Source organism: Arthrobacter sp. ov407 (assembly GCF_900102895.1).
Taxonomy (GTDB): Bacteria; Actinomycetota; Actinomycetes; order Actinomycetales; family Micrococcaceae; genus Arthrobacter.
The window spans coordinates 283,904-399,246 of sequence record NZ_FNGD01000001.1; the positions used below are offsets into that span (position 1 = coordinate 283,904).

At 65.2% G+C, this 115,343-nt stretch carries 112 protein-coding genes (2 of these 112 running past the window's edge); 76 read left to right on the forward strand and 36 right to left on the reverse strand.

What is annotated here, in order from left to right; all coding sequences use genetic code 11:
* The 8 genes from nusG to BLS42_RS01375 form a co-directional block, all read left to right on the forward strand.
* A protein-coding gene (gene nusG, locus BLS42_RS01340) for a transcription termination/antitermination protein NusG (protein ID WP_090575258.1) crosses the window boundary here: on the forward strand, window positions 1-395 show its 3' end. The gene continues 460 nt to the left of window position 1, outside the view; the window shows 395 of its 855 coding nt (coding positions 461-855); the start codon falls outside the window, past its left edge; it ends in the stop codon at window positions 393-395.
* Between the two features lie 130 nt (window positions 396-525).
* The gene (rplK, locus tag BLS42_RS01345; protein ID WP_018773647.1) at window positions 526-957 is read left to right on the forward strand and encodes a 50S ribosomal protein L11; all 432 of its coding nucleotides are present in this window, start codon (window positions 526-528) and stop codon (window positions 955-957) included.
* 141 nt (window positions 958-1,098) lie between these two features.
* Window positions 1,099-1,806, forward strand: coding sequence for a 50S ribosomal protein L1 (gene rplA / locus BLS42_RS01350; protein WP_090575261.1), 708 nt, complete (start codon window positions 1,099-1,101; stop codon window positions 1,804-1,806).
* Window positions 1,807-1,991: 185 nt separating this feature from the next.
* A complete protein-coding gene (locus BLS42_RS01355) occupies window positions 1,992-3,110 on the forward strand; it encodes a GNAT family N-acetyltransferase (RefSeq protein WP_090575264.1) in 1,119 nt (372 codons plus the stop codon).
* Window positions 3,111-3,529: 419 nt separating this feature from the next.
* Window positions 3,530-4,639, forward strand: a complete 1,110-nt coding sequence (locus tag BLS42_RS01360; RefSeq protein ID WP_090575267.1) for a GNAT family N-acetyltransferase — start codon at window positions 3,530-3,532, stop codon at window positions 4,637-4,639.
* A 325-nt stretch (window positions 4,640-4,964) separates the two neighbouring features.
* Window positions 4,965-5,558 carry a 50S ribosomal protein L10 gene (rplJ, locus tag BLS42_RS01365; RefSeq protein WP_090575270.1) on the forward strand — a complete coding sequence of 198 codons (594 nt, stop codon included), beginning with the start codon at window positions 4,965-4,967 and terminating at the stop codon, window positions 5,556-5,558.
* Between the two features lie 77 nt (window positions 5,559-5,635).
* A complete protein-coding gene (gene rplL / locus BLS42_RS01370) occupies window positions 5,636-6,007 on the forward strand; it encodes a 50S ribosomal protein L7/L12 (RefSeq protein ID WP_028276543.1) in 372 nt (123 codons plus the stop codon).
* A 240-nt stretch (window positions 6,008-6,247) separates the two neighbouring features.
* Window positions 6,248-8,086, forward strand: coding sequence for a bifunctional metallophosphatase/5'-nucleotidase (locus BLS42_RS01375; protein WP_090575273.1), 1,839 nt, complete (start codon window positions 6,248-6,250; stop codon window positions 8,084-8,086).
* Between the two features lie 80 nt (window positions 8,087-8,166).
* Here BLS42_RS01375 and BLS42_RS01380 read toward each other — a convergent pair whose 3' ends face one another.
* The gene (locus tag BLS42_RS01380) at window positions 8,167-8,655 is read right to left on the reverse strand and encodes an aminoacyl-tRNA deacylase (RefSeq protein WP_090575276.1); all 489 of its coding nucleotides are present in this window, start codon (window positions 8,653-8,655) and stop codon (window positions 8,167-8,169) included.
* 73 nt (window positions 8,656-8,728) lie between these two features.
* Window positions 8,729-9,928 (reverse strand): acetyl-CoA C-acetyltransferase, encoded by a 1,200-nt coding sequence (locus BLS42_RS01385; RefSeq protein ID WP_090575282.1) that lies wholly within the window; start codon window positions 9,926-9,928, stop codon window positions 8,729-8,731.
* A gap of 419 nt (window positions 9,929-10,347) precedes the next feature.
* Here BLS42_RS01385 and rpoB point away from each other — a divergent pair, with 419 nt between their 5' ends.
* The 7 genes from rpoB to BLS42_RS20445 all read left to right on the forward strand — a co-directional run bounded on the left by rpoB (window position 10,348) and on the right by BLS42_RS20445 (window position 23,007).
* Window positions 10,348-13,863, forward strand: a complete 3,516-nt coding sequence (gene rpoB / locus BLS42_RS01390) for a DNA-directed RNA polymerase subunit beta (protein ID WP_090575285.1) — start codon at window positions 10,348-10,350, stop codon at window positions 13,861-13,863.
* A gap of 103 nt (window positions 13,864-13,966) precedes the next feature.
* The gene (locus BLS42_RS01395; protein WP_090575288.1) at window positions 13,967-17,866 is read left to right on the forward strand and encodes a DNA-directed RNA polymerase subunit beta'; all 3,900 of its coding nucleotides are present in this window, start codon (window positions 13,967-13,969) and stop codon (window positions 17,864-17,866) included.
* Between the two features lie 398 nt (window positions 17,867-18,264).
* The gene (rpsL, locus tag BLS42_RS01400; RefSeq protein WP_018773658.1) at window positions 18,265-18,639 is read left to right on the forward strand and encodes a 30S ribosomal protein S12; all 375 of its coding nucleotides are present in this window, start codon (window positions 18,265-18,267) and stop codon (window positions 18,637-18,639) included.
* Between the two features lies 1 nt (window position 18,640).
* Window positions 18,641-19,111, forward strand: a complete 471-nt coding sequence (gene rpsG / locus BLS42_RS01405; protein ID WP_011692813.1) for a 30S ribosomal protein S7 — start codon at window positions 18,641-18,643, stop codon at window positions 19,109-19,111.
* A gap of 69 nt (window positions 19,112-19,180) precedes the next feature.
* Window positions 19,181-21,295 carry an elongation factor G gene (fusA, locus tag BLS42_RS01410; protein ID WP_090575291.1) on the forward strand — a complete coding sequence of 705 codons (2,115 nt, stop codon included), beginning with the start codon at window positions 19,181-19,183 and terminating at the stop codon, window positions 21,293-21,295.
* Between the two features lie 251 nt (window positions 21,296-21,546).
* A complete protein-coding gene (tuf, locus tag BLS42_RS01415) occupies window positions 21,547-22,737 on the forward strand; it encodes an elongation factor Tu (protein WP_090575294.1) in 1,191 nt (396 codons plus the stop codon).
* Between the two features lie 144 nt (window positions 22,738-22,881).
* Window positions 22,882-23,007: a hypothetical protein gene (locus tag BLS42_RS20445; protein ID WP_256336168.1), complete on the forward strand. Its 126-nt coding sequence runs from the start codon at window positions 22,882-22,884 to the stop codon at window positions 23,005-23,007.
* Between the two features lie 18 nt (window positions 23,008-23,025).
* Here the strand turns inward: BLS42_RS20445 and BLS42_RS01420 are convergent, their stop codons facing one another.
* A complete protein-coding gene (locus tag BLS42_RS01420) occupies window positions 23,026-24,450 on the reverse strand; it encodes a GH1 family beta-glucosidase (protein ID WP_090575297.1) in 1,425 nt (474 codons plus the stop codon).
* Between the two features lie 425 nt (window positions 24,451-24,875).
* On the opposite strand from BLS42_RS01420, the gene rpsJ reads away from it, so the two are divergent.
* From rpsJ to BLS42_RS01540, 24 genes are all read left to right on the forward strand, one after another.
* Window positions 24,876-25,184, forward strand: a complete 309-nt coding sequence (rpsJ, locus tag BLS42_RS01425) for a 30S ribosomal protein S10 (RefSeq protein WP_003803825.1) — start codon at window positions 24,876-24,878, stop codon at window positions 25,182-25,184.
* 17 nt (window positions 25,185-25,201) lie between these two features.
* Complete coding sequence (gene rplC, locus BLS42_RS01430) at window positions 25,202-25,852, forward strand: 50S ribosomal protein L3 (protein WP_003803812.1); 651 nt, start codon at window positions 25,202-25,204, stop codon at window positions 25,850-25,852.
* Between the two features lie 4 nt (window positions 25,853-25,856).
* On the forward strand, window positions 25,857-26,477 hold the full coding sequence (rplD, locus tag BLS42_RS01435; RefSeq protein ID WP_090575302.1) for a 50S ribosomal protein L4: 621 nt from the start codon (window positions 25,857-25,859) through the stop codon (window positions 26,475-26,477).
* Window positions 26,474-26,779 carry a 50S ribosomal protein L23 gene (rplW, locus tag BLS42_RS01440; RefSeq protein WP_018773664.1) on the forward strand — a complete coding sequence of 102 codons (306 nt, stop codon included), beginning with the start codon at window positions 26,474-26,476 and terminating at the stop codon, window positions 26,777-26,779. Before rplD ends, rplW begins: the two co-directional genes overlap by 4 nt.
* A 30-nt stretch (window positions 26,780-26,809) precedes the next feature.
* Complete coding sequence (rplB, locus tag BLS42_RS01445) at window positions 26,810-27,649, forward strand: 50S ribosomal protein L2 (RefSeq protein WP_026266473.1); 840 nt, start codon at window positions 26,810-26,812, stop codon at window positions 27,647-27,649.
* 12 nt (window positions 27,650-27,661) lie between these two features.
* Window positions 27,662-27,943 carry a 30S ribosomal protein S19 gene (gene rpsS / locus BLS42_RS01450; RefSeq protein ID WP_018773666.1) on the forward strand — a complete coding sequence of 94 codons (282 nt, stop codon included), beginning with the start codon at window positions 27,662-27,664 and terminating at the stop codon, window positions 27,941-27,943.
* A 38-nt stretch (window positions 27,944-27,981) separates the two neighbouring features.
* Complete coding sequence (gene rplV, locus BLS42_RS01455) at window positions 27,982-28,347, forward strand: 50S ribosomal protein L22 (protein ID WP_003803798.1); 366 nt, start codon at window positions 27,982-27,984, stop codon at window positions 28,345-28,347.
* A complete protein-coding gene (rpsC, locus tag BLS42_RS01460) occupies window positions 28,348-29,181 on the forward strand; it encodes a 30S ribosomal protein S3 (protein ID WP_090575305.1) in 834 nt (277 codons plus the stop codon).
* Entirely contained in the window at window positions 29,182-29,598 is a 417-nt protein-coding gene (rplP, locus tag BLS42_RS01465; RefSeq protein WP_018773668.1) for a 50S ribosomal protein L16, read from the forward strand.
* Between the two features lie 2 nt (window positions 29,599-29,600).
* Entirely contained in the window at window positions 29,601-29,930 is a 330-nt protein-coding gene (gene rpmC / locus BLS42_RS20720; protein ID WP_066436863.1) for a 50S ribosomal protein L29, read from the forward strand.
* Window positions 29,927-30,235, forward strand: coding sequence for a 30S ribosomal protein S17 (rpsQ, locus tag BLS42_RS01475; RefSeq protein ID WP_018773670.1), 309 nt, complete (start codon window positions 29,927-29,929; stop codon window positions 30,233-30,235). The genes rpmC and rpsQ overlap by 4 nt, the downstream gene beginning before the upstream one ends.
* A gap of 417 nt (window positions 30,236-30,652) precedes the next feature.
* Window positions 30,653-31,021, forward strand: a complete 369-nt coding sequence (gene rplN / locus BLS42_RS01480; RefSeq protein WP_003803789.1) for a 50S ribosomal protein L14 — start codon at window positions 30,653-30,655, stop codon at window positions 31,019-31,021.
* 3 nt (window positions 31,022-31,024) lie between these two features.
* Window positions 31,025-31,384, forward strand: coding sequence for a 50S ribosomal protein L24 (rplX, locus tag BLS42_RS01485; protein ID WP_024366125.1), 360 nt, complete (start codon window positions 31,025-31,027; stop codon window positions 31,382-31,384).
* Complete coding sequence (rplE, locus tag BLS42_RS01490; RefSeq protein ID WP_090575308.1) at window positions 31,384-31,965, forward strand: 50S ribosomal protein L5; 582 nt, start codon at window positions 31,384-31,386, stop codon at window positions 31,963-31,965. Before rplX ends, rplE begins: the two co-directional genes overlap by 1 nt.
* Window positions 31,966-32,061: 96 nt before the next feature.
* Complete coding sequence (gene rpsH / locus BLS42_RS01495) at window positions 32,062-32,460, forward strand: 30S ribosomal protein S8 (protein ID WP_056425243.1); 399 nt, start codon at window positions 32,062-32,064, stop codon at window positions 32,458-32,460.
* 18 nt (window positions 32,461-32,478) lie between these two features.
* Window positions 32,479-33,015, forward strand: a complete 537-nt coding sequence (gene rplF / locus BLS42_RS01500; RefSeq protein WP_090575311.1) for a 50S ribosomal protein L6 — start codon at window positions 32,479-32,481, stop codon at window positions 33,013-33,015.
* Between the two features lie 2 nt (window positions 33,016-33,017).
* Window positions 33,018-33,401 (forward strand): 50S ribosomal protein L18, encoded by a 384-nt coding sequence (gene rplR / locus BLS42_RS01505; protein WP_018773674.1) that lies wholly within the window; start codon window positions 33,018-33,020, stop codon window positions 33,399-33,401.
* 26 nt (window positions 33,402-33,427) lie between these two features.
* Complete coding sequence (rpsE, locus tag BLS42_RS01510; protein WP_173403037.1) at window positions 33,428-34,108, forward strand: 30S ribosomal protein S5; 681 nt, start codon at window positions 33,428-33,430, stop codon at window positions 34,106-34,108.
* 3 nt (window positions 34,109-34,111) lie between these two features.
* Complete coding sequence (gene rpmD, locus BLS42_RS01515; RefSeq protein ID WP_018773676.1) at window positions 34,112-34,318, forward strand: 50S ribosomal protein L30; 207 nt, start codon at window positions 34,112-34,114, stop codon at window positions 34,316-34,318.
* A complete protein-coding gene (rplO, locus tag BLS42_RS01520; RefSeq protein WP_018773677.1) occupies window positions 34,319-34,810 on the forward strand; it encodes a 50S ribosomal protein L15 in 492 nt (163 codons plus the stop codon).
* Window positions 34,811-34,998: 188 nt separating this feature from the next.
* Entirely contained in the window at window positions 34,999-36,309 is a 1,311-nt protein-coding gene (gene secY / locus BLS42_RS01525; RefSeq protein WP_090575314.1) for a preprotein translocase subunit SecY, read from the forward strand.
* Window positions 36,310-36,314: 5 nt separating this feature from the next.
* Window positions 36,315-36,884 carry an adenylate kinase gene (locus BLS42_RS01530; RefSeq protein WP_176803122.1) on the forward strand — a complete coding sequence of 190 codons (570 nt, stop codon included), beginning with the start codon at window positions 36,315-36,317 and terminating at the stop codon, window positions 36,882-36,884.
* A gap of 232 nt (window positions 36,885-37,116) precedes the next feature.
* Window positions 37,117-37,944, forward strand: a complete 828-nt coding sequence (gene map, locus BLS42_RS01535) for a type I methionyl aminopeptidase (protein WP_090575320.1) — start codon at window positions 37,117-37,119, stop codon at window positions 37,942-37,944.
* Between the two features lie 351 nt (window positions 37,945-38,295).
* On the forward strand, window positions 38,296-38,739 hold the full coding sequence (locus BLS42_RS01540; RefSeq protein WP_090575323.1) for a hypothetical protein: 444 nt from the start codon (window positions 38,296-38,298) through the stop codon (window positions 38,737-38,739).
* 182 nt (window positions 38,740-38,921) lie between these two features.
* Here BLS42_RS01540 and BLS42_RS01545 read toward each other — a convergent pair whose 3' ends face one another.
* The 3 genes from BLS42_RS01545 to BLS42_RS01555 all read right to left on the reverse strand — a co-directional run bounded on the left by BLS42_RS01545 (window position 38,922) and on the right by BLS42_RS01555 (window position 42,244).
* Window positions 38,922-40,268: an ABC transporter substrate-binding protein gene (locus BLS42_RS01545; RefSeq protein ID WP_090575326.1), complete on the reverse strand. Its 1,347-nt coding sequence runs from the start codon at window positions 40,266-40,268 to the stop codon at window positions 38,922-38,924.
* Between the two features lie 78 nt (window positions 40,269-40,346).
* Entirely contained in the window at window positions 40,347-41,297 is a 951-nt protein-coding gene (locus BLS42_RS01550; protein WP_090575329.1) for a carbohydrate ABC transporter permease, read from the reverse strand.
* On the reverse strand, window positions 41,294-42,244 hold the full coding sequence (locus BLS42_RS01555) for a carbohydrate ABC transporter permease (protein WP_218122062.1): 951 nt from the start codon (window positions 42,242-42,244) through the stop codon (window positions 41,294-41,296). Before BLS42_RS01555 ends, BLS42_RS01550 begins: the two co-directional genes overlap by 4 nt.
* A gap of 265 nt (window positions 42,245-42,509) precedes the next feature.
* Between BLS42_RS01555 and BLS42_RS01560 the strand changes: the two genes are divergently transcribed.
* The 8 genes from BLS42_RS01560 (at window position 42,510) to BLS42_RS01595 (ending at window position 47,830) form a co-directional block, all read left to right on the forward strand.
* Window positions 42,510-43,535 (forward strand): P1 family peptidase, encoded by a 1,026-nt coding sequence (locus BLS42_RS01560; RefSeq protein WP_090575332.1) that lies wholly within the window; start codon window positions 42,510-42,512, stop codon window positions 43,533-43,535.
* A gap of 188 nt (window positions 43,536-43,723) precedes the next feature.
* Window positions 43,724-43,945 (forward strand): translation initiation factor IF-1, encoded by a 222-nt coding sequence (gene infA, locus BLS42_RS01565; protein ID WP_009358723.1) that lies wholly within the window; start codon window positions 43,724-43,726, stop codon window positions 43,943-43,945.
* Window positions 43,946-44,006: 61 nt separating this feature from the next.
* On the forward strand, window positions 44,007-44,120 hold the full coding sequence (gene rpmJ / locus BLS42_RS01570; protein ID WP_009358722.1) for a 50S ribosomal protein L36: 114 nt from the start codon (window positions 44,007-44,009) through the stop codon (window positions 44,118-44,120).
* Window positions 44,121-44,293: 173 nt separating this feature from the next.
* Window positions 44,294-44,668, forward strand: a complete 375-nt coding sequence (gene rpsM, locus BLS42_RS01575) for a 30S ribosomal protein S13 (RefSeq protein ID WP_028275004.1) — start codon at window positions 44,294-44,296, stop codon at window positions 44,666-44,668.
* Between the two features lie 52 nt (window positions 44,669-44,720).
* Window positions 44,721-45,122 carry a 30S ribosomal protein S11 gene (gene rpsK, locus BLS42_RS01580; RefSeq protein ID WP_018773682.1) on the forward strand — a complete coding sequence of 134 codons (402 nt, stop codon included), beginning with the start codon at window positions 44,721-44,723 and terminating at the stop codon, window positions 45,120-45,122.
* 132 nt (window positions 45,123-45,254) lie between these two features.
* Window positions 45,255-46,265, forward strand: coding sequence for a DNA-directed RNA polymerase subunit alpha (locus BLS42_RS01585; protein ID WP_018773683.1), 1,011 nt, complete (start codon window positions 45,255-45,257; stop codon window positions 46,263-46,265).
* Between the two features lie 76 nt (window positions 46,266-46,341).
* Window positions 46,342-46,908 carry a 50S ribosomal protein L17 gene (gene rplQ / locus BLS42_RS01590; protein WP_090575335.1) on the forward strand — a complete coding sequence of 189 codons (567 nt, stop codon included), beginning with the start codon at window positions 46,342-46,344 and terminating at the stop codon, window positions 46,906-46,908.
* A gap of 31 nt (window positions 46,909-46,939) precedes the next feature.
* The gene (locus tag BLS42_RS01595; protein ID WP_176803094.1) at window positions 46,940-47,830 is read left to right on the forward strand and encodes a tRNA pseudouridine synthase A; all 891 of its coding nucleotides are present in this window, start codon (window positions 46,940-46,942) and stop codon (window positions 47,828-47,830) included.
* Window positions 47,831-47,968: 138 nt separating this feature from the next.
* On the opposite strand, the gene BLS42_RS01600 is transcribed toward BLS42_RS01595, so the two are convergent.
* Window positions 47,969-49,666, reverse strand: a complete 1,698-nt coding sequence (locus BLS42_RS01600; protein ID WP_371129482.1) for a sensor histidine kinase — start codon at window positions 49,664-49,666, stop codon at window positions 47,969-47,971.
* 208 nt (window positions 49,667-49,874) lie between these two features.
* Between BLS42_RS01600 and BLS42_RS01605 the strand changes: the two genes are divergently transcribed.
* Entirely contained in the window at window positions 49,875-50,636 is a 762-nt protein-coding gene (locus tag BLS42_RS01605; protein ID WP_090575342.1) for a response regulator transcription factor, read from the forward strand.
* Between the two features lie 62 nt (window positions 50,637-50,698).
* Here the strand turns inward: BLS42_RS01605 and BLS42_RS01610 are convergent, their stop codons facing one another.
* From BLS42_RS01610 to BLS42_RS01700, 19 genes are all read right to left on the reverse strand, one after another.
* Window positions 50,699-51,178, reverse strand: coding sequence for an Hpt domain-containing protein (locus BLS42_RS01610; protein WP_256336170.1), 480 nt, complete (start codon window positions 51,176-51,178; stop codon window positions 50,699-50,701).
* Window positions 51,179-51,310: 132 nt separating this feature from the next.
* Window positions 51,311-52,195, reverse strand: coding sequence for a type II secretion system F family protein (locus BLS42_RS01615; protein WP_090575345.1), 885 nt, complete (start codon window positions 52,193-52,195; stop codon window positions 51,311-51,313).
* A 7-nt stretch (window positions 52,196-52,202) separates the two neighbouring features.
* Window positions 52,203-53,138, reverse strand: a complete 936-nt coding sequence (locus BLS42_RS01620; protein ID WP_090575348.1) for a type II secretion system F family protein — start codon at window positions 53,136-53,138, stop codon at window positions 52,203-52,205.
* Window positions 53,139-53,145: 7 nt separating this feature from the next.
* Window positions 53,146-54,654: a TadA family conjugal transfer-associated ATPase gene (locus tag BLS42_RS01625; RefSeq protein ID WP_090575351.1), complete on the reverse strand. Its 1,509-nt coding sequence runs from the start codon at window positions 54,652-54,654 to the stop codon at window positions 53,146-53,148.
* Entirely contained in the window at window positions 54,655-55,845 is a 1,191-nt protein-coding gene (locus tag BLS42_RS01630) for a CpaE/TadZ family protein (RefSeq protein WP_090575354.1), read from the reverse strand. It lies immediately after the preceding gene.
* Window positions 55,842-56,618: a Flp pilus assembly protein CpaB gene (locus BLS42_RS01635; protein ID WP_256336171.1), complete on the reverse strand. Its 777-nt coding sequence runs from the start codon at window positions 56,616-56,618 to the stop codon at window positions 55,842-55,844. The genes BLS42_RS01630 and BLS42_RS01635 overlap by 4 nt, the downstream gene beginning before the upstream one ends.
* Window positions 56,619-56,664: 46 nt before the next feature.
* The gene (locus BLS42_RS01640; RefSeq protein WP_090575360.1) at window positions 56,665-57,705 is read right to left on the reverse strand and encodes a pilus assembly protein TadG-related protein; all 1,041 of its coding nucleotides are present in this window, start codon (window positions 57,703-57,705) and stop codon (window positions 56,665-56,667) included.
* Complete coding sequence (locus BLS42_RS01645; RefSeq protein WP_090575363.1) at window positions 57,693-58,067, reverse strand: TadE/TadG family type IV pilus assembly protein; 375 nt, start codon at window positions 58,065-58,067, stop codon at window positions 57,693-57,695. Before BLS42_RS01645 ends, BLS42_RS01640 begins: the two co-directional genes overlap by 13 nt.
* Window positions 58,068-58,161: 94 nt before the next feature.
* The gene (locus BLS42_RS01650) at window positions 58,162-58,398 is read right to left on the reverse strand and encodes a Flp family type IVb pilin (RefSeq protein WP_090575366.1); all 237 of its coding nucleotides are present in this window, start codon (window positions 58,396-58,398) and stop codon (window positions 58,162-58,164) included.
* A gap of 62 nt (window positions 58,399-58,460) precedes the next feature.
* Window positions 58,461-58,697 (reverse strand): Flp family type IVb pilin, encoded by a 237-nt coding sequence (locus BLS42_RS01655; protein ID WP_090575372.1) that lies wholly within the window; start codon window positions 58,695-58,697, stop codon window positions 58,461-58,463.
* 252 nt (window positions 58,698-58,949) lie between these two features.
* The gene (locus BLS42_RS01660) at window positions 58,950-59,831 is read right to left on the reverse strand and encodes a type II secretion system F family protein (RefSeq protein ID WP_090575375.1); all 882 of its coding nucleotides are present in this window, start codon (window positions 59,829-59,831) and stop codon (window positions 58,950-58,952) included.
* A 17-nt stretch (window positions 59,832-59,848) separates the two neighbouring features.
* Entirely contained in the window at window positions 59,849-60,796 is a 948-nt protein-coding gene (locus BLS42_RS01665) for a type II secretion system F family protein (RefSeq protein WP_090575378.1), read from the reverse strand.
* Between the two features lie 2 nt (window positions 60,797-60,798).
* Window positions 60,799-62,277, reverse strand: a complete 1,479-nt coding sequence (locus BLS42_RS01670) for a TadA family conjugal transfer-associated ATPase (protein WP_090575381.1) — start codon at window positions 62,275-62,277, stop codon at window positions 60,799-60,801.
* Window positions 62,274-63,476 (reverse strand): CpaE/TadZ family protein, encoded by a 1,203-nt coding sequence (locus BLS42_RS01675; RefSeq protein WP_090575383.1) that lies wholly within the window; start codon window positions 63,474-63,476, stop codon window positions 62,274-62,276. Before BLS42_RS01675 ends, BLS42_RS01670 begins: the two co-directional genes overlap by 4 nt.
* On the reverse strand, window positions 63,473-64,267 hold the full coding sequence (locus BLS42_RS01680; RefSeq protein WP_090575386.1) for a Flp pilus assembly protein CpaB: 795 nt from the start codon (window positions 64,265-64,267) through the stop codon (window positions 63,473-63,475). The genes BLS42_RS01675 and BLS42_RS01680 overlap by 4 nt, the downstream gene beginning before the upstream one ends.
* Before the next feature lie 20 nt (window positions 64,268-64,287).
* A complete protein-coding gene (locus BLS42_RS01685) occupies window positions 64,288-65,307 on the reverse strand; it encodes a pilus assembly protein TadG-related protein (RefSeq protein ID WP_090575389.1) in 1,020 nt (339 codons plus the stop codon).
* Window positions 65,295-65,699, reverse strand: coding sequence for a TadE/TadG family type IV pilus assembly protein (locus BLS42_RS01690; protein ID WP_090575392.1), 405 nt, complete (start codon window positions 65,697-65,699; stop codon window positions 65,295-65,297). The genes BLS42_RS01685 and BLS42_RS01690 overlap by 13 nt, the downstream gene beginning before the upstream one ends.
* A 109-nt stretch (window positions 65,700-65,808) precedes the next feature.
* Window positions 65,809-66,024, reverse strand: coding sequence for a Flp family type IVb pilin (locus BLS42_RS01695; RefSeq protein WP_090575395.1), 216 nt, complete (start codon window positions 66,022-66,024; stop codon window positions 65,809-65,811).
* Between the two features lie 270 nt (window positions 66,025-66,294).
* A complete protein-coding gene (locus BLS42_RS01700) occupies window positions 66,295-66,996 on the reverse strand; it encodes a prepilin peptidase (protein WP_090575398.1) in 702 nt (233 codons plus the stop codon).
* Between the two features lie 317 nt (window positions 66,997-67,313).
* Here BLS42_RS01700 and rplM point away from each other — a divergent pair, with 317 nt between their 5' ends.
* The 3 genes from rplM to glmM all read left to right on the forward strand — a co-directional run bounded on the left by rplM (window position 67,314) and on the right by glmM (window position 69,776).
* Window positions 67,314-67,757: a 50S ribosomal protein L13 gene (gene rplM / locus BLS42_RS01705; protein ID WP_015937805.1), complete on the forward strand. Its 444-nt coding sequence runs from the start codon at window positions 67,314-67,316 to the stop codon at window positions 67,755-67,757.
* 38 nt (window positions 67,758-67,795) lie between these two features.
* Window positions 67,796-68,302: a 30S ribosomal protein S9 gene (gene rpsI / locus BLS42_RS01710; RefSeq protein ID WP_090575401.1), complete on the forward strand. Its 507-nt coding sequence runs from the start codon at window positions 67,796-67,798 to the stop codon at window positions 68,300-68,302.
* A gap of 112 nt (window positions 68,303-68,414) precedes the next feature.
* The gene (glmM, locus tag BLS42_RS01715; RefSeq protein WP_090575404.1) at window positions 68,415-69,776 is read left to right on the forward strand and encodes a phosphoglucosamine mutase; all 1,362 of its coding nucleotides are present in this window, start codon (window positions 68,415-68,417) and stop codon (window positions 69,774-69,776) included.
* 155 nt (window positions 69,777-69,931) lie between these two features.
* Here glmM and BLS42_RS20095 read toward each other — a convergent pair whose 3' ends face one another.
* Entirely contained in the window at window positions 69,932-70,834 is a 903-nt protein-coding gene (locus BLS42_RS20095) for a M15 family metallopeptidase (RefSeq protein WP_176803096.1), read from the reverse strand.
* A 5-nt stretch (window positions 70,835-70,839) separates the two neighbouring features.
* Window positions 70,840-71,805, reverse strand: a complete 966-nt coding sequence (gene coaA, locus BLS42_RS01725; protein ID WP_090575410.1) for a type I pantothenate kinase — start codon at window positions 71,803-71,805, stop codon at window positions 70,840-70,842.
* A 146-nt stretch (window positions 71,806-71,951) separates the two neighbouring features.
* Between coaA and glmS the strand changes: the two genes are divergently transcribed.
* From glmS to BLS42_RS01765, 8 genes are all read left to right on the forward strand, one after another.
* Window positions 71,952-73,844, forward strand: coding sequence for a glutamine--fructose-6-phosphate transaminase (isomerizing) (gene glmS / locus BLS42_RS01730; protein ID WP_090576054.1), 1,893 nt, complete (start codon window positions 71,952-71,954; stop codon window positions 73,842-73,844).
* Between the two features lie 4 nt (window positions 73,845-73,848).
* Window positions 73,849-74,196: a holo-ACP synthase gene (locus BLS42_RS01735; protein ID WP_090575414.1), complete on the forward strand. Its 348-nt coding sequence runs from the start codon at window positions 73,849-73,851 to the stop codon at window positions 74,194-74,196.
* A 68-nt stretch (window positions 74,197-74,264) separates the two neighbouring features.
* A complete protein-coding gene (locus tag BLS42_RS01740; RefSeq protein WP_090575417.1) occupies window positions 74,265-75,803 on the forward strand; it encodes an NAD(P)H-hydrate epimerase in 1,539 nt (512 codons plus the stop codon).
* 89 nt (window positions 75,804-75,892) lie between these two features.
* Complete coding sequence (gene glgX / locus BLS42_RS01745; protein ID WP_090575420.1) at window positions 75,893-78,217, forward strand: glycogen debranching protein GlgX; 2,325 nt, start codon at window positions 75,893-75,895, stop codon at window positions 78,215-78,217.
* Window positions 78,214-80,550 (forward strand): malto-oligosyltrehalose synthase, encoded by a 2,337-nt coding sequence (gene treY, locus BLS42_RS01750; RefSeq protein WP_090575423.1) that lies wholly within the window; start codon window positions 78,214-78,216, stop codon window positions 80,548-80,550. The genes glgX and treY overlap by 4 nt, the downstream gene beginning before the upstream one ends.
* A gap of 42 nt (window positions 80,551-80,592) precedes the next feature.
* Complete coding sequence (gene treZ, locus BLS42_RS01755; protein ID WP_090575426.1) at window positions 80,593-82,371, forward strand: malto-oligosyltrehalose trehalohydrolase; 1,779 nt, start codon at window positions 80,593-80,595, stop codon at window positions 82,369-82,371.
* 15 nt (window positions 82,372-82,386) lie between these two features.
* On the forward strand, window positions 82,387-83,424 hold the full coding sequence (gene mgrA, locus BLS42_RS01760; RefSeq protein WP_090575429.1) for an L-glyceraldehyde 3-phosphate reductase: 1,038 nt from the start codon (window positions 82,387-82,389) through the stop codon (window positions 83,422-83,424).
* Window positions 83,425-83,599: 175 nt separating this feature from the next.
* A complete protein-coding gene (locus BLS42_RS01765; RefSeq protein ID WP_090575433.1) occupies window positions 83,600-84,685 on the forward strand; it encodes an inositol-3-phosphate synthase in 1,086 nt (361 codons plus the stop codon).
* Between the two features lie 214 nt (window positions 84,686-84,899).
* Here BLS42_RS01765 and BLS42_RS01770 read toward each other — a convergent pair whose 3' ends face one another.
* The 3 genes from BLS42_RS01770 to mshA form a co-directional block, all read right to left on the reverse strand.
* Window positions 84,900-85,892, reverse strand: a complete 993-nt coding sequence (locus BLS42_RS01770; RefSeq protein ID WP_090575436.1) for a PDDEXK family nuclease — start codon at window positions 85,890-85,892, stop codon at window positions 84,900-84,902.
* A gap of 190 nt (window positions 85,893-86,082) precedes the next feature.
* Complete coding sequence (locus BLS42_RS01775) at window positions 86,083-87,795, reverse strand: formate--tetrahydrofolate ligase (RefSeq protein WP_090575440.1); 1,713 nt, start codon at window positions 87,793-87,795, stop codon at window positions 86,083-86,085.
* 76 nt (window positions 87,796-87,871) lie between these two features.
* Complete coding sequence (gene mshA, locus BLS42_RS01780) at window positions 87,872-89,137, reverse strand: D-inositol-3-phosphate glycosyltransferase (RefSeq protein ID WP_090575442.1); 1,266 nt, start codon at window positions 89,135-89,137, stop codon at window positions 87,872-87,874.
* A 141-nt stretch (window positions 89,138-89,278) separates the two neighbouring features.
* On the opposite strand from mshA, the gene BLS42_RS01785 reads away from it, so the two are divergent.
* The gene (locus BLS42_RS01785; RefSeq protein ID WP_090575445.1) at window positions 89,279-89,842 is read left to right on the forward strand and encodes a GNAT family N-acetyltransferase; all 564 of its coding nucleotides are present in this window, start codon (window positions 89,279-89,281) and stop codon (window positions 89,840-89,842) included.
* A gap of 26 nt (window positions 89,843-89,868) precedes the next feature.
* Here BLS42_RS01785 and BLS42_RS01790 read toward each other — a convergent pair whose 3' ends face one another.
* Window positions 89,869-91,293, reverse strand: coding sequence for a family 4 glycosyl hydrolase (locus tag BLS42_RS01790; protein ID WP_090575446.1), 1,425 nt, complete (start codon window positions 91,291-91,293; stop codon window positions 89,869-89,871).
* Between the two features lie 80 nt (window positions 91,294-91,373).
* Here BLS42_RS01790 and BLS42_RS01795 point away from each other — a divergent pair, with 80 nt between their 5' ends.
* The 8 genes from BLS42_RS01795 to tsaD all read left to right on the forward strand — a co-directional run bounded on the left by BLS42_RS01795 (window position 91,374) and on the right by tsaD (window position 98,108).
* Entirely contained in the window at window positions 91,374-92,465 is a 1,092-nt protein-coding gene (locus tag BLS42_RS01795; RefSeq protein ID WP_090575447.1) for a carbohydrate kinase family protein, read from the forward strand.
* 231 nt (window positions 92,466-92,696) lie between these two features.
* A complete protein-coding gene (locus BLS42_RS01800) occupies window positions 92,697-93,158 on the forward strand; it encodes a phage tail protein (protein ID WP_090575449.1) in 462 nt (153 codons plus the stop codon).
* A gap of 80 nt (window positions 93,159-93,238) precedes the next feature.
* A complete protein-coding gene (locus tag BLS42_RS01805) occupies window positions 93,239-93,682 on the forward strand; it encodes a VOC family protein (protein ID WP_090576057.1) in 444 nt (147 codons plus the stop codon).
* A 275-nt stretch (window positions 93,683-93,957) separates the two neighbouring features.
* A complete protein-coding gene (gene alr / locus BLS42_RS01810; RefSeq protein ID WP_090575452.1) occupies window positions 93,958-95,178 on the forward strand; it encodes an alanine racemase in 1,221 nt (406 codons plus the stop codon).
* Window positions 95,175-95,834 carry a tRNA (adenosine(37)-N6)-threonylcarbamoyltransferase complex ATPase subunit type 1 TsaE gene (gene tsaE, locus BLS42_RS01815; protein WP_090575455.1) on the forward strand — a complete coding sequence of 220 codons (660 nt, stop codon included), beginning with the start codon at window positions 95,175-95,177 and terminating at the stop codon, window positions 95,832-95,834. The genes alr and tsaE overlap by 4 nt, the downstream gene beginning before the upstream one ends.
* Window positions 95,834-96,505: a tRNA (adenosine(37)-N6)-threonylcarbamoyltransferase complex dimerization subunit type 1 TsaB gene (gene tsaB, locus BLS42_RS01820; protein ID WP_090575456.1), complete on the forward strand. Its 672-nt coding sequence runs from the start codon at window positions 95,834-95,836 to the stop codon at window positions 96,503-96,505. Before tsaE ends, tsaB begins: the two co-directional genes overlap by 1 nt.
* 53 nt (window positions 96,506-96,558) lie before the next feature.
* Window positions 96,559-97,026, forward strand: a complete 468-nt coding sequence (rimI, locus tag BLS42_RS01825) for a ribosomal protein S18-alanine N-acetyltransferase (protein ID WP_090576061.1) — start codon at window positions 96,559-96,561, stop codon at window positions 97,024-97,026.
* Complete coding sequence (gene tsaD, locus BLS42_RS01830; RefSeq protein WP_090575458.1) at window positions 97,023-98,108, forward strand: tRNA (adenosine(37)-N6)-threonylcarbamoyltransferase complex transferase subunit TsaD; 1,086 nt, start codon at window positions 97,023-97,025, stop codon at window positions 98,106-98,108. Before rimI ends, tsaD begins: the two co-directional genes overlap by 4 nt.
* Before the next feature lie 55 nt (window positions 98,109-98,163).
* Here tsaD and BLS42_RS01835 read toward each other — a convergent pair whose 3' ends face one another.
* The gene (locus BLS42_RS01835) at window positions 98,164-99,315 is read right to left on the reverse strand and encodes a glutamate--cysteine ligase (protein WP_090575461.1); all 1,152 of its coding nucleotides are present in this window, start codon (window positions 99,313-99,315) and stop codon (window positions 98,164-98,166) included.
* Window positions 99,316-99,603: 288 nt separating this feature from the next.
* On the opposite strand from BLS42_RS01835, the gene BLS42_RS01840 reads away from it, so the two are divergent.
* Window positions 99,604-100,437, forward strand: a complete 834-nt coding sequence (locus BLS42_RS01840; RefSeq protein ID WP_256336176.1) for a shikimate 5-dehydrogenase — start codon at window positions 99,604-99,606, stop codon at window positions 100,435-100,437.
* 59 nt (window positions 100,438-100,496) lie between these two features.
* Here BLS42_RS01840 and BLS42_RS01845 read toward each other — a convergent pair whose 3' ends face one another.
* Window positions 100,497-101,729: a class I SAM-dependent methyltransferase gene (locus tag BLS42_RS01845; protein ID WP_090575468.1), complete on the reverse strand. Its 1,233-nt coding sequence runs from the start codon at window positions 101,727-101,729 to the stop codon at window positions 100,497-100,499.
* 66 nt (window positions 101,730-101,795) lie between these two features.
* On the opposite strand from BLS42_RS01845, the gene BLS42_RS01850 reads away from it, so the two are divergent.
* The 3 genes from BLS42_RS01850 (at window position 101,796) to groL (ending at window position 104,945) form a co-directional block, all read left to right on the forward strand.
* A complete protein-coding gene (locus BLS42_RS01850) occupies window positions 101,796-102,260 on the forward strand; it encodes a hypothetical protein (protein ID WP_176803099.1) in 465 nt (154 codons plus the stop codon).
* Between the two features lie 697 nt (window positions 102,261-102,957).
* Complete coding sequence (groES, locus tag BLS42_RS01855; protein ID WP_018773735.1) at window positions 102,958-103,254, forward strand: co-chaperone GroES; 297 nt, start codon at window positions 102,958-102,960, stop codon at window positions 103,252-103,254.
* An 80-nt stretch (window positions 103,255-103,334) separates the two neighbouring features.
* Window positions 103,335-104,945, forward strand: a complete 1,611-nt coding sequence (gene groL / locus BLS42_RS01860) for a chaperonin GroEL (RefSeq protein ID WP_090575473.1) — start codon at window positions 103,335-103,337, stop codon at window positions 104,943-104,945.
* A gap of 83 nt (window positions 104,946-105,028) precedes the next feature.
* Here the strand turns inward: groL and BLS42_RS01865 are convergent, their stop codons facing one another.
* Entirely contained in the window at window positions 105,029-105,997 is a 969-nt protein-coding gene (locus BLS42_RS01865; protein WP_090575476.1) for a DUF389 domain-containing protein, read from the reverse strand.
* A gap of 158 nt (window positions 105,998-106,155) precedes the next feature.
* Between BLS42_RS01865 and BLS42_RS01870 the strand changes: the two genes are divergently transcribed.
* The 3 genes from BLS42_RS01870 to BLS42_RS01880 all read left to right on the forward strand — a co-directional run bounded on the left by BLS42_RS01870 (window position 106,156) and on the right by BLS42_RS01880 (window position 112,053).
* The gene (locus BLS42_RS01870; protein ID WP_218122063.1) at window positions 106,156-108,240 is read left to right on the forward strand and encodes an acyltransferase family protein; all 2,085 of its coding nucleotides are present in this window, start codon (window positions 106,156-106,158) and stop codon (window positions 108,238-108,240) included.
* Between the two features lie 288 nt (window positions 108,241-108,528).
* A complete protein-coding gene (gene guaB, locus BLS42_RS01875) occupies window positions 108,529-110,040 on the forward strand; it encodes an IMP dehydrogenase (RefSeq protein WP_090575481.1) in 1,512 nt (503 codons plus the stop codon).
* Between the two features lie 171 nt (window positions 110,041-110,211).
* Window positions 110,212-112,053 carry an ABC transporter ATP-binding protein gene (locus BLS42_RS01880; protein ID WP_090575484.1) on the forward strand — a complete coding sequence of 614 codons (1,842 nt, stop codon included), beginning with the start codon at window positions 110,212-110,214 and terminating at the stop codon, window positions 112,051-112,053.
* A gap of 78 nt (window positions 112,054-112,131) precedes the next feature.
* On the opposite strand, the gene BLS42_RS01885 is transcribed toward BLS42_RS01880, so the two are convergent.
* A complete protein-coding gene (locus tag BLS42_RS01885) occupies window positions 112,132-114,033 on the reverse strand; it encodes a S8 family peptidase (RefSeq protein WP_090575487.1) in 1,902 nt (633 codons plus the stop codon).
* A 285-nt stretch (window positions 114,034-114,318) separates the two neighbouring features.
* On the opposite strand from BLS42_RS01885, the gene BLS42_RS01890 reads away from it, so the two are divergent.
* A protein-coding gene (locus tag BLS42_RS01890) for a GuaB3 family IMP dehydrogenase-related protein (protein ID WP_090575490.1) crosses the window boundary here: on the forward strand, window positions 114,319-115,343 show its 5' portion. 112 nt of this gene lie beyond the right edge of the window; 1,025 of the gene's 1,137 nt are visible here — the first part of the coding sequence; it begins with the start codon at window positions 114,319-114,321; its stop codon lies off the right edge, out of view.

The following is a 115,343-nucleotide window of genomic DNA, read 5'->3' on the forward strand; positions in this document are numbered from 1 at the left end:
TCAACCGCGTCCGCATCCCCGGTTACGTCCTGGTCCGCATGGACCTGACCGACGCTTCCTGGGGCGCCGTCCGCCACACCCCCGGCGTCACCGGCTTCGTGGGCAATGCCCACAACCCGGTCCCGCTGCGCCTCGATGAGGTCTTCTCCATGCTCGCCCCGGTTTTCGAAGAAGAGCAGGCCGAGAAGGGCAAGCCGGTCAAGCACGCCGCCGCCCAGGTCGACGTCGACTTCGAGGTCGGCGAGTCGGTCATCGTCAAGGAAGGCCCGTTCGAGACCCTCCCCGCCACGATCTCCGAGATCAAGATCGATTCCCAGACCCTCGTGGTGCTGGTGTCCATCTTCGAGCGCGAGACTCCGGTCACCCTGGCATTCAACCAGGTCAGCAAGATCTAGCTGTTCTACGAAGAATTCGCCCCGGGCTGCCCGCTTAGCAGCCACGGAGCGGCCGGCCGCCTTGCCATGGCGGCCACCAACCTGAGGCACGCTCCTGTGCCCCAGGACGTATTTGAGAGAAGGACCTACATTGGCTCCCAAGAAGAAGGTCACCGGCCTCATCAAGCTGCAGATCCAGGCAGGTGCCGCTAACCCGGCCCCGCCGATCGGTCCTGCGCTTGGCCAGCACGGTGTCAACATCATGGAATTCTGCAAGGCGTACAACGCTGCGACGGAAGCCCAGCGCGGCAACGTTATCCCCGTGGAGATCACGGTCTACGAAGACCGTTCCTTCACGTTCATCACCAAGACCCCGCCGGCTGCAGAGCTCATCAAAAAGGCTGCAGGCGTCGCCAAGGGTTCGGCTACCCCGCACACCGTCAAGGTTGCCAAGCTGACCCAGGCCCAGGTCAACGAGATCGCCACCACCAAGATGGAAGACCTCAACGCCACGAGCCTCGAAGGCGCAGCGAAGATCATCGCCGGCACCGCCCGCTCCATGGGTATCACCGTCGAAGGCTAATAGCCTTCTCCGCCGGGCAACCGGCACCACCTAAACATTGAAATGTTGGGAACCCGGCACGGATAAACCAGCCGGAATCCTGACTGTGGCAGGGCCCAGCGCGGTCCGCAGACCACAACTGCACAAGGAGAAATAAGCAGCATGGCAAAGCGCAGCAAAGCATATGAGGCAGCCGCGGCCAAGATCGACGCGGAGAAGTTCTACGCGCCGTTCGAGGCAGTGACGCTCGCCAAGGACACCAACCCGTCCAAGTTCGACGCCACCGTTGAGGTCGCTTTCCGCCTGGGCGTTGACCCTCGCAAGGCCGACCAGATGGTCCGCGGCACCGTTATCCTGCCCCACGGCACCGGTAAGACCGCCCGCGTCCTCGTCTTCGCAACGGGCGACAAGGCTGAGGCTGCAATCGCAGCCGGCGCCGACTTCGTTGGTTCCGATGACCTGATCGAAAAGATCGCCGGCGGCTGGACCGACTTCGACGCCGCCGTCGCCACCCCTGACCTCATGGGCAAGGTTGGCCGCCTCGGTAAGGTCCTGGGTCCGCGTAACCTGATGCCGAACCCGAAGACCGGCACCGTGACCGCTGACGTCGCGAAGGCTGTCAACGACATCAAGGGCGGCAAGATCGACTTCCGCGTCGACAAGCACTCGAACCTGCACTTCATCATCGGCAAGGTTTCGTTTGACGCCATCAAGCTGGCCGAGAACTACGCGGCAGCACTGGAAGAGGTTCTTCGCCTCAAGCCGTCCGCTTCCAAGGGCCGCTACATCCAGAAGGCCACCGTCGCCACCACGTTTGGCCCGGGCATCTCGGTTGACCCCAACGTCACCAAGGTCCTGACCGAGGTCTAGTCCTCACCGGATCCTTGGATCCTCGGAGCTGCCAGCAACACCGGCGTCACCAGGTTCCAGCGAAAGGCCGTCCCGCTACCGCGGGGCGGCCTTTCGCCGTTTCAGCGCCCGACATCATGGGCGCCCTGAAATCGTTGGCGTCCCGGACCCTTGGAGCCGCCGGACTTGCCGGTTAGGCTGTCCCGGTGACTACGCCGTCGTACCTCATCGAGCAACTCTCCCTGCCCGCAAGCCTTGACGGGCAGGACGTTGATGCTGAGGCAGCGGAGTTCCTGGAATTCATGGGACTCTGCGATGAGCTGGTCCTGCAGACCTGGGGCGACCTCGACCGGTCGATGTCCCCGGCGGCACGCCTTCAGTACTGGCGTGACACTGCCTACACCCGGATGCGGCTCTTCTTCGTCCGTGTCGACGGGCGCATGGTGGCCAACTCCTGGGTCCGCTGCGAACTGCAGGAGAATCTCAGCAGTGCGCTGCTGCATGTGAGCGTCCTGGATTCCTTCGCCGGCAGGGGGATCGGCCGGGCTCTGCTGGAGCACACCGAAGCTCTGGCCGCCGCCGACGGGCGGACAATACTGCAGACTTTCACGGAGCACCCGGCCGACTTCGATGTCGATGCCCCGTTCCTCATCAAGCCCGCCACGGGGACCGGAGCGCTGCCAGCCGGCGCGCCGGGCGTCCGCTTCGCCGAACAGGCCGGCTACCGCCTGGAGCAGGTCGAACGGTTCAGTTCGCTCGAGGTCCCGCCCGCTGCGGACCTCGACAGCCTTGAACGGGACGCCCTGGCCCGGGCGGTTGAGTACGACCTGCTGCACTGGACCGATTCCTGCCCGGAGGAACTTGCCGCCCAGCTCGCTGTGCTGATGTCGCGCATGAGCACCGACGCCCCCACCGGCGCGCTGAGCTACGAGCCGGAAACCTGGGACGTCGCCCGGGTCCGCCACGTCGAGGACACCTGGCGGCGGGCCGGCCAATCCGCCCTGGTGGTGGCGGCACGGCACCGGGCCACCGGTGAACTGGCCGCCTATACCGTCCTCCAGACAACATCAGATAAACCATGGCTGGCCGTCCAGGACGACACCCTCGTCGCGGCGGGCCACCGCGGCCACCGGCTCGGCATGCTCATCAAGATCCGCAACCTGCGGCTGCTGGGTGAGGCCTACCCCGCAGTGCGGCGCGTCCTGACCTATAACGCCGCCGAAAACGATCACATGCTCCGCATCAACATCGCGCTGGGGTTCAAGCCGGCGGGCTACGACGGCGAGTGGCAGCGGACCGCCGCCGGTGCCGGCACCGTGACCTGACGCCGGGAACTGGTATCGGGAACTGGCATGGTTCACGCAATTCGACGGAGCATGCTCATTCTTCACCCGCATAGTTGGCGGGCATGCTCATTTTTTGCCGTGACCAAAGGGCCGCAGGGCATCATGTCCATCCCTCGCAGTCAGGGCTGGGCATGTCCCGCGGGTGGACTGGACAAGCCCGTCGCTCGCCAAGGCCGGCCTCATCAATGCCAGCCCTCTACGCACCAGGCAGCGGACCGCCGCCGGTGCCGGCACCGTGACCTGACGGCCCGCGCCGGCCCGGCGCCGAATGGAGCGAAAACTGCCCGGCGTCACCAATGGAACAGCGGCCCAAACCAGCATATGCTGGCGGTTGACAGCCCGGTTTGAGCCGGGCAGTACCGATGGCGGGTGGCACAACGGCTGGGATGATGCCCACTATGGCAAACGAAGTACGGATTGAGCAGCTGTGGATCCCCGACTCCCTTGACGCGCCCGATGCCGCCGACTTTCTCGCCGCCATCGAAGTGGGGCGAAGGGTCCGGATGCAGACCTGGGGCACCGACGACCTTGCCTACGCTCCGCAGGAGAAGCTTCTTGAGATGGCGGACCCTTACGAACGCCAAGTGATCCTCGTGGCCAAGATCGACGGCGTGATTGTCGGGACGGCGGACATCGCCCTGCCGCTCGTGGACAACCTCGACCTCGCCGAATTCACGCTCGACATCCTGCCGGAATTCCGGCGCCAAGGCGTGGGCAGGCAGTTGCTCGAGGCCGCGGAGCACTTCGCCCGCGACGAGGGCCGCCACACGATCCTGATCGACACCAACCACGCGGGATCAACCCTGACGGACCCGGACGCCGAACAGCTCGTGCCCGGCAGCGGCGTCGGGTTTGTTCCGTTGGGAAGCCGCGACGTGGAATTTGCCCGTCACACCGGCTACACCCTGCAGCACATCGAGCAGTTCAGTTCCTGCGCGCTGCCGCTGGACACCAAACTCGTCGCCGAACTTGAGGCCGAGGCCGAGGAAGCCAATGCCGGCCGCTACCGTCTGCACCACTGGACCGACCGGTGTCCTGACCAGTGGCTCGAGGCCGTCGCCGCCCTGGAGAACCAGGCAGGCGAGGACGAAGTGCCGGGACCGGATGCCCAGGAAATGGTGTACGACGGCGGCATCCTCCGGGAGGCGGAGGAGGTCACCATTGCCCAGGGTCGCCGGACGGTGGTCACCGCCGTCGAGCACATCGCCAGCGGAACGCTCGTGGGCCTGACCACCATCAGCGTCCTGGCCCAGCGCCCGGACGTCGTCTTCCAGGACGACACCGTGGTGCTGCAGGAACACCGCGGCAACAAACTCGGGCTGCTGATCAAGGTCGCCAACATGGAACGGCTCAGCGAACAGTTCCCGGACGCCCGGGTCCTGTACACGTGGAACGCCCCAGAGAACCGCTACCTCCTGAAGGTCAACCAGCAGCTCGGATTCACGACGGCGGGCGTGACCGGTCTCTGGCAGAAAGAACTCCCCGACTTCGGCCCGGCCGTCAGCTGAGGCGCGGCCCGCCTAACCTGTCCGTTGGGCCCGATTTGGAACACGCGCGCCGCGTCCCGTAAGCTTGGAGGACCAAAGACCGTCGGTTGTTGGAAATCCACTCTCCCAAGCAAGACTCACTTCTGCAGTCGCGCCGGGAGAGCGCAGTGGATTTCCGGACGAAGGACCCTGAACATAGGGCGGCCGGCGCAGGTGAACGAAGCAAAGCTCCGTGGTCATGGACCGCGTCGAGACAAGCCCCGTGCATCTGCGCGGGGCGTTTTTTAGTTTTAGCTCTTTTGAGCGGGGACCCGGACACACCGGCACTATCCCCGGAAGGAGGGTTATGGCAACGCCTAGCAAGGTTTCAGCAGTAGCTGAGATCACTAACGATTTCAAGGAATCGAACGCCGCTGTCCTGACCGAATACCGTGGGCTCACCGTTGCACAGCTCAAGCAGCTGCGTGTTTCTCTCGGCCAGGAAACCAAGTTCTCGGTCGTCAAGAACACCCTGACCGCTATTGCAGCCAAGGAAGCTGGTGTCGAAGCATTCGACGGTCAGCTCGCCGGCCCCACTGCAATCGCGTTCATCAAGGGTGACGCAGTTGCCGCTGCCAAGAGCCTGACGGATTTTGCCAAGGCCAACAAGCAGCTGGTCATCAAGACCGGTTACTTCGAGGGCAAGGCACTGAACGCCAGCGAAGTTGCTGCCCTGGCAGCACTCGAGTCCCGTGAGCTGCAGCTCGCTAAGGTTGCAGGCATCCTCAAGGCTCCTGCTGCCGCTGCTGTACGCATCATCGACGCACTGCGCCTCAAGCTTGAAGAAGAGAACGGTGCACCGGCAGAAGCCGAAGCACCCGCCGCTGAAGAAGCTCCCGCAGCAGATGCAGCAGCCGAGGCCGAAGCACCGGCTGAAGCCGCAGCCCCCGAAGAGAACTAGTCCTCTTCTCCATAAGACTCCGGTGCGACAGCGAGCCCCACGCCCGCCGCGCACCACTATAGGAAGGACGCCACACCATGGCGAAGCTCACCAACGAAGAGCTCATTGAAGCTTTCAAGGAACTGACCATCATCGAGCTCTCCGAGTTCGTCAAGCTCTTCGAAGAGACCTTCGAAGTTACTGCTGCTGCTGTTGCCGTTGCCGGCCCCGCTGCTGCTGCAGAAGAAGCTGAAGAGAAGACTGACTTCGACGTCATCCTCGAAGCTGCTGGCGACAAGAAGATCGCAGTGATCAAGGAAGTTCGCGCCATCACCTCCCTGGGCCTCAAGGAAGCCAAGGACCTGGTTGACAGCGCACCCAAGGCTGTTCTCGAAGGCGCCACCAAGGAAGCTGCCGAGAAGGCAAAGGCTCAGCTCGAAGAAGCTGGCGCCCGCGTTACCCTCAAGTAACTCTCGCCGTCCGGATCCCTCGCGATCCGCACTGCTCGAAGGAAACCCCGTCCACTCAAGTGGGCGGGGTTTCCTGCGTTCCCGGGTTCGGAAAGCGAACTGCCCGAGCGGAAACCGCGCCGGTGAACGGTATCCAAGGATTCGGCAAAGTTTTTCTGATACCCCTGTCGCACTTGATGGCGGGACCCTAGACTTTGGATTTGTGCCCACCGGCCCCCAACGTTCAGGAGTTCACCCACAATGACGGACCTAAACACTTCCCCCTCCCGCCGCGCCATGCTTGCGGCAGCCCTCGTGGGCGGGGGCGCCGCCGCCGCCGCGCTGGCCGGAGCCCCGGCGGCGCAGGCCGGACCCGGCGGTGCCAGCGGCAAGAAACAGTTCACCCTGACGGTGCTCGGCACCACGGATCTGCACAACAACGTCTTCAACTGGGACTACTTCAAGAACGTCCCTTATGCCGACGCTGCCGGGAACAAGATCGGGATTGCCCAGGCCGCGACCCTGATCAACGCCATGCGGGCCGAGCGCGGCGCGGCCAGCACGCTGACCATCGACGCCGGGGACACCATCCAGGGCACGCCCCTGGCCTACTACTTCGCCAAGATCAACCCCATCTCGACAACCGTGAAACACCCCATGGCGCTGGCCATGAACACGATCGGCTACGACGCCGTGGGGCTGGGCAACCACGAGTTCAACTACGGCATTGGGCTCCTGCGCACCTGGGAGCGGCAACTGGACTTCCCGCTGCTGGGCGCCAACGTCCATGACGCAGTGACGGGCGGGCGCGCCTTCACCCCCTACGTCCTGAAGCGGATCAAGACGGACAGCGGCTGGCTGACGGTCGGCCTGGTCGGCTTGGTGACGCCGGGCTGCGCACTCTGGGACCGGGACAACGTCCAGGGCAAGCTCAATTTCAATGGCATCGTCGAAGAGGCCAGGACTGTCATCCCGCTGGTGTTGGCCGCCGGGGCCGACGTCGTGATCGTCACGAGTCATTCGGGGGCGACTCCCGGATCCTCCTACGGCGACGCCCTGCCTTTCCCCGAGAACGCGTCCACCCAGCTTGCCGAGGAAGTCCCGGGCATCGACGCCATCCTGGTCGGGCACGCCCACCTGGAGATCCCCGAGCGCTTCGTGACGAACAAGGCCACCGGCAAGCAGGTGCTCCTGACCGAGCCGCTCAAGTGGGGCATGCGCGTTTCCGTGATGGACCTCGAACTCGCCAAGGAAAAGGGGCAATGGACCGTCACCGCGGCGCATTCGCACCTATTGGACGCCAAGACCGTCGACGCCGATCCCGCCGTTGTCCGGGCCGTTCAGGCCGGGCACGAGGCCACGGTGAACTACGTCAACGAGGTCATCGGAACCTCCACGGCGCCGCTCAGCACGGCCACCGCCTGCTGGGAGGACTCCGCCGCCATCGACGCAATCAATTACGTCCAAGCCAGCACCATCAAGGCCGAGCTGGCCAATACTCCCGCGGCAGGGCTGCCCGTATTGTCCATCGCGGCGGCCTTCTCCCGTGCTGTGGACGTCAAGGCCGGACCCCTGACCATCCGCGATGTCGCGGGGCTATACATCTTCGACAACACGCTGCTCGCCATCAAGGTCACCGGAGCGCAGGTCAAAGCATACCTGGAGTGGTCCGCGCAGTACTTCAAGCCGGTGACAGCCACCACGGCCAGGGCCCAGGACGTCACCAACGCCGTGACGGCCACGGCCCCGAACGGCACGCCGGACTACAACTACGACGTCGTCTACGGCCTCGACGCGCCGCTGAACTACGAGATCGACCTCGCCCGGCCGGCGGGGGACCGGATCGCCAAGCTCAGCTACGGCGGCGAGGCACTGCGGACCGAGCAGGAATTTGCCTTGGCCATTAACAACTACCGGCAGAGCGGCGGCGGTAACTTCCCGGCCGTGAAGAGCGCTCCTGTGCTCTCGAACAGCCAGCAGGAGATCCGGCAGCGAATCATCGACTACGTCGTGGACCGCGGCACCCTGGACGTCGCGGTGTTTAGCCAGGCGAACTGGCGGCTCACCGTCAACGGGGCGCCACTGACGGTCACGGCATAATCCCGGTCCAACAACAACGCGGGCGAACAGCAACGCGGGGTCACCCGAAGTGACCCCGCGTTGCTTTTAACCCGGACGGGCTAGTTCGGTTCGGTGATGTCGGCGACGACGGCGCCCAGGGCCGCCGTCAGGGCGTCAGCGTCTACGAACGCGCTGTAGCCATGTTCCCCGGCGCCCATGGAGATCCGCCGGCCCGTGATGGTCTGGTCGGCGTAGACCGGCCAAGGCCTGGTGCTGCCGAGCGGCGTGATGGTCCCGCGCTCGTACCCGGTGGCCTCGAAGGCGGTATCCGCCGCCGGCAGCGAGAGCTTGTTGACGCCCAGCAGCGCCCGCAGCTTGGGCCAAGAGATCTGACGGTCGCCCGGGACCAGGGCGAACAGGAAACTGCCGTCCTTGTGCTTGACCACGAGCGACTTCACGATGTCCGCGGGCCGGATCCCGAGGATTCCGGCCGCCTCCTCAAGGCTGCGGGCGGCGAGGCGTTCCACGATCTCGACGTCCAGGCCGCGCGCAGCGGCGTCGGCCAGGAACCGCTCGCGGCCACCGCCGGTTGTTCCCTGCTCCGCCATCCCGCCAAACCTTTCCTGACTCATCGTGGCTGTTCCCGGTTCTCCCCGGTCTCCCGGTTGGCCGGTTGCCGGCTCAGTCGCGGTACAGCAGCAGTGCCTCGCCCTGGCCGCCGCCGCCGCACAGGGACACCGCCGCCTTGCCGGTGCCCCGGCGCTTGAGTTCGTGGGCCGCGTGCAGGGCCAGCCGGGCGCCGGAGGCCCCGATCGGGTGGCCCAGGGCGATGGCCCCGCCATGGATGTTGCACTGCTCCAGCGGATAGTTGAGGTCCTTCAGGGACTGCACCGCGACGGAGCCGAAAGCCTCGTTGATTTCGATGAAGTCGAGGTCCGCGGCGGACCAGCCGGCCTTGTCCAAGGCGTTCTTGATGGCGTTGGACGGCTGGGAGTGCAGCGAATTGTCCGGCCCGGCGACCTGGCCCGGCTTGCCGACCACCGCGAGGTACTCGAGGCCGTGGTCTTCGGCGAACTTCCGGCTGGTCAACACCAGGGCGGCGGCGCCGTCGGACAGGGGAGAGGAGTTGCCCGCGGTGATGGTTCCGTCCGTGACGAAGGCCGCGCGCAGACCGGCCAGCGATTCGACTGTCGTGTCCGGCCGAATGCCCTCGTCGGCGGTGACGGCGATCGGATCGCCCTTGCGCTGCTTGACGCTCATCGCGGCGATCTCGCCGTCAAAGACGCCGTCCTTGGCGGCCCGGGCGGCGCGCTGGTGTGACTGGGCCGCCACCTCGTCCTGGGAGGCCCGGTCGATGCCGAGGGTCAGGTTCTTGGTCTCGGTCGACAGTCCCATGGACTGCCCGTCGAAGGCATCGGTCAGGCCGTCGTGCGCGGCCACGTCGAGGGCCTGGACCGTGCCGTACGCCCAGCCCTGCCGGGAACCGGGCAGCACGTGCGGTGCGCGGGTCATGGACTCCTGGCCGCCGGCAACCACCACCGTGGCGTCGCCGCTGCGGATCATCCGGGCGGCGTCGATCACTGCGGTGAGGCCGGAGAGGCAGACCTTGTTGATGGTCACCGTGGGAACGTTCCAGCCGATGCCGGCCCCGATGGCGCTTTGGCGCGCCGGGTTCTGGCCCGCTCCGGCCTGCAGGACCTGGCCCATGATCACGCTGTCCACCTGGTCGGCTTTGACGCCGCTGGCGGCTAGTGCGGCCCGGATGGCGTGGCTGCCGAGTTCGACGGCGGTGAAGCTGGCCAGCTGCCCGTTCAGGCGCCCCTGGGGGGTGCGGGAAGCTGCGAGGATGACAACATCGTTGTTGCTTGCGGGGTTGCTCATGGTCTTTTCTTCCGATCTACGACGACTTATCTCTACGTTATCGTGAGCCCCGTCACCTATCCATTCGGCCGGTCTCAGTCACGGTCTAGGGCTGAGCATGCCAAGACTCCGGCCAATCCCCTCAAAAACTCCGGCGGAACTCCGTGCTTGCAATCCCGCCGGAAGTGGGGTAGACAAGTAGGTTGCTTTGCCGTATCGTAGATATTTGCGTCTTCCCTGTTTACCTTCAGCCTTCATATAGCGGTGGGCTTAGCCTGACAGCTGTTCCATCAATGTGCCGTCTACAACGTGCACCAGTATGGACAGCGCGGGTCCCGGGTCATATAGCGGAACCGGACTGGTAGCGCTGCGGAGTCATTCTGCAGAGTACATAACGGGGGAGATCTGACAACGCCTGAAGGTCTGTGGAAGGATCCCTCTTGGTCGCCTCGAGCACCTCTAATGTAAACAACGCTACCGCTATCAATGCCGACAGCACCGACGGTGCAACCCGCCGGCTCTCATTCGCAAAGATTCACGAACCTCTTGATGTTCCGAATCTGCTCGCCCTGCAAACCGACAGCTTTGACTGGCTGGTCGGAAACGAACGCTGGCAGGCGCGCGTTGCGAAGGCCGTCGAAGAAGGCGACCTCAGCGTCGCCACCTCCTCGGGTCTGTCCGACATCTTCGAAGAGATCTCCCCGATCGAAGACTTCCAGGGCACCATGTCCCTGAGCTTCTCCGAGCCGGAGTTCGCTGACCCCAAATACACCATGGCCGAGTGCAAGGACCGGGACGCAACGTACTCGGCTCCGCTGTACGTCAAGGCCGAGTTCATGAACAACAACACGGGCGAAATCAAGCAGCAGACCGTGTTCATGGGTGACTTCCCGCTGATGACCGAGAAGGGCACCTTCGTCGTCAACGGCACCGAGCGTGTCGTCGTCTCCCAGTTGGTCCGCTCGCCGGGCGCCTACTTTGAACGCACCGCCGACAAGACCAGCGACAAGGACATCTTCACCGCGAAGATCATCCCGTCGCGCGGCGCCTGGTTCGAACTCGAAATCGACAAGCGCGACCAGGTCGGCGTCCGTCTTGACCGCAAGCGCAAGCAGTCCGTCACCGTGCTGCTGAAGGCCCTCGGCTGGACCGAAGGCCAGATCCTCGAGGAATTCGGCCAGTACGACTCCATGCGCGCAACGCTGGAGAAGGACGCCACCGAGACCCGCGAAGACGCGTTGCTGGACATCTACCGGAAGCTGCGACCGGGCGAGCCGCCCACGGTTGAGGCTGCCCAGTCCCTGCTGGACAACCTGTACTTCAACTCCAAGCGCTACGATCTGGCCAAGGTTGGCCGTTACAAGATCAACCGCAAGCTTGGCATCGACCGCTCCCTTGGCGACAAGGAAGCCTCGGTCCTGCACGTTGAAGACATCGTGGCCATGATCAAGTTCCTGGTTGCACTGCACGCCGGCGAGAAGACCCTCACGGGTAAGCGCGACGGCCAGGACCACGAGCTGCGCGTCGAGATCGATGACATCGACCACTTCGGCAACCGTCGCATCCGCGCCGTCGGCGAGCTCATCGAGAACCAGGTCCGCACCGGCCTGTCCCGCATGGAGCGCGTTGTCCGCGAACGCATGACGACTCAGGACGTCGAGGCCATCACGCCGCAGACCCTGATCAACATCCGTCCCGTCGTGGCAGCCATCAAGGAGTTCTTCGGAACTTCCCAGCTGTCCCAGTTCATGGACCAGAACAACCCGCTCTCGGGTCTGACCCACAAGCGCCGCCTGTCCGCGCTTGGCCCGGGTGGTCTGTCTCGTGACCGTGCCGGCATGGAAGTTCGTGACGTGCACCCGTCCCACTACGGACGTATGTGCCCCATCGAAACTCCTGAAGGTCCGAACATTGGTCTGATCGGTTCGCTGGCTTCCTACGGCCGCATCAACCCGTTCGGTTTCATCGAGACCCCGTACCGCCTTGTTGCCGAGGGTGTCGTCTCCGATGAGGTCAAGTACCTCACGGCCGACGACGAGGCCGAGGTCCTGATCGCTCAGGCCAACGCCCCGCTCGACGAGAACAAGCGTTTCGCGGAAGAGACCGTCCTGGTCCGTGCCCGCGGTGGTGGAGGCGAGCCCGTGCTGGTTCCCGCCGCCGACGTCGAGTTCATGGACGTTTCCCCGCGCCAGATGGTGTCAGTGGCTACCGCCCTGATCCCGTTCCTCGAGCATGACGATGCCAACCGTGCACTCATGGGTGCCAACATGCAGCGTCAGGCCGTGCCGCTGGTCCGTTCCGAGGCACCGTTCGTCGGTACCGGCATGGAACGCGCCGCTGCTGTCGACGCCGGTGACGTCACCATCGCCAAGAAGGCCGGTGTGGTCACCGAGGTCTCCGCTGAGCTCGTCATCATGCTCAACGACGACGGTACGGAAACCAACTACCGGATCAACAAGTTCGCTCGCTCCAACCAGGGCAACTGCTACAACAACCGTGTCCTGGTGAACGAAGGCCAGCGCCTGGAGGTCGGCGGCATCATCGCTGACGGCCCGGCAACGGACCAGGGCGAGCTCGCCCTCGGTAAGAACCTCCTCGTGGCATTCATGTCATGGGAAGGCCACAACTTCGAGGATGCCATCATCCTGTCCCAGCGCATCGTGGCCGAGGACGTCCTGTCCTCCATCCACATCGAGGAGCACGAGATCGATGCCCGCGACACCAAGCTTGGTGCCGAGGAAATCACCCGTGACATCCCCAACGTGTCTGAGGAAGTCCTGGCAGGCCTGGACGAGCGCGGCATCATCCACATCGGTGCCGAGGTTGAAGCCGGCGACATCCTGGTCGGCAAGGTCACGCCCAAGGGCGAGACCGAGCTGACTCCGGAAGAGCGCCTGCTGCGCGCCATCTTTGGTGAGAAGTCCCGCGAAGTGCGCGACACCTCCCTGAAGGTGCCGCACGGCGAGTCCGGCACCGTGATCGGTGTCCGCGTCTTCGACCGCGACAACGACGACGAGCTGCCCCCGGGCGTCAACCAGCTGGTGCGCGTCTACGTGGCTGCCAAGCGCAAGATCACCGACGGCGACAAGCTCGCCGGCCGTCACGGCAACAAGGGTGTTATCTCCAAGATCCTCCCGATCGAGGACATGCCCTTCCTTGCCGACGGTACCCCCGTTGATATCGTCCTGAACCCGCTGGGTGTTCCGGGCCGTATGAACGTCGGCCAGGTGCTGGAAACGCACCTCGGCTGGGTTGCCAAGACCGGCTGGAAGATCGAGGGCGAGCCCGAGTGGGTCAAGCAGCTGCCGAACCTGCCGCGCGAGAGTGGCCAGACCACTGTGGCGACGCCGGTCTTCGACGGTGCGCGTGAAGAGGAAATCACGGGCCTGCTCGATTCCACCAACGTCACCCGCGACGGCGACCGCCTGATCAACTCCTCGGGCAAGACCCGTCTGTTCGACGGCCGCTCCGGCGAGCCGTTCCCGGATCCGATCTCGGTCGGCTACATGTACATCCTGAAGCTCCACCACCTGGTGGACGACAAGATCCACGCCCGCTCCACCGGCCCGTACTCCATGATCACGCAGCAGCCGCTGGGTGGTAAGGCACAGTTCGGTGGCCAGCGCTTCGGTGAAATGGAAGTGTGGGCGCTCGAGGCTTACGGCGCCGCGTACACGCTCCAGGAACTGCTGACGATCAAGTCGGATGATATCCACGGTCGTGTGAAGGTCTACGAAGCCATCGTCAAGGGCGAGAACATCCCCGAGCCGGGCGTTCCTGAGTCCTTCAAGGTCTTGATCAAGGAAATGCAGTCGCTGTGCCTGAACGTGGAAGTGCTTTCCACGGACGGAACCACAATTGAAATGCGTGACTCTGATGACGCAGTCTTCACGGCTGCGGAAGAACTGGGCATCGATCTGTCTCGTGCAGAGCCCAGTTCCGTAGAAGAGGTCTAGCAGGGCGCCCGACGGCGGGTCACCACCCGCCGTCGGGCCCCAGCTCCCTCTTCCCGTAACCCAAGACTTCAGAATTTAGAGAACAAGAGAGAACAGGGACCATATGTCCAGCGAATCCTCCTTCGGCCTCATGCAGATCGGCCTCGCCACCGCGGAAGACATCCGTGGCTGGTCGTACGGCGAGGTTAAGAAGCCGGAAACCATCAACTACCGCACGCTCAAGCCCGAGAAGGACGGCCTCTTCTGCGAGAAGATCTTCGGCCCGTCCCGCGACTGGGAATGTTACTGCGGTAAGTACAAGCGCGTGCGCTTCAAGGGCATCATCTGTGAGCGGTGTGGCGTTGAGGTCACCCGCGCCAAGGTCCGCCGTGAGCGCATGGGCCACATCGAGCTCGCCGCCCCGGTCACGCACATCTGGTACTTCAAGGGCGTTCCCTCCCGTTTGGGCTACCTCCTTGACCTGGCACCGAAGGACCTCGAAAAGGTCATCTACTTCGCCGCCTACATGATCACGAGCGTCGACGCCGACAGCCGCCACGAAGAACTGCCCAACCTCCAGGTTGAGCACGACATCGAGAAGAAGCAGCTGATCGACAACCGCGACTCCGACATCGCCACGATCGCCCGCGACCTCGAGAACGAGCTCGCCCGTCTCGAAGGCGAAGGCGCCAAGGCTGCCGACAAGAAGAAGGCCCGCGACTCCGCAGACCGCCAGATGGCGAACGTCCGCAAGCGTGCCGACGCCGAAATCGAGCGCCTCGAGCAGGTCTGGGACCGCTTCAAGAACCTCAAGGTCGCTGACCTCGAAGGTGACGAAGGCCTGTACCGCGAGCTGCGCGACCGCTACGGCATGTACTTCGAAGGCTCCATGGGTGCCGAGGCCATCAAGAAGCGTCTTGAGAACTTCGACATGCAGGCCGAGTCGGACATGCTGCGCGACATCATCGCCAACGGCAAGGGCCAGCGCAAGACCCGCGCCCTGAAGCGGCTCAAGGTGGTCAACGCGTTCCTGACGACCAACAACAGCCCGCTCGGCATGGTGCTGGACGCCGTCCCGGTGATCCCGCCGGAACTGCGCCCGATGGTCCAGCTGGACGGTGGCCGCTTCGCGACCTCCGACCTCAACGACCTCTACCGCCGCGTGATCAACCGCAACAACCGCCTCAAGCGCCTGCTTGATCTCGGTGCTCCGGAGATCATCGTCAACAACGAGAAGCGCATGCTTCAGGAAGCTGTTGACAGCCTCTTCGACAACGGCCGCCGCGGCCGTCCGGTCACCGGACCGGGCAACCGTCCGCTGAAGTCCCTGAGCGACATGCTCAAGGGCAAGCAGGGCCGTTTCCGCCAGAACCTCCTCGGCAAGCGCGTCGACTACTCCGGCCGTTCGGTCATCGTCGTCGGCCCGCAGCTGAAGCTGCACCAGTGTGGTCTGCCGAAGCAGATGGCCCTGGAGCTCTTCAAGCCGTTCGTAATGAAGCGCCTGGTTGACCTCAACCACGCCCAGAACATCAAGTCGGCCAAGCGCATGGTGGAGCGTTACCGTCCGCAGGTCTGGGACGTCCTCGAAGAGATCATCACCGAGCACCCCGTGCTGCTGAACCGTGCACCTACCCTGCACCGTCTCGGCATCCAGGCGTTCGAGCCGCAGCTCGTTGAAGGCAAGGCAATCCAGCTGCACCCGCTGGTTTGTGGCGCCTTCAACGCCGACTTCGACGGCGACCAGATGGCAGTTCACCTGCCGCTGAGCCCCGAGGCCCAGGCCGAGGCCCGCATCCTGATGCTGTCCTCGAACAACATCCTGAAGCCGTCCGACGGCCGCCCGGTGACCCTGCCGTCGCAGGATATGATCATCGGTCTTTATCACCTGACCACCAAGCGTGTCGGTTCAGCTGGCGAAGGCCGGATCTTCTCCTCGGTTGCGGAAGCCATCATGGCCTACGACCTCCACGAGCTGCACCTGAACTCCAAGGTCAAGATCCGCCTCGAGGACTTCGTGCCCTACGTCGGCTGGGAAGCCCCGGAGGGCTGGGAGCCCGGTCAGACCGCACTGGTCGAGACCTCCCTCGGCCAGGTCATCTTCAACCAGACGCTGCCCGCGGACTACCCGTGGGTTGAGGATGTTGCCGACAAGGGCGAGCTGTCCCGGATCGTCAACGACCTCGCCGAGCGCTACCCGAAGGTGATCACCGCGGCAACGCTGGACAACCTGAAGGATGCCGGTTTCTACTGGGCCACCCGGTCCGGCGTCACCGTTGCCATCTCCGACATCGAGGTGCCCACGGACAAGCCGCGGATCCTCGCCGGTTACGAGACCATGGCCGCCAAGATCCAGGGCCAGTACGACAAGGGCCTGATCGACGACGACGAGCGTCGCCAGGAACTGATCGAGATCTGGAACAAGGCAACCAACGAGATCGCCCAGGCGATGCGTGACAGCCTGTCCCCGATGAACACCATCAACCGCATGGTGTCCTCCGGCGCACGTGGTAACTGGATGCAGGTCCGTCAGATCGCGGGTATCCGTGGCCTGGTGGCCAACCCTAAGGGTGAAATCATCCCGCGTCCGATCAAGTCCTCCTACCGTGAGGGCCTCTCGGTGCTGGAATACTTCATCGCTACGCACGGTGCCCGTAAGGGTCTGGCTGACACCGCCCTGCGTACCGCCAACTCGGGTTACTTGACCCGTCGTCTGGTGGACGTTTCGCAGGACGTCATTGTCCGCGAAGAGGACTGCGGTACCGAACGCGGCCTGATGACTGCCATCGCGGTGGCCGACGCCAACGGCGTCCTCGTCCTGGACGAGAACGTCGAGAACAGCGCCTACGCCCGTACCCTGGCCGTGGACGTCGTCGACTCCAAGGGCAAGGTCCTGGCAGCGGCCGGCACCGACTGCGGCGACGTCGTCATTGCCGAACTGTTCGCAGCCGGCATCACCGAGGTCAAGGTCCGCTCCGTACTCACCTGTGAGTCCAGCGTCGGCACCTGCGCCCTGTGCTACGGCCGTTCGCTGGCCACTGGCAAGACCGTCGACATCGGTGAGGCCGTGGGCATCATTGCCGCGCAGTCCATCGGTGAGCCGGGCACCCAGCTGACCATGCGTACGTTCCACACCGGTGGTGCTGTTTCCGCCAGCGGCGGCGACGACATCACCCAGGGTCTGCCCCGTATCCAGGAGCTCTTCGAAGCCCGTACTCCGAAGGGTGTCGCACCGATTGCTGAAGCAGCCGGCCGCATCACCATCGAAGAGTCCGAGCGCCAGATGCGCCTGGTCATCACTCCGGATGACGGATCCGAAGAGATCGCTTACCCGGTGCTCCGTCGTTCACGTCTCCTCATCGAAGACGGCGATCACGTCAGCGTCGGCCAGAAGCTCATCAACGGGCCGGTTGACCCCAAGCAGGTGCTGCGCATCATGGGCCCCCGTGCCGCGCAGAAGTTCCTGGTGGACGAGGTCCAGGGCGTGTACCGCAGCCAGGGCATCGGTATCCACGACAAGCACGTCGAGGTTATCGTTCGCCAGATGCTGCGCCGCGTCACGGTCATCGAGTCCGGCGAATCGGATCTGCTGCCCGGCGAGCTCGCCGAACGCAGCCGCTTCGAAGAGGCCAACCGCCGCGTTGTGTCCGAGGGCAAGACGCCGGCATCCGGCCGTCCCGAGCTCATGGGCATCACCAAGGCGTCCCTGGCGACCGAGTCCTGGCTGTCCGCAGCTTCCTTCCAGGAAACCACCCGCGTCCTGACGCAGGCGGCCATGGAAGGCAAGAGCGATCCGCTGCTCGGCCTCAAGGAAAACGTCATCATCGGTAAGCTCATCCCGGCCGGCACGGGTCTCCCGCGCTACACCGAGGTCACCGTGGAACCCACTGAAGAAGCAAAGGCCAACCTGTTCACCGGCCCCAGCGCATTCAGTGACTTCTCCTACGATTCGCTGGGCGGCGACGGAGCTCCCGAGTTCCACGCCATCCCGCTGGATGACTACGATCTGGGCAGCGACTTCCGCTGACCTAAGTGACTGACAGGCCCCGTTCCCACCTCGGTGGGGGCGGGGCCTTTCCAGTGCTAAACCCCGCCGATTAAGGGCTGGGACCCGTCCGTGTTAGACTTGAGACTAATTGTTATTGTGGCAGTGGATGAGTGCGCCGGTTTGAGTCAGACAGCTTGCAGCTGAAAGGTTCAACCAGGACGACGTTTCCGGTTTGCAGGGTTCTTGTGCAACGTATGCCACATTTTCGCATGCCTAGGGGCAATTCAGGTCGAAAGTCCTTGGACCCCGGCGTGCGGTCCGACTATTAAGGCTTCGCCTCAGCTGCTCTGGAGAGAACTTCAAAGCTCGGGCGGCGAGGCGCAGCGACAAGAGAGCGGCCGCCAACGGCCGCTCCGGATAAAACGGAGAACACGAGAGTGCCTACGATTAACCAGCTGGTCCGCAAGGGCCGCACGCCTAAGGTCAAAAAGACCAAGGCTCCCGCGCTTAACGGCAGCCCGATGCGCCGCGGTGTTTGCACCCGCGTTTACACGACGACCCCGAAGAAGCCGAACTCGGCTCTGCGTAAGGTTGCTCGTGTGCGCCTCAACGGCGGCATTGAAGTCACCGCGTACATCCCCGGCGTAGGCCACAACCTGCAGGAGCACTCCATTGTGCTCGTCCGCGGCGGCCGCGTGAAGGACCTTCCGGGTGTCCGCTACAAGATCGTCCGTGGCGCCCTCGATACCCAGGGTGTCAAGAACCGTAAGCAGGCTCGCAGCCGCTACGGCGCAAAGATGGAGAAGAAGTAATATGCCTCGCAAGGGTCCGGCCCCCAAGCGGCCGCTAGTTCTAGATCCCGTTTACGGCTCCCCGCTGGTCACCCAGCTCATCAACAAGGTGCTGGTTGACGGCAAGAAGTCCACCGCAGAGCGCATCGTTTACGGTGCACTTGAAGGTGCTCGCGCCAAGTCCGGCGGCGACCCCGTTGCAGCCCTCAAGAAGGCCATGGAGAACGTCAAGCCTTCGCTTGAGGTCCGCTCCCGCCGCGTTGGTGGCGCCACCTACCAGGTTCCCGTTGAGGTCAAGCCGGGCCGTTCCACGGCCCTCGCCCTCCGCTGGCTGGTTGGCTACTCCAAGGCCCGCCGTGAAAAGACCATGACCGAGCGCCTCCAGAACGAAATCCTGGATGCCTCGAACGGTCTCGGTGCCGCTGTGAAGCGTCGCGAAGACACCCACAAGATGGCCGAGTCCAACAAGGCCTTCGCACACTACCGCTGGTAATACTTCCCGGACGCCGCCGGCTCGACTGAGCCGGCGGCGAACGTGCAGTCCATCCGAAAGGGAGACACCGTGGCACAGGACGTGCTTACCGACCTTAGCAAGGTCCGCAACATCGGCATCATGGCCCACATCGATGCCGGCAAGACCACTACTACCGAGCGCATCCTGTTCTACACAGGTGTGAACCACAAGATCGGCGAAACGCACGACGGCGCTTCGACGACTGACTGGATGGAACAGGAAAAGGAACGCGGCATCACCATCACGTCTGCCGCCGTGACCTGCTTCTGGGAAAACAACCAGATCAACATCATCGACACCCCCGGCCACGTTGACTTCACGGTCGAGGTTGAGCGCTCCCTGCGCGTCCTCGACGGCGCAGTCGCCGTGTTCGACGGCAAGGAAGGCGTGGAGCCGCAGTCCGAGACTGTTTGGCGTCAGGCTGACAAGTACAACGTTCCGCGCATCTGCTTCGTCAACAAGATGGACAAGCTCGGCGCTGACTTCTACTTCACCGTCGACACCATCATTGGCCGCCTCGGTGCCAAGCCGCTCGTCATGCAGCTGCCGATCGGCGCCGAGAACGACTTCATCGGCGTCGTCGACCTTCTTTACATGCGCGCGCTGGTCTGGCCCGGCGACGCCAAGGGTGACGTCACCATGGGTGCCAAGTACGAGATCCGCGAGATCCCGGCTGACCTCCAGGAGAAGGCCGAAGAGTACCGCGCAACTCTCGTTGAGACTGTTGCCGAGGCCTCCGAGGAACTCATGGAGAAGTACCTTGAGGGCGAAGAGATCAGCATCGATGAGCTCAAGGCCGGCATCCGCAAGATGACGATCAACTCTGAGCTGTACCCGGTCTTCTGTGGTTCCGCCTTCAAGAACCGCGGTGTCCAGCCGATGCTTGACGCCGTCGTCGATTACCTGCCGAACCCGCTCGACGTCCCGCCGATGATCGGTCACGATCCCCGCGACGAAGAGAAGGAACTGACGCGCAAGCCGTCTTCCGAAGAGCCGTTCTCGGCTCTGGCGTTCAAGATTGCCACGCACCCGTTCTTCGGCCAGCTCACCTTCATTCGCGTGTACTCCGGTCACGTCGAAGCCGGTTCCCAGGTGGTTAACTCCACCAAGGGCAAGAAGGAGCGCATCGGCAAGCTGTTCCAGATGCACGCCAACAAGGAAATGCCGGTTGACGGCGCTACCGCTGGCCACATCTACGCAGCGATCGGGTTGAAGGATACGACCACGGGCGACACCCTGTGCGACTCCAGCAACCAGATCGTGCTTGAGTCCATGAGCTTCCCGGAGCCCGTGATCTCTGTTGCGATCGAGCCGAACACCAAGGGTGACCAGGAGAAGCTCTCCACGGCCATCCAGAAGCTCTCCGCTGAGGACCCGACCTTCCAGGTCTCCCTCAACGAAGACACCGGCCAGACCATCATCGCCGGCATGGGCGAGCTCCACCTGGACATCCTGGTGGACCGCATGCGCCGCGAATTCAAGGTCGAGGCCAATGTCGGCAAGCCGCAGGTTGCTTACCGCGAAACCATCAAGCGTGCTGTAGAGCGTCACGACTACACGCACAAGAAGCAGACCGGTGGTTCCGGCCAGTTCGCAAAGATCCAGATTGCGATCGCGCCCTTGGACACGTCCGAAGGCGAGCTGTACGAGTTCGAGAATAAGGTCACTGGTGGCCGTATTCCCCGCGAATACATCCCGTCGGTGGACGCCGGTATCCAGGATGCACTGAACGACGGCGTCCTGGCCGGGTACCCGGTTGTCGGCATCAAGGCCACGCTGATTGACGGCGCGTACCACGATGTTGACTCCTCGGAAATGGCGTTCAAGATCGCTGGCCGGATGGCTTTCAAGGAAGCCGCACGCAAGGCGAACCCCATCCTGCTCGAACCGCTGATGGATGTCGAGGTCCGCACCCCTGAGGAATACATGGGTGAAGTTATCGGTGACCTCAACTCCCGCCGTGGCCAGATGCAGTCCATGGAAGATGCCCAGGGCGTCAAGGTCATCCGCGCGCACGTCCCGCTGTCCGGCATGTTCGGCTACATCGGTGACCTGCGCTCGAAGACCCAGGGCCGCGCTGTGTACTCCATGACGTTCCACAGCTACGCCGAGGTCCCGAAGGCATATGCCGACGAGATCATCCAGAAGAACCGCGGCGAGTAGTCCCTAGGGACAATCGCAGCAACAAAAACTCGGATGCGTCTCCGCCAACGGAGATTCATCTGGTGCAAGTGGCCGGGCTCCGGTCCAGACCGAAGTCCGGCCGCCTGCACGAACAGGCTCTAGGCACTAGCATTAGTACCTGAATCTGCAATTTCACCAATCCAAAGCCCCCCAAGTAGACTTACTGGAGTTTCTGCCGCGACAAGCGCGGCCGAAGGGTAAGTCATTTGAAAACGTTCTAGGAGGAACCTGTGGCAAAGGCAAAGTTCGAGCGGACTAAGCCGCACGTTAACATCGGTACCATTGGTCACGTTGACCACGGTAAGACGACGCTGACGGCCGCCATTTCCAAGGTGCTGTACGACAAGTACCCGACTCTCAACGAGAAGCGTGACTTCGCGTCGATTGACTCTGCTCCCGAAGAGCGTCAGCGCGGCATTACCATCAACATCTCCCACGTTGAGTACCAGACCGAGAAGCGCCACTACGCACACGTAGACGCTCCGGGTCACGCTGACTACATCAAGAACATGATCACCGGCGCTGCTCAGATGGACGGTGCAATCCTCGTGGTTGCCGCCACTGACGGCCCGATGGCTCAGACCCGTGAGCACGTTCTGCTCGCCCGCCAGGTTGGCGTTCCCTACCTGCTGGTCGCGCTGAACAAGGCTGACATGGTCGATGACGAGGAACTCCTCGACCTCGTCGAAATGGAAGTTCGCGAGCTGCTCAGCTCGCAGGGCTTCGATGGCGACGAAGCTCCGGTCATCCGCGTTTCGGGCCTGAAGGCCCTGGAAGGCGACCCGGAGTGGGTCAAGTCCATCGAGGACCTCATGGAAGCTGTCGACAACTCGGTTCCGGACCCCGTTCGTGACCGTGACAAGCCCTTCCTGATGCCGATCGAAGACGTCTTCACGATCACCGGCCGTGGCACCGTTGTTACGGGCCGCGCCGAGCGTGGAACCCTCGCCATCAACTCTGAGGTCGAGATCGTCGGCATCCGCCCGGTCCAGAAGACCACGGTTACCGGTATCGAGATGTTCCACAAGCAGCTCGACGAAGCATGGGCCGGCGAGAACTGTGGCCTCCTGCTCCGCGGTCTGAAGCGCGACGATGTCGAGCGTGGCCAGGTTGTCGTCAAGCCGGGTTCCATTACCCCGCACACCGACTTCGAGGCTAACGTCTACATCCTCTCCAAGGACGAAGGCGGACGTCACAACCCGTTCTACTCCAACTACCGCCCGCAGTTCTACTTCCGCACCACGGACGTAACCGGCGTTATCACCCTGCCGGAAGGCACGGAAATGGTTATGCCTGGCGACAACACTGAGATGACCGTTGCGCTCATCCAGCCGATCGCAATGGAAGAGGGCCTCGGCTTCGCTATCCGCGAAGGCGGCCGCACCGTTGGTTCAGGACGCGTCACCAAGATCGTCAAGTAATTACTTGCTGATCTGATGCTTGGCCACTGATCAGCCAGCCGTCTGGCAGCTGAACAGAGGATCGGGAACAGCCCCGCTGCACTTGCAGCGGGGCTGTTCTTTTTAAGTTCCTGATACCTTTGCAGGAAGGGAAAGGAGCTCACCATGGGCTGGTTCATTTTTCTGCTGATCGTCGTCGCCGTAGTTGTCGCATTCTTCTGGGCGAAGAAGCACTTCCGCCGGGAGATCGAGCGCACCAAGCGCATCAACCGGGCAAACCGCAACCAGTAGCGCGGGCTCGGCTGGGACTCAGTCTCGCCGGGCGTGCGCGAGGGCCTGGTACCAGTAGTACGAGTCTTTTGGCGTTCGCTGGAGGGTCGTGAAATCCACATGTACCAGGCCGAAGCGCTGGGAGTAGCCGGCTGCCCATTCGAAGTTGTCCATGAGCGTCCAGACGTAGTAGCCGAGCAGGTCGACGTCGTGGGCGATGCCTCCTGGGGACGTGGCCTCCACCGCCTCGCCGAGGTGCGCGGCCAGGTAGCTGATCCGCCCGGCGTCGGGGATGGGGCCGGTGACGTGGTCCGGTTCGGGGAAGCTCGCTCCGCTCTCGGTGATGTAGAGCGGCGGCAGCGACTCGCCGTACCTGTCCTTCAGCTCCCGGAGCAGGATCCCCAGATGGTCCGGAGCGACCGGCCAGCCGAATCCGGTGAGTTCGTACTCGGGGAACGCTGCGAGGTGGAACGGCACTTTCAGCATCGCCTCCGCGGTTGCCGAGGGGCTGTCGACGCCGCGCCCCGTGGCCACTTTCACGGGGTAGTAGTAGTTCAGGCCGTAGAAATCCAGCGGCTGGTGGATCGTGGCCAGGTCCGCATCGGTAAAGCTCCTCAGTGAACGAAGCCAAGGCCGGGCGATTAGCGGTGGCCGGGGAAAACGGCCCAGGAGGATAGGGTCGGCGTAGAGCCGGTTCAGCACGAAGTCGAACACCCGGGCCAGCAGCCTGTCGGTTAGCGAGCCGGACGCCGGCCGGACCGGGGAATGCAGGTTCGTGACGCCGACGGCGCCGGCGACGCCCTCCGCCCGCAGCGCCTGCACCGCCAGGCCGTGCCCCAGGAGCTGGTGGCGCACCGACGGCAAGGCATCGAAGAGCAGGCCGTGGCCGGGCGCGTGGACGCCCAGGGCGTAGCCGTTGAGGGTGACCGAGGCGGGTTCGTTCAGTGTCACCCACTGCGCCACGCGATCGCCGAACCGCTTGCCGGCGGCCGCACTGTACTCGGCAAACCGTTCCGCCGTCGAACGGTTCATCCAGCCGCCCAAGTCCTCGAGGGGGAGCGGCGTATCCCAGTGGTAGAGGGTGGCCATCGGCGAGATGCCGGCTGCGAGCAGCCGGTCGATCAGGCGGTCGTAGAAGTCCAGTCCCGCTGCATTGAAGGGGCCGGTGCCCTCAGGCTGGACCCGCGGCCACGAGATCGAGAAACGGTAGGAATCGACCCCGAGCTCGCGCATGAGCGTGATGTCTTCATCCGCCCGGTTATAGTGGTCGCAGGCGATTGCGGGGGAGTGCCCGTGCAGGATGTTGCCGGGCTTTTCGGCGAAGGCGTCCCAACCGGAGGGCCCGCGGCCGCCGGCGGCGAGGCTCCCCTCGATCTGGAAGGCCGCGGAGGAAACACCCAGGGTGAATCCCGGGCTCAGGCGTGCGGCGAGGGCCTGAACTGCTACGGAGTCCTCCACAGTCATGCCCTTATCATCCATTCGATGGTGATTCAGGACAATGGGCTCTCCGGCAGAGATTGCACTTCAGTGATTGCAGTACTGTCACTGCACGGCCGTGCAGGAGGCTGATTCGCTTCTGCCCGCAAATTCCGGCATACTAGATGAGTTGTTCAAGCGCTCTTTCGTGTCCCGATCCGGATAATGCCGGGTGTCAGGGTCCAAGTGAGAGACCAAACATAACCCACTCCCCATGGAATTGCGGACGCGTACGTGTGAAAACGTACGACACGCCCGACCGCGGGGGTCGGTTACGTCGGCAGGTTGAGGAACCCGGATCCTTCCGGATTCAGCTTGTGCGGCGGGTGGTAGTCACGACTTCAAATGCTTCGGCAGCCACATACAACAGGCAAGTAAACAGAGCAGCATTTACTGAAAGAGAGTCAGGCGACATGGCGGGACAAAAAATCCGCATCCGGCTGAAGTCATACGACCACGAGGTCATTGACGTTTCAGCACGGAAGATCGTTGAGACGGTCACGCGCGCAGGCGCAACTGTAGTTGGCCCCGTGCCGCTGCCGACGGAGAAGAACGTTTACTGCGTTATCCGCTCTCCGCACAAGTACAAGGACAGCCGCGAGCACTTCGAAATGCGCACGCACAAGCGTCTTATCGACATCATCGATCCCACGCCCAAGGCTGTTGATTCGCTCATGCGTCTCGACCTGCCGGCCGACGTGAACATCGAAATCAAGCTGTAGGGAGGTGCTGAGAGACTATGACCGCAACCCGTAACGTAAAGGGCCTGCTGGGCACGAAGCTCGGCATGACCCAGGTCTGGGACGAGAACAACAAGCTCATCCCCGTCACTGTGGTCCAGGCTGACTCGAACGTCATCACGCAGCTGCGCAATGCAGAAACTGATGGCTATGTCGCCGTTCAGATCGGCTACGGCCAGATCGATCCCCGCAAGGTCACCAAGCCGCTGGCTGGTCACTTTGAAAAGGCAGGCGTCACGCCTCGCCGCCACGTCGTAGAACTGCGCACTGCAGATGCTGACTCTTACGAGCTGGGCCAGGAGCTCTCCGTAGAGCTCTTCGAAGCCGGCCAGAAGATCGACGTCGTTGGCACCACCAAGGGTAAGGGCTTCGCCGGTGTTATGAAGCGTCACGGCTTCCACGGCGTTGGAGCTTCCCACGGTGCCCACAAGAACCACCGTAAGCCCGGTTCAATCGGTGGCGCATCCACCCCGAGCCGCGTCTTCAAGGGCATGAAAATGGCCGGCCGCATGGGCGCCGTTCGTCACACCACGCTGAACCTCACGGTTCACGCGGTTGACGTCGAGAAGTCGCTGCTCCTGATCAAGGGCGCCGTCCCCGGCGCCCGCGGCCAGGTCGTACTCGTACGCACCGCCGTGAAGGGAGCCTAGTTCAATGACTAGCACTGTCAAGGTTGACCTGCCTGCAGAGATCTTCGACGTACAGACCAACGTGCCGCTGCTGCACCAGGTTGTCGTTGCCCAGCTCGCTGCTGCTCGCCAGGGTACCCACAAGACCAAGACCCGCGCCGAAGTTTCCGGTGCAGGTCGCAAGCCGTTCAAGCAGAAGGGTACCGGCCGCGCCCGTCAGGGTTCCATCCGTGCTCCTCACATGACCGGTGGTGGCGTTGTCCACGGCCCCACGCCGCGTGACTACAGCCAGCGCACCCCCAAGAAGATGATTGCTGCTGCACTGCGCGGCGCACTCTCGGACCGCGCCCGCAACGGCCGCGTCCACGTCATTGCTGATCTGGTTGCCGGCTCCAAGCCGTCCTCCAAGGAAGCACTGGCAACCCTGCGCGGAGTCTCCGAGCGCAAGAACCTGCTCGTTGTCATTGAGCGCGCCAACGATGTTGCTGCACTGTCCGTGCGCAACCTCGAGGAAGTTCACGTTCTGTACGCAGACCAGCTGAACACCTACGACGTTCTCGTTTCCGACGACGTAGTCTTCACCAAGGCTGCCTACGAAGCATTCGTTGCTGACAAGGTTGCAAAGAACGAGGAGGATGCCAAGTGAGTGCAGCCACCATCAAAGACCCGCGCGACGTCGTGCTTGCACCCGTTGTCTCGGAAAAGAGCTACGGCCTGATCGATGAGGGCAAGTACACCTTCCTGGTGGACCCCCGCTCGAACAAGACCGAGATCAAGCTGGCCGTGGAGAAGATTTTCTCCGTCAAGGTCGAATCGATCAACACCATCAACCGTGCCGGTAAGCGCAAGCGCACCAAATTCGGCTGGGGTACCCGCAAGAACACCAAGCGTGCCATTGTGAGCCTCAAAGAAGGCACTATCGACATCTTCGGCGGTCCGCTTTCATAAGCGGAGACCACTTTAACGAGGAAATAAATTATGGGAATCCGTAAATACAAGCCGACTACCCCGGGCCGTCGTGGCTCGAGCGTAGCGGACTTCACTGAAATCACGCGGTCGACGCCGGAAAAGTCGTTGGTACGTCCCCTCCCGAAAAAGGGTGGCCGTAACAACTCCGGTAAGATCACGACCCGTCACAAGGGTGGTGGACACAAGCGCCAGTACCGTCTGATCGACTTCCGTCGCCACGACAAGGACGGCGTCAACGCCCGCGTTGCCGAAATCGAGTACGACCCGAACCGTACGGCTCGGATCGCCCTCCTGCACTACGTTGATGGCACCAAGCGTTACATCATCGCCCCGAACAAGCTGTCCCAGGGCGACTTCGTAGAGGCCGGCGCCGACGCTGACATCAAGCCCGGCAACAACCTTCCGCTGCGCAACATCCCGGTCGGTACCGTAATCCACGCAGTCGAACTGCGTCCGGGTGGCGGCGCCAAGATGGGCCGCTCCGCCGGTGCATCGATCCAGCTCGTTGCAAAGGAAGGCCGTTTCGCCCAGCTGCGTCTGCCTTCCGGCGAAATCCGCAACGTTGACGTGCGCTGCCGCGCAACCGTCGGCGAGGTCGGCAACGCCGAGCAGTCGAACATCAACTGGGGCAAGGCCGGCCGTATGCGGTGGAAGGGCGTTCGCCCGACCGTCCGTGGTGTCGCCATGAACCCGGTTGACCACCCCCACGGTGGTGGCGAGGGTAAGACGTCCGGTGGACGTCACCCCGTCAACCCGAACGGTAAGCGCGAAGGCCGCACCCGCCGTCCCAACAAAGAGAGCGACAAGCTTATTGTTCGTCGCCGTCGTACTGGCAAGAACAAGCGATAGGAGCCTGGACACATGCCACGCAGCCTGAAAAAAGGTCCTTTCGTTGACCAGCACCTCTTTGTAAAGGTAGCCAGGGAAAACGAAAAGGGCACCAAGAACGTCATCAAGACCTGGTCCCGCCGTTCGATGATCGTCCCCGACATGCTCGGCCACACGATCGCCGTACACGACGGACGCAAGCACATCCCCGTGTTTGTCACTGAGTCGATGGTCGGGCACAAGCTCGGCGAATTCGCTCCCACGCGGACATTCCGCGGCCATGTCAAGGACGACCGTAAGGGCAAGCGCCGCTAGGCGCCTGCACTTACGTCAAAGACGAGAGAAGGAAAGCAATGGAAGCCAAGGCAATTGCGCGTCACATCCGCGTAACGCCTATGAAGGCCCGGCGCGTCGTCAACCTTGTTCGTGGTAAGCAAGCGAATGAGGCTCTGGCAATTCTGAAGTTTGCCCCCCAGGCAGCTTCGGAGCCGGTATTCAAGGTAGTTCAGTCGGCAATCTCCAACGCCCGGGTCCTCGCGGACCGCGACGGCGTGGCGTTTGACGAAGGTGACCTCATCATCAGCGAAGCGTTTGTTGATGAAGGCCCGACCATGAAGCGGTTCCAGCCGCGAGCCCAGGGTCGTGCATTTCAGATCAAGAAGCGCACGAGCCACATCACCGTGGTAGTCGCTACCCCGGAGAAAGAGGAGGCTCGCTAAGTGGGACAGAAAGTTAACCCGCACGGGTTCCGACTCGGCATCACCACCGATCACGTATCGCACTGGTTTGCTGACAGCACCAAGGCCGGCCAGCGGTACAAGGACTTCGTTCGCGAAGACATCCGTATCCGCCAGCTCATGTCCACGGGCATGGAGCGCGCCGGTATCGCCAAGGTCGAAATCGAGCGCACCCGCGACCGTGTCCGTGTGGATATCCACACGGCACGTCCGGGCATCGTCATCGGCCGCCGCGGCGCTGAAGCAGACCGCATCCGCGGCGAGCTTGAGAAGCTCACGGGCAAGCAGGTACAGCTGAACATCCTCGAGGTCAAGAACCCCGAGATGGAAGCCCAGCTTGTTGCCCAGGGCGTTGCTGAGCAGCTGACTTCCCGCGTGGCTTTCCGCCGTGCGATGAAGAAGGCCATGCAGTCCGCACAGCGTGCCGGTGCCAAGGGCATCCGGATCGCTTGCTCGGGTCGACTGGGCGGCGCAGAAATGTCCCGCTCGGAGTTCTACCGCGAAGGCCGTGTGCCCCTGCACACCCTGCGTGCGAACATCGACTACGGCTTCTACGAGGCCAAGACCACCTTCGGCCGCATCGGCGTGAAGGTCTGGATCTACAAGGGCGACGTCACTGCCAAGGAACTGGCTCAGCAGGCTGCTGCTGCTCCGTCCCGTGGCCGTGCCGGCGACCGCCCGGGCCGCCCGGGTGGCGCCGACCGTGGTGACCGCCGCCGTCGTACCGACCGCCCCGCAGCTGAGGCAGCACCCGCTGCTGCTGAAGCTCCGGCAGCTGAGGCAGCACCCGCTGCTGTAGAAGGAGGACAGGCTTAAATGCTTATCCCACGTCGAGTCAAGCACCGTAAGCAGCACCACCCGGGTCGTTCCGGCGCTGCTACGGGCGGCACCCAGGTCTCCTTCGGTGAGTGGGGCATCCAGGCACTGAGCCCGGCCTACGTCACGAACCGTCAGATCGAATCTGCCCGTATCGCGATGACCCGCCACATCAAGCGTGGCGGAAAGGTCTGGATCAACATTTACCCGGACCGTCCGCTGACGAAGAAGCCGGCCGAAACCCGCATGGGTTCCGGTAAGGGTTCTCCGGAATGGTGGGTCTCAAACGTCAAGCCGGGCCGGGTTCTCTTCGAACTCTCCGGTGTCAGTGAAGAGGTAGCTCGCGAGGCCCTGCGCCTGGCAATCCACAAGCTGCCGTTGAAGGCACGCATTGTGCGTCGCGAAGGTGGTGAGTAGAAATGGCAGTAGGATCCAAGGAACTTGCATCCGCACAGCTGGACGGTTTCGACAACGAGCGTCTCGTTGAAGAACTCCGCAAGGCCAAGGAAGAGCTGTTCAACCTGCGTTTCCAGTCCGCCACCGGTCAGCTGGAGAACCACGGTCGTCTGCGCGCGGTAAAGAAGGACATCGCCCGCATCTACACCGTTCTCCGTGAGCGCGAGCTCGGCATTCGTGCCGAGGTTGCCGCACCGGTTGTGGAAGCCAAGGAAGAGAAGAAGTCCAAGAAGGCTGCAACCAAGAAGGCTGAAAAGGCTGAAACGGTTGAGACCGAGGAGGATGCCAAGTGAGTGAAAAGGACGAGAACGTGACGGAAACTGTTTCCGACGCAGCCAAGGCTGACGAGCGCGGTTACCGTAAGACGAAGCGCGGCTATGTCGTCTCGGACAAGATGGAAAAGACCATCACTGTCCAGGTCGAAGACCGCGTGAAGCACGCCCTCTACGGCAAGGTCATCCGCCGCAACGCCAAGATCAAGGCTCACGACGAAGAGAACAGCGCCGGCATCGGCGACCTCGTGCTCCTCGCCGAGACCCGCCCGCTCTCCGCTACCAAGCGGTGGCGTCTGGTCGAGATCCTCGAGAAGGCCAAGTAACACCTGCACTTGTTGCCTGGTGATACAGCAGAAGCCCTCGTTCCCCTTTGGGAGAGCGGGGGCTTCTGCGTTGCCGGCGGTCGCTGCAGCGACGCCGTCGGGAGCGTGGGCTGGCGTGTGCTGGCACCATGGCTGTGATATGGGGATACGCCCAAAACGTGCTAAGATTTTGAGTTTGTATGGCGCCTTTAGTGCGCCGTCATCAACCTCGTAAACAATCGTGCCACGGCATAGTGCCCCCTTGCGCCCCGACTCGTCGGGAACCGCTTGGGAAGCAAATGTTTTTGGCACGGGCGTTTAGGCCTGGTTCTGGCAAAATCCAGGCAGGTCAAGAGACACCCCGATCAACCGTTCCGCAAGGCTCATTCCGTAGGAAGATTTTCGGTCTGAGAACCAGCGCGACGCAAGGAGTAAATAGTGATTCAGCAGGAGTCGCGACTCAAGGTCGCCGACAACACGGGTGCTAAGGAAATCCTTACCATTCGCGTTCTCGGTGGATCTGGCCGTCGCTACGCAGGCATTGGCGACGTAATCGTCGCTACCGTCAAGGACGCAATTCCGGGCGGCAACGTAAAGAAGGGCGACGTCGTCAAGGCTGTCATCGTCCGTACCAAGAAGGAACGCCGCCGTGCGGATGGTTCCTACATCAAGTTTGACGAGAACGCAGCCGTCATCCTGAAGAACGACGGTGACCCCCGCGGTACCCGTATCTTCGGACCGGTTGGTCGTGAACTTCGCGACAAGAAGTTCATGAAGATCGTTTCTCTGGCTCCGGAGGTGCTCTAGTCCATGGCTAAGATCAAAAAGGGTGACCTCGTTCAGGTCATCACTGGCGCCAAGGCTGAGCGCGGCGGCGACAAAGGCAAGCAGGGCAAGGTTCTGCGCGTATTCCCGGAGACCAACCGCGTGTTGGTTGAAGGCATTAACCGCGTAACCAAGCACACCAAGGTCGGTCAGTCGCAGCGCGGCACCAAGACCGGTGGCATCGAGGTCGTCGAGGCTTCGATCCACATCTCCAACGTGGCTCTGGTTGACCCGTCCACCAAGAAGCCCACCCGCGTCGGTTTCCGCACCGAGACCGTTGAGCGCGATGGCGTGAAGCGCGAAGTGCGTGTCCGCGTGGCCAAGAGCTCAGGGAAGGACATCTAATGACTGAGACTCTCGAGACTCCGGAAAGCAAGATCGTTCCTCGTCTGAAGACCAAGTACGCCGATTCCATCAAGAACACGCTGACTGAGGAATTCAAGTACCAGAACGTCAACCAGGTTCCCCGCCTGGTCAAGGTCGTTGTGAACATGGGTGTTGGAGATGCCGCCAAGGACTCCAAGCTGATCGACGGCGCTGTCCGCGATCTGACCCTGATCACCGGCCAGAAGCCGCAGGTAACCAAGGCCCGCAAGTCGATCGCACAGTTCAAGCTGCGCGAAGGCATGCCGATCGGTGCACACGCAACTCTGCGTGGGGACCGCATGTGGGAATTCCTGGACCGTCTGGTCACGCTGGCTCTGCCGCGTATCCGTGACTTCCGTGGCCTCAGCGGCAAGCAGTTCGATGGCAACGGCAACTACACCTTCGGTCTGACCGAGCAGGTTATGTTCCACGAGATCGACCAGGATTCCATCGACCGCGTTCGCGGCATGGACATCACCGTCGTGACCACTGCCAAGACCGACGACGAAGGCCGCGCGCTGCTCAAGGCGCTTGGCTTCCCGTTCAAGACCGAAGATTAATCTAGCTACGTAAAAGGTCCGTCCGCGCTCCTTTCCGAATTCTGTTCGGGACAACCAGCACGGCGGAAACCGTTATGAGGAAGGGCAAGAGCCCACATGACAATGACAGATCCCGTCGCAGACATGCTTACGCGTCTGCGCAACGCTAACTCGGCATACCACGATTCCGTGTCCATGCCGTACAGCAAGCTCAAGGCACGCGTTGCCGACATCCTGAAGGCTGAAGGCTACATCGCCTCCTGGAAAGAAGAAGACGCTGAGGTTGGCAAGAAGCTGACCCTCGAGCTCAAGTTCGGTCCGAACCGCGAGCGTTCAATCGCTGGCGTTCGTCGTATTTCCAAGCCGGGACTGCGCGTTTACGCAAAGTCCACCAACCTGCCGCACGTGCTCGGTGGCCTGGGTGTCGCAATCCTGTCCACCTCTTCCGGCCTCTTGACTGACAAGCAGGCCGGCAAGAAGGGCGTGGGCGGCGAAGTCCTCGCTTACGTCTGGTAACGGGAAAGGAAGAGAATAATGTCACGTATTGGACGTCTCCCCATCACCGTTCCTGCCGGCGTTGAGGTCAAGGTTGACGGCTCTGTCGTCAGCGTCAAGGGTTCCAAAGGCGAGCTGAGCCACACTGTGGCCAGCCCGATCGAGGTTTCCCTGGAAGAAGGCACCCTGACTGTCGCCCGCCCGAACGACGAGCGCGCCTCACGTTCGCTGCACGGCCTGACCCGCACCCTGATCGCCAACATGATCCAGGGTGTCACCGCAGGCTACGAGAAGAAGCTTGAGATTGTCGGTACTGGTTACCGCGTCCAGGCCAAGGGTTCTGACCTGGAGTTCGCTCTGGGTTACAGCCACCCGGTTAACGTCTCGGCACCGAACGGCATCACCTTTGCAGTTGAGACCCCGACCAAGCTCTCTGTTTCAGGTATCTCCAAGCAGCAGGTCGGCGAGGTTGCTGCCAACATTCGCAAGCTGCGGAAGCCGGACCCCTACAAGGGCAAGGGCATCCGTTACGCAGGCGAAGTCATCCGCCGCAAGGTCGGAAAGGCTGGTAAGTAACCATGGCGATCGCAATTAACAAGAAGCGTACGAACAAGAGCAAGTCTGCCCAGCGCAGCCGCCGCCAGCTTCGTATCCGCAAGCGCATCTCCGGTACGGCTGTACGCCCGCGTCTGGTCGTCAACCGTTCCGCACGTCACGTATTCGTCCAGGTTGTCGATGACACCAAGGGCCTGACCGTGGCTAGCGCCTCCACACTGGAAGCCGACCTTCGTGCATTCGACGGTGACAAGACCGCCAAGGCCAAGCGCGTTGGCGAACTGGTCGCCGAGCGTGCCAAGGCTGCCGGTATCGAAGCAGTTGTCTTCGACCGCGGTGGTAACAAGTACCACGGCCGGATCGCCGCCGTCGCTGACGGCGCACGTGAAGGTGGGCTGGCACTGTGACCGAAAATAACGAAAAGGACATTCAGGTGACTGAAGCTGTAGCTGCTCCGGCAACTGAGACCGCTGCGCCTGCTACCACTGACGACCGCCGTGGTGGCGCCCGTCGTGGCGAGCGTGGCGACCGCGGCCAGGGCCGTGGCGACCGTGGCGGCCGTGGTGGCCGTGACGGCGGCCGCGAGGCCGAGAAGAGCCAGTTCGTAGAGCGCGTTGTAACCATCAACCGTGTTTCCAAGGTCGTCAAGGGTGGTCGTCGCTTCAGCTTCACCGCCCTCGTCGTCGTCGGTGACGGCAACGGCATGGTCGGCGTCGGCTACGGCAAGGCCAAGGAAGTTCCCGCCGCCATCGCGAAGGGCGTTGAAGAGGCCAAGAAGTCCTTCTTCCGCGTTCCCCGCATCGGCAGCACCATCCCGCACCGCGTTCAGGGTGAGGCCGCCGCTGGCGTCGTCATGCTGCGTCCGGCTTCCGCCGGTACCGGTGTTATCGCCGGTGGCCCGGTCCGTGCAGTACTGGAGTGCGTGGGCATCCACGACATCCTCTCCAAGTCGCTCGGTTCCTCCAACGCCATCAACATCGTTCACGCGACCGTTGATGCCCTGAAGCGCCTCGAAGAGCCGGCAGCAGTGGCAGCACGCCGCGGCCTCCCGCTCGATGAGATCGCTCCGCCGGCAATGGTGAAGGCTCTCCTGAACCAGAAGGCAGGTGTCTGAGTCATGGCTAAGAACGTGCTTGTCTCCGACGCAAAGTTGGAGATCACTCAGATCAAGTCCGCCATTGGCGGCAAGCAGAACCAGCGCGACACCCTGCGGTCCCTCGGCCTGAAGCGGATCGGACACACCGTTGTCCGCACCGCCGACGCCGTGACCGTCGGGATGCTCAACACGGTTCCGCACCTGGTAAAGGTAGAGGAGGCGAAGTAAATGGCAGAGAAGAACACCGCCGAAAAGGCACAGGGCGCCGCTGAGAAGCAGAACGCACTGAAGGTTCACCACCTGCGTCCCGCCCCGGGTGCCAAGACCGCCAAGACCCGTGTTGGTCGTGGTGAAGGTTCCAAGGGTAAGACCGCTGGTCGCGGTACCAAGGGTACGAAGGCCCGCTACCAGATCAAGGCTGGCTTTGCCGGCGGCCAGCTGCCGCTGCACATGCGCCTGCCGAAGCTGCGCGGCTTCAAGAATCCGTTCCGGGTTGAGTACCAGGTTGTAAACCTGGACAAGCTCAACGAGCTGTTCCCGGAAGGTGGCGCAGTCACCGTGGAGAACCTGGTCGAAAAGGGTGCCGTTCGCAAGAACCAGCCCGTCAAGGTGCTGGGCACCGGCGACATCACCGTCAAGGTTGACGTCACCGTCCACGCATTCTCGGCCAGCGCTGCTGACAAGATTGCCGCAGCAGGCGGAAGCACCACCGCCCTCTAACGAGGCGGCGGGGCAGTTGCCCGTTGTTGAAAACTCCCGGTACCAGGGGCTCCGGCCCCCGGTGCCGGGAGTTTTTTTCACTTTTCGGGCCCTGCCGATTGTTCGCCGGACGCATCCACCCGTTAGACTCGGTTGTTGGGTTTATTTGACCTATCTCACACGACTTTACTTATTACTCAGGAGGACGCTTGCTTAGCGCATTTGGCCGGGCCTTTCGCACGCCTGATCTGCGACGCAAGTTGTTGTTCACGCTGGGAATCATCACAATCTTCCGCTTGGGTGCCTTCATCCCCTCGCCTGGTGTGAGCTACCAGAATGTCCAGCAATGCTTGCAGAATGGTCAGACCTCGGGCGGGATCTACCAGCTCGTCAACCTGTTCAGCGGCGGTGCATTGCTGCAGGTGTCCATCTTTGCCCTGGGCATCATGCCCTATATCACCGCCAGCATCATCGTCCAGCTGCTCCGGGTGGTCATTCCCCGGTTCCAGCAGCTGTATGAGGAGGGCGCATCCGGGCAGTCGAAGCTGACCCAGTACACCCGGTACCTCACGATCGCGCTCGGCCTGCTCAACGCCACGACACTGGTGTCGCTGGCACGGTCCGGCCAGCTGCTGCCTAACTGCCAGCTGCCCATCATCCCGGACAGCTCCATCGTCACCACCGTCCTGATCGTCATCACGCTCACGGCCGGCACCGGCCTGATCATGTGGATGGGCGAGCTCGTGACCGAGAAGGGCGTCGGCAACGGCATGTCCCTGCTCATCTTCACGTCCATCGCGGCAGGCTTCCCGGGCTCGCTCGGTGCGATCTGGAAGGCCCAGGGCCCCGGCACCTTCTTCCTGGTCCTGGTTATCGGCCTGCTCACCGTGGCCCTCGTGGTCTTCGTGGAGCAGTCCCAGCGCCGGATCCCGGTGCAGTACGCCAAGCGCATGATCGGCCGCCGCACCGTCGGCGGAACCAGCACGTACATCCCCATCAAGGTGAACATGGCCGGCGTCGTGCCCGTCATCTTTGCATCGTCCATGCTGTACCTGCCGGGGCTGATCTCACAGTTCAACCAGCCCAAGCCCGGCGAGCCGATGCAGCCTTGGGTTGAGTGGATCAACAACAACCTCACCAAGGGCGACCACCCGATCTATATGGCACTGTATTTCGCCATGATTGTGTTTTTCACCTACTTCTATGTTGCGATTACTTTCAACCCTGAAGAGGTCTCGGACAACATGAAGAAGTACGGTGGCTTCATTCCGGGCATCCGCGCCGGCAAGCCGACCGCGGACTATCTTCAGTACGTCCTATCCCGGATCACCCTGGCCGGAGCCTTTTACCTCGGCTTCGTGGCACTGATCCCGCTGGTTGCACTTGTCCTGATCAACGCGAACCAGAACTTCCCGTTCGGCGGCACCTCGATCCTGATCATGGTGGGCGTCGGTCTGGAGACCGTGAAGCAGATCGATGCGCAACTACAGCAACGTCACTACGAAGGGCTTTTGCGATGACGAGAATGTTGATTATCGGACCTCCCGGCTCCGGCAAGGGAACGCAGGCAGAACGCATTTCGGAACGCCTCGGCGTCGTTGCGATCTCCACCGGAGACATCTTCCGCGCCAACGTCAAGGGTGAGACTCCGCTCGGCGTCGAAGCCAAGAAGTACATGGACGCCGGCGACTTCGTCCCGGACAGCGTCACCAACAAGATGGTGCGCGACCGCCTCAGCGAGGACGACGTCGAGGCAGGCTTCCTGCTGGACGGCTACCCCCGCACCACCGCACAGGTGGATTACCTCGATGACATCCTCGCCGGCGCCGACCAGAAGCTCGACGTCGTCCTCCAGCTCACCGCGCACGACGAGGAACTGGTCACCCGCCTCCTGGGCCGTGCCAAGGAAACCGGCCGCAGCGACGACAACGAAGGCGTTATCCGTCACCGGCTGGACCTGTACCACGAGCAGACCGAACCCGTCGTGGCCAAGTATGCCGAGCGCGGCATCCTGACTCAGGTGGACGGCATCGGCGGCATCGACGAAGTCACCGAGCGCGTCATGGAAGCGATCAAGTCGGCCCAGACCGCCTGATCCACGCTTGCACATTGCGGCTAACGCAGGACACAGACGCAGTACTTAAGGGCGCGTTCCGTACCATCGTGTACGGGACGCGCCCTTCGCTGTTGGGCGGCCAGCGGGCAGTCCGTTCCTGGCCGCTGTGCCGGTGCGGGAGAATAGAGTTTGAAGACTTGGGTTGATGACCCAAGGTGGAGGCCCGGGTTGAAGCGCAACCGGGACCGCGAGAGAAAACACTGAGGTACTCATGGCATTCGGCCAGGCACGCATTGAATACAAGACCAACGCCCAGATGCGCACGATGCACGAGGCCGGGCTTGTCCTGAGCCGGGCACTGGACGCAGCGGTGGCCGCCGCGGCCCCGGGCGTCACCACGGCCCGGCTGGACGAGGTTTTCGCTGCCGTGCTCCAGGACGCCGGCGCCAAGTCCAACTTCCTCGGCTACCACGGGTTCCCGGCCACGATCTGCACGTCGGTGAATGAAGAAGTGGTCCACGGCATCCCCGGCAGCCGGGTGCTGCAGGACGGGGACATCATTTCGATCGACGGCGGCGCGATCGTGGACGGCTGGCACTCGGATTCGGCGCGGACCGTGATTGTCGGCGCCGCCGATCCCGAGGACGTGCGCCTGTCCGAGGTCACCGAGGAAGCCATGTGGCGTGGTATCGCAGCCCTGGCCACCGGAAAATTCGTGGGTGACATCGGCAATGCGGTGGACGACTACGTCTCCTCCGTGCCCGGCAAGCCGCTGGGCATCCTGGAGGACTATGTGGGCCACGGCATCGGCTCCGAGATGCACATGGCTCCGGACGTGCTGAACTACCGCACCAGCCACCGCGGGCCGAAAATCCGCCCGGGGCTGTGCCTTGCAATCGAGCCCATGCTGGTCCGCGGCAGCATCGACACCGCCGTCCTCGACGACGACTGGACCGTTGTCACAACCGACGGCAAGCGCTCCTGCCAGTGGGAGCACTCCGTCGCCGTGCACGAGAAGGGGATCTGGGTCCTCTCGGCGCCGGACGGGGGAGCGGCGAAACTGGCGCCCCTCGGCGTCGTGCCCGTCCCGATCCCCTAGCCCCGGCACCCGGCACCCGGCGACGGCCGCGCGGCGACGCGCATGCGACGCCCTTTGGCTCCGGCGACGCGAAGAATCCCTGGCGACGCCGGAGTACGGCAGCGTCAGGGATTTAGGGCGTCGGACGGAAAGTGGAGCCGCGAAACCGTGCCCGTCCGCCGGGTCCGTCCCGATTCCATGACACCGTCGGGCTATTGGTTGTCTCTGCAACGGCAACAAGTCGAACTAGGGTACGCGGGAGTCCACGCTGGAGCCGGGCCGGCGACTATTGTTTGATTTCACTGGGCTGAAATCATGGCTCGCACAATGCGAGAGTGACGCCGCCTCTGGTCTACCGGGGGAGAAATCGACATGTTCAAAGTTGAAGCAGTTCCGGACAGCTACGATCAACGGGTCGTGGATGTTGACACCGGCGTGTACCTTGAATGGCTGGTGACCGGGAGCCCGTACACCACGGAGGTTTTCAACCTCGTCCATCCCGGCGGAATGATTCCCTTTACAACTTCCCGTGAGTATGGCGTCGACCCTGACACGGGGCTGCCGTTCCTATTATTCAGATTCATCACGTTTGGCAGCGCAGTGAGGGCACAACTGCGGACCAAGCACTTGGTCAACTGCACCTTCACGGACGACTTGGCGAAGCAGTTCTGGATGACGGTCGCTGCAGAAGCCCTGGTTGTGTTCGGCTCGGCGTACAACGGATTCAAAGTCCCGAACCGGCGCTACACACGAGTGGAACTCAACGACCAGAGTTACTTTCTTGAAGACTTTGGGTACAAAACACTTCCCGGTTAGATCCGCTCCCACGTCCGGTGCGCGACCGTGATGGCACCAACCGCCCGTCCCCATCCCCAAGCCGTACGCCCCTAGCGACGCTCAAGATTCCTGGCGACGCTCGAGATTTCTGGTGACACCCAAAATCCCTGGCGACGCCGGAATACCGGCAGCGCCAGGGATTTTGCGTGTCACCAGCGAAGCTAGCTCTTGAGCTTGGGCTTCACGTCCTTGGTGTAGATCCCCTCGAGGGTCGTCTTGAGCCCGGCCATGGTGGCCTTGACGTCGCCCTGCTGGGTGAGGATTGCCGCGGCGGCCTTGGCCATCTCCTGGTCCGCGCCGGGCAGGAACACGCGCGCGTTGTCCTGGACGCGGGTCACGGCGAGCTGGTCCATGGCGGTCTTGATCTGTGGGGTCTTGGCCAGCACGGCGCCCATGTCAGCGGACGTGCGGGTGGGCATGTAGCCGGTGGCCGCGGAGAATGCCGCTGTGTTTTCCGGTTCCGTCATGAACTTCAGGAACGTGGCGGCCGCGAGCTGGACTTCCTTGCTGACACCGCTGGGGATGCCGAGCCCGGCTCCACCCGTGGGGCAGACGCCGCTCTCCGCCTTCGGGCCGCCCGGGAGGTATCCGACGCCCACGTTGAACTTGGCGGATTTCAGGACACCCAGCAGTGATCCGGTTGAGGAGATGGTGGTCGACGTGATGCCTGCGGCGAAGTCGTCCGCGGCTTCCTTGGAGGACACGCCGGCCCACTTGTCCTTGTAGATCGAGTCCTGGGCCCACTGCAGGGCCGCGACGGACTCGGCGGAATCGCAGTTCATGGTCCACTCGTTCGACCAGCTGCCGCCCCAGCCCCACAGGATGTTCTGCAGGGTCCAGCCCGCGTAGCCGGCCAGCGCTGGGTAGATGTAGGCGTACTGGGTCCCGGAGCTGGCCTTGAGCTTCGGAGCCCACTCACCGAATTCCTGCCAAGTCTTCGGGGCGCGGTCCGGCAGACCCGCCGCCTTGAAGTGGTCCTTGTTGTAGTAGAACAGTGGCGTGGAGCGGCCATAGGGGAGGGCCCACTGTTTGTCGGCGTACTTGTAGTCCGCGACGAGCGACTTCTGGAAATCGTCCACCTTGATGTCGAGCTGCTTGATCAGGCTGTCGAGGGAAATGATGTTGCCGTTGGTGAAGTATCGGAACCACCAGACATCGGAGAGGACCACGAGGCCGGGTAAGGCAGACTTTGCCGCCTGGGAGGTCTGGAACTTCTGCGCGATTTCCTCGTAGTTGGCCCCGGCGGTGATCAGGTTGACCTTGATCTCCGGGTACTTGGCATGGAACTTCTCGATGATGGCCTTCTCCACATCCTGGGACTTGCCCGGGTGGTTGGTCCAAAAATCGATCGAGGCTGCGGGCTTGACCCCGCTGAAATCGATGTCGGCAGCACCGGCCCCGGCGGTGGTCCCTGTGGTGGATGGGCCTCCGCAAGCGCTCAGTGCGGCGGCGCCGGCGCCGGCCCCCGCCAGTCCCAGGAAGTGCCTGCGGTCAAGATTCAATGCCATGGTGGATCCTCTCGATGATGCTGACTCGTTGATGATTTGGTGGTGACTGTGTTCGAACGGAAGCTTTGGCAGGCGGAGTCATCCGGTGACGCTGCCCTGGGTAAGGCCGGCCACGATGTAGCGCTGCAGGGCTGCGAAGACCAGCAGAATGGGCACGATCACCAGGACGGCACCGGCCATCAGGATGCCCCAGCCGGCGCCGTTGCTCTCGGAGTTCTGCAGCAGCGTCAGGCCAACTGGCAGCGTCATGGTTTCAGGGCGGTCCGTGATGATGAGCGGCCAGATGTAGTCATTCCATTCGCTCACCACGACAACGAGTGCGACCGTGGCGATCGAGGGGCCGGAGACCGGCACCACGATCCGCCATAGGCGGCGCCAGTGGCCGGCGCCGTCGATCTCAGCCGATTCCAGGATGGAGGCGGGAAGCGTCATGAAGTGCTGGCGCAGCAGGAACGTTCCGAACGCCGTACCAAGGCCAGGGAGGATGATGCCCCACAGGGTGTTCTTGCCGCCCATGCCTGCGATCAGGATGTAATTGGGCAGGATGGACACCTGCGGCGGGACCATCAGGGCCACAAGGATCAGCACGAAGATGGCGTTCTTGAATGGGAAACGGACAAACACGAGCGCGTAGGCCGTCAGGATGGCCAGGAGGACTTTGATGGTGGCGCCCACGCCGGTGACGATCAGGCTGTTCGCGAAGAACTGGGCGAACGGCACGGTGGTCATGGCCGTGTTGTAGTTTTCGAAGTTCAGGCTCTCCGGCAGGATCCTCAAATCCATGGTGATGATTTCGCCGGGTTGCTTGAAGGAACTCAGCACCATCCACAGCAGCGGCAGGAACACCACCAGAGTTGCGAGGACGAGCGGAAGGTAGCCGCCAGCGATCGTCTGGGTCAGGTTGGCCCGGGAGAACGGCTTGTGGCGCTGCTGCGGAACCTCGGGACCTGCGTCGGCAGCGGAATCGGCAGCCGAAGCAGGGCCGGCATTGGCGGCAGGGTCAGGGCTGACAGGCGAGAGCGTGCTCACGAGTAGTGCACCTTCCGTTCGACGAACCGCAGCTGCAGCAGGGTGATGATGAGCAGGATGGCGAACAGAATCACCGAGATCGCGGCCGAATAGCCCGCGCGGTTGAACGCCCCGAAGGCCTGGAGATAGGCCTCATAAATCAATGTGCTGGTCCCGTTGCCCAGCGGGGTCATGATCCGGATCAGGTCAAAGGCCTGCAGCGAGCTGAGCATGGTGGTGATGAGCAGGAAAAACGTGGTGGGGGAGAGCAGCGGCAGGGACATGCTCAGAAAGCGCCGGAAGCCGTTGGCGCCATCCAGCGACGCTGCTTCCATGACATCCTGCGGCAGCGACTGAAGGCCGGCAAGGTAGACCACCGCGCAGTAGCCGAGGTTCTTCCAGACGTAGACGATGATGACCATGACCAGAGACAGCTGGGGATCGTTGATCCACTGCGGGCTCTGCTGGCCGATGCCGCGCAGCAGCCAGGCGAGCACTCCATAGCCGGGGTCGAAAATGAACAGCCAGACCAGGCCGACGCCGACGCCGCTGAGCACATATGGGGCAAAGACGGCTGAGCGGGCGAAAGTTGTGCCGCGGATCCTGGAGTTGAGGGCGAGGGCCACCAGCAAGCCCAGGATCATCGAACCGCCGACGGTGACGAGTGTGAAAACGGCGGTGGTGCCCAGAACCTCGGCGGCGTCCGGACTCGTGAAGAAGGTGACGTAGTTCTCGAAGCCGACCACCGTGGCCGAAGCTGAGCCCAGCGTCCAGTCCAGGGTGGAGTAGTAAATGTTGTTGAAGAGCGGGAGGTAGGTGAACACCGCAATCAGGAGAAGGTTGGGGAGGGCCAGGGCCAGGAAGACAAAGAAGTCCCTGCGGGTTCGGGCGGACCAGCGGGCACGTGGCGTCGGAGCGGATTTGGCCTCGACGACGGCGCGGGGCCGGTCGGTCAATTGTCGCGTCATTCAGGTCTCTAACGGTTCCATGCCTGCCGGTGGCAGACGGGTGGGCGGGGATACCTTGCTATCACTTCACCACACGGCTGGTGGGCAGATCCCCGCGCAAGACCCCAGTAGAGCTTTGTTGTCCAAGGCTTCGTTGCCCGTTAACGCTGTGTTGCATGCAGTATTACATAACGCTTGTTTGGGCTACAGACATCTGGGGCGCGATTCGTAAAATCGATGGAGGCGGATGCAGGCAGTGGCCCGCGCCGGGGCGCACAATAGAGCCATGGGAGCAACGGGAGCGATCACCGATGTCGCCGGGATCCGGATAGGCCATGTGCAGAAGTCCGGCGACGGCTGGCTGAGCGGTGTGACGGTGGTTCTCCCGCCGCCGGGCACGGTGGGCTCGGTCGACGTCCGGGGCGGGGGTCCCGCGACGCATGAGACGGACTCGCTGGATCCCACCACGCTGTCCCAGGCCGTGGACGCCGTGGTCCTGACCGGGGGAAGCGCCTTTGGCCTCGCAGCCGCGGGCGGGGCCATGCGCTGGTGCGAGGAGAACGGCCGCGGCTTCCAGGTCCCCGGCGGGCTTGTTCCGATCGTGCCGGCGGCCGCTATCTTCGATCTGGGCCGCGGCGGCGATTTCTCCGCCCGTCCCGACGAGGCGATGGGCTACGCGGCCACGGCGGCCGCCGCCCAGCAGAGAGAAGGGCACGACGTCGAACGCGGCAACGTCGGCGCAGGCACGGGAGCGGCAATCGGCCGGGGGCAATACAAGGGGGGAGTGGGCACAGCCTCCGTCACCCTAGACAATGGGGTCGTTGTAGCGGCGCTAGCGGTGGTTAATGCGCTGGGACTGCCATTCGGCACACCGGCACAGCAGACGGAACCCGGCAGCGTGCGTCTAAGCGAGGAACGAGCGAGCACGCAGAGGGTTTCGGCTGTTGGGTCGGAAACCGGGAACGGTGGCACAGATCCGGGGGCACCGCCTCCGCTCAACACCACCCTTGTCGTCGTCGCCACCGATGCCGTCCTGGACAAGGCGGACTGCAAGCGGACGGCCTCGGCGGCCCATGCCGGACTGGCCCGGGCGCTGGCGCCGAGCCACACCCTCGCCGACGGCGACACCGTGTTCGCCCTGGCGACGGGCGCCGTCGCGCTTGACCGCAGCACCCCGACGGCCCGGCAGATAAGCCTCATTACACTGCAGAGCGCGGCCGCCGACGTCGTACGGCTTGCCATCCTCGATGGGATCTCCCGGGCGGAGGCCGTGACGACGGCGGCCGGGACGTTAGGTGCGTACGGACGCTGAGTGCGCTAGGATGGCTGGATTTAACTCCGGATTTAACAATCGGACCGCAATGGCGTAGTGTTGTCTGTTGGTTGTCTGCCCCGTTGTGCCCTTTTGTGGTCGGGTGGCACCAACCAACCAATCAAAAACGTCCGCGGTCATGACCGGTGCAAACCGGGAGGCTGCGGCAACAACAGTTAGCGGAGGGTATGGCCAAGAAGGACGGGGTCATTGAGATCGAGGGCGTTGTGACCGAGGCGCTGCCCAACGCGATGTTTCGCGTTGAGCTCACCAACAAGCACATCGTTCTGGCACACATCTCTGGAAAGATGCGCCAGCACTACATCAGGATCCTCCCTGAGGACCGCGTAGTGGTGGAGCTGAGCCCTTACGACCTGACACGTGGTCGTATCGTCTACCGCTACAAGTAAACACTGGGCGGCCAGAGCAACAGCCGAGGGCCGGTCCAGCTGACACACGCAAAGGAACGCCATGAAGGTCAAGCCGAGCGTCAAGCAGATCTGCGAAAAGTGCAAAGTGATCCGCCGTAATGGCCGGGTCATGGTGATCTGCGAGAACCCGCGCCACAAGCAGCGCCAGGGCTAATTTCCTTCACGGGAAACCCTGGGTTGCTAACCCACGCAAGTAAATAAAGGCAGCACAAGCTGAACTGGGACGTATGAGCCCGGACAGCTAACCCCCGGTCGGAGGCTGGGGCCGCAGTGAAAATGCGGGTGTACTGCCTACGACCTCCGGTTTATACAAGGAGTACTGCCAATATGGCTCGTCTCGCTGGCGTAGACATTCCCCGCGAAAAGCGGTTGGAAATTGCGCTTACTTACATCTACGGCGTGGGCAAGACCCGTGCACACGAAACCCTGGCTGCTACCGGCATCAGCGCTGACGTTCGGGTCAAGGACCTGACGGACGCACAGCTGGTTGAGCTGCGTGACTACATTGAAGGCAACTACAAGGTTGAGGGTGACCTTCGCCGCGAAGTGGCCGCTGATATCCGCCGCAAGGTTGAAATCGGCAGCTACGAAGGTATTCGCCACCGCAAGGGCCTGCCAGTGCGCGGTCAGCGTACGAAGACGAACGCACGTACCCGCAAGGGTCCGAAGCGCACCGTCGCAGGCAAGAAGAAGGCCCGTTAATCCCTGAGGGATTAACGAGGCTTTCCCCCAATAACTTTCTGTAGGAGAAAAAATGCCCCCGAAGACTCGTGGCGCGGTTCGCAAGCCGCGTAAGAAGGACAAGAAGAATATCGCGCTGGGCCAGGCGCACATCAAGAGCACCTTTAACAACACCATCGTGTCCATCACGGACCCGAACGGTGCTGTCATCTCCTGGGCTTCGTCCGGTGAGGTTGGCTTCAAGGGCTCGCGTAAGTCCACCCCGTTCGCTGCCCAGATGGCCGCCGAAGCCGCCGCAAAGCGTGCACAGGAGCACGGCATGCGCAAGGTTGACGTGTTCGTCAAGGGACCGGGTTCCGGACGCGAAACCGCCATCCGTTCGCTGCAGGCCGCTGGCCTCGAAGTTGGCTCCATCCAGGACGTCACCCCCAGCGCCCACAACGGCTGCCGTCCGCCGAAGCGCCGCCGCGTCTAAGGCTTTCCAGCGCCAGGAGCTTGCCCGGACCCTCACCGGTCCGGGCAGGCCCGGCCGCGTTAAGTCTTCAGACCGATCTTTCCACCACCTGTGTTGCGTCATATAGCGGATGCTCGCCGAAAGGAAACCTAAGTGCTCATTGCACAGCGCCCCACCCTCTCCGAAGAGGTCGTCTCCGAAAACCGCTCCAGGTTCATCATCGAACCGCTGGAGCCGGGCTTTGGTTACACCCTCGGAAACTCCCTCCGCCGTACCCTGCTCTCCTCCATCCCCGGTGCCTCTGTAACGAGCATCCGGATCGATGGCGTGCTGCACGAGTTCACCACGGTTCCGGGTGTCAAGGAAGATGTCACTGAGATCATCCTGAACATCAAGAACCTGTCGGTTTCCTCCGAGCACGATGAGCCGGTTGTTGCTTACCTGCGCAAGCAGGGCCCGGGAGTCGTCACCGCCGCGGACATCGCTCCGCCGGCCGGCGTCGAATTCCACAACCCGGATCTGCACATTGCCACGCTGAACTCGAAGGGCAAGTTCGAACTCGAACTGACCATCGAGCGCGGTCGCGGCTACGTTTCGGCAGCTCAGAACAAGTCCGGCGACTCCGAGATCGGCCGCATCCCGGTCGACTCGATCTACTCGCCGGTCCTGAAGGTTACTTTCCGCGTGGAAGCTACCCGTGTTGAGCAGCGCACTGACTTCGACAAGCTCATTGTCGACGTCGAGACCAAGCAGGCAATCGCCCCGCGCGACGCCGTTGCTTCGGCAGGTACCACCCTGGTGGAACTGTTCGGTCTGGCCCGCGAGCTGAACACCGCAGCTGAAGGTATCGAGATCGGCCCGTCGCCGACGGACGCTGCCCTGGCAGCCGACATGGCTCTGCCGATCGAGGATCTGGACCTGACGGTCCGTTCCTACAACTGCCTCAAGCGTGAGGGCATCCACACCGTGGGTGAACTCGTTGCCCGCTCCGAGGCTGACCTCATGGACATCCGCAACTTCGGTGCGAAGTCCATCGATGAGGTCAAGGCCAAGCTGGTCGAACTGGGCCTGTCCCTCAAGGACTCCCCTCCCGGTTTCGATCTCGCAGCACGTGCCGCAGCCATCGAAGAGGACGACGCCGCGTTCAGCGACGACGAGCTCTAACCAACAGATCTTGGCCGGCTGGCTGGATGCACCCTGGTGTGCGCAGCCCAACGGCTTCCAATGAGGAGAAACTATTATGCCTACCCCCGCTAAGGGTCCGCGCCTCGGAGGCGGAGCGGCTCACGAGCGTCTTATGCTCGCGAACCTGTCCGCCGCACTTTTCGAGCACAAGCGGATCACCACCACGGTGACCAAGGCCAAGCGCCTGAAGCCGTACGCCGAGCGCCTGGTGACTTTCGCCAAGCGTGGCGACCTTTCTTCCCGCCGTCGTGTACTCGGCCTGATCAGCAACAAGGGCATCGTCCACGAGCTGTTCACCGACATTGCACAGGCAGTGGAGAACCGCGATGGCGGCTACACCCGCATCACCAAGATCGGCAACCGCAAGGGCGACAACGCTCCCATGGCTGTCATCGAACTGGTTCTCGAGCCGGTTTCCGCGAAGCAGGCCGTTGTAGCCGAGGCTACCTCTGCCGCCAAGCGCGATGCGGACAAGAAGGACGCCGAGAAGGCCGAAGCAGCTCCGGTTGCCGAGACCGAAGAGGCTCCCGAGGCTGAGGTCGCCGAGACCGAAGCCGCAGCTACCGAAGAGGCTCCGGCCGCTGAGGAAGCAGCCGCTGAGTCCGAGAAGGACGCGAAGTAATTCGCTAAATCTTTCTTATAGACTTAAGTCTATGAACGAGCTCAAACCCGCTGCCCCCGTCTTGGGGGGCGGCGGGTTTTTGCGTATCCGGCTTGATGTGGCGTACGACGGCGGCCCGTTCAACGGGTGGGCTGTGCAGCCGGGCCTGCGCACCGTGCAGGGCGTCCTGGAGGAAGCCCTCGCGCTGCTGATCCGCCGCCCCATCCGCGTCACGGTCGCCGGCCGCACCGACGCCGGCGTGCACGCCCGCGGCCAAGTGGTCCACCTCGACCTCACCGAGGCGGAGTGGCTGGGCCTGAACCGGGGCGCTGAACTGGATCCCGCCGTTGCCCTGCTCCGCCGCATCCGCGGCGCCTTAAGCCGGGGCCTGGGCGAGCTCAGCGGCGCGATCGCGGTGCACAGGGTGAGCCTAGCGCCCGAGGGCTTCGATGCCCGGTTCTCCGCCCTCTGGCGCCGCTATTCCTACCGGATCGCCGACGGCCCCGCGCTGTGGGACCCGCTGGCGCGCGCCTCCACCCTGTGGCACAAGGACCCGATTGACGTCGGACTCCTCAACGAGGGCGCCGCACCGCTGCTCGGACTGCAGGATTTCCGCTCGTACTGCAAGCCCCGCGAAGGCGCCACGACCATCCGTGAACTGCAGCGCTTCGAATTCAGCCGCGGCACCGACGGCGTCATTGTCGCCACTGTGCAGGCCGACGCGTTCTGCCACAACATGGTCCGCTCCCTGGTGGGCTCGGCGCTGTACGTGGGGGAGGGCGTAGAGGCCCCGGGCTGGCTCTACGAGAGGCTCCTCGCCCGGCAGCGGGACGCCAAGTCCGTGCTGGCTGCCCCGCATCCGCTGGTGCTTGAGGAAGTGGCCTACCCAACAGATAGCGGCATGCTGGCCCGGGCCGAACTGACCCGCGCACTGCGGGCATAAAAATCGCCGCGGATTTCCCCCACCTTTGCCGGCACGTAACCGCTAGACGCCGGCGGTTCGGCGCAACACGTCGGCCGGGGCCCCCGAAGATGGGGAAATCCCGACGCAACCATTGATACGTGGCACGAGGACGTGGCACTAGAAGGCGGCCGGGGGCCCATCGGCGGGAAGTTCGAGTGTGAAGGTGCTTCCGTGGCCCGGACGGGTGCGGCAGGAGATGGATCCGCCGTGCCGTTCCACGATGGCCTTCGTGATGGACAGCCCCAGGCCGGCGCCCGGAATGGAACCGTCCCGGACGGCCGGGCTGCGGAAGAAGCGGGTGAAGACCCGCCCGGCGTCGGCGGCCGTCATGCCCATGCCGGTGTCCTCGACGTGGAGGCGTACCAGGCCGTCGCCGGTGCTGGCGGAGACCCGCACGGAGCCGCCGTCGGGTGAGTACTTGATCGCGTTGGAAACGAGGTTGTCCAGGGCCTGGCTGATCCGGAGCGGATCCACGTGGGCCCAGAGTGGGCCCCGAACGTCCATGGCGAGGCAGACGCGGGACGCCTGGGCATGTGCCTGCGCCGAGCCCAGGCTCGCCTCCACGAGCCCCGCGAGGTCAGTGCGGCGGGGATGGACATGGACCGCGGCACTGGCGGACATGAGAAGGTCCGAGACCAGGGCCAGGAGCCGCTCCGCGTTGCGCTGGGCAACTTCGACACGGCGTACCACCGGACTGTCCAGGCCCTCCGTGTCGGCCAGCACCAGGTCCAGGTTGCCGATGATGGACGTCAGCGGCGTGCGGAATTCGTGGGAGACGGTGGAAACCACCTCGTCCTTGGCTGCCAGGGCGTCCACCAGGCCGGTGACCTCGTTGAAAATCACTACGGCTCCGCGGAAGTCACCGGCGTCGTCCTTCAGTGGCCGGGCTCCCGTCGAGACGACCCGGCCGGCCGCCGCCTCACCGAAGCAGACAAGGTAGTCGGCAAAGGACTCGCCGGCCAGCGCCCGCCGGATGGGACGGCGCTCCAGGGGCAGCGGGGTGCTTCTGTCTTGCCCGGTCAGCAGGAGCTGGCCTTCTTCCTCGAGCAACTCCGCCGCCGGCAACTGCCCCGCCGGGCGGGGCGCGGTGGCCGCGGATTCCTCCAGCTGGGTCTGCCAGCTGTTGGTCAGCAGACGCCGGCCAGCGGCGTCGACTGCCACGATCCCGACGTCGACAGTGTCAAGAATGGTGTTCAGGAGCTGTTCGCGTTCCCTGCTGTCCGCGAGCAGGACCTCCAGCTCGGCTTCCTTGGATTTGATCCGCCTCTGTTCGTGCCGCAGGCGCGTCCGGGTGAAATGCATGGCCAGGGAGACCGCGAGCATCATCAGCGGCACCAGCACGGCTTCGGCCGTGCTGGCTGCAAGCGGTGCCGCGCGGTCCGCAAGGAGCCAGGGCAGGGAGGCCAGCAGTGGCACCGAGAAGCTGAGCGAAAGGCTCGCGGGGGCTGACAGGCTGGACGCCGAAATCCACACCACCGGCAGGACCGAGAGCACACCGGGATCCGGCAGGCCGGCCGAGGTGCCGTCCCGGAGCAGTCCGATCGCGATCAGGTCCAGGACGGGGATAAGGAGCGGCGCCAACGGTCCAAAGCGGTGCCAGGGGACCAGGACGCAGGCCGCAAGGAGCGCGGCCTGCAGGACGAGTGCGAACCGGCACAAGGTGCTCTCCGGAAGACCGGGCCACGCGGCCGGGGCAGCGAGCACCACTACGGCCATCATCACGGCCAGCGGCAACTGGCACACGAGGACCCGCGCGCGCGGCCCCAGAGCCTCGCCGTGTCGATCCGCACCGCGGATCAGCCGCTGTCTAAGCAAAGACGCCGTGCCCCCTTCCCGTTGCTCCAGTTTTACACCTTGTGTCATGCAAATTTGACACAAATCGAAGATTTGCCATTTCTATTACCGAACAGCCGGGAATTTGCCCCGTAGGGTGGGTATTCTGACAATACCGGCGGGGGCCGGCGAGATCATTGTTGCCGCCGCATCCGCGAACGGCAGCGCAGCGTGACACATGAGGGGGGCCATGACCGACCTGGGAGTCGCAGTCGTAGTAGAAGACGACGAAGATGTCCGGAACCTTGTCGAAGCCGTATTGAGCCAGGCAGGTTTCGAAGTTCATTCGGCGGCTGGCGGGCGTGAAGGGGTCGACGTCGTCAGGGCGCGGGAGGCGAGCGTGGTCACCCTGGATGTCGGACTTCCCGATATCGACGGTTTCGAGGTGCTGCGCCGCATCCGGCAATTCAGCGACGCCTACGTGGTCATGCTGACGGCGCGTACCGACGAACTTGATACGCTGACGGCGTTTCATACCGGAGCTGATGATTTCCTGGCCAAGCCTTTCCGGCCCCGCGAGTTGCGCGCCCGCGTAGGCGCCATGATGCGCCGGCCCCGGCAGGACATCCAGACCACGCAGGTATCCGGTCATGAGGCTGCCGCCGCGCTGGCAACGTCCCAGAGCCCGGTGCTGCACCACAACGGCCTGGACCTGAACCCCGAGACCCGGTCCGTGAGTGTCGACGGGGTGGCGATCAGCCTGACCCGCAGCGAATTCGACTTGCTGCAGGCCCTCCTCAAAGGCGCCGGCGCCGTGCGGTCCAAGACCGAACTGGTGCGGGTGGTCCGTGGTGATTACTACCGGGCGGACGCCTATATCAGCGAATCCGACGAACGCGCCGTCGAGGTGCATATCGGAAACCTCAGGAGGAAACTCGGCGAGGACCCGGTGCATCCGCGCTGGCTGCAGACCGTCCGTGGCGTGGGCTACCGGCTTTCGCCGGCGCGGTAGCCCCCTGCAGGGCCGGTGTCCGGCGCCCGGCTCAATTGGAAGTCCCAACGGGTCCGGCGAGCCTAGCTTTCCCGCAGGACATAGCTGAACTGGAGCTCGTCAACGGTTTCCCCGCCGCGCTCGGCAACGTCACGCAGGAGCGCCAGGGCGTGGCCCATGTCGCCGGCCCTGAGGGCACGCTCCAGTTCGCCGGCGAGCTGGGCTAGGCGCAGGCCGCCGACCATGGCCGAGGACGTCTTCAGGCTCAGCACCGCGTCCATCGAGCCCGCGAGATCACCGCGTTCGAGGGCTGAAGCTAGCGATCGGTAGCGCTGGTCCCACATCCGGGTGTAATCCCTCGCAAATCCCTTTGCCACGGCCGGACTGTCGAGCTGGGCACCCAGGTCCTGAAGTGCGGCAGGGTCCACCAGCGGGGGCACCGCCGCAAAGTCCACCGGCGCACTGGACGCCGTGAGGGCAGGCACCGGCAATTCGAGCGAGTCTGTGGGAGCGAGGGCAATGCTCGCGTCTCCGTCGTCGGGGCAAGCGCTTGGAAGGGACATGTGATCACGCTACTTGCTGATACGGGCGATGCCTTGCAGCCCGGTCTATCTTGCGGAAACCCTGAGGCTTTCCGCAGGGGAACCAAACACGCGTGCTATTGCCAGCCATGGCCTCGGCTGTGACGGCGGCTGTCACTGGCCGCTGAACGTGTCAATGGCGTTGATGACGGCCGGGCCAAGGATGGCGATGAACAGCACAGGGAAGATGAAGAACAGCAGCGGGAACAGGATGGTGACGGGCAGTTTCATGGCCTTTTCCTCGGCCCGCTGGCGGCGCTTGACCCGCATGACCTTGGCTTGGATCCGGAGCACCCGGCTGATGGCGATGCCGTAGGTGTCCGCCTGCACGACGGCCTGGACAAAGCTGCGCAGTTCCGGGATGTTGGTCCGTTGCGAGAGCGCCTGGTAAGACTCGCGGCGGCTCCGGCCCACCTGCATGTCCTGCAGCGTCCGGACGAGCTCCTCTGCAAGGGGGCCCTTGCCGTTCTCGCCGGCCCGGGCCATGGCGCCTTCGAAGCCCAGGCCCGCCTCCACGGAGATGAGCATCTGGTCCAGCGTGTTGGCCAGTTCCAGCTGCATGGCCTTCTGGCGTTCCTGCCCTTTGCTGTACAGCAGCAGGTCGGGGATGAAGTAGCCCAGCAGGAACACAAAAATTCCCACCAGCTTGAGGATCGGCGTCGGACCGTTGACGCTGATCCAGAAGCCGAGGAGGGCACCGAGCAGGCCAAGCAGGGGCTTGGCCGCCAGCACGCGTCCCAGCGGCAGCGAAGCGGGGCGCCCGGCGAGGGACAGGAGCCTGTCCAGTTTGCGCACGTAGGCTGCTGGCGTCAGCCGGCGGCCGGCCCGTTCCAGCAGGCCACTGCGTTCGCGCTGGGTGAGTTCGGCCTGATCCCTTCCCAGCGCGAGTATTGCCCGCGTGGCGCGCTGCGACTTCCGGTCTACGGACAGCAGGGACCAGACGAGATAGCCGAGCGGCAACGCCACGAGCCACATGGCCAGGAGTAAAGCAGGTGCCATGGCCGCCTCAGAACTTCAGGTCGATGATCTTGCGCATCCACAGACCGCCAATGGTCATGAGGATGACGGAAGCGATGATCATGCCCCAGCCCAGCGGGTGCGTGAACATGACGTTCATGTAGCCGGGATTGACCAGCATCAGCATCAACACAATTCCGATCGGCATGGCCATGAGGATGTAGGCAGAGAATTTGCCTTCGGCGGCGAGGGATTTGATGTGCCCCTTGATCTCGCTGCGCTCGCGGATGGTCTCGTTGACCTGGTCCAGGACTTCGGCCAGGTTTCCGCCCACCTCGCGGTTGATCTGGATGGCCTGGGCGATCCAGACGAAGTCCTCGTTCCGCATCCGGTCCGCGGTGTCGCTGAGGGAGGCCAGGAGGTCCCGGCCCAGGCTGGTTTCGGTGACCACGCGGCGCATCTCCTCCGACGTCGGGCTCTGCGACTCGGCCGCGGCGGCGTCAATGGCACGCAGGATGCTGTGTCCGGCCCGGAGACCGCCGGAGAGCAGCTGAAGGGTGTCGCCGAGCTGCTGGTCGAACTTGTTGCGGCGCTTGCCGGTCAGGAAACCGATCACGAGGTGCCCGACGACCGGGGCCAGGAGTACCAGCAGGACCGCCAGCAACGGCCCCGCGACGACGAACCCGGCCAGGCCGCCCGCAACAGCCCCGGCCAGCACCAGGACGTAGAAGTCTGCCTGGCCCAGGCGCAGGCCGGCCTGTTCCAGGGCCTCGCGGTTGAAGAGACGGACTTTGCGGCCTGAGAAGAAGCCGTCGACCAGGTGGACGGCCGAGCCGGCGAACCGCGTCAGCTGCGAGTCGGGCTGGCCCTTGACGGGCCTGCGCCGGTCCAGCGGGACACTCGCCCCGCCCGGGGCGAGCAGAACGATCCCCAGGACCAGCACCGCGCTGAAGAGCAGTCCGACGCCGATGGTCAACAGAGTCACGGACGGATCACGCCCTTCCGGCCGGCGTCAGCGGCGTGGCAAACACACTAGGGGAGACATAGATACCCAGGTCCTCGAAGCGGTCGATAAAGCGCGGGCGGATGCCGGTGGGGACCGGTCTGCCGAGGAAGCGGCCATGGTCGTCGACGCCGGCGGAATAGTCGAACACGAAGGCGTCCTGGAGCGTCACGATGTCTCCCTCCATGCCCTGGACCTCGGTCACATGGGTGATCCGCCGGGTGCCGTCCCGCAGACGGGAGATCTGGATGATCAGGTTGACGGCCGAGGCGATCTGTTCCCGGATGGCGCGCAGGGGCAGGTCCATGCCCGCCATGAGGACGAGGGTCTCCAGACGGGCCACGGCATCCCGGGGCGAGTTGGAGTGCACGGTCGAGAGCGAACCGTCGTGGCCGGTGTTCATGGCCTGGAGCATGTCCAGTGATTCACCGCCACGGACCTCGCCCACCACGATCCGGTCCGGCCGCATGCGCAGGGAGTTTCGCAGCAGTTCACGGATGGTGACCTCGCCCTTGCCCTCGGTGTTCGACGGGCGGCTTTCCAGCCGCACCACGTGTTCTTGCTGGATCTGCAGCTCGACGGCGTCCTCGATCGTCACGATCCGCTCGTCGTGGGGCAGGAAGGAAGACAGGACGTTGAGCAGCGTCGTTTTGCCGGTGCCGGTGCCGCCGGAGACGATGATGTTGAGCTTGGCCTTCACACAGGCGTTCAGCAGCTCCGCCATTTCGGGCGTCAGCGTGCCGAACTCGATGAGGTTCCGGACGGTCAGCGGCACCTTGCTGAATTTTCGGATGGTCAGCGACGAACCGCCGACGGCGAGGGGCGGGATGACGGCGTTGACGCGGGACCCGTCCTCGAGCCGCGCATCCACCAGGGGCGAGGACTCGTCGATCCGCCGGCCCACCTTGGAAACGATGCGCTCGATCACCTTGCGGAGGTGGTCCTCGGAACTGAAGCGCGACTCCGTCAGGGTCAGTTTGCCGTTCCGTTCCACGTAGATCTGGTCCATCCGGTTGACCATGATTTCCGTGACGGCGGGATCGTCGAGGAGGCGCTGCAACGGACCGTAGCCCAGGACGTCGTCGGCCACGTCGCGGACCAGCCGGGAGCGCTCTTCGGCGGACAGGGGGACCTGTTCGGCGTCGATGATGCGCGTCAGCTCCTCCCGCGCCGTGGTGCGGAGGTCATCTTCCGTGGTCGCGGAATCGTTGAACCGGGTTCCCATCCGTTCGAACAAGGCCGTGGCGGCCCGCTCCTTGAGGGCCGCAAAGGCGTCGACAGGCTGCTGGCCCCGGGCACGGGATTCCTGGTGCTCAGGGTAGCCCGGCAGGGGTGGGTGGCTGGTTTTCGGGAGCACGACGGCGGCCGGCGGTGCCGCCGTCGCCTCGCTTCCTCCGGTGGGGGACGGGGTCAGCGGGAATGTGGCCAGCGGGGACGCGGTCTGCGGGGTCTCGGCGGGTGTTCCCTCGGCGGAGCGGAGCCGCTCGGAAAGCTTCATCTAGACCACCACCCGGCGGTGGAGTTTCTTTTGGGCGGTGGCGCGCCAGGCGGGATCGAACCGGTTGACGAGCTGGTTCAGTCCCTTGATGGCCGGATCCTTGCGTCCGTCCTGAAGCACCGGGATGCCGCGGTTGGTGGAGAACGCGACTGCCTTGGATCGGGGGATGCTGACGTCCACGGGGGCTCCGATGGTCGCTTCGACGTCCTGGACGCTGAGCCCGGACTTGGAGTCGGCCATGTTCAGGACCACGTGCCGGGTCTCGGGCAGCAGATCGAGTCGGCGGAGGATTTCGAGGCCGGAGCGCAGCCCGCGGATGCTCGGCACGTCCATGGCGGTCACCCAGACGGCGTCGGTGCATTGTTCGAGCGCGGCGAGCCCGACCTCCGGGAGTCCGGGTGCGGTGTCGACGACGACGTACTGGAACTGTTCGGCCAGTTGTTCGAGCAGCCGGGTGACCTGCTGCGGTGTGATGTCGTCCGCCTCCTCGGGCGTCCTGGGGGCGCAGAGGGCGTAGATGCTCCCGGGGTGGACGGTGAGGAAGGCCTTGAGCACGAGGGAATCCTGGCTGGCCGCGGACGAGACGGCGTCGGTGACTGTGTGCTCCGGGTTCAGGTACAGGCCCGAGGCGACGTCCCCGAACTGCAGGTCCAGGTCCACGATCACCACGCCCATGGGTGCGACTTTGCCCAGCCCGATGGCGATGTTGGTGGCAATCGTGGTTTTGCCGACTCCGCCCTTGGGGGAGAAGACTCCGATCACCAGTCCCTTGGCGCTGTCCGGCTGACTTGCTGCCGTAGTCCGGTTGCGGGTGGCGAACGACTGGCAGGCCCGCTCCAGCAGCACCCGAATCTGGGCCGGGTCCGCCGCCGGGCTGAGGATGTCGCGGATGCCGGCGCGCATGGCCAGCAGGATAAAGTTCGGATCTGCCTCGCCGACCAGGATGACGCTGAGCTCGGGAAGCTGGACATCGAACACCGTCGCCAGGCGCAGGGCATCCTCCACCGGAACGTCCGGGCCCAGGATCAGGACCTCGGGCCGCTCCTGGTTGAGGCTCGCGAAGAGCTCCGCGGGGTTGGCGGGGTTGACGAACGCGAAGGTCTGGAGGCCGCCCGGGAGGCCGCCAGCCAGGGCCTGGCGGACCCGGGCATCGAAATCCGTGTTGGGGGAAATCAGGACAAAGCGGCTCATTTGTACACCTCTGGTTTCGTCATGATTCCCGGCCGGCCGCTGTCCGTGGCGTCGAGCGGTTCCTTGCTCAGCCAGATCTTGGCGAATTCAGTGAACTCCGAGGCGTAGACGATCTTGGCGGCGTCCACATCGTTCACGGCGACGGTCAGCAGCAGCGAACCGGTGGGGAGCGAGGTGTCTTCGGCCGGCGCGGTGGCGCCGTCCGCCGGCGGCTGCGCCGGCGGGGTGGCCACGGGGGCGCGCTGGACCGCTGTCACCAGAACCTTGTGGATGGTCAACTGGGTGGTTTCCTTTTCCGGTTTGGCTTCCAGACCCCCGCTCTTGAGGGAAATGAAGATACCGACGTGATCTCCCGGTACCAGCCGGCCGCCGACGACGCGCTGCGGCTCGAGCTGGAAGGAGACCTCCTGGAGCCCTGTGGGGATGTCCACCGACCCGCTGGTCTTCAGTTCCTCGGGGGCGACCAGGCGCTCGGCGACGAGCTGCTCGCCGGGGAGCAGCTCGACGGCGGTGACTTTGCCGGCCAGGCCGTCCAGATTCGTTAGCGCGGACTTCGTGACGGCTTTTCCGGGCAGCTCCTCGCTGCCAACGAAAGCTTTCAGAGCGGCGACCGAAGTGCCCGCCGGTACCGCCTTATTGACCACCAGGACGGTAACGGGCGCCAGGCCCTGGACCGCTCGGCTGTCGGCGCCCTGCGCGTAACTGACCACCAGGATGGCTCCGACGACGGCCAGCACCAGGGCCGCGATTCCTGCCAATAAGCGTGACTTCAAAAACTGCTCCTGAACTGGTTGATGGACGGTGAGGCGACGGTGGGTGCTATTGCGTGAGTTTGACGATCGTGGCTCCGTTGCCATCCACGGGCCCAAGGGTGAAGCCGTTCGCCAGCGACACGTACTTGATGAAGCTCCCGATGATGCCCCTGCAGTTGCCGTCGCATGCCACCGAAGAACTGACGTCGGGCGACTTGTTGTGGAACGAGTCAGGGAGGCTGTTGTTACCGCTGAAGCTCCAGCCGGCGACCTTGAAAGCCGCAAACGAGATCAGCCCATACACGGCGCCAGCGCCGGTGCCCGACACCCTGTCGAAGACCGGGAGGAAAACGACCACGTCACGGCCCGCGGTGATATCGGCAGCCCAGGTGGTCAGGGTTGCCTGGCACGAGCCCGGGGCGTTGTTGCCTGGGTCGCTCCCGCCTTCGGCAACGGCGAGATCGATCAGTGCCCCGCAGATGCCCGGATCGTTGGGCAGCCAGCCGAAGCCGCCTTCCACCGCAGCCCCCGATGGTCCGTAGAGGCAGTCCGGGTTGGCGTTGCTGCCGTGGTTCTGGAGCAGTTGGAGCGTGCCGTCCACATGGTTCTTGACCTGGCAGATCGAGAAGGTGACGGGGAAGACCGTCGGACCGGAGAGTGGACTGCCCCACTGGACCGTTGAAGCGGTCGTGACTTCGGTGGTGTTGATGCCCATGGCGCGGGCGAAGAACAGTGAAACCTGGTTGGGCGCCTTGCCGGCCTCCTGCGATCCGGCGGTGACAGTGACGGTGCGGGCCGTCTTGTCCAGAGACAGTGATGCGACGTTGCTCAAGCCATCGCCGGCATTGCTGCTGGTCAGGCTGCGCGCCAGCGCGGACGCACTGGAACATTCGACGTCGTTGGCGTCCTTGGCGCACTTTTGTGCAACGGCGATGGCAGCGGCATCGGATCCGTTGCGAAGCTGGGTTCGCTCGGCGTAAAGCATTCCGACATCGATAGCCAGGGCTGCGAAACCTAGGAGCGCTACCATGAGGATCGCCACGAGGACGCTAATGGCTCCGCGCTCGCTGTCCCGAGCTGATGGTGCCCTTCTGCCTAGCCGCCGCACAGCATGACTCCTTTGCCTTCCATCGGGAACGGCCCAGCAATTCCGGTCATTGTGGTCAGCGTGTAGGTGATCTTGACGGTTGTCTGGACGCCTGCCGTGCAACTACTTGGGGTGATGGTGATGTTCCCGTCCGCCAGGGCCGGCTGCAGCCCGGTGACCGCATTCTTGACTGCGGTCCGGGCGGCCGGGGCGTTGTTGCCGATGGCCATGACCCGGACGCCTTCGCGGGCAGCGCTCGAAAGGGTGACCTGGGTGTTATAGGCGCGGCCGAACTCCATGATTCCCAGAAGCAGCATCACGAGGACCGGGGCCACGATGGCGAACTCCACGGCGACGGCGCCCCGTTCAGATGCTTTGGACATGGGGCACCGCCTTCCTGGATCTTTTTAGCCGCTCCTGAAATAGACAGGGTTGGGAAAGGCCGGAGCCCTCCCCAACCCCGTGGATTTGAATTTGCTACTTGGAGCAGCTGCCGTCGGTGGGGGTGGTACCTGTGGTAGCGGCCGTGTAGGTGCCGCCCTTGACGCTGCACTGGACCGAGTTGAAGGTCTCTTTCAACGTCCCGCCGAGGAGTGTCACGGCGACGATGATCACGACTGCAATGAGCGAAACCATGATGCCGTATTCGACGGCCGTGGCGCCGCGCTGGTCGCGGCGAAGACGGGATGCGAGGTTGGAGCAAAGGGAACGCATGGGAACTCCTGAGCGTGTTGGGTGGTTGGCCTGAGGCAGCGACGGGGAGAAAGCCGAGGGTGTTACTTCGAGCAGCTGCCGGCTACGGGAGTGGTGCCTGTCGTGGCCGCCGTGTAGACGCCGCCCTTGACGCTGCACTGAACCGAGTTGAAGGTCTCCTTCAAAGTGCCGCCGAGCAGCGTGACCGCAACGATAATCACAACGGCGATGAGGGAGACCATGATGCCGTATTCGACGGCGGTGGCGCCGCGCTGGTCGCGGCGAAGACGGTTTGCGAAAGCGGAGAGGATGGAACGCATTGAGGACTCCTGAGCGAGTTGGGCGGCTGGCCCTGCACCAGCACTGAGAGGAACTTAGCAACCGCCGACACGCCCGTGATTCGCCTTTGACGCATCCTGTGCCAAGGCTTCCCAAACTGCACGATTCCTGTACATTCCCTGCGCCCATACTGCGCTGGGGCATACGCGTTTGCCCGGACACACAGGAGGACCCCCTCGGCTCTGGGGTCCGAGGGGGTCCGGTCTTTGTGGCCGCCTGTCGGCGGCGCCAGGCTATTTGTTCGCGAAAACATCCATGATGCTCATCACAGTCGGGCCCAGGACCACGACGAAGAGCGCCGGAAGGATAGACATGATGAGCGGGAAAAGCATCTTGACGGGCATTTTCATGGCATGCTCTTCCGCCCGCTGCCGCCGCTTGACGCGCATGCCTTTCGCCTGGGAATCCAGGACATTGGCAATGGCAATGCCGTAGGTATCCGCCTGAACGACAGCCCGAACAAAGGACCGGAGATCCGCAACGTCCACTCGCTGAGCCATCGCGAGGTAAGCGTCTTTGCGGGAGCGCCCCACCTGGATGTCCTGGAGAGTCCTGATCAGCTCGTCGGCGAGTGGCCCCTTGCCGTTCTGGCCAGCCCGCGCCATGGCCGTCTCAAAACCCAGCCCGGCCTGGACGGAAATGAGCATCTGATCCAGGGTGTCCGGGAGTTCGAGTTTGATCTTTTCCCGGCGTTTCTGGGCGTAGTTTCGCAGCAGGATGTCGGGCACGAAGTAGGCCAGCGCCGTAATGCCCAGCATCAGAAGGACGTTGAGAGTCGAAGGGGAACCCACAAGGAGGAAGATTCCCATCACGGCTCCAGCGACCCCGAGCAAAGGCTTGACCATGATGACGCGGCCCAACGGCCAGTCCTTGGGCCGGCCGGCCCCAGCGACCTGCTTGTCCAGCCATGCCACGTAGCCCTTGGGAGTCACCTTCGTGCTTAGGGCGGCGAGTCGGCCATGGGCTGAGAGCATGGAGCCGCTCTCTTGCGGACGACGGCCGAGATTTGCCTGGATGCTTCGGGTGCCTGCCCGATCGCCCGTGAAGGCCAGCCAGGTCATGATCGAGAGCGGGGCGATAACAGCCAGGATGGCGACGTATGCGATGGTTTGCACGGTTCTCTCCCTTTCTCTCAGAACTTCGGTTTGATAAGCCGGCTGAGCCAAAAGCCGCCGACGGCCAACAAGACCACTGCCGTGAGGATCATCAGATAGCCCGGGATCGTGGTCAGGAACACCCGGGAGTACATGGGGTTGAAGAGCGTCAGCCCAATGAACATGACGATAGGAAGCGAAATAAGCACCATGGCCGACATTCGACCCTCCGCGCTTAGCGCCCTGATCTGCCCACGGATCTGGTTTCGGTCACGTATGGTCTCGCCGACGTTGTCAAGGACGTGGGCTAGGTCTCCGCCGACTTCGCGGTGGATATCGATGGCCCGGGTTATCGAAGCGAAGTCGTCGTTTTCGGTACGGCGGGCAACGTCGTTCAACGATTCCCCCAGGTCCCGCCCAATTCTTGTCTCGTTCACGACCCGGGTCAGCTCCTCGGCCATGGGATCTTCAGACTCCTCTGCGGCGGCGTCCACCGACCGGAGCAGACTGTGACCGGCTCGTAGGCCGCCGGCGAGCATCTGCAGTGTGTCCGGAACTTGTTCGTCGAATTTCTTCCGGCGTCGCGATACCAAGACGTTGAGGAATACGACCAATGCAACGGGGGCCAACACCAGCATGAGGACGGCGAAGAAGGGCCCGCCAAGGATAAACCCCATCACTGCGACAACGAAGGCTATCGACCCCGCCATGAGCAGGTAGTCGCCGGGTTGCTTCTTCAACCCGGCGTTTTCGAGCTTCTCCCGGCTGAATAGCACCGAACGATGGCCTCGGACTCCTTTGTTCAGGGTGTGAACAGCCTGTTCAGTGAGTCTGGTCAGGTTCGAAGAGTGGACTTCAGCGTCGGGCCTACGGCGGGACAGGGCCACCTCCCTGGACTTGAAAACCACCGCGATGCAGATGGCCAAAGACAAATAGACAAGCAAGAGACCAGCCACGAAGGCAAGCGGTGAGAGCTCCGGAGGCATCGTCACCGCCCCCTTGCCGGCTGCGCACCGAAGACGGTCGGTGAGATGGATATGCCAAGTTCGGCAAAGCGATCCGTGAAGCGAGGCCGGACCCCGGTCGGCACCGGCTTCCCTAGGAACCGCCCGCTCGCGTCCACTCCGGCGGCGTAGTCGAAGACGAACGCGTCCTGGAGGGTCACGATGTCGCCCTCCATGCCCTGGACTTCGGTGATATGTGTGACACGGCGAGTGCCGTCGCGGAGCCGGGATATGTGGACGATCAGATTCACGGCCGATGCCACCTGCTCGCGGACGGCCCGGAGTGGGAGATCCATGCCTGCCATCAGCACGAGTGTCTCGAGCCTGGCGATGGCGTCCCGGGGCGAGTTTGCGTGCACCGTAGAGATGGAACCGTCGTGGCCGGTGTTCATGGCCTGCAACATGTCCAAGCACTCACCGCCGCGGACTTCACCGACCACGATCCTGTCCGGTCGCATTCGCAGCGAGTTCCGCACGAGGTCCCGGATGGAGACCTCGCCCTTGCCCTCGATGTTCTGCGGCCGGCTTTCGAGCCGCACCACGTGATCCTGCTGTAGCTGGAGCTCGACTGCATCCTCGATGGTGACAATCCGGTCAGAGGCAGGAATGAAGGAGGACAACACATTAAGCAGCGTGGTCTTTCCGGTCCCTGTGCCACCCGAAACGATGATGTTCATCCGGGCCAACACGCAAGCCTGGAGCAGTTCAGCCATCTCGGGGGAGAGGCTGCCCATGCTGATCAGGTTTTGGACCGTCAATGGATCCCGTCCGAATTTCCTGATCGTCAGCGCCGGGCCATTCACCGCGAGAGGTGGAATGATGGCGTTGACGCGGGAACCGTCGGCAAGCCTGGCGTCCACCAACGGCGAGGACTCATCGATGCGCCGTCCGACGTGGGACACAATCCGTTCGATAACCCGTCGCAAGGCTTCGTCGGAGGTGAACTTGGTGTCCGTCAAGTGGAGCTGGCCTTGACGTTCGATGTAGATCTGGTCGAAACGATTGACCATTACCTCGGTGACTGCCGGATCATCCAGGAACCGCTGGATGGGTCCGTGGCCGAGGACGTCGTCAGTGATTTCCCGGATCAGACGTTGCCGCTCGAGGGTCGTGAGGGGGATCTGCTCCTCCTCCAGAACCACTTTCAGTTCGTCTTTCACGGACTGGTGAAGCTCTGTCTCATCGAGAGACGAGTCAGTGATCCGGCCACCAAGGCGCTCGAAAAGTGCCTGGCTGGCGCGTTCCTTGAGAGCGTTCAGTGCCTCACTGGCAATCGACGCGGTTTGCTGGACTTCCACGGATTCTGACTGGGACGCTGCAGCCGTCTTGGCTTCAAGTATCCGTCCAAGTGTGGCCGGCTGCGCCTGGGATGCAAAGACATCGTCGCGGGCCGGCGGCGCCGAATTGGGAGCGTCGCGCCGTTCGGCGCCGCGGAGCTGGTGGAGTCGGTCTGAGAGGCTCACTGCACTACCGCCCTTCTGTGAAGTTGCTTGTGCGGTCTCGCTTCCCAGTCCGGCTTGAACCGGTCCACGAGTTGACGCAGCCCTTTAGCGGCCGGATCCCGGCTGCCGTCCTGCAGGATAGGGACGCCCTTATTGGTAGAGAACGGGAGGTTCCTGGACCGCGGAAGCACAACGTCGACGGGGGCGCCAACGGATGCCTCCACGTCCTTGAGGGTCAGGCCGGCCCGCCGATCGGCCATGTTCAGGACGATGTGCCGGTGCTCCGGTACGAGGTTCAGCTCGTCGAGGATCTGGAACCCGGTCCGCATACCCCTGATGCTGGGCACGTCCATGCCACAGATCCAGACTGCGTCGGTGGCCTGCTCCAGGGTGGCAAGCACGTGCTCGCCCAGCCCCGGGGCCGTGTCCACCACGATGTAATGGAATTCCTGCCTGAGCTGCTCCAGCAAGTGCGAAACGTTCGCGGCGCTGATCCGATCCATCTCCACGGGCGAGAGTGGAGCGCACAGCGCGTAGATTCCGGCCGGATGAACAGTCAGGTAGGTCTTGAGAACCATCGAGTCCTGGCTCGCTGCTCCCAGGACGGCGTCCGTGATGGTGAACTCAGGCTCCAGCAGCAGCCCGCTTGCAACATCACCGAATTGCAGATCGAGATCAACGATCACAACGCTCATGGGTGCGGCTTTCCCGAGCCCGACCGCGATGTTGGTGGCGACCGTCGTCTTGCCCACCCCGCCCTTCGGTGACATCACGGCAATCACTCGGCCGGAGCCGTGATCCGCATGCTCGGTAGCCTGGGGCGCGAGCCCGCGCCGCCGTCCTGCGGCGGCGAGGCTTGCACGCTCCAGCATGACCCGGATGGTGTCCGGATCGGCGCCGGGATCCAGCAGGTCCCGGACACCGGCACGCATCGCCTGAAGCACGGTCTCGGGGGTAGCGGTGACGGCCAGGACGACACTGATTTCCGGATACTGAAGGTCCACCACGGCTGCCAGTTTCAGCGAATCCTCCACCGGCAGTCCCGGACCCAGAATAAGGACTTCGGGCGGATCCCCGACCATTTGCCGCAGGATGTCACTTGGGCCCTCGGGCAGATAATCCGCCTTGAAAACATGGAGCTCCCCGTGCATCCCTGCGATGGCCAGAGAGGCCAACCGTTCGAAATCGGCACTTGGCGTGATCAGGACGAAGCGGCTCATCGGAACAACCTTGAGGTATCCACGAAGCTGGCTCCGGATTCGACGGCATCGCCGGGCTCTTTGGAGAGGTAGACCTTGCCGAACTCGACGGCAAACACGATCCGCTCGGCGTCGGCCGAGTTCCTCGCGATCGTGATCAGGTAAACACCGCTGGTTGCCTGGCTGGTGCTCGTCGTCGACGATGCCTGACTGGTCCCGGATGCGGTGGCAGAGTCTTCGGTCTTTGCCGCGGCGCCGTTGCTGAACTGCGAGGCGGTCACCAGGACCTTGTGGAAGCTCAGTTGAGTCTTGCTCGACTTCGTCCCCGCCTGGCCGTTTGCACCGGTTGAGGTGGCTTGTTCCAGCGAAAGGAAAATTCCGACGGTATCCCCAGCGTTAACCTTTCCGCCGGCCACCCGTTCGATTGGCAGTTTCAGAGTGATTTCCTGTAGCCCAGTGGGAACCTGGACCCGGGACGGGCCGAGAAAGGCGTTCTGTTCCACCATCCGCGAGGTCAGAAGTTGCTCGCCCGGCATGAGTGCCACTGAGGTAACTTTTGAGCCGAGCGACGCCAGGTCGGTCACGTTGTTGGCGGCCAAAGCAAGCTTTGGCACGTCCTTCTTGATGACGGAAGCTTCGATCTTGTCTGCGGCCGTGCCGGCCGGGATGGCCTTCTGCACGACGTAGATGGTTTGGGTTTCGGTACCGGCCAATGCTCGTTTATCTGCATTCTGTACATACGAGACCAGTAATACTGTTCCAATAATTGCCACAAGTAATGCGGCGATGCCCCCCAGCAGGCGTGTTTTCATGATAACCCCCTAGTAATTAATTACTTGATTAGCTTGATTTCAGTGGTTCCGAGGTCCGCGCCGGTGCCCGGAATTTCTTCTGTGGAATCTATGGATTCAAATCTGACGAACTGGCCGATGATGCAGCGGTCTTGTCCCCCGGCGCAGGCCAGTGCTGGATTCATCCCTGGATCGTTGGCCTTGTTCCGGTATTCGTATTCGTGGTTGTTGCCGAACTTCCAGCCCCAGATCTTGAACGTTGCGTATCCGATGATGTGGAAGGTGCCGTTTTGCCCATGGTTCGTGGCGTCGTCGAAGATGGGGAAGGTGACGAGGACTTCGCCGCCGGCCAGTATCGTCGCTTTCCATTCCGCAAGGATCGTTTGGCAGTCGGTCGGCGGATTGTTGCCGGGGTCGGAGCCAATCAAATTACTGCCGGTTTGCGTCTCCGCCTCGCAGGGCTCGTCCTGATCCAGCCAGCCCCATCCGCCGGGGATCTGCGTCCCCGACGGGCCGGTGCAGGTTCCGCCTGGCTTGTAGGAAATCTTTTGAACCTCCCCGGTGGGAGCCGCTGCCGAGAGGTTGAAGCAGTCGTCAGAAATCGCGAGCGGAAATCCGGACCCACTCGAAGGAGGGGCAAACGACGCTGTAGCGCGGGCCCCGACCGTCACAGGAGGGGCGTTGAGTGCAGCGGAAAACATCTGCGTGAGAAAACCTGCGCCGCTGCTGCCATCGCGGGTGGAGGTGGCCACCGTGACTTGATTCGGAACGGAAAGGTCGACCTCCGCGATAGTGGATGCTCCGTCGTTGGAGTTGGGACCGCTCAGTGCCGCCGCCCAGGGTGTTGCTTGGGCAACTGTGCAGCCGCCGGCCTCGTGGCACTGCTTGGCGGCGGCCATGGCGCCGGCGTCCGCCGCGTTCTGCAATTGCGCACGCTCAGCGTAGATCTGGCCGACATCGACTGCCATGGCGCCGGCGCCGATGAGCACCAGCATCATGACAGCGACCATGACGCCCGCAGCGCCGCGCTCTCTGTCCTGGTTGCGCTTTAGCCGCCGCATTGCATTGCCCCCACTCCGGTGACAGTGAGGGTGTTGCCGAACATCCCAGTCATGGCGGGTGCGGTGTAGGTGACTGTCACGTTCGCTATGACGTCTGCAGCGCAGGTGCCAGGGGCGAACGTGAAGCCGAAGGATGCGGGAGTCAGGCCCGGTGCGCCGGCGACAGCGGCTGCCCGCGCCAAGCCTTGGTCGTTCTGGACTGCCATGGTCCTGGCGGCCTCCCGGGCTGCCTGGGTGACAGAGATCTGAAGGTTGTAGACATGTGAGAATTCGACGATGCCGCCAACCAAGGCGAGAAGAATGGGTGCAACGAGGGCGAACTCGACGGCGGCCGCCCCGCGTTCGCGGTCTTGCGCCCGTGAGCCGGGCGTCCTTGAAGTGCTGCGCGTCATTGGATCCCCCAGGGATAGATGCAGCGGAATGGGAAAGAAATGTGCCGCGTCCGCGCTGAGCGGACGCGGCACACCGGGTGTTGCTGAGACCTGATTTGTCGGCTGGGATTTAGGGCTGGCCGTTCTGCCAGCCGTTGACGGTGACGCTGAGGCCTTGGAACCACGCGTTCAGCTGACCGCCGAAGGCGGTGACGCCGGCGATAATTCCGAAGGCGATAAAGGCTACGAGCAGCGAATATTCCGTCGCGGTCGCCCCCTTTTCGGAGGTGAGCTTGTCCTTGACGCCGGCGACAAAAGCGAGCATTGAGACCATGAGACCAGTCATTTTATTTTTCCTTTTCCAGAGTTTTGAGTAATGAACGAATTTCCGGCAAATCCCCGATTGCTTATTTGCTGGAGCTTCGTTGGGACAACATTTGCACGGCCGCAAACGACGCGGCAATGATGTCCGATACTCGACTTTTTGGAAAGAAAAATGGGTATCACCTGCCCTCAAGCGGGGGTGTACTCAGTTTCCAACTAGGGGTGGGCCTCAATTACTTGGTTTAATAAGCCGTCTTACTTAATTCGCTTCCCAGGTGAAGGCGGCCGCTACCTAGGGGAGCAGCAGGATGATGGCGAGGCCGGCGGCAAGCATCGAAGGCCCGTAGGGCACTTCCTTCGGCTTGTTTCCGCGGTTTTTGAGGACCAGAAGCAGCGAGGCGACACCACCGGCGACGAAACCCAGGGCCCCACCGTAGAACAAGTGGGACCAGCCCAAGTAGCCCAAGTACAGTCCAAGTGGTGCCGCAAGCTTCACATCGCCCATTCCGAGACCGTTTCTGCTGGTCAGGGCCAGAAAAAGGTACAAAACAAACAAAATTGCGGCTCCGGCCACCCCGCGCAGCAGGCTACCTGCCTGGCCGGACACCCCTGCGGCGGCCCCGAGTAGCACAATTGCGGCCCCCAAGAGGGGCAGAACCATCCGGTTTGGCAACAAGTGATGCTGCAGATCGATTCGCGCCAGCTGGACGCCGGCGACGGCCAGTAACACGTAGGCGGGAAGCTCCGGGGAGGCGCCGAACCGCCACGCAAGTAGAGCGGACAGCGTAAACGCGGCTGCCGCCGTCGTACTTTGCATGCGTACTGTCGGTGAACCGCCGAGCCGGGGGAGTGCGCGACGGATCAGGAACTCGGCCAGCAGGGACAGGCATGCGCCCGCGAGGCCAACGCCGGCGATGAAGAGGGCGTCGGTGAGCGATCCGGCCGGCTGCGCGAACAACAGCGAGAGAGTGCCGGCGGCGGCGGGATCGGACACGGTTCCTCCAGGGATGCGACGGGCCGGCAAGGGGCAGGCTGCGAAACAGAGCAGGCAGCATGCCACCGGACACCCCATTTTGACCCAAGAGCCCGTGGTCGGCTAATATTGGTAGTCGTTGTGCGTGTCCTATCTCGATGGTGCGTGCCCGCTTGAGAATCCGGTTGCAGGATAGCTACTCAACGTGCACATTCGAGACTTCAGGATGACTGGTTACATAGAGCCCTCACCTCTGTTCCGGTAGCGCATAGATAGTAGGTGCACCGTAAGAGTGACGCCTAAAACAAGAACGCCAGAACAAGAACGAGGCAAACACCGTGCGTACGTATACCCCGAAGCCCGGCGATATCAACCGCCAGTGGCACGTCATTGACGCCACCGACGTTGTCCTTGGTCGTCTTGCCAGCCAGACCGCAATCCTGCTGCGCGGCAAGCACAAGGCCACCTTTGCGTCCCACATGGACATGGGCGACTTCGTCATCATCATCAACGCTGAAAAGGTTGCCCTCACCGGCGCCAAGCTGGAGCAGAAGCGCGCATACCGCCACTCCGGCTACCCGGGCGGCCTGACCTCCGTCAACTACGCGGAACTGCTTGAGTCCAACCCGGTTCGCGCCGTGGAAAAGGCCATCAAGGGCATGCTCCCGAAGAACTCCCTCGCTGCACAGCAGCTGGGCAAGCTGAAGGTGTACCGCGGTGCAGAGCACCCCCACGCCGCCCAGCAGCCCAAGACTTTCGAAATCACCCAGGTCGCCCAGTAGTCCTGGCCACCAAACAACTTATCTATACAAGGAGAATCGTGGCTCAGAACGAAGAGACCGCCGAGGCCGTTGTGGCTGAGGAAAACCTGACCAGCTACACCTCGGAGAGCGGTCCTGCAGAAGCAGAAGCGCCCAAGAAGGAACGCCCGGCACTGACCGTTGCCGGCGCTGCAGTTGGCCGTCGTAAGGAAGCCGTTGCACGCGTTCGCGTTGTGCCGGGCTCCGGCAAGTGGACCATCAACGGCCGCGAGCTGGCGAACTACTTCCCGAACAAGCTGCACCAGCAGGACGTCAACGAGCCCTTCAAGATCCTCGATCTTGACGGCGCCTACGACGTCATCGCCCGTATCCACGGTGGCGGCATCTCCGGCCAGGCCGGTGCACTGCGCCTCGGCATCGCCCGTTCACTGAACGAGATCGACACCGAGAACAACCGCGCCACCCTGAAGAAGGCCGGTTACCTGCGCCGTGACGCCCGCGTCATCGAGCGTAAGAAGGCCGGTCTCAAGAAGGCCCGTAAGGCTCAGCAGTACTCCAAGCGCTAATCCGCTTGAAGGCGCCCTCAGCGCCTCTACGAAAGCCCGTTCCGCCACTCGGCGGGGCGGGCTTTCGCCGTTAAGGCCGGACTTGCCCCGGCCATCGACTAAACTTGGTCCGATGTCTAGATTATTTGGAACCGATGGAGTCCGCGGCCTGGCGAACGGGTTGCTGACCGCCGAGCTCGCGTTGCAGCTGGCCCAGGCCGCCGCCGTCGTACTTGGCCATGACCGCAACACGACCGGGAAGCGGCCGCGCGCCGTGGTGGCACGCGACCCAAGGGCCAGTGGCGAGTTCCTCGCGGCCGCCGTGGAGGCAGGCCTCTCAAGCTCGGGAATCGACGTCTACGACGCCGGCGTTCTCCCCACCCCGGCCGCCGCCTACCTTGTGGCGGACCTCGACGCCGACTTCGGCGTCATGATCTCCGCCTCCCACAACCCCGCGCCTGACAACGGCATTAAGTTCTTCGCCCGTGGCGGCCAGAAGCTGGCCGACGACGTTGAGGATGCCATCCAAGAGCAGCTCGGCAAGGAGCCCTCCCGGCCCGTCGGCGGCGACGTCGGACGGATCCAGCGCTTCTCCGACGCCGAGGACCGCTATATCGTGCACCTGCTCGGCACGCTTCCCCACCGCCTGGACGGCCTGAAAGTGGTGCTCGACTGCGCCCACGGCGCAGCCAGCGGCTGTTCACCCCAGGTGTTCAAGGACGCCGGCGCCAACGTGATCGTGATTGGCGCCGAACCGGACGGACTCAATATCAACGAGGGGGTCGGCTCCACCCACCTTGGCCCGCTCAAGCGCGCCGTCCTGGACCACGGGGCGGACCTCGGCATCGCCCACGACGGCGACGCCGACCGTTGCCTCGCTGTGGACCACGAAGGCAACGAAGTGGACGGCGACCAGATCATGGCCATCCTGGCCGTAGCCCTCAAGGCCTCCGGAAAGCTCAAGGACGATGTCCTTGTGGCCACCGTCATGAGCAACCTCGGCTTGAAGCTGGCCCTGCGCGACGCCGGGATCAGCCTGCGTGAAACCGGCGTGGGGGACCGCTACGTCCTCGAGGAAATGCGCAACGGCGGCTTCAACCTTGGCGGCGAGCAGTCCGGACATGTGATTTTTGCCGACCACGCCACCACCGGCGACGGCGTGCTGACCGGACTGCAGATCGCGGCCCAGGTGGCCCTCACCGGGCGCCCGCTCAAGGAGCTGTCCACGGTCATGACCAAGCTGCCGCAGGTCCTGATCAACGTCAAGGGCGTGGACCGTACCCGGGTGAAGGGCGATGAAGTGGTGGCTGCGGCCGTGTCGATCGCCGAAGCCGAACTCGGCGACACCGGACGCGTCCTGCTGCGTCCCTCCGGCACCGAGCCGGTGGTGCGTGTGATGGTGGAGGCCGCCGACCACGCCACCGCCCAGGGCGTCGCCGAACGGCTGGCCCAGGTGGTCCGGACCGAACTGGCCCTGGAGCTCGTCGCCGACTAGTCAGCCTCAAACGGTTCCGGCGGCCGGTCGCTCCGGCCGCTGTCGCCCGGTTTCCCCACCTTTGAGTGCGTCCGACGGCGTGTTGGCCGCTTCCGCAGGCGTGTCCCGGCGTCGTGGTGGCGAAGGTGGGGAGAATCCGCCCCGGCCGCTGTCGCCTACAAGTAGGCTGGCGCGGCTTCCAGGCCGAAGTACTGTTCTAGCGTGCCGATGCCGCGCGCGGACATGTCCTTGGCCACCTCGGTGCCGATGAAGCGCAGATGCCATGGCTCGTAGAAATAGCCCGTGATTTTGTGCAGCATCCACGGGTAGCGGACCACGAAACCGAAGCGGTGGGCATTCGCCTTGGCCCACATCGCCGCCGGCCGATCCTTGAACTGTGGGGTAAAAGCGTCTGCGCCGCTTCCGTCACCAATGTCGAAAGCCCAGCCCGTCTGGTGCTCGGAGTGGCCCGGCCGGGCGGAAGCGGTGTCGGCCTCGGCCCGTCCCCGGGAATTCACGTAACTGCCGTAGGTAGCCGTCTGCGTCGCGAACGAACGGTAGCCGCTGGCCAGGGTCATGATGACGCCCTCCGCTGCCGCCGCCGCGAACATCTTCTCCGCCGCGGCCGCCGTCGTACTGTTCAGCAGCGCCGCCTCGCCCGAGGTAGCCAGCCGCACGGCCGGCCGGACCAGATCCGGCGGCACAAAGGTGGCGGGGGAGAGCGGCCGGTGCTTGTTGACGATCACCCACGGGCTGGTGGGGTCCGAGAGTGAATGATGCGGCCCTGGCGCCGCGGCCGATGGAGGGCGTGCCGCGGCCGACGGCGGGACAGCCGACGACGTCGCGGGCGTCGGCGTCGCCGATGGGCTGCTTGTCGGCGTCCCACCGCCCATGCCCGGTGTCGGGCCGGGAGTCGACCCTGGCGTGCCGGACGGCGTGAAGGACTGGGCCGGGGCGCAGGCGGACAGTGCAGCGAGGCTCGTCCCGGCCAGCAGGAGGCGGCTGAAGGCCCGGCGGCTCAGCGCATCCGGGCTGGGCGACTGCCGCCCAAACGCTCCGTCCGTGTCGTCGTAGCACATCTGTGCTAGACCTTCCTCAGCAGCATCCGGCGGATGGAGTGGTCGGCGTCCTTGGTCAGGACCAGTTGCGCGCGGCCCCGGGTCGGGAGGACGTTTTCCTCGAGGTTGGGCTCGTTAATGCGCTTCCATATCTCACGCGCGGTCTCTTCGGCCTCGGCATCGGAGAGGGTTGCGTAGCGGTGGAAGTACGATTCCGGCTGGGCGAAGGCCGTGGTCCTTAGTTTGCGGAACCGGTCCACATACCACTCCTCGATATACGAGGTTTTCGCGTCGACGTAGATGGAGAAGTCGAAGAAGTCACTCAGGGCCAGGCCCTGCCTGCCGTCCTGCCGCGGCCGGGCCGGCGCCAGAACGTTCAGTCCCTCGACAATCAGCACGTCCGGCCGGCGCACCACCACTTCCTTGCCGGGGACGATGTCGTAGGTGACGTGGGAATACCAGGGGGCGCGGACTTCCTCGGCGCCGCCCTTGATCTCGCTCACGAAACGCAGCAGGGCGCGCCGGTCGTACGACTCCGGAAAACCCTTGCGTTCCAGTAGTTGCCGGCGCTTGAGCTCGGCGAGCGGGTAGAGGAAACCATCCGTGGTGATGAGCTCCACATTGGGGGTGCCCGGCCAGCGGCGGAGCATCTCCCGCAGGACGCGGGCAATGGTGGACTTGCCTACGGCCACCGAACCGGCCACGCCGATCACGAACGGCGTGCGCTGGGTGGTTTCGCCGAGGAAGGTGGTGGTGGCTGCGTGAAGTTGGCCCGCGGCTTCCACGTAAAGGTGCAGGAGCCGGGACAGTGGCAGATAGACCTCGCGCACTTCCTTGATGTCGAGGGGGTCCCCGAGGCCGCGAAGGCGGAACACATCCTCTTCATTGAGGGGCTGCTCCATCTGGGCAGCGAGCCGGGACCAGGTCTGCCGGTCCAGCTCCACGAACGGGGAGACACCTTCCCCGTTCGCTTCATTGCGTTGCAAAGTCACCCTAGAGATTCTGCCCTCCACAGCGCCGAGAGCGAAATGGACTGGCCGGTGGGGGCCGGGTCAGGCCCTCCGCAACCCCGCGCCGGGGCGTTCGCGCGCCGCCGGACCGACGACCTCCCTCCCGGAAACCCGTTAGGCTTATGACCATGTGTGGAATCGTTGGATATGTGGGCCACTCAGATGGCCGGGTAAATGCTGGACACAATGCCTTGGACGTTGTCCTCGAAGGATTGCGGCGCTTGGAGTACCGAGGCTACGACTCCGCGGGTATTGCGGTGGTTGCCGACGGCACCATTTCTTCCCGGAAGAAGTCGGGCAAACTGAGCAACCTCATCGCGGAGCTGGACACTCGCCCGCTGCCGGAATCCCTCACCGGAATCGGCCACACGCGCTGGGCCACGCACGGCGGCCCGACGGACCAGAACGCGCACCCGCACCTGTCCGACGGCGGCAAGCTGGCCCTGATCCACAACGGCATCATCGAGAACTTCGCCGAGCTTAAGCTCGAACTCCAGCGCAAGGGCGTCATCTTCGAGTCCGAGACCGACACGGAAGTTGCGGCTGCGCTGCTGGGGGACATCTACCGGAACCAGCTGGGCGGTGACGTCAGCAATGGCGGCCTCACCCTGGCCATGCAGCTTGCCTGCCAGCGGCTCGAGGGTGCTTTCACGCTCCTCGCCGTCCATGCGGACCAGCCTGACGTGGTGGTCGCGGCGCGCCGGAACTCCCCGCTCGTCGTCGGCCTCGGCGAAGGCGAGAACTTCCTCGGCTCCGACGTCTCCGGCTTTATCGACTACACCCGGCGCGCTGTGGAACTCGGCCAGGACCAGATCGTCACGATCACCGCCGACTCTGTGGAAATCACGGACTTCTACGGCGCCCCCGCCGAGGGCAAGGAATACCACGTCAACTGGGACCCTGCCTCTGCCGAAAAGGGCGGCTTCCCGTCCTTCATGGAAAAGGAAATCCACGACCAGCCGGACGCCGTGCTGCAGACCTTGCTGGGCCGCTCCGACATCCACGGCAAGCTGACGCTGGATGAGCTCCGTGTCGATCCGGCGCTGCTCAAGAACGTCAACAAGATCATCGTCCTGGCGTGCGGCACCTCCGCCTACGCCGGCCAGGTGGCAAAGTACGCCATTGAGCACTGGTGCCGGATCCCCACCGAGGTCGAACTCTCGCACGAATTCCGCTACCGGGATCCGATCGTTGACGAGAACACGCTGATTGTCTCCATCTCCCAGTCCGGCGAGACCATGGACACCCTCATGGCCGTTCGCTACGCCAAGGAGCAGGGCGCCAAGACGGTCTCTATCTGCAACACCAACGGGTCCACCATCCCGCGGGAATCGGACGCCGTGCTCTACACGCACGCCGGACCCGAGATTGCCGTGGCCTCGACCAAGGCGTTCCTGGCCCAGATCACGGCCGCCTACCTGCTGGGCCTTTATTTGGCACAGCTGCGCGGCAACAAGTTCCAGGGCGAGATCAAGGACATCCTGTCTGACCTGGGCAAGATTCCGGCCAAGATCCAGCACATCCTCGACAACGAGGCCCAGATCAAGGAACTCGGCCGGTCCATGGCCGACGCCAAGTCCGTGCTGTTCCTGGGCCGCCACGTCGGTTTCCCGGTGGCGATGGAAGGTGCGCTGAAGCTCAAGGAGCTCGCGTACATCCACGCCGAGGGCTTCGCCGCCGGCGAACTCAAGCACGGCCCGATCGCGCTGATCGAGGAAGGCCAGCCTGTCTTCGTGGTGGTCCCGTCCCCGCGCGGCCGCGACTCGCTGCACTCCAAGGTGGTCTCCAACATCCAGGAAGTCCGCGCCCGCGGCGCCCGGACGATCGTGATCGCGGAGGAAGGGGACGAGGCCGTCAAGGCGTACGCCGAGCACGTCTTCTACATCCCGGAGACTCCCACGCTCCTGGCGCCGCTGCTTGCAACGGTTCCGCTGCAGATCTTCGCCCTCGCACTCGCCTCGGCCAAGGGGTATGACGTGGACCAGCCGCGCAACCTGGCCAAGAGCGTGACCGTAGAATAACGCCATGATCGTTGGCATAGGCGTAGACGTCGTAGACATTGAGCGGTTCGGGCGTCAGCTCGAGCGCACCCCCGGCCTGCGCGACAGGCTGTTCGTCCCCGCCGAGCGGGAACTGAACACACGCTCCCTCGCCGCGCGGTTTGCGGCCAAGGAGGCCGTGGCCAAGGTGCTGGGGGCGCCGGCCGGCATGAACTGGCAGGACTGCTGGATCGGGCTGGACCAGAACGGTCCCACCGTCCAGGTCAAAGGCACCGTGCAGGCTGTGGCGGAGTCGAAGGGCGTCAAGCGCTGGCACTTGTCCATGAGCCATGACGGCGGGATCGCCACCGCGACAGTTGTCGCCGAAGGCTGAGAGGGCCGTCCAGGCCGAACGGGCCTGAGCGCCAGGCATTCCCCAGCGACCGCGAATGGACTGAAACCATGATCAGCGCCTACACCGGAACCCAGGTACGAGAGGCCGAGAAGCCATTTCTCGACGACACCTTGGGCTCCGGTGCGGGCGCTGTTCTCATGCAGCGGGCCGCGTATGGCCTCGCCAACGCCATCATCCGCGGCCTGCGCGGGCGCGGGCAACGCCTCTACGGCTCCAGCGTGGCCGTGCTGGCGGGCAAGGGCAACAACGGCGGAGACGGGCTCTTCGCTACCGCGCTGCTGGCCCGCCGCGGCATGCGGACGACGGCGGTGCTCACCGCCGGCGCGGCCCACGACGCCGGGTTGGACGCGTTCCGGCAAGCGGGCGGCCATGCCGTGGTGCTCACCGGGGACAACGTGGCCGAACTCGCCGCTATGGCCGGCGGCGCCGACGTCGTGATTGACGCGGTCCTCGGGACCGGAGCCCAAGGCGGTCTGCGGGGACCGGCCGCAGAGTTGGTCGCGGCACTGGAGCGCTCCCGGCCGGGCTCCCGTTCCCCCTTGGTCGTGGCCTGCGACATCCCCAGCGGCGTCGACGCGGATACGGGGGAGGCATACGCGCCGGTGCTGGCCGCTGACATGACGGTGACCTTTGGTGCCGCCAAGGCAGGCCTCTTGGCGGACCCCGGCGCCGACTTCGCGGGCACCGTCCGGGTGGTCCCCATCGGAATCGAGGGAGCGCTGCCGTGGCCGGCCCTGAGACGGCTTGAGGCCGGAGACCTTTCGGCCCTGCTGCCACGCCCGGAGCGGCGGGCGCACAAGTACTCCAGGGGGGTCCTTGGGGTGGTCGCAGGCTCCGACGCCTATCCCGGCGCCGCGGTGCTGGCCTGTAAGGGCGCCCTGGCGGCCGGCGTCGGAATGGTGCGCTACCTGGGCCCGCCCGGCGTCGCCGACCTCGTCCGGCAGGCCTGCCCCGAGGTGGTCTGCAGCGCCGGCACCGTGGCCGATACGCACGTTCAGGCCTGGCTCGTGGGCTCCGGACTGGATGACTCCGATGAGCAGCAGTTGCAGCGCGCCCGTGACGCCGCAGACTCGGGCCTGCCGACGATCGCCGATGCCGGCGCATTGCCCGCCCTGCCTGATGTGCTGGCTCCGCAAGTGATCCTGACACCCCATGCTGGCGAACTGTCGGCATTGCTTCAGCGCCTCGGGGTTGCATTAGACCGCTCCGCGGTAGAAGCATCCACCCTCAGTGCGGTGCGGCAGGCTGCGGGTCTGACCGAAGCCACGGTGCTGCTCAAGGGCGCCACGACCCTCGTGGCCTCTCCCTTCCAGGACTTCTACAGCCAGGCCGAGGGCACGCCCTGGATCGCCACTGCAGGCAGCGGCGACGTCCTGGCAGGAGTTATCGGTGGGCTGCTGGCCCAGTTGGGTGCCGACGTCCGGCGCTTCGGTGGACATGGCATCGATCCCGACGATAGATGGGCGGCGATCGCGGCGATGGCGGCCAGCGTCCACGGCCTGGCCGGAGTCCGGGCCTCCCGCGGGGGACCGGTGACAGCAACGGCCATCGCGGGTGCTGTTCCGGAGGTGATGCGGGAGTTGTAATAAACGCGCGCGTCAGCCCGCCGAGTCAATTAGTAACCCTACTTACAAGTAGTCTGTCTAGAGAATATTCGTCCGCACGAGGAGTACACATGGAAGTCTGGCCCGGAACGGCTTACCCGCTGGGAGCCACTTTTGACGGCACTGGTACCAACTTTGCCCTGTTCAGCGAGCGCGCCGAGCGGGTGGAACTGTGCCTCCTGGCTGACGACCTGACCGAGACGCGGATTGAGCTGACCGAAGTGGACGGCTACGTGTGGCATTGCTACCTGCCGCAGGTCCAGCCCGGACAGAAATACGGCTACCGGGTCCACGGCCCGTACGAACCCGAACACGGCAACCGCTTCAACCCCAACAAGCTGCTGATGGACCCCTACGCCAAGGCCGTTCAGGGCCAGATCGACTGGGATCCGGCGCTCTTCACCTATGAATTCGGCGACCCCGACTCGCGCAATGACGCCGACTCGGCGCCGCACACCATGCACGGCGTGGTCATCAACCCGTTCTTCGAGTGGGACGGCGACCGCCAGTTGCGGATCCCGTACCACCAGTCGGTCATCTACGAGGCCCACGTCAAGGGCCTGACCGAGCTCCACCCGGAAGTCCCGGAGGAGCAGCGCGGCACCTATGCGGGCGTAGCCCACCCCGCCGTAGTGGAGCACCTGAAGAAGCTCGGCGTCACCGCGATCGAGCTCATGCCCGTGCACCAGTTCGTCAACGACGGCACGCTCGAGGAGAAGGGTCTCAACAACTACTGGGGCTACAACACCATCGGCTTCTTCGCGCCGCAGAACACCTACAGCTCCTCGGGCGACGTCGGGCACCAGGTCCAGGAATTCAAGGCCATGGTCCGCGAGCTGCACAAGGCGGGCATCGAAGTGATCCTGGACGTGGTCTACAACCACACCGCGGAAGGCAACCACCTCGGCCCCACGCTGTCCTTCAAGGGCATCGACAACCAGGCCTACTACCGGCTGGTGGACGATGACATGAAGCACTACATGGACTACACCGGCACCGGAAACTCCCTCAACGTCCGGCACCCGCACTCGCTCCAGCTGCTGATGGACTCCTTGCGCTACTGGGTGACGGAAATGCACGTCGACGGCTTCCGCTTCGACCTCGCCTCCACGCTTGCCCGCGAGTTCTACGACGTGGACAAGCTCTCCACCTTCTTCGAACTGATCCAGCAGGACCCGATCGTCTCCCAGGTCAAGCTGATTGCCGAGCCGTGGGACGTGGGTCCCGGCGGCTACCAGGTGGGCAACTTCCCGCCGCAGTGGACCGAGTGGAACGGCAAGTACCGCGACACCGTCCGTGACTTCTGGCGCGGTGAGCCGTCGACCCTAGGCGAATTCGCCTCCCGCCTGACCGGCTCCGCGGACCTCTACGAAAGCTCCGCCCGGCGCCCAGTGGCCTCGATCAACTTCGTCACGGCCCACGACGGCTTCACCATGCGCGACCTCGTGTCCTACAACGAGAAGCACAACGATGCCAACGGCGAGGGCAACAACGACGGCGAATCCCACAACCGCTCTTGGAACTGTGGCGAGGAAGGGGACACGGACAACGACCACGTCCTGACCCTCCGTGCCCGCCAGCAGCGCAACTTCATCGCCACCCTGCTGCTCTCGCAGGGCGTTCCGATGCTTCTGCACGGCGACGAGCTGGGCCGCACCCAGCAGGGCAACAACAACACCTACTGCCAGGACTCCGAACTCAGCTGGGTGCACTGGGACGCCATAGACCAGCCGCTCGTGGAGTTCACGGCGGTGGTCAATAAGATCCGCCGCGACCACCCCATCTTCCGGCGCAGCCGTTTCTTCGACGGCCGCCCGGTACGCCGCGGCGAGGGCGAGAAGCTGCCGGACATCGTCTGGCTCAATACCGACGGCAAGGAAATGCTGCCGGAGCACTGGGACAGCGGATTCGGCCGGACCATCGGTGTGTTCTACAACGGGCACGGCATCCAGGAACAGGATTCGCGCGGACGCCGGATCACCGACGACAGTTTCCTGCTCGGCTTCAACGCCCACGACGACGACGTGGACTTTGCCCTGCCGGCCGAGGAGTACTCACGGTTCTGGGACGTCCTGGTGGACACCGCGGACCAGGCGGACACCGAGGAACCGCTCAAAGCTGGGTCCGTGGTGAAGTTGGCGGCAAAGTCGATGGTGGTGCTCCGGGCACACTCGGGCCCCGAGGTAGAAGTGGACTACTCCGCGGCCGCCTCCCTGGCCGCGATGGCCGAGCACGAGGACCACGAGGATTCGGCGGATGCTGATTCTGCGGCCCGGGCACCGGAGGTCCCCGCGGACACGGCACCGGCGGGCGCGTCCACGGGCTCCGCGAAAGGCTCCGCCTCGAAAAAGACGGAGGCTGACAAGCCGAAGACCCCGAAGGGCCCCGCTAAATGAGAACCCCCGTCTCCACCTACCGGCTGCAGATCCGTCCCGGCTTTACGCTGCAGGACGCCGCGCAGACCGTGCCGTACCTGAAGTCGCTGGGCGTGGACTGGATCTATCTCTCGCCGATCCTCACGGCGGAGCAGGGTTCGGACCACGGTTACGACGTCACCGATCCCGCCGCCATTGATCCGGACCGGGGCGGCGCGGAAGGCCTGCTGGCGGCGTCGACGGCCGCACGGGAAGCCGGCATGGGCGTGCTGGTCGATATCGTGCCCAACCATGTCGGCGTCGCGACCCCGGCCCAGAACCCGTGGTGGTGGTCCCTCCTGAAGGAGGGGCAGCAGTCCCGCTACGCCCAGGCGTTCGACATCGACTGGGACTTTGGCGGCGGCCGCGTGCGGATCCCCGTGCTGGGCGCGGACTCGGACGTTGACGCGCTTGAGATCCGTGACGGGGAACTGCGCTACTACGACCACCGCTTTCCGCTCGCCGAGGGCACCTATACCGAGGGTGACTCCACTGCCGATGACCCCCGCGCGGTCCACGACCGGCAGCACTATGAGCTGATCGGCTGGCGCCGGGCGGACACGGACCTGAACTACCGCCGGTTCTTTGCCGTCAACAGCCTGGCCGGGATCCGCGTGGAGCTTCCCGAGGTCTTCGATGAAGCCCACGCGGAGGTTGTGCGCTGGTTCCGGGAAGGGCTCGTCGACGGGCTGCGGATCGACCACCCGGACGGCCTCGCCGATCCGGAGGGATACCTGCACCGGCTGCGCGAGGTCACGGGCGGCAGTTACCTGCTGATCGAGAAGATCCTGGAACCGGGCGAGAGCCTGCCGGCCGGCTTCGAGTGCGAGGGCACCACCGGCTACGACGCCCTCGCGGACGTGGACCGGGTATTCGTCGACGCCGCCGGACAGGGCCAGCTCGACGCTCTCGACGCCGAACTGCGTGGCGGCGCTGCCGACTACGACGAAATGATCCGCGGCACTAAACGCCGGATCACGGACGGCATTCTGCATTCTGAAATGCTCCGGCTGGCACGACTGGTCCCGGCCGGAGCAGGCTTGGCCCAGGACGCCGCGGCGGACGCACTGTCCGAGATCATTGCCGCGTTTCCGGTCTACCGCAGCTACCTGCCGGAGGGCGCAGACGTCCTCAAGGAAGCCTGCGAACTCGCTGTCCGCCGTCGCCCCGAACTGGAAGGCCCCGTCGGCGTGCTCCTGCCGCTCCTGCTTAATGCCGGTCCTGGCGCGGACGCCGAACTGGGCATCCGCTTCCAGCAGACCTCCGGGATGGTCATGGCCAAGGGCGTGGAAGACACCGCGTTCTTCCGCTACACCCGGTTGGGCACCCTGACCGAAGTCGGCGCCGACCCCACCGAGTTTGCCGTGACGCCGGAGGAATTCCACACCCGGATGGCCCGCCGCCAGGCCGAACAGCCGCTGTCCATGACGACGCTCAGTACGCACGACACCAAGCGCAGCGAGGACACCCGCGCCCGCATCTCGGTCCTCGCGGAGCTGGCCCCGGAATGGCAGGAATCCCTGCAGCGGCTGCAGAAGCTGGCGCCCCTGCCGGACGGGCCGCTGGCCAACCTGCTGTGGCAGGCCATCGCGGGCGCCTGGCCCGCGGACCGCGACCGGCTGCAGTCCTACGCGCAAAAAGCTGCCCGGGAAGCCGGGAACTCGACCAACTGGATCGATCCGGACGAGGCTTTCGAGGCGAAACTTTCAGCCGCCGTCGACGCCGCTTTCGACACCCCGGAGGTGACGGCGGAGCTGGAGTCCCTCGTGGCGCTGCTGGAGCCGTACGGGGCCGCCAACTCGCTCGGCGCCAAGCTGGTGCAGCTCACCATGCCCGGCGTGCCGGACGTGTACCAGGGCACCGAGTTCTGGGACCGCTCGCTGACCGATCCGGACAACCGGCGGCCGTTCGACTTCGGCGCCCGCCGGCGCGCCCTCGCCGCGCTCGACGCCGGTGAGCGTCCGACGTCGTTCCTGGATGAGGCAGCGAAACTCCTTGTCACCTCGCGGGCCCTGCGCCTGCGGCGGGACCGGCCGGAACTGTTCACCGGATACACGCCGGTCACGGCCACGGGCACCGCCGCTGCGCACCTGCTCGCCTTTGACCGCGGAACACCCTCAGCCCCGGGCGCGCTGACGCTCGCCACCCGGCTACCCCGCGGCCTGGAGCAGCGCGGCGGATGGCAGGGCACGACCATCGAACTCGCCGCGGCCATGGCCGATGAACTGACCGGTTCAACGCACGGTCCGGGCACCGTAGCCGTGGGGGAAATCCTGCGGGACTACCCGGTGGCCCTCCTGGTGCCCACCGCCTAAGCAGTCCTTGAAGTACCGACATTTGGGGAACGGAAGAACGCCATGACCTTGCCTGCACACGGAAGCGACCGCTTCGATCTCTGGGCTCCCGAAGCGCAGGCGGTCACGCTCCTCGCTGACGGCCGGAAGTATGACATGACCCGCCGCGGCGGGGAGGCGCCCGGCTGGTGGACGGCCTCCGGGGCGCCCGCCGCCGGGGACGTGGACTACGGCTACCTGGTGGACGGGGACCCCACCCCGCTGCCGGACCCGCGCTCCCGCCGCCAGCCCGCGGGTGTCCACGCGCTCTCCCGCACGTTCGACGCCGGAAGCCACCAGTGGGCTGACGGCCAATGGGCGGGACGGGAACTCAAGGGCGCCGTCATCTACGAACTCCACGTGGGCACCTTCACGCCGGAGGGAACACTGGACGCCGCCGCGGGGAAGCTGGAGTACCTGGCGGAGCTGGGCATCGACTTCGTGGAGCTGCTGCCGGTCAACGGGTTCAACGGCACGCACAACTGGGGATACGACGGCGTCCTCTGGTACGCCGTGCACGAGGGCTACGGCGGACCTGCCGCTTACCAGCGCTTCGTCGACGCCGCCCACGCCGCCGGTCTTGGCGTCATCCAGGATGTGGTCTACAACCACCTCGGCCCCAGCGGCAACTACCTTCCGCGGTTCGGGCCCTACCTGAAATCGGGGGAGGGCAACACCTGGGGCAACTCCGTCAACCTGGACGGCCCGGAGTCGGACGAGGTGCGCCGCTACATCCTGGACAACGCCGCGATGTGGCTGCGGGACTACCACGTGGACGGCCTGCGGCTGGACGCCGTGCACGCCTTCAAGGACGAGCGGGCAGTGCACCTGCTGGAGGACTTCGGCGCCCTCGCCGACGAAATCTCCGCCGAGACCGGGCGCCCGGCCACGATGATCGCGGAATCGGACCTGAATAACCCGCGCCTGCTCTACCCGCGGGACACCAACGGCTACGGGCTGGCCGGGCAGTGGAGCGACGACTTCCACCACGCCGTCCACGTCAACGTCAGCGGCGAGACCACGGGCTACTACGCCGACTTCGACTCGCTCGGGGCACTCGCCAAGGTCCTGGAGCGCGGTTTCTTCCACGACGGCAGCTACTCCAGCTTCCGCGCCCGCCACCACGGCCGGCCCATCAACCCCGCCCAGGTCCACCCCGCCGCGCTGGTGGTGTGCAGCCAGAACCACGACCAGATCGGCAACCGGGCCACCGGGGACAGGCTGTCCCAGACCCTGGGCTACGGGCAGCTCGCGCTCGCCGCCGTCGCCACCCTGACCTCGCCGTTCACGCCCATGCTGTTCATGGGCGAGGAATACGGGGCCACCACCCCGTGGCAGTTCTTCACCTCCCACCCGGAGCCCGAGCTGGGCAAGGCGACGGCCGAGGGCCGGATCAGGGAGTTCGAGCGGATGGGCTGGGACCCCGCCGTCGTGCCCGATCCGCAGGATCCGGAGACCTTCACCCGGTCCAAGCTCGACTGGGCCGAGGCCACCGGAGGGGACCACGCCCGCCTCCTGGAGCTGTACCGTGCGCTGATCGCTCTGCGTCGCACCACACCGGACCTGACGGAACCCGGCTTCGAGGACACCGCCGTCGACGTCCGCGAGGACGAGGGCTGGCTGCTGCTGCGCCGCGGCCGCACCGAGGTGGCGATGAACTTTTCCGCCGGGGAGCGGCGGATCCCGGTCCGCGGGGCCACTCTCGCACTGGCCACGGACGACGCCGTCCGGCTCGAGGACTCCTCGGGGGACGGCGGACAGATCGAGCTTCCAGGCCACAGCGCCGCGATTCTCATCAACTAAGGCAGGATAGAACGCATGACTTATTTGGCAGCTGACACCCGCTACGATTCCATGCCCTACCGCCGCGTGGGACGCAGCGGCCTGAAACTCCCGGCCATCTCATTGGGCCTGTGGCATAACTTCGGCGACGACAAGCCGTTTGAGACCCAGCGCGCCATCCTGCGCCGCGCCTTCGACCTCGGCGTCAACCACTTCGACCTCGCCAACAACTACGGCCCGGAGGCCGGCGCCGCCGAAACGAACTTCGGCCGCCACCTCAAGGACGACTTCCGTCCGTACCGCGACGAACTCATCATCTCCACCAAGGCCGGCTACGACATGTGGCCGGGCCCGTTCGGCGAATGGGGATCCCGCAAATATCTCCTCGCCAGCCTGGACCAGTCGCTGGACCGGATGGGCCTGGACTACGTGGACATCTTCTACAGCCACCGCCCGGACCCCGAGACGCCGATGGAAGAGACCATGGGCGCCCTGGACCAGGCCGTGCGCTCCGGCAAGGCGCTCTACGCCGGCATCTCGTCCTACACCCCGGAACAGACCCTCGAAGCGGCGCGGATCCTCAAGGAACTCGGCACCCCGCTGCTGATCCACCAGCCCAGCTACTCCATGCTCAACCGCTGGACCGAGAACGGCAGCCCCAATCTCTACGAGGTGCTGGAGCAGGTGGGCGCCGGGTCCATCGCGTTCTCGCCGCTGGCGCAGGGCATGCTCACCGACCGGTACCTCAAGGGCATTCCGGCGGACTCCCGCGCCGCCCAGCACAAGTCCTTGGACGAAGGCACGATCACCGAGGACAAGCTGGACCGCGTGCGCGGGCTCAACCGGATCGCCGAGGGCCGCGGGCAGACGCTGGCGCAGCTGGCCATCGCCTGGATCCTGCGCGAGCAGGGCAAGGGCTCGTCCGTCACGTCCGCACTGGTCGGCGCCTCCAGCGTCCGGCAGCTCGAGGACACCCTGTCCGCGATCAACAACCTGGATTTCACGGCCGATGAGGTCGACGCGATCGATGAGTTCGCCGTCGAATCCGACATCAACCTGTGGGCCCAGAAGTAGCCGGTACCCGCACTTAACCCGCACTTAATACAAGCGCCGGGGCCGCGGGGAACAACCGCGGCCCCGGCGGTGTTGACTAGACTACTAAGGGCGCCTTACGGCGCCGTGTCCGCCTGCCGCCGCCGCACAACAAAGTGCGGCCGCGCCGGTCACCCTTGTTCTCAAAAGGAGTTCCGTGTCTTCACATCCGATTCGTGTTGCAATCGTCGGCGTAGGTAACTGCGCCACTTCGCTGGTCCAGGGCGTCCAGTACTACAAAGACGCCGACCCCAAGGCCACGATTCCGGGCCTGATGCACGTGGAGTTCGGCCAGTACCACGTCGGCGACGTCGAGTTCGTTGCCGCGTTCGACGTCGACGGCAAGAAGGTGGGCCAGGATCTGTCCGCCGCCATCCTGGCCAGCGAAAACAACACCATCAAGATCGCCGACGTCCCGCCGACCGGTGTCACCGTCCAGCGCGGCCACACCCTGGACGGCCTTGGCAAGTACTACCTCGAGACCATCGAGCAGTCCCCGGAAGAGCCCGTCGACGTCGTCCAGGCCCTCAAGGACGCCAAGGTTGACGTCATGGTCTGCTACTTGCCGGTCGGCTCCCAGCAGGCCGCCGAGTTCTACGCCCAGTGCGCGATCGATGCCGGCGTGGCGTTCGTAAACGCCCTGCCGGTGTTCCTGGCCGGCACCAAGGAGTGGGCGGACAAGTTCACCGCCGCGGGCGTGCCGATCGTGGGCGATGACATCAAGAGCCAGATTGGTGCCACCATCACGCACCGCGTCATGGCCAAGCTGTTCGAGGACCGCGGCGTCACCCTGGACCGCACGTACCAGCTGAACGTCGGCGGCAACATGGACTTCAAGAACATGCTCGAGCGCGACCGGCTGGAGTCCAAGAAGATCTCCAAGACCCAGGCCGTCACCTCCAACGTCGAGGCCGAGCTCGCCGCCAAGGACGTCCACATCGGCCCGTCGGACTACGTCCAGTGGCTCGATGACCGCAAGTGGGCCTTCGTCCGCCTCGAAGGCCGCAACTTCGGCGACGCCCCGGTGTCCCTGGAATACAAGCTCGAAGTCTGGGACTCGCCCAACTCCGCCGGCGTGATCATCGACGCCATCCGCGCCGCCAAGATCGGCCTGGACCGCGGCATCGGCGGCCCGCTGGTCTCGGCGTCGAGCTACTTCATGAAGTCCCCGCCGGAGCAGTTCAACGACGACCTCGCCCGTGAAAAGGTCGAGGCCTTCATCCGCGGCGACCTAGAGCGCTAACCGCCTTCCCCCCGACGCTCCCGCACGTTTGGGGTGTTCTGATCCGACGCTCCCGCACGTTTGGTGTGTGTTGATCCGACGCTCCCGCACGTTTGGGGTGTTCTGACACGACGCTCCCGCACCTTTGGTGCGGGAGCGTCGTGCGTCCGGCGTGGGTGCGGGTGTATACGGGAGACGATCCCTCACAGGTGGTGAGCACCCGCCCGATCCTCCCTCACGTTGTGCCGATATCGGCGGATCGCTCCCTCAAGACTGGGTTGGAAAAGCCAGCTGCGGCCGAGGGGCTGAGATACGCGGCGCGGAGGATTCGCTTGATCCTGGCGGTGGCGCCCGCGAAGCCGTCCGCAAGGTCGTCCTTGGTCAGGACGAGCACCGTCCATCCCGCTGCCTCGAAGGCCTTGTCGCGGCGACGGTCGCTGAAGATCTGAGCGGGCAGCAGATGGTGCCCGCCGTCGTACTGGACAGCCAGCCGGCGGCGCCGATACCCAAGGTCCGCCGTCGGTGAGGCCGGACTTTCCGGGCGCAGCTGGAGCTGCAGTTCCGGTTCCGGGAGCCCAGCGTCGCACATCGCCAGGCGCAGCAGTGTTTCCGGAGCGGAATCGGATCCCACTCGCATCAAGTCCAGTGCCGCGCGGGCGCGGACTATTCCCTGCAAATTCGGGTGGCGGCTCACCATCGAACGCAGCCCATCGATAGTCGCGAAGGGCTCGTTCCGTCCCTCCAACCCGAACCGGGGAATCCGAACGAGCTCGTCGCCCATGCAGACCAATTCCGACAGGCTCAACCGCCGGGCGAGGTCGAGCCATGTCCGGGGACGCGTGCTGATCCGGATGCCGTCCGTCGTTTCGACCTCACCTTCCAAAGCCAGAACCGTGTGCCCGACGATGCCCTTGCGCCGGACCTCGGGCAGCACCCGTGGCTTGCTGAGGTGCAGCTCCTCAGAGTCCGAAAGCCATGGAGGCAAGAGCTGGCATCGGAGCCTGGCGGCCGTGACATGCGAGATCCAGGCCCCTGGCGACGCGGCGGACAGTGCGCGAGCCGCCGTCTCCAACTCGAAGCTCCATTCCGCGGGCCGGTAGAGACCCCGGCTGATATGACGGATGTCGGGCTGTCTGAGTCTGGTTCTCGGCACTCCCGCCGACCGGGCAGCCGCGATGGTGAAGGGCGCTGCGCCGAGTGGGCCGGGAAGTTCCGTGCGCGTTCTCATGGTCGCATTGTGAGCCCATTTGAAATGGCGTGCAGGAGTTATCCACAGGTGTCCCAAATCGGTCCGCGGAGGCGGGCACGGGTTCCGGCGACCCCGGCCTTGGGGGATGCAGGATGTGAGGGTGCGTCGGGTGGCGGGATGCAGGATGTGAGGGAGGGGCGGGTGGGGGACGCAGGATGTGAGGGGGCGTCTAGAAGAGGCCGACGGGGTTGCCGGCGTCGTCCACGTCCATCCGCATCGCTGCCGGAACCTTGGGCAGGCCGGGCATGGTCATGACCGCGCCGGTGAGAGCAACGATAAAGCCCGCGCCGGTCTTGGGGATGAGGTCCCGGACGTGGATGGTGAAGCCCTTGGGGGCGCCGACCCGGCTGGCGTCGTCAGTGAAGGAGTACTGGGTCTTCGCCATGCACACGGGCATCCCGGACCAGCCGTTCTTCTCGATCTCCGCCAGCCGTTTGAGCGCGGGCACCGAGAAGTCAACGCCGTCGGCACCGTAGACTTCCTGCACGATGGTCCGGATCTTGTCCTCCACAGACATCTCCAGCGGGTACAGGTGCCGGAAGCCGTGCGGGGTGTCGATCGCGGCCGCGACCTTGGCCGCGAGCTCGTCCCCGCCGTCGCCACCCCCGCCGCGGCCCCAGACATCGGCCACCGCAGCCTGGACCCCCTCCGCGGCGCACCACTGAAGCAGCCAGTCCAGCTCCTCGGCGGTGTCCGTGCCGAATTTGTTGACCGCCACCACCGGGATGATGCCGAACTTCTCGACGTTGCGGATGTGGCGCTGGAGATTGGCGACGCCGGCGGCCAGCGCCCCCACGTTCGGCTCCGTGAGCCGGTCTTTCGGCACGCCGCCGTGCATCTTGAGCGCCCGGACGGTGGCCACGAGGACGACGGCGGACGGGGCGACATCGGCCATCCGCGCCTTGATGTCCATGTACTTTTCGGCACCGAGGTCCGCGCCGAAACCGGCCTCGGTGATGACGATGTCCGCCAGGCTGCGGGCCGTCTGCGTGGCGATCAGTGAGTTGCAGCCGTGGGCGATGTTGGCGAAGGGCCCGCCGTGCACCAGGGCCGGGGTGCCGGCGATGGTCTGCACGAGGTTGGGCTTGATCGCGTCTTTGAGCAGCATGGTCAGGGCGCCCTGGACGCCGAGGTTGGCCACCGTGACGGGCTGGCGGTCGTAGGTGTAGCCGAACGTGATCCGGCCCAGCCGCTCACGCAAATCGTTGAGGTCCGTGGCGAGGCAGAACACGGCCATGATTTCCGAGGCCACGGTGATGTCGAAGCCGTCCTGCCGCGGCGTGCCCTGGGTCGGCCCGCCCAGGCCGATCACGACCTCCCGGAGGGACCGGTCGTTCATGTCCAGGACGCGCTTGAACGTCATCCGGCGGGGATCGATGTTGAGTTCGTTGCCCTGGAAGATGTGGTTGTCCACGAGGGCCATGAGGGCGTTGTTCGCCGAGGTGATGGCGTGGAAGTCGCCGGTAAAGTGCAGGTTGATCTGGTCCATCGGCAGCACCTGGGAGTAGCCGCCGCCGGTGGCGCCTCCCTTCATGCCCAGGATGGGGCCGAGCGAGGGTTCGCGCAGCGCGATCATCACGCTGTGCCCGGCCCGGGCCAGGGAATCCGCGAGCCCCACCGTGGTGGTGGACTTTCCCTCGCCCGCGGGGGTGGGCGACATCGCCGAGACCAGCACCACCTTGCCGGGGGTGCGCCTGGGGGTTCCCGCCGGCACAGTCAGCTTCGCCGGATCGATCTTGGCCTTGTAGGGTCCGTAGAGTTCCAGTGCGTCCGGGTTGATGCCGGCGGCCGCCGCGATCTCCCCGATCGGCTTCATAACGGCCCGCTGGGCAATCTCCAGGTCGCTCGGTACGTTGTTCCCGGCAGTGGTGGTCTCAGACATCTTTGTCCTTCGGCTCGTGGCGTCGGCGGGTTTGTCCCGGTCCGGTGTTTCCGGGCGGGCTTAGGGCGGATCCGGTTTAGGGTGTGTGGCCCACCGGGATGGTCAGGCTTCCAAAATACTGGCTCACGGCGGTGTGGTAGCTCTCCAGCGTGATCGCTGCGGTGCGCTGCCAGCCGAAATCCTGGGCGTGGATCGCGGCGGCGCGCCCCATGTCGGTGCGGGTTTGGGCGTCGTCGAAGAGCTCTTCGAGCGCGTCCGCCCAGTCGCTGGCTTTGTGGCCCTCGATCAGCATCCCGGTCCGCCCGTCCTGGACGGCGCGGGAGAGGCCGCCTACTTTCGTGGCGAGGACGGGCGTCCCGCAGGCCTGCGCCTCCAGGGCCACCAGGCCGAAGGACTCGCTGTAGGAGGGCATCACCACGACGTCGGCCGACCGGTACCAGCCAGCCAGCTCCGGGGCGTTCACCGGCGGATGGTGCGTGGCGACGTCGTCCATTCCGGCGCCGGTGATCAGCGCCTTGAGGTTGAAGTCCTTGGCGCCGCTGACGGCCCCCAGGATGGTCAGTTGCAGGTCGATGTCCGGGCGCCGGGAACGCAGGAGCGCGGCCGCCTTGATGAGGATCTGCGGGCCCTTGAGCCGCTGGATCCGGCCCGCGAACAGCAGATGGAACTTGCCCGGGGCGATGTCGTGCTGGGCCCTGGCGCGGTTCCTGAAGGCCGGTGTGAAGACCGCCAGGTCCACGCCGGGAGGCGCGACGTCGATGTGGTCGATGTCGGCGTTGTAGTGCGATACCAGCTCGGTCGCTTCGGTGCCGGTATTGGCGATCAGCCGGGTTGCGCCGTCGACAATCCGGTGCTCGCCGTCCTCACGCCGCCGCGGTTCGGGCTGTTCGCCGGACTCGAGGAGCTGGTTCTTGACCTTCGCCATCGTGTGCATGGTGTGGACGAGGGGCAGCCGCCACAGCTCCGCAAGCTCCAGCCCGGCGACCCCGGACACCCAGTAGTGGGAATGGATGACGTCATACCGGCCGTGCGGCTGGAGCTGCCGGATTCGGTCGATCTCGGCGACCATGCTGTGCAGCAGCCCCGGAAGTTCCTCTTTGGGCAGCTTCCGGGGCGGGCCGGCGAGGACGTTGTGCACGCATACGCCCGGGGACGGGTGTTCGACGGCGGGCTGCGTGGCCGAGGTGGACCGGGTGAAGATCTCCACTTCCACGCCGGTCTCGGCCAGGGCCGCGGCCAGCGCCCGGACGTACACGTTCATTCCGCCGGCGTCGCCGGAGCCGGGCTGCTCCATGGGCGAGGTGTGCAGGGAAAGGAAAGCGACGCGGCGGATCAGCGACACGGTTCCCCTTTCCTCAGCAGACTGCATGTCGATAAAACATTACTCCTGAAGTGCCGGCCGGTTCACGGGTCCGTTCCCGGGTCACGGCACGGGTCCGTTCCCAGACCGGGGCGTACTGCTAACGTGGCCGCTGTGAGCGCAATGACAGAACCTGATCCCGCAGCCGGCTGGACTATCCGGGAGGCCCGTCCGGAGGACTGGCCGGGCATCTGGGCGATCCTGGAACCCGTCATCCGGGCCGGGGAGACTTTTACGTGGGACCGGGACACTGCCGAGGCCGAGGCCCGCGGACGCTGGTTCAAGGAGGCGCCGGGCCAGACCTTCGTCGCCGTCGCCGTCGGTGGCGGTGACGGTCCCGGGGACGGCCCCGCCGACGCCAGCCGGGCTGCGGGGGAAATCCTTGGCACCGGCGAGCTGCATCCCAACCAGGGCGGCGGCGGCAGCCATGTCGCTAACGCGGGCTACATGGTCCATCCCGCTCAGGCCGGCCGCGGACTGGCCAGGGCCCTCTGCGCCTATTCCCTCGACGCCGCGCGCGACGCCGGCTTCCGGGCCATGCAGTTCAACGCCGTGGTGGAGAGCAATTTCCGGGCCGTTGCCGCCTGGAAATCCATGGGCTTCGAGGTGCTCGCGACGATTCCCGAGGCGTTCAACCGCCCGGAACTGGGCTACGTGGGCCTGCACGTAATGTACCGAAAGCTCTAGGCGTACCAGCCCCTGGCCGCGGGTCGCTACTGGCCGCGGCGCCAGAGACGGCCCAGCTCCGGGAACGCGGCTTCATAGCCGGCCAGCAGTTTGCCGGCGAGAACATCCGAACCCACGAGCGGATGCCTGGCGAACGCGGCGAGGGCTGATTCCCGCCGGCCGGTCGTCGCCGCCTCCACCACGAGCCGTTCGACGTCCTTGACGCGCCGCATCAGCTCCAGCTGTGCCGGTCCCGGACGATCCTGCGGGACCGGCGCAGCGCCGTCGGGCGTCACCTTGCACGGAACTTCGACGACGGCGTCGGCCGGCAGTCCCGGCACGGCCGGCACCGCCTGCGCCGCTGACCCGGCGGCGCCCGCTTCCGGCGCCGCGTCGGCGGCGGTGTTGACTGTGTTGCGCGTGTTGAGGATCAGGTCCGCGGCGCCGCCGCCGGAGAGGGCGCGCATGGCCGCCAGGGCCACCCGCTCGTAGCCGCCGCCGGCGAGGTCGGTCTCGTCGCGGCGTTCGCCCGAGGTGCGGGCCTCGGCGAGATAGCCTTCCTCGCGTGACAGCCGGGCGGCGTCCCACAGCGCAAAAGCGTCCGGTCCGGCGGCAGCCAGCCGGGGATAGAGTTCGGCCTGCTGCCGGGCGATGGATTCCCCCCGGGTCTGCTCTGCTGCGCGCATCCCGGCCACCGCACGAGCCGTGTCGTAATAGTAGAAAAGGTACTCATTCGGCAGGCAGCCCAAGCCGGCCAGCAACCCGGGCGGGAACAACCGGCCTTCCTCGAACTCCGCCAGCGCCGCAGGGTCGGCGAGCAGCCCCGGGAGGGCGTCCCGGCCTGCCGCCTCCAACCGGTACAGCCAGCCGAGGTGGTTCAGGCCGTAGTAGCCCACGCCGTCGAGCGTGCCTTCCGGCAGCGCGACGCCGGCAGCCCGCGCCGCGCGGTGCACCAGGCCGCTGGCGGAGTCGCAAATCCCGATCACCCTGGACCCCAGCGCGGGGACCAGGGCCTCCGTGACCATGCCAGCCGGGTTGGTGAAGTTGAGCAGCCACGCCTCGGGGCAGCGGCTCCGCATTTCCTCCGCGAGCCGTAGCATCGGCGGAATGGACCGCAGCGCGTAGGAGATGCCGCCGGGGCCCGTGGTTTCCTGGCCCAGGAGTCCGAGGTCCAGGGCGATCCGCTCGTCGGCGGTCCGCCCGGCCGTGCCGCCGGGCCGGATCGCGGCGAAGGCCATATCGGCGCCGTCGAGGGCCTCGGGGAGCGAAGACACGGCACGGACCTGCGGGCCGGAACCCGGCGGACCCTGCAGGGCCAGGGAGGCGAGGACCGCCTCGATGGCCGCCAGCCTGGCGGGGTCGACGTCGTAGAGCACCAGCTCCCGCACCAGCCCCGCGAAAGGGCCGGCAGAGAGCGCCCGGTAAACCAGGGGGACCCGGAACCCGCCCCCGCCGGCGATCGTGAGCCGCATTCGGACAGTCTATTCCTCGCTCGTCAAGGCCCCGCTTCCCGCGGTTTCCCTCTACGGCGGTACAGCGTAGTGTGCCGTATATGGACGCGACTCCGGCGCGGCGCTTTGATCCGCTCTCTGCCGTCCGCAGCCCGGCCGCGGACGGGTTCGATCTGCTCCTGACCGGGACCGTGTTCCAGGACATCATCTTTACCGGGCTGCCCCACGCGCCGCAGCCCGGCACAGAAATCTGGAGTGACGGGATGGGCAGCTGCCCCGGGGGTATCGCCAACCAGGCGATCGCGGCCTCCCGTCTGGGGCTGCGGACCGGTCTTGCCGCCGTGTTCGGCGATGACGGCTACGGCGACTACAACTGGAAGATCCTGGCCGCCCAGGAGCACGTGGACCTGTCCCTGTCCCGGCGTGTGCCGGGCTGGCATTCGCCCGTCACGGTGTCCCTGAGCGTGGAGAAGGACCGGTCCATGGTGACGCACGGGCACCCGGCGCCGGTGACCTCTACCGAGCTGATCGGATGCCCGCCGCCGGCGCTCGCAGCCGTTGCGGAGCTGGGAGAGGAACTTGAACCGTGGGCCATCGACGCGCACAAGAACGGCGTCCGGCTGTTCGGCGACGTCGGCTGGGACCCCACCGGCGCGTGGTCCTCGACGCGGCTGGAAAACCTGAAGTACTTCCACGCCTTCATGCCAAACCAGCACGAAGCCATGAACTTCACCGGCCGCGACGACCCCTGGTCCGCGCTGTACTCGCTGGCGGAGAGGGTTCCGGTGGCGGTGGTCACCCTCGGCGCCCAGGGGTCCATGGCCGTGGACTCGGAAACGGGGGAGGAGGAGTGGGTCCCGTCCCTACCTGTCCGGGCCTACGATCCCACCGGTGCCGGTGACTGCTTCGGTGCGGCATTCATTGTCGGATCCCTGGCCGGCTGGCCGCTCGGAGACCGGCTCCGCTTCGCCAATCTGTGCGCCGCCCTGGCCGTCCAGGAGGTGGGCGGCTCACTTGCCGCACCCGGCTGGGGGGACATTGCCGACTGGTGGCAGCGGGCCAACGCCCGGAAGGAACGGCAAGGCAGCCAATGGCTTCGCCGCTACCGCTTCCTGGAAGAGATCGTGCGCGATGTCCCGCCCGAGGCGCAGCGGCGGGCGACGGCGACCATCGCCCACCTGTCCGACGCGTAGCTGGGCCGGGGCGCCTGGGCGGGCGGGTTCGTTCCTGCCACCAGTGGACATGTCCTCCGCTGGGGCCAAGGCTGGAACATGAACCCGTTATGCCCGGCCCTGGGCGCGAAGAATGGGCATGCCCCGGGGTGGTGCTGGAGCAGGGGAGCCGGCGTGCGTCAAACGAACGGCAGGTTCACCGAATGCCGCCTCGCGATAGCATGGTCCGAACACGTCTGACCAGGAGGGTGCTTGCCGTACATCGTTGACTTCAAGGACGTTTCTACTGTCGGCTTGGAATCGTCTCCGGTCGCTGGGGCCCTCGCCGGGTTGCGTGCCAACGAGGCCCGCTATTACCGGAACAAATACGACCACGTCTTCACAGTGAGCCCCGCGAGCGACGTTCCGGAAGTGGTCGATCGCGTGAGCCGGATCCTCCGGGACGAGCGTGACATCGTCATCGGATCCCGCCCGCTAGAAGCGACCGCCTTCGAAGTCGACGGTTTGCGGATGGCCTACGTTTTCTACGAGTCCGGGCTGTCGATCAACGTCATGTACAGCATCGACGGCGGGAAGAGAGCGGTCGGGTTCAAACTTGCCGAAGGCATGGAAGTTCCGGAGGAATTGGCGCCGCGCTTCAAGTTCGCCCGCCAAAAATCGAAGCTTGCGGGCGTTATTCGCGGCTCCTACTTCGTGATCAAGGGCGAGTACTGACCGGGCTCACCGCCGCGAGAATCCCGTCGGATCCGTCCCTTCGGACGGATCGACAAGATGAGCACCGGAGGATGAACCTCATGTCACATGTACGACGTTTCGACCATGTCGGTATCACTGTTGCCGATCTCAACGCGGCGACGGCGTTCTTCGTCGGGCTCGGTCTCGAGGTCGAGGGCACGCGCATGTTCGTGGAGGGCGAGTTCCTCGACACGGTCATCGGCATCCCCGACTCCCGCACCGAGGTCGTCATGCTGCGGCCGCCCGACGGAGGTACCCGGCTGGAGCTCTCGAGCTTTGTCCGGCCCGACCACCAGCCCGGATCGCCCGCGGCGATGGCCAACGAGTTGGGGCTGCGCAACGTGGCCTTCGAGGTCGACGACCTCCAGGCGACCGTCGACCGGCTGGCCGCGGACGGTTACGGGCTGGTCGGCGACATCGGCCAGTACGAGCACATCTGGCGCATGGCCTATGTGCGCGGTCCGGAGGGGATCATTGTGTCCCTGGCCGAGCGGATCGACTGACCACTGTCCGCCATACCAGTGGTGCAACACACAGAGCCGCGGCAAGTACCCATTTGTGTGCGGCCCTGGGCGCGAAGAATGGGCATGTCCCGCGGGGCGGCTTCCTGCGACCACTGGGCATGTCCTCCGCTCGGGGCCGAGGCTTGGACATGTACCCGTTGTGTTCGGCCGTGGGCGCGAGGAATGGGCATGTCCCGCGGGGGAGGGAGGGCATGTCCAGTGGAGACCGGGGCCGCCGATTATTCGGCCCGCGGCGCCGCGCCTAGAATCGTTAAGTGACTTACCAAGCAGCAACAGGCGATCTCCTGCCCGGGTCGGCGGCAGTGCCCACCCGCGCTGAGGAGCGCTCGGCCGTAATCGACCTCGATGCCATCCGGCACAACGTCCGCCGCCTCGCTGCGGTGGCCTCACCCGCGCAGGTCATGGCCGTGGTCAAGGCCGACGCCTACGGGCACGGTGCCGTCCAGGTGGCCCGGGCGGCCCTCGGCGCGGGGGCCACCTGGCTGGGCGTCGCCCACATCTCCGAGGCGCTCGCCCTGCGTGCCGCCGGGATCGAGGCGCCGCTGCTGGCTTGGCTGCACACCCCGGACAGCAACTTCGGCGCCGCAGTGGCCGCCGGAATCGACATCGGCTGCTCGGGCTGGGAACTGGACCGGATCGTGGCCGCCGCCCGCGAACAGGAACGGCCCGCCCGCGTCCACCTCAAGGTCGACACCGGGCTCGGCCGCAACGGCGCTACCCTCGACGCCTGGGACAGCCTGGTGGGTGAGGCCATGGAACACCAGGACCAGGGCCTGCTCCGGGTCGTGGGGATCTTCTCCCACCTGGCCGTCGCCGACGAACCCGAACGGCCCGAAACCGACGAGCAGCTCGCCGCGTTCCGCCAGGTCCTCGCCGTCGCCCAGGACGCCGGAGTGGACCCGGAGGTCCGCCACCTGGCCAACACCCCGGCCACCCTCTCCCGGCCGGACACCCACTTTGACCTGGTTCGCGTGGGTCTGGGCCTGTACGGGCTGTCCCCCTTCGAAGGACAAAGCCCGGCCGAGCTCGGGCTCCGCCCGGCCATGACCGTCCGCACCGTGGTTTCGCACTGCAAGGACGTGCCCGCCGGGCAGGGCGTTTCCTACGGGCTGAACTACCGCACGGACGGCGTCAGCACCCTGGGGCTCATCCCGCTGGGCTACGCCGACGGCGTGCCGCGCATCGCCACCGGCGGTCCGGTCCGGGTCGAGGGCGTGAACTATCCGGTGGTGGGCCGCATCGCGATGGACCAGATGGTGATCGACCTCGGACCCCGCCACGTGGCGGCCGGCGGACCGAGCATCCTCGGGGCCGAGGCGGTGCTGTTCGGCGACGGCGCCGACGGCGGACCCACGGCCGATGACTGGGCCAGGGCCGCCGGCACCAATAACTACGAGATCGTCACCAGGATCAGCCCCCGGGTGCCGCGCCGCTACCTTCACGAAGAGCCCTCCACCGGCGAAGCGCGGCCGTGAGCGGGCCTGCGTGGGAACGGAGCCTGGAGGTCCGGACGGCGGCGGAGACGCATGCGCTCGCCGCGGCCCTCGGCGCCGTGCTGGAGACGGGCGACCTGCTGGTCCTGACCGGCGAACTGGGCGCCGGCAAGACCACCTTCGCGCAGGGCCTGGGGGAAGGACTGGGCGTGCGGGCCGGCATCATTTCGCCGACCTTTGTCCTGGTGCGCATCCACCCCAACCTGCCCGAAGGACCCCGGCCGGGCGGTCCGGACCTGGTCCATGTGGACGCCTACCGGCTGGAGTCGGCCGCCGAAATCGATGACATCGATCTCGAAAACACCCTGGACAGCGCCGTGACGGTGGTGGAGTGGGGCCGCGGCCGGGTTGAGCACCTAAGCGACAGCCGGCTTGAGGTGGAACTCCACCGCACCCGCGGGGGCGCCGCGGGCATGCCCGCCGGGGCACCGCGGGCGGACGCCGATCCCGCTGCCAATCCCGGCGCCGGTCCCGTTCTGGATTTCGACACGGACGACGACGACGAGCCGCGGACCGTCGTGATCCGCGGCTTCGGCCCGCGCTGGGCCGAAGCACCGGCGCTGCCCGCCACCGCACCTGTGCCCACCAGCGAGCCCCTGCCCGAGACCACGCCCCAGACCCCGGAACGGAACTCCTGATGCTGATCCTCGCCATCGACACCTCGGCCGTCGCCAGCGCCGCGTTGGTCTCCGATGACGCGCCGGAATCCGTGCTCGCCAGCTTCGCGACCGAAGACACGCGCACCCACGCGGAGGTCCTGGCCCCGGGGATCGACGCGCTCCTGGCCGAGGCCGGTGTCAGCGGCCGCGACGTCGACGCAATCGTCACCGGCGTCGGCCCCGGACCGTTTACGGGACTGCGCTCCGGGATCGTCACCGCCCGCACCCTCGCCTTTGTCTGGGGCAAGCCGCTGTACGGCGTCATGAGCCTGGACGCGATCGCCCTGGAGGTAGCCGAATCCACCGACTCGGCCGCGGAGTTCATTGTGGCCACCGATGCACGCCGCAAGGAAGTGTACTGGGCCCGGTATACCCTCTCCGATGCCCAGCTGCCGCACCTGGCGGAGGGCCCGCACGTGGGATTCGCCGCGGATCTGCCGGATCTGCCCGTCTACGGTGCCGGGGCAGGAATCTACTCCGACGTCGTCAAGGCGGTCGCCGAGTTCAGCACCCGGCAGCCGGAGGCCCTCTCGCTGGGCCAGTTCGCGCTCGCCCGGCTCGCAGCGGGGGAACGGCTCCTGGACTCAACGCCCCTGTACCTGCGCGAATCCGACGCCCAGGTGCCCGGACCCCGGAAGCGTGCCCTGTGAGCCCGGAACACGCCGCACCGCGCAGGCTGCCCGGCGGGGTCACCCTGCGGGACATGGACACCGCGGACATCCCCGAGGTCCACGCCCTGGAACGCCGGCTGTTTCCCGTGGATGCCTGGCCCCTGCGGATGTTCCACGACGAGCTGGCGCAGACGGACACCCGCCGCTACCTCGTGGCGGAGTTCCACGGCGGGATCGTGGGCTATGCCGGGCTCATGTGCATCGAACCGATCTCGGACGTCCAGACCATCGCCGTGGTGCCCGAGCAGGAAGGCAAGGGCATCGGCTCGGCCCTGCTTACCGAGCTGATCGTGGAAAGCCGCCGCCGCCACGCCCAGGACGTGCTGCTCGAGGTCAGGGCGGACAACCCCCGCGCCCAGCAGCTCTACCGGCGCTTCGGCTTCGAGCAGATCCACGTCCGGCCCCGCTACTACCGCGACGGCGTGGACGCCCTGATCATGCGGCTCCAGCTGCCCCGCGAACCACTCAGCCCCCAGCCCAAGGAAGCAGGCCGACCATGAACCGCACCCAGCCGCTCGTGCTCGGCATCGAGTCGTCCTGTGACGAAACCGGCGTCGGCATCGTCCGGGGGGCCGCTCTGCTGACGAACACCGTGTCTTCCTCCATGGACGAACACGTCCGCTTCGGCGGCGTGATTCCCGAGATCGCCTCCCGCGCCCACCTCGACGCGTTCGTCCCCACCCTTGAGGAGGCCCTCGCCGAGGCGGACGTAACGCTGGCGGACATCGACGCGATCGCCGTCACCTCGGGCCCGGGCCTGGCCGGGGCACTCATGGTGGGGGTGTGCGCGGCCAAGGCGCTCGCCGTCGCCACCGGCAAACCCCTCTACGCCATCAACCACCTTGTCGCCCACGTCGGCGTCGGGCTCCTGCAGCAGGGCGCCGGCACTCCGCCGCACGTCCTGCCGGAGAACATGGGCGCGCTCTTGGTCTCCGGCGGCCACACCGAGATCCTGCGGATCCGGAGCATTACGGACGACGTCGAGCTGCTGGGCTCCACGATCGATGACGCAGCCGGCGAAGCCTATGACAAGGTGGCGCGGCTCCTGGGCCTGGGCTACCCGGGCGGTCCGGCCATCGACAAGCTCGCGCGCACCGGCAATGCGAAGGCCATCCGGTTCCCGCGCGGCCTCACCCAGCCCAAGTACATGGGGACCGCCGAGGAACCCGGGCCGCACCGCTACGACTGGTCCTTCAGCGGGCTCAAGACCGCCGTCGCCCGTTGCGTGGAGCAGTTCGAGGCGCGCGGCGAGGAGGTTCCCGTGGCGGACATCGCCGCGGCCTTCCAGGAAGCCGTGGTGGACGTCATTACCTCCAAGGCGGTGCTCGCCTGCCGCGAGAACGGGATCACGGAGGTCCTCCTCGGTGGAGGCGTCGCCGCCAACTCGCGGCTGCGCCAGCTCACCGAACAACGCTGCAGTGCCGCCGGGATCCGGCTGACGGTGCCGCCGCTGTCGCTGTGTACGGACAACGGCGCCATGGTGGCGGCACTCGGCGCGCAACTGGTGATGGCCGGAGTGGAACCGAGCGGAATCGGCTTTGCCCCGGACTCCTCGATGCCGGTCACGACAGTCTCCGCCTGAGCCTTCGACCGCCTGAAACTCCGACCGCCCCGCGGGCGGCGGTTGGGCGACGGCGCTAGGCTTCGGGGCCCTGGCGCATCTGCTTGACCAGATCCAGGACGACGGCGCGGAGGTCCCCGCCGTGCTCGGCGGCAACCCGGCGCTGGCGCTGGTAGCCGGCGCCGCGCTCGATGATCTTCTCGACGTCGGCCAGTTCGGCGCTGCAGCCCAGCTTCGCCGCCACGGGTTCAAGCCGCTTGAGTGTCTCGCGCAGGTGCTCCGTCACGAGCTGCTCGTTGCCCTCGGCGTCGAGGATGATGATTGCGTCCAGGCCGTACCGGGCCGCGCGCCACTTGTTCTCCTGGACATGCCACGGCGGCATCGTGGGAATGGTGCCGCCGTTCTCCAGCGTGGTGGAAAATTCGTCGACCAGGCACTGCGTCAGCGCGGCGATCGCCCCGACGTCCTCGAGGGTCGCCAGGCCGTCGCAAATGCGCATCTCGATGGTGCCGAGGGCCGGAACGGGACGGATATCCCACCGGATCTCGGAGAGCGTGTCAATCACACCGGTGGTGAACATGTCCTGCACGTAGGACTCGTAGTCCTCCCAGCTGGCGAACTGGAACGGCAGCCCTGCAGTGGGCAGCTGCTGGAACATGAGGGCGCGGTGCGAAGCGTAGCCGGTGTCCTCGCCGCCCCAAAACGGGCTGGACGCGGAGAGGGCCTGGAAGTGCGGGAAGTAATTGACCAGCCCGTCCAGGACCGGAAGGACCTTGTCCCGGCTGTCCAGGCCGACGTGCACGTGGACGCCGTAGATGACCATCTGCCGGCCCCACCACTGGGTCCGGTCAATGAGCTTGGCGTAGCGTTCCTTGTCCGTGACGGGCTGCAGCTGGGGCGGGCTGAAGGGATGGCTCCCGGCACAAAAGATCTCCACGCCCATGGGATCGGTAACGTCCCGGACGGCCGCGAGCGAGCTGCTCAGGTCCACTTTGGCTTCCGCGACGGTGGTGCAGATGCCCGTGACGAGCTCCACGGTGTTCAGCAGCAGCTCCTGCTTGATGTGCGGGTGCTCGTCGTCCTCATTGAGTTCGGGATGCCGGGCAGCGACTCCGCGGAGCACCTGGTTCGCCACGGAGGCCAGCTCACCGGTCTCGGCGTCGACGAGCGCCAGCTCCCATTCCACGCCAAGAGTCGACTGCCTGGATGAAGCGAACTCGATCTTCATGTGGTCCCTTCACTGTTTTGCTGTCACGGCCGCGGTCCTGGTGGAAATGCGCTGGCAAACACCCTCGGACCGGCGGTGGCACGTGACATTTCCCCACACCAGAGCGCCGGCCGGGCGGCTGGCACGGCTACGGGTGGTCCAAGTCTAGTGCAGGGGCACCCTCGGGACGGTGTCAAAGTGACCGCTGGTGCGTGAGTGTATTCACAACGCGGCTGGTCAGCGACGGCTCATGTTACGGCTTGGGGCCGGCTGCGGGTGACCGGACCCGTCCTGGCGTTTAATGGTGCTGTGCCCATTCTGAACAAAGACATGACCTTGTGTATCTCGCTCTCGGCCCGGCCCAGCAACAACGGGACTCGCTTCCACAACCACCTGTACGAACAGCTGGGCCTGAACTGGATCTACAAGGCCTTCGCCCCCACCGACCTCGCCCAGGCGATCGCAGGGGTGCGCGGCCTCGGCATCCGCGGCTGCGCGGTGTCCATGCCCTACAAGGAGGACGTGATCGCCCTCGTGGACGTCATGGACCCGTCGGCGAAGGCCATCGATTCCGTCAACACGATTGTCAACGACGGCGGCCGGCTCACGGCCTACAACACCGACTACACCGCCATCGAGCAGCTCCTGCACAGCAATGCCGTCCCCACGGACTACGCGGTGCTGGTCCTGGGGTCCGGCGGCATGGCCAAGGCCACCGTGGCCGCGCTGCGGGATGCCGGCTTCACGAACGTCACCGTCGTGGCCCGCAACGAAGACTCCGGCCGCGCCCTGGCCGACCAGTACGGCTTCGCCTGGAGCGCGGAACTGGGCTCCGCGGAGCCCGGCACCGGCACTGCCGACATGATCATCAACGTTACGCCGGTCGGCATGGCCGGCGGCCCCGACGCGGAGGCGCTGTCCTTCCCGCAGGACGCCATCGACGCAGCCAAGGTGGTGTTCGACGTCGTCGCCCTCCCGGCCGAGACGCCGCTGATCAAGGCCGCCCGCGCGGCCGGCAAGACCGTGATCACCGGAGCCGAGGTAGCCACGATCCAGGCGCTGGAGCAGTTCGTGCTCTACACCGGGATCCGGCCCACGGACGAGCAGATTAGGTCCGCCGAGGAGTTCATGCGGGCCCAGTAGCCAGTGGTCCTGGCGCTTCTGGTCCCGGGATCCTGCGCCGGGATCCTGCGCCGGCGGAGTTAGACCGGCTCCACCGAGATGGCCACCCGGTCCTCGCCGATCCTGGTGAGGACCAGGGTGGCTGATTTCTTGCTCTTGGCCTTTGAACCGGCCGGTTTTCCGCCGGGCAGGAGTTGCTTGCGCAGTTCCTCCGGCGTGACGGCCGTGCCGCGCTTCTTGATGTCCAGGACGCCGATCCCTTCGTCCTTGACCCAGGACTTGAGCGCCTTGACGTTGAACGGCATCACTTCCAGGACCTTGTAGGCCTTGGCGAACGGGGTGTCCCGCAGGTCCGGGGCGCAGATGTAGGCGATGTGCTCGTCCACGAGGTGCCCGCCCAGCTGGAGGGCGACGTCGGCCACCAGCCCGGCGCGGATCACCGCTCCGTCCGGCTCGTACAGATAGCCCTCCACGGGACCCACGGGCGCCACCGGGCCGCCGTCGAAGTCCTCGCCGCTGGTGAGTTCGGCCGCCCCAAGCGGCCCGAGCACGAGGGCCGCGCGCCGCACCCCGGGGCGCCGCACCGCGTTGAACCACAGGGCCACCTCGGTCACATCCCCGCCCACGGAGACCCACTGCGCCTCGCAATCGGCCGGCACTGAATCGTGCGGCATCCCCGGCCCCATCTTCACCCCGACAGCGCGGCCGGAGCCGGCCAGCGACTCCACGAAGGACAGGGGAGGGGAGAAATCCTCCGGATCCCAGATCCGTTTGGTTCCCGACGTTGACGTGGTGCGCCGGGCCGGGTCGAGCCAGACGCCGTCGATCCCCTCGAGCGACACTGACGTGGCATCCGAATGGACCACGGTGGCATTGCGGAACGGGATCAGGTTCATCGTGGCGCAGGCGGCCGTGGCCTCGTCCATTTCCACCGCGGTAACCACCAAGTCCAGGGAGGCCAGGGCCATCGCGTCCGCCCCGAGCCCGCAGCCGAGATCCGCGACGTGGCCGATCCCGGCCTCCGCGAACCGCTGCGCGTGCCGGGCCGCCACTGTGAGCCGGGTGGCCTGCTCCAGGCCGGCCTTGGTGAAGATCATCTGCCGGGCGAACTCGCCGAATTTGGCCTCGGCCTTGGTCCGCAGCCGGGACTGGGTGAGCACCGCCGAGACCATTTCGGGGGAGTGGCCGGCCTTGCGCAGCGCCGCGGTCAGGCGGAAGGCCTCGTCCTCGCGGTACGGGCCCAGCGACGCCAGCAGCTCCCAGCCCTCGGGCGTGAGGATCGGGGCAATGTTTTCCTGCGGTGCGTCAGTCATGCCATCCAGCGTAGTTGAGCACGCCGGGCACGCTGTGACCGGACCACGGGGGCTAGGCTGGACGGCATGGAAGACAGCGGCACGGGCGACAGCATCTCAGAGGACACAACCGGACAGGACACAGTCAGGCAGAACACAGCCGGGAATGACGACGCCGGGAACGACGACGCCGGGCAGGGGCGCCGGAGCCCGCAGGGGCTGGCGCGCTACGCCCGGCCGGCGCTGATCGCCGGCGCTGTGATCGCCGTCGTGTGTATCGCCCTTCTGGTGATCATCTTCTTCCTCGACTCCTTCAACGCCACCGTTTATTCCGTCGGCGGCCAGAACGTCCACGACGCCACGGACGAGGCTCGGGCCATCCGCGAAACCTATGCCGCTGCCCGGCTCTTTGGCATCATCTTCCTCATCGCAGGCGTCCTGCTGGCCGCCGCCGGGGCCGTGCTGATGTACCGGCACCGGAACGACGAGGGCCAGGACACGGACGAAGACGACGGCGAGGACGTGGACTTCGAAGACCTCGCAGGCCAGTAGGCGCGCGCCGCACCACCCAAACGGCCAGGTGGCCACGGGACATGCCCATCCCTCGGTATCCGCAGTGAACATGTCCGCCCCGGCAGCACGCGGCCGTTGGGCATGCCCATCGCTCGGACCGGGCAGAGGGCATGAGGCCCAAATGTCCACTCGCCGCAACAAAGATTGGGCATGTCCCTCTGTCCCGCCATCACCCGCTGGGCATGTCCCACCGGGCAGGCCGCACGCGTTGGGCATGTCCCTCGGGGCAGCCCGCACGCGTTGGGCATGTCCATCGCTTGGCCCGGGCAGAGGGCATGAGGCCCAAATGTCCACTCGCCGCAACAAAGATTGGGCATGTCCCTCTGTCCCGCCATCACCCGCTGGGCATGTCCCACCGGGCAGGCAGCCCGCGGCCGTTGGGCATGTCCATCGCTAAGCCCGGGCGGAGAGCATGATGCCCAGGCGTCCACTCGCCGCAACAAAGATTGGGCATGTCCCACCGGGGAAAATGTTCACCTTGAACGAATTTCTGGCACTCGCCTTGACCGAGTGCTAACCATGTACATAGAGTCGTCATTAGCACTCTCCCTAGGAGGGTGCTAACACATGAAGCGCGTTCCGCCAGGCACGCTGCCGGCACCGCGACGACGGTCTGTGCGCCTTGGCATCGCCGCTTCATGGTCCACGAATTTGCTGACGAAAAGGAGAGGTCCGAGTGTCGGTCTCTATTAAGCCTCTTGAGGATCGTATTGTTGTCCGCCCGCTCGAAGCCGAGCAGACCACGGCTTCCGGCCTGGTTATCCCGGACTCCGCACAGGAGAAGCCGCAGGAAGGCGAAGTTGTTGCAGTAGGCCCCGGCCGCTTTGATGACAACGGCAACCGCGTTCCCATTGACGTTGCCGTTGGCGACGTCGTCATTTACTCCAAGTACGGTGGAACCGAAGTCAAGACCGGCGGCACCGAGTACCTCGTGCTCTCCGCCCGCGACGTTCTGGCGATCGTCGTAAAGTAACTCTCTTGGACCCCCGCGCAGCCGATCCTTCGCATTGAATGGATCAGTTGCGCGGGGTTCTGTCTTGAAAGGACAAAACCATGGCAAAGCAGCTTGCGTTTAACGACGCTGCCCGCCGGTCGCTTGAAGCCGGCATCGATAAGCTCGCCAACACCGTCAAGGTCACGCTGGGCCCGCGCGGCCGCAACGTCGTGCTGGACAAGAAGTGGGGCGCCCCCACGATCACCAACGATGGCGTGACCATCGCCCGTGAAGTCGAGCTGGACGACCCCTACGAGAACCTTGGCGCGCAGCTTGCCAAGGAGGTCGCCACCAAGACCAACGATGTTGCCGGTGACGGCACCACCACCGCCACCGTCCTGGCCCAGGCCCTGGTCAAGGAAGGCCTGCGCAACGTGGCGGCAGGCGCCGCACCGGGCGAGATCAAGCGCGGCATCGAGGTTTCTGTCGAGGCCGTCGCCGCCCGCCTGCTGGAGAACGCACGCCCGGTTGAGGGCACGCAGGTTGCCAACGTTGCCGCAATCTCCGCCCAGAGCGATGAGGTCGGCGAGCTCCTGGCCGAGGCATTCGGCAAGGTCGGCAAGGATGGTGTGATCACCATCGAGGAATCCTCCACCACGCAGACCGAGCTGGTCCTCACCGAGGGCATGCAGTTCGACAAGGGCTACCTCTCCCCGTACTTCGTCACCGACGCGGAACGCCAGGAGGCCGTCCTCGAGGACGCCCTGATCCTGATCAACCAGGGCAAGATCTCCTCGGTGCAGGATTTCCTGCCCCTGCTGGAAAAGGCGCTGCAGAGCTCCAAGCCGCTGTTCATCATTGCCGAAGACGTCGAGGGCGAGGCCCTGTCCACGCTCATCGTCAACCGCATCCGCGGCACGCTGAACGTCGTCGCCGTCAAGGCGCCGGGCTTCGGTGACCGCCGCAAGGCCATGCTCCAGGACATCGCGACCCTCACGGGTGCGCAGGTTGTCTCCCCGGAGCTGGGCCTGAGCCTGGATACCGTTGGCCTCGAGGTGCTTGGCACCGCACGCCGCATCACGGTCACCAAGGACAACACCACGATCGTCGACGGCGCCGGTTCGGCCGAGGACGTCGCCGCCCGTGTTGCCCAGCTGCGCGCCGAGCTGACCCGCACCGATTCGGACTGGGACAAGGAAAAGCTGCAGGAACGCCTGGCAAAGCTGGCCGGCGGCATCGGCGTGATCAAGGTTGGCGCTGCCACCGAGGTTGAGCTGAAGGAAAAGAAGCACCGCATCGAGGACGCCGTGTCCTCGACCCGCGCTGCCCTCGAAGAAGGCATCGTGGCCGGCGGCGGTTCCGCCCTCATCCACGCGCTGAAGGCGCTCGACGAGGACGCTGCCGTCAAGGCCCTCGAAGGTGACGCGGCTGCGGCCGTCGGCATCGTCCGCCGCGCCCTGACCCAGCCGCTGCGCTGGATCGCCCAGAACGCCGGCTTCGACGGCTATGTCGTTGTTGCCAAGGTGGCCGAATCCGCCGTGAACCAGGGCTTCAACGCCAAGTCCGGCGAATACGAAGACCTGATCGCCGCCGGCGTGATCGACCCCGTCAAGGTGACGCGAGCGGCTCTGCGCAACGCGGCCTCCATCGCGGCACTGGTCCTCACCACGGAAACCCTCGTGGTCGAGAAGCCGGCTGACGAAGACGAGCACGCAGGGCACAAGCACTAGGCTCTGCCCGCACTAGGGGACGGTCCGGCATCTTGCCGGGCCGTCCTTTTTTCTGCCGGCGTTCCGTACGCCGCCACGGGCCGTCAGCGCCGCGAGCGGGGCGCCTTGCGCCGCAGCTGCAGCGCGGCATCGGGGGACAGCCGCTTGGTCACCAACCGGTAGAACAGCAGCACCCCGACGGCGGCCACCACGATGCCCAGCAGGTTCAGGAAGAGCTGCAGAGCGGAGCCGGCCGCCTTCTGGTACTCGCCCAGGACCAGTGCCACGGCCACATACCCGGCCGCCGGCACCGTGGTGACGGAGATGAACACCCCGATCAGCGCCGCCGAGCGCCGGCTGATGACCGAGAGCATCCCGGCTGTTCCGGCCAGCACCGCGACGATCAGGGAATAGGGCCCCGGGTGGTAGATGAATTCAACCGCTGAACCGCGGTCCAGCGCGTCCGGGGGAAACAGCCCGAGCGGCACAGACAGCCACGCTCCCAGGGCGGCAGCCAGCATCGCGACGGGAAAGCCGACGCCGAGGGCCAGCGCTGCGTCGCGTCCGAGCCGCCGCTGGCGCCGGACCAGAGCCACGGCCAGCGCCGCCAGCGGGCCGAACTCGGGGCCCACGGCCATGGCGCCGACGATCGCAATGGTGGAGTCCGTCACGATGCCGATGGCCGCCAGCTGGGTCGCCAGAACCATGAAGGTCAGAAAACTCCACGTCAGGCGCGAGTCTTCGCCGGTCTGCCGCGATACCTCGTCCCAGATCACGGCGTCTGCGCCCTCACCCGGGGCCGCCGCCTCCGCCCGGTCGGACCGGTCCGAGAGCACCAGATCCGGCGCGATGACCGAAATTGATCCCCGCTGCTGGACATCGAGAACGTGGAGCTTCTCCACCAGCCCCTCCACGGATTCGCGCGCCAGCAGGACCTCAATAACGTCCCCGGGCGGCATGACGGAAGTACTCTTGGCCAGCGCGACTTCCGAGACGCCGACGTGATTTGTACAACTTTCGACGACAACTCCGGACAACTCACCCGGGACACAAATGCGCAGCTGCACGATCACTTAGCGGCCTCCTCAGACTCGTACCAGCCTAGCTTCCGCGCCGCGACCGACGCCGCGACCGACGCCGCCGCTCGGCTCCGCGGGGGCGCCAGCGATTGGCCAAGAAAATCACGTTTCGGTAACATTGATGTTTTGGAAACTGGGCGGAAGGGTTATTTGTGTCGAGCGAGCGAACCATCGCCACGCCGCCAAAGGCGGACGCGGGTTCTCCGGCGAGCCGAAAAGCAAGCTACCGCCCGGAAGTCCAGGGCCTTCGCGCCCTCGCCGTCCTCATGGTGGTCACCTACCACGTGTGGCTGGGGCGGGTTTCCGGCGGCGTAGACATCTTCCTCCTCATTTCGGCATTCCTGATGACGCTCAGCTTCACGCGGAAGGTCGAAAGCGGCGCGCCGCTCCGGCTGCTCAGCCACTGGCTTCACCTGCTCAAGCGCCTGCTGCCCGCCGTCGTCGTGGTGATCCTCGGCGTCCTCGCCGGCACCTGGGCCATCCTGCCGCAAAGCCGCTGGCCCGACGTCCTGGAGCAGGCCTGGGCCTCCCTGCTGTACCGGCAGAACTGGCTCCTGGCGGACAGCGCCGTGGACTACTACGCCCAGGACCATTCGGGCGCGAGCCCGCTCCAGCACTTCTGGTCACTCTCGATCCAGGGCCAGGTGTTCGTGCTGTGGCCGCTCGTCTTTGCCGGCACGGCACTCCTTTGCCGACTGCTCCGCCGCTGGACCGGCCAAGACCACGCGCTGCTGCGCTACCGCACCGTGCTGGCCGCAGCCTTCGGCGCCATCTTCGCGGTGTCCCTCGCGTACTCGATCCAACAGACCACAACGAACCAGGCCCACGCCTACTTCGATACCGGCGCCCGGCTCTGGGAGTTCGCCCTCGGCTCGCTCCTGGCCCTCGCCCTGCCGTACTTGAAGCCGGGGAAGCTCCTGCGCGTCGTACTGGGCTGGGCCGGCCTGGCGGCCATGCTCTCTTGCGGGCTGCTGCTGACCGTGGACCGCTCCTTCCCCGGATTCATCGCGCTGTGGCCCACGCTGGCCGCCGCCGCGATCATCACCGCCGGCCAAAGCGGCAGCCGCTTCGGCGTCGACCGCTTCCTGACCTGGAAACCGCTGGTGGCGCTGGGCGACAACTCCTATGCGCTCTACCTCTGGCACTGGCCGCTGCTGGTCCTGGCCCTCGCCGGGGCGGGCATCACGGCGCCAAACCTGTTCCAGGGGCTGTGCATCGTTGCCGCATCCGTCGTCCTGGCCGCGCTCACCACCCGCTTCGTCGAGAAGCCGCTGCGCGAATGGCACTGGCCCAAGCTCCGCGTCTGGCGTACCGCCGTCGTGATTGCCGCCTGTGGTGCCTTGCTGGCCGGTCCCGTCGCCGTGTGGCAGAGCCAGCTCGTCGCCGACGAGGCCGAGGCGGCGTCCCAGCCCAAGGAACTGACCCCCGGCGCGGCCGCCCTGACACCGGAAAACGCCGGCAAACCCACGCCGGAGGCGAAAATCATCCCCGCGCCGGCAGCGATGAAGAACGAGTGGGCCGACATAGACGGGCTGTGCACGGACAAAAACGTCCCCAGCGACCCCGTGCTGCAGGGCTGCCTGCAGAACAACAAGCCGGAGAAGGTCACCAAGCGGATCGTGGTGCTCGGTGACTCGCATGCCCAGCAGTACATGGCGGCGCTCGGCCCCATCGCGAAGAGCCACGGCTGGGAAGTGGTCACCCTCCTGAAGGGCAACTGCCGCTTCGGCGGGGAGTCCCCGGAACGGGACGCGGACTGCAACGCCTTCAACCGGGCCAGTGCCCAGTACGTCCTGGACCACCACCCCGACGCCGTTTTCACGGTTGCGTCCCAGACCCACAAGGAAGCGCCGTTCGAGACCGAAGTGCCGCAGTATTTGGAGGGCATCAAACCCTTCACCGACGCCGGCATGGACGTGGTGGGCATCCGCGACAACCCCCGCTTCAACATCAACATGCCCGAATGCGTCCAGAAGAACGGCGAGGACGCGGCGCAATGCAACGTGCCGGAGCAGGAGTCGCTCGCGGGGTCGTCGCCGCTTGACGCGTACCGCGGCCAGGTGCCCAGGCTGCACCTCATGGACATGAGCGATTTCATCTGCGCCAACGGGACCTGCCCCGCGGTGGTCGGCAACGTGTACGTCTACAAGGACGACAACCACCTGACCAAGACGTACGTCCAGACCATGATCCCCATGTTCGAAAAGCGGCTGCTCGCCGCCACCGGCTGGAAATAGTGAAGCCGGGCCGGCTCGGGTTCCGGCCCGGCTGGGGTCCCAGTCGGGCCGGTTTGGGCGGGCGGGGGAGCCGTGCCGGCATGGGACGGCTCACATTGAAGCCGCACATTACTGCCCCGGAATATGGCTATCGCCGCCAAGGTTCTACTATTTATTCAGGACTTCTGCACATTTTGCTGCACGACCTTCTGCACGACCTTCTGCACAGGCCAGACCCGTAATGACGGGCTGGTCATCTGTTGCAACCCCTACCCGTGAACCCCGTAACCCAAGGTAAGAGGCGCACTCATGACCCAGCCCGAACACGATCCCTTCGGCTTCATCGGCCTGACGTACGACGACGTCCTGCTCCTGCCCGGCCACACCGACGTGATCCCCTCGGAAGCGGACACGTCCTCCCGGATCTCCAAGCGCATCACGGTCCAGACCCCGCTGCTCTCCGCCGCGATGGACACCGTCACGGAGTCCCGGATGGCCATCGCCATGGCGCGCCAGGGCGGCCTCGGCGTCGTGCACCGCAACCTCTCCATCGCCGACCAGGCCGACCAGGTGGACCGCGTCAAGCGCAGCGAATCCGGCATGATCACCAACCCCCTGACCATCGGCCCCGAGGCCACGCTGGCCGAGCTGGACGAGATCTGCGCACGCTACCGCGTCTCCGGTCTCCCGGTGGTGGACGAGGGCAACCGGCTGCTGGGCATCGTCACCAACCGCGACACCCGCTTCGTGCCCGAATCTGACTTCCCGCTCCGGCTGGTCAGCGACGTCATGACCAAGATGCCCCTCGTCACCGGGCACGTGGGCATCAGCCGCGAGGAAGCCTCGCACAAGCTGGCCACGAACAAGATCGAGAAGCTGCCGCTCGTTGACGAGCAGGGCCGGCTCAAGGGCCTGATCACCACCAAGGACTTCACCAAGGCCGAGCAGTACCCGCTCGCCACCAAGGACGACGAAGGCCGCCTGCGCGTCGGCGCGGCGATCGGCTTCTTCGGCGACGGCTGGGAACGTGCCATGGCGCTGGTGGACGCCGGCGTGGATGCCCTCTTCGTGGACACCGCGAACGGCCACTCCCAGGGTGTGCTGGAGATGATCCGCCGGCTCAAGTCCGATCCCGTTGCGGCGCACGTGGACATCATCGGCGGCCAGGCCGCCACCCGTGAAGGCGCGCAGGCACTGATCGACGCCGGTGCCGACGGCATCAAAGTCGGCGTCGGTCCCGGGTCCATCTGCACCACCCGCGTGGTGGCCGGCGTCGGCGTCCCGCAGATCACGGCCATCTACGAGTCGGCGAAGGCTGCCATCCCGGCCGGCGTCCCGCTGATCGCCGACGGCGGCCTGCAGTACTCCGGTGACATCGGCAAGGCGCTCGTCGCCGGCGCCGATACCGTGATGCTCGGCTCCCTCCTGGCCGGTTGCGACGAATCACCGGGCGACCTGATTTTCGTCAACGGCAAGCAGTTCAAGAGCTACCGCGGCATGGGCTCCCTGGGCGCCATGCAGACCCGCGGCAAGAACACCTCCTACTCCAAGGACCGCTATTTCCAGGCCGACGTCTCCGGCGACGACAAACTCATCCCGGAAGGCATCGAGGGCCGGGTCGCGTACCGCGGTCCGTTGTCGTCGGTGGCGTACCAGCTGGTCGGCGGCCTCCGCCAGACCATGTTCTACACCGGCGCCCCGACGGTGGCCGAGCTGAAGGCGCGCGGCAAGTTCGTCCGCATCACGCCGGCCGGGCTCAAGGAATCGCACCCGCACGACATCCAGATGACGGTCGAAGCCCCGAACTACGGTTCGCGCTAAGACCCCAGCGCTTGAAAGGGTGAGCCCGCCGAAACCACAGTTTCGGCGGGCTCACCCGTTACAGGGGCGGGCTCACCCTTTTCAGCGGCGGGCTCACCCGTTTGAGGCCTGACCGTTTCCAGCGGCGGTGCCGCTCACGCCGGCTCCTAGTCCCGGAACTAGGCTGGAGGCATGTCCGAACTCCTGCCGGCACGTGCGCCCAAACGCAAGCTCGCGCTCAAGCCCTACGCCCGCGCCGTGGCACAGGTGCTGCGGGTGAGCTTCCGGGCCTCACCCGCCGCCGTCGTCATGAAGGTCCTAGGCTCGCTGATCTCGGCACTCCTGCCGCTGGTCACGACGTACTTTGCCGCCCTGACCACCACGGCGCTGGCTGCCGCCTACGCGGGCGACGCCGCCGCCGGCAGCCAGGCCGTCGTTTACGTCATCATCACCGCGGCACTCGGGCTCTTCTGGGGATCGTTCAGCAGCTTGGACCGCTACATCCAGCAGCTCATGAGCTTCCGCGTCGGCGCGATCGTCGGGGATCTCATGTACGAGCGCTTCCTGACCTTGGACTTCTGGCGCTACGACGACAAAGAGACCGTGGACCTGTACGACCGGGCCAAGCGTTTCTCCGATTCCTATGCCCGCGTCCTGGACAGGATCGCCGCGATCTTCACCCAGCTCGTCTCCGTGCTCCTGGCCATCGGCGCGCTGCTGCTGGTCAGCTGGTGGATTGCCGTGATCGTCCTGATCGCGATCGTCCCCAGCGTCTACCTCCAGTTCAAGCTCTCCCGCGAACAGATCGCGCACTGGAACACCCAGGTCGATTCCCGCAGGCAGCGCAGGATGATCGAAACCAACCTCCTGCGCCCGCAGCACATCGCCGAGATGCGGCTCTACGGGATCGTCGGCTACCTGATGGGGCTGCGCTCCCGGCTGCGGGACGCCGACGAAAAGCGCCGGCTCGACTTCCAGAAACGCTACATTCCTAAACAACTCGCGGCCGATGCCCTGCAGTACGGCGCCGAGGTCGTCTCCCTGATCTGGGTGGTGGGCCAGATCATCGCCCGCGCCCAGCCTGTGGGGCAGTTCCTCTACGTCCAGCAGATTGTCAGCCGCGCCCTGTCCACGGCCAACAATCTCGTCTCCTCGCTCAGCTCGATCGACGAGGACCTGGCGAACCTCAAAGACTACGAGCTCTTCATGGCGATGCCCGTGCAGTCCGGCCACGCCCCGCCCCTGCTGCAGGCGCCGAAGACGGTGGAACTGAGGGACATCCGCTTCACCTACACCGGCAGCGAACTGGAGGTGATCCGCGGCATTTCGCTGACCATCAGGCAGGGCCAGCACATCGCGATCGTGGGGGAGAACGGCGCCGGCAAGTCCACCCTGATCCGCATCCTGGCCGGGCTGTACCGTCCCGATTCCGGGCAGGTGATGCTCGACGGCGTCGACCTCGCCGCCGTCGACGTCACCTCCTGGCACCGGCACCTGGCGGTCCTCAGCCAGGAGTTCCTCAAGTACGAGTTCGCCACCGCGGCGGAAAACATCTTCTTCGGCGACGTCGATTCGCCCCGCGACGACGGACGGGTCCGCCGCTCCGCCGCGGACGCCGAAGCCCTCGAATTCATCAACAAACTGCCCAACGGCCTGGACAACCACGTCAGCAACTGGATGGAGGACCCGCGCGGCAGGAAGGGCTCCGGCCTTTCCGGCGGGCAGTGGCAGCGCCTGGCGATGGCGCGGAACTTCTACCGCAGCGCCACGTTCATGGTGATGGACGAGCCGACGTCGGCCATTGATGCACTGGCCGAGCACCGGATCTTCACGCGACTCTTCGCTGACCGCAGCAGCACCATCATCGCCATCAGCCACCGCCTCGCCACGATCGAGAAGGCTGACGTGGTCTACATGCTCGAGGACGGCCGCATCGTGGAACAAGGCACCCACAAGGAACTCGTGGCGCTCCGCGGCCGCTACTTCCGGATGTTCGAATCCCAGCTGACCGTCCACGAGGACGAGGGGGTCTGAGGCGGTCGCTCCGGGGCACGAAGAATGGGCATGCCCCCGGGGCGGGAGGGCATGCCCATTCCTGGCGCGAGGCCGGTGCTACGAGGTGGTCACCGAGGTGTCGTCGACGAAGAAGTACGTCTTGAGCGAGGAGTCCTCCACGCCGAGGAACCGCAGCGTGACGCTCTTGCCCTTGAACGAGGACAGATCCAGGGTCTTCAGCACATAACCGGTGGACTTGTTCAGGTTCGAGTAGGTGGCCAGGGTGGTCGTGACGCCGCCGCTGATGGCCTGGACCTTCAGGGTGTCGTAGGCGCTTCCGGTGGTGGTCTCATCGGTCAGCGTCTTGAGGTAGAAGGACATGCTGGAAGCGGTGACGGAGGACGGGATGGCGATGGTCTGGTCCAGCGTGTACGACGTCGACTGTCCCCAGCCGTTCAGCCCGGCGAAGCCGCTGCCGGTGCGGGCGTTGGTTCCGGTTTCAAAGGTGTCGGCGTGGTCGGAGGTCCAGGACGCCGAGCCACTCTCGAATCCGGGGTTCAGCAGCAGGTTTCCCGACGGTGGCGGGGTGGTCCCGCCCAGCAGCCCCATGGTGGCTGTGGCATCCGAGAGGCCGGCGCCGCAGCCCTTGGTGCAGCCGCCCGGCATTGCCCGGGTGCCCTGCCGGAGCGTCGACTCGACCTGGGCCGGGGTGAGGGCGGGGGACTTGGACTTCATCAGGGCGACGAGTCCGGCGACGTGCGGTGTCGCCATCGAAGTGCCCTGGTAGCTGGCGTAGCCCGCCCCGCCCGGGGTCGTGGTTCCGGTGTTGATCGTGGAGAGGATGCCGCCGCCGCTGACGCTGGTGTCGCCTCCCGGAGCCGTCAGGTCCACGGCCGCGCCGAAGTTGGAGTAGTAGGAGAGGGTGCCGCTCGGGTTGCTGGCGGCGACGGTCACCACCGAGTTGCAGTTGGCCGGGCGGAAACCGGAGGAGTCCTGGTTGCTGTTGCCGGCAGCCACCACCACGGTGGTGCCGCGCGACACGGCGGAGTCGATGGCGGCCTGGTAGGTGGTGCCGCAGGCGCCGGAGCCGCCCAGGCTCATGTTGATGACCTTGGCCGGATTGGCGTTGGCGGGGATCCCGGAGACGGTGCCGCCGGAGGCCCAGATGATGGCGTCAGCGATGTCAGAGAGGGACCCGCCGCACTTGGCCAGGACTCGGACCGGCAGGACCTTGGCATTGGGCGCCACCCCGGCGACGCCGGTGGCGTTGCCTGCCACGGCGGCGATGGTGCCGGCGACGTGGGTGCCGTGCCAGGAGGAGTTGGAGGCTGCGGTCTGCCCGCATTCGCCGGCCGCATACCAGTCGCCCTGGTCCTGGGCGTTGGCATCCCTGCCGTTGCCGTCGCGGGCCGCGGTGGCATCCGAGACGAAGTCGTAGCCCGGCAGCACGTTGCTGTCCAGCTCCGGGTGCGCCGTGATGCCGGTGTCGATCACGGCGACCGTGGAGCCGGAGCCGGTGGCGACGTCCCAGGCGCCGGGGATGCGCATGCCGTTGGCCGCGGTGAAGTCCCATTGCTCGGCGTAGCGGGAGTCGTTGGGCGTCAGCACCGCCGTCATGCGGGCATCGGGTTCGACGGCGTCGACGGCCCCGGAGGCGGCGATCTCGTTCATGAAGTCTGTGGCGGCCTGGTCCGACAAGGGCTTGTCGGAAGCGATCAGGGTTCCTCCGGTGGCCAGGGCGCGGAGCTCCTGCACGCTCACCCCCTGCTGCCTAGCGGCCTTGCCCCAGGCGTTCGCGCGGCCGCTGCGGGTGGCGTTGCCAGGGGTCTTCTTGAAGCTGACGATGAACTGCGTGTACGCCTCGCCGGCGTTGACCTCCGGCGCCGGGACATTCTCCGAGGCAACCGGTCCGGTGCCGGGGGCGGCGAGCACCGGGGTGACGGCGAGGGTCATGGTGCCGACGACGGCGGCCAGCGACAGGGCCAGGATGCGGGACTTCCTGAGTGATGCACTTCCCATGGGGTCTGCTTTCTATAACCGGGCATTGCGGAATGCCCGGAATGGGGTGTGGAGGCCGCCGGGCGAAACCCCCCGGCCAGCCGAAAGCAAACGTAAGGGCATTTTCAGGTTTTGTAAACTATTGACAAAACATGTCAAGTCGGGGTGGACTATCGATTAAATTGGGGCAACGCCGGGCGCTTTCCGCCGGGGCGGCGGCGCCCTCCGCCGCGCCGTTTGCCCCGCCCCCAGCCTTGGGGTGCGGCCAAATGCCGGGTCAATGGCAGGGTCAAGTAAAGTGGGGACGTGACTTACGAGATTGAGATTGGCCGAGGCAAGCGTGGGCGTCGTGCCTACTCCCTGGATGACATTGCGATCGTCCCCAACCGGCGCACACGTGACCCCAAGGACGTCTCCGTCTCCTGGCAGATCGATGCCTACAAGTTCGACATGCCGGTCATCGCGGCGCCGATGGATTCGGCCATGTCGCCGGAAACCGTCATCGCCCTGGGCCGCCTCGGCGGACTCGGCGTGCTCGACCTCGAAGGCCTGTGGACCAGGTACGAGAACCCGCAGTCCGTGCTGGACGAGATCGGAGGCCTCGCGGATGAGACCAACAGCCCCGCCGTCACCCGGCGCATGCAGGAGCTCTACCAGGCGCCGATCCAGCCCGAGCTGATCACCTCGCGCCTCGCCGAGATCCGCGCCGCCGGCGTCACGGTGGCCGGCTCCCTGACCCCGCAGCGCACGCAGGAACACTACAAGACCGTGGTGGCCGCCGGCGTCGACATCTTCGTCATCCGCGGAACCACGGTCTCGGCCGAGCACGTCTCCAAGGACCACGAGCCGCTGAACCTTAAGCAGTTCATCTACGAACTCGACGTGCCCGTGATCGTCGGCGGGGCCGCCGGCTACACCCCGGCGCTGCACCTGATGCGCACCGGTGCCGCCGGCGTGCTGGTCGGCTTCGGCGGCGGAGCCACCACCACCACCCGCCGCGCCCTGGGCATCCACTCGCCGATGGCCTCCGCCATCTCCGACGTCGCGGCCGCCCGCCGCGACTACATGGACGAGTCCGGCGGACGCTACGTCCATGTGATCGCCGACGGCGGCATGGGATCCTCCGGTGACATCGTCAAGGCCATCGCCATGGGCGCTGACGCCGTGATGCTGGGCAGCGCCCTGGCCCGCGCCGACGAAGCCCCCGGCAAGGGCTGGCACTGGGGCCAGGAAGCACACCACCTCGAACTGCCCCGCGGCGACAGGGTCAACGTGGGAACGGTGGGCCCGCTCGAAGAGGTCCTGTTCGGGCCCGGCCACCACACCAACGG

Coding starts and splice junctions, on each gene's coding strand:
- infA (WP_009358723.1), top strand. CDS start 43,724: ATGGCCAAGAAGGACGGGGTCATTGAGATCGAGGGCGTTGTGACCGAG.
- BLS42_RS01555 (WP_218122062.1), bottom strand. CDS start 42,244: ATGACGCGACAATTGACCGACCGGCCCCGCGCCGTCGTCGAGGCCAAA.
- tsaB (WP_090575456.1), top strand. CDS start 95,834: ATGCTGATCCTCGCCATCGACACCTCGGCCGTCGCCAGCGCCGCGTTG.
- rplO (WP_018773677.1), top strand. CDS start 34,319: ATGGCAGAGAAGAACACCGCCGAAAAGGCACAGGGCGCCGCTGAGAAG.
- rplE (WP_090575308.1), top strand. CDS start 31,384: ATGACTGAGACTCTCGAGACTCCGGAAAGCAAGATCGTTCCTCGTCTG.
- rimI (WP_090576061.1), top strand. CDS start 96,559: ATGGACACCGCGGACATCCCCGAGGTCCACGCCCTGGAACGCCGGCTG.
- BLS42_RS01885 (WP_090575487.1), bottom strand. CDS start 114,033: ATGGGAAGTGCATCACTCAGGAAGTCCCGCATCCTGGCCCTGTCGCTG.
- BLS42_RS01740 (WP_090575417.1), top strand. CDS start 74,265: ATGATCAGCGCCTACACCGGAACCCAGGTACGAGAGGCCGAGAAGCCA.
- BLS42_RS01610 (WP_256336170.1), bottom strand. CDS start 51,178: ATGTCCCTTCCAAGCGCTTGCCCCGACGACGGAGACGCGAGCATTGCC.
- BLS42_RS01775 (WP_090575440.1), bottom strand. CDS start 87,795: ATGTCTGAGACCACCACTGCCGGGAACAACGTACCGAGCGACCTGGAG.
- BLS42_RS01790 (WP_090575446.1), bottom strand. CDS start 91,293: ATGCGGCTCACGATCGCCGGCGGGGGCGGGTTCCGGGTCCCCCTGGTT.
- BLS42_RS01685 (WP_090575389.1), bottom strand. CDS start 65,307: ATGCGGCGGCTAAAGCGCAACCAGGACAGAGAGCGCGGCGCTGCGGGC.
- BLS42_RS01675 (WP_090575383.1), bottom strand. CDS start 63,476: ATGAGCCGCTTCGTCCTGATCACGCCAAGTGCCGATTTCGAACGGTTG.
- BLS42_RS01545 (WP_090575326.1), bottom strand. CDS start 40,268: ATGGCATTGAATCTTGACCGCAGGCACTTCCTGGGACTGGCGGGGGCC.
- BLS42_RS01735 (WP_090575414.1), top strand. CDS start 73,849: ATGATCGTTGGCATAGGCGTAGACGTCGTAGACATTGAGCGGTTCGGG.
- rpmJ (WP_009358722.1), top strand. CDS start 44,007: ATGAAGGTCAAGCCGAGCGTCAAGCAGATCTGCGAAAAGTGCAAAGTG.
- BLS42_RS01625 (WP_090575351.1), bottom strand. CDS start 54,654: ATGAAGCTTTCCGAGCGGCTCCGCTCCGCCGAGGGAACACCCGCCGAG.
- BLS42_RS01395 (WP_090575288.1), top strand. CDS start 13,967: ATGTCCAGCGAATCCTCCTTCGGCCTCATGCAGATCGGCCTCGCCACC.
- BLS42_RS01385 (WP_090575282.1), bottom strand. CDS start 9,928: ATGAGCAACCCCGCAAGCAACAACGATGTTGTCATCCTCGCAGCTTCC.
- groL (WP_090575473.1), top strand. CDS start 103,335: ATGGCAAAGCAGCTTGCGTTTAACGACGCTGCCCGCCGGTCGCTTGAA.
- BLS42_RS01665 (WP_090575378.1), bottom strand. CDS start 60,796: ATGCCTCCGGAGCTCTCACCGCTTGCCTTCGTGGCTGGTCTCTTGCTT.
- BLS42_RS01795 (WP_090575447.1), top strand. CDS start 91,374: ATGGACGCGACTCCGGCGCGGCGCTTTGATCCGCTCTCTGCCGTCCGC.
- BLS42_RS01540 (WP_090575323.1), top strand. CDS start 38,296: ATGTTCAAAGTTGAAGCAGTTCCGGACAGCTACGATCAACGGGTCGTG.
- BLS42_RS20095 (WP_176803096.1), bottom strand. CDS start 70,834: ATGTGCTACGACGACACGGACGGAGCGTTTGGGCGGCAGTCGCCCAGC.
- treY (WP_090575423.1), top strand. CDS start 78,214: ATGAGAACCCCCGTCTCCACCTACCGGCTGCAGATCCGTCCCGGCTTT.
- rpsS (WP_018773666.1), top strand. CDS start 27,662: ATGCCACGCAGCCTGAAAAAAGGTCCTTTCGTTGACCAGCACCTCTTT.
- BLS42_RS01680 (WP_090575386.1), bottom strand. CDS start 64,267: ATGAAAACACGCCTGCTGGGGGGCATCGCCGCATTACTTGTGGCAATT.
- BLS42_RS01615 (WP_090575345.1), bottom strand. CDS start 52,195: ATGGCACCTGCTTTACTCCTGGCCATGTGGCTCGTGGCGTTGCCGCTC.
- BLS42_RS01645 (WP_090575363.1), bottom strand. CDS start 58,067: ATGTCCAAAGCATCTGAACGGGGCGCCGTCGCCGTGGAGTTCGCCATC.
- BLS42_RS01530 (WP_176803122.1), top strand. CDS start 36,315: ATGTTGATTATCGGACCTCCCGGCTCCGGCAAGGGAACGCAGGCAGAA.
- guaB (WP_090575481.1), top strand. CDS start 108,529: ATGACCCAGCCCGAACACGATCCCTTCGGCTTCATCGGCCTGACGTAC.
- rplX (WP_024366125.1), top strand. CDS start 31,025: ATGGCTAAGATCAAAAAGGGTGACCTCGTTCAGGTCATCACTGGCGCC.
- rpsM (WP_028275004.1), top strand. CDS start 44,294: ATGGCTCGTCTCGCTGGCGTAGACATTCCCCGCGAAAAGCGGTTGGAA.
- BLS42_RS01695 (WP_090575395.1), bottom strand. CDS start 66,024: ATGACTGGTCTCATGGTCTCAATGCTCGCTTTTGTCGCCGGCGTCAAG.
- rpsH (WP_056425243.1), top strand. CDS start 32,062: ATGACAATGACAGATCCCGTCGCAGACATGCTTACGCGTCTGCGCAAC.
- rpsG (WP_011692813.1), top strand. CDS start 18,641: ATGCCTCGCAAGGGTCCGGCCCCCAAGCGGCCGCTAGTTCTAGATCCC.
- rplL (WP_028276543.1), top strand. CDS start 5,636: ATGGCGAAGCTCACCAACGAAGAGCTCATTGAAGCTTTCAAGGAACTG.
- BLS42_RS20445 (WP_256336168.1), top strand. CDS start 22,882: ATGGGCTGGTTCATTTTTCTGCTGATCGTCGTCGCCGTAGTTGTCGCA.
- map (WP_090575320.1), top strand. CDS start 37,117: ATGGCATTCGGCCAGGCACGCATTGAATACAAGACCAACGCCCAGATG.
- BLS42_RS01375 (WP_090575273.1), top strand. CDS start 6,248: ATGACGGACCTAAACACTTCCCCCTCCCGCCGCGCCATGCTTGCGGCA.
- rpsK (WP_018773682.1), top strand. CDS start 44,721: ATGCCCCCGAAGACTCGTGGCGCGGTTCGCAAGCCGCGTAAGAAGGAC.
- BLS42_RS01360 (WP_090575267.1), top strand. CDS start 3,530: ATGGCAAACGAAGTACGGATTGAGCAGCTGTGGATCCCCGACTCCCTT.
- BLS42_RS01770 (WP_090575436.1), bottom strand. CDS start 85,892: ATGAGAACGCGCACGGAACTTCCCGGCCCACTCGGCGCAGCGCCCTTC.
- rplB (WP_026266473.1), top strand. CDS start 26,810: ATGGGAATCCGTAAATACAAGCCGACTACCCCGGGCCGTCGTGGCTCG.
- BLS42_RS01845 (WP_090575468.1), bottom strand. CDS start 101,729: ATGACTGACGCACCGCAGGAAAACATTGCCCCGATCCTCACGCCCGAG.
- rpmC (WP_066436863.1), top strand. CDS start 29,601: ATGGCAGTAGGATCCAAGGAACTTGCATCCGCACAGCTGGACGGTTTC.
- BLS42_RS01880 (WP_090575484.1), top strand. CDS start 110,212: ATGTCCGAACTCCTGCCGGCACGTGCGCCCAAACGCAAGCTCGCGCTC.
- mgrA (WP_090575429.1), top strand. CDS start 82,387: ATGACTTATTTGGCAGCTGACACCCGCTACGATTCCATGCCCTACCGC.
- tsaD (WP_090575458.1), top strand. CDS start 97,023: ATGAACCGCACCCAGCCGCTCGTGCTCGGCATCGAGTCGTCCTGTGAC.
- BLS42_RS01420 (WP_090575297.1), bottom strand. CDS start 24,450: ATGACTGTGGAGGACTCCGTAGCAGTTCAGGCCCTCGCCGCACGCCTG.
- BLS42_RS01380 (WP_090575276.1), bottom strand. CDS start 8,655: ATGGCGGAGCAGGGAACAACCGGCGGTGGCCGCGAGCGGTTCCTGGCC.
- BLS42_RS01650 (WP_090575366.1), bottom strand. CDS start 58,398: ATGCGTTCCCTTTGCTCCAACCTCGCATCCCGTCTTCGCCGCGACCAG.
- BLS42_RS01690 (WP_090575392.1), bottom strand. CDS start 65,699: ATGACGCGCAGCACTTCAAGGACGCCCGGCTCACGGGCGCAAGACCGC.
- rplQ (WP_090575335.1), top strand. CDS start 46,342: ATGCCTACCCCCGCTAAGGGTCCGCGCCTCGGAGGCGGAGCGGCTCAC.
- rplP (WP_018773668.1), top strand. CDS start 29,182: ATGCTTATCCCACGTCGAGTCAAGCACCGTAAGCAGCACCACCCGGGT.
- rplV (WP_003803798.1), top strand. CDS start 27,982: ATGGAAGCCAAGGCAATTGCGCGTCACATCCGCGTAACGCCTATGAAG.
- rplA (WP_090575261.1), top strand. CDS start 1,099: ATGGCAAAGCGCAGCAAAGCATATGAGGCAGCCGCGGCCAAGATCGAC.
- rpmD (WP_018773676.1), top strand. CDS start 34,112: ATGGCTAAGAACGTGCTTGTCTCCGACGCAAAGTTGGAGATCACTCAG.
- glmS (WP_090576054.1), top strand. CDS start 71,952: ATGTGTGGAATCGTTGGATATGTGGGCCACTCAGATGGCCGGGTAAAT.
- rplJ (WP_090575270.1), top strand. CDS start 4,965: ATGGCAACGCCTAGCAAGGTTTCAGCAGTAGCTGAGATCACTAACGAT.
- BLS42_RS01560 (WP_090575332.1), top strand. CDS start 42,510: ATGGGAGCAACGGGAGCGATCACCGATGTCGCCGGGATCCGGATAGGC.
- rpsJ (WP_003803825.1), top strand. CDS start 24,876: ATGGCGGGACAAAAAATCCGCATCCGGCTGAAGTCATACGACCACGAG.
- rplD (WP_090575302.1), top strand. CDS start 25,857: ATGACTAGCACTGTCAAGGTTGACCTGCCTGCAGAGATCTTCGACGTA.
- glmM (WP_090575404.1), top strand. CDS start 68,415: ATGTCTAGATTATTTGGAACCGATGGAGTCCGCGGCCTGGCGAACGGG.
- BLS42_RS01805 (WP_090576057.1), top strand. CDS start 93,239: ATGTCACATGTACGACGTTTCGACCATGTCGGTATCACTGTTGCCGAT.
- BLS42_RS01655 (WP_090575372.1), bottom strand. CDS start 58,697: ATGCGTTCCATCCTCTCCGCTTTCGCAAACCGTCTTCGCCGCGACCAG.
- treZ (WP_090575426.1), top strand. CDS start 80,593: ATGACCTTGCCTGCACACGGAAGCGACCGCTTCGATCTCTGGGCTCCC.
- BLS42_RS01605 (WP_090575342.1), top strand. CDS start 49,875: ATGACCGACCTGGGAGTCGCAGTCGTAGTAGAAGACGACGAAGATGTC.
- BLS42_RS01785 (WP_090575445.1), top strand. CDS start 89,279: ATGACAGAACCTGATCCCGCAGCCGGCTGGACTATCCGGGAGGCCCGT.
- BLS42_RS01595 (WP_176803094.1), top strand. CDS start 46,940: ATGAACGAGCTCAAACCCGCTGCCCCCGTCTTGGGGGGCGGCGGGTTT.
- rplC (WP_003803812.1), top strand. CDS start 25,202: ATGACCGCAACCCGTAACGTAAAGGGCCTGCTGGGCACGAAGCTCGGC.
- BLS42_RS01630 (WP_090575354.1), bottom strand. CDS start 55,845: ATGAGCCGCTTTGTCCTGATTTCCCCCAACACGGATTTCGATGCCCGG.
- rplR (WP_018773674.1), top strand. CDS start 33,018: ATGGCGATCGCAATTAACAAGAAGCGTACGAACAAGAGCAAGTCTGCC.
- BLS42_RS01850 (WP_176803099.1), top strand. CDS start 101,796: ATGGAAGACAGCGGCACGGGCGACAGCATCTCAGAGGACACAACCGGA.
- glgX (WP_090575420.1), top strand. CDS start 75,893: ATGGAAGTCTGGCCCGGAACGGCTTACCCGCTGGGAGCCACTTTTGAC.
- rplF (WP_090575311.1), top strand. CDS start 32,479: ATGTCACGTATTGGACGTCTCCCCATCACCGTTCCTGCCGGCGTTGAG.
- BLS42_RS01835 (WP_090575461.1), bottom strand. CDS start 99,315: ATGAAGATCGAGTTCGCTTCATCCAGGCAGTCGACTCTTGGCGTGGAA.